We start from the raw sequence: 115343 nt of genomic DNA, 5'->3' as shown, positions 1-115343 counted from the left end.
CTGCTCTTTGCATACCTGCTTCTTTTCTAATTATTTACTTCTTAAAAATATCGATTGGAATAAGAGTCAGTGAAAAAGAAGAAATGGAAGGTTTGGACAGCCATGAACACGGGATGGATGCATATCCAGATTTTAGACTTAATGAACATTAAGCACTTTAAGAAAAGCTTTTCGTTAAAACTATAGAATTAATACAATTAAGTCGATTTGCTTTTATAACTTTAAGTACTTAAAAACAGTTACCATGTCTAAACTACCTAAGCTTGCAAGATTTGAAGAAAATGTAGCGTCAAAATACCAGATTTACAACAGCGTATTTATGACCTTGCCATTTGATAGTATTACAAAGACAGGTGTGTTATTGCCTTTGTTCCATGAGACGTGTTTAAATGGTTTTTCCAAAGGTGATGACCCTACTACTATTGTTAACCGTTTTTTTAAAAAATACCAAGCAGGTAGAACTGAAAAAAGTCAGATAGATTTGCTCTTTCAGTTTATTCAATATATAGAAAGACAGGTTGTGTTGTTTGACGCCATAGAGGATGCAGCATTTCCGATCATTAATAATATGGATGGTATCGGAACTTTAAGAAGCCTTAAAGAATCGGCAGAATCAAATCATAAACTAGAAGAACTTAAAAAATATTTAGAAGCGTTTAAGGTTCGAATTGTGCTAACAGCACATCCAACTCAGTTTTATCCAGGCACTGTTTTAGGAATCATTACCGATTTAACTGAAGCCATCAGAGAGAATAATTTTCACGACATCAAAGATTTGCTTGCTCAATTAGGTAAGACACCCTTTTTTAAGCATACCAAACCAACACCTTATGATGAAGCCGTTAGTTTAATCTGGTACTTAGAGAATGTATTTTACACATCTTTTGGAAGTATCTTTGATTATATTCAACAGAATATTTTTGACAATAAAACCATTAGCAATAACATTATTAATATTGGCTTTTGGCCTGGAGGTGATCGAGATGGAAACCCGTTTGTAACCCCAGAAACCACACTTTTAGTTGCTAAAAGACTAAAGACTACCATCTTAAAAAATTACTATAAAGATCTTAGAACATTAAAGAGAAAATTGACTTTTAAGGGTGTTGAAGAAAAAATAGCAACTTTAGAGTTGTTGGTTTTTGCAGCTATAGAAAACCCTGATTCAAAGGATTTGACACTGAGTTTTTTAAAAGGAGAACTAGTTGCCATTAAAGAAGTTCTAATCAAAGAACATCAATCCTTGTATCTAACTGAAGTAGAAAGCTTGATAAATAAAGTACATTTATTTGGATTTCACTTTGCAAACTTAGACATACGTCAAGACAGTCGTGTACACGACACCTTGTTTAACAACTTAGTTAAACATTTGATAGACAGCAATGATGCAATTTTCTCAAAAGACTATTTAAAACTAACTGAAAAACAACAGGTTGATTATTTATCTAAAATATCTGGCAGTATAGATATCACAGATATAGAAGATAGCACCAAAGCATTAGAAGCAATGAAGATCGTCAAAGAGATTCAAGCAAGTAATGGAGAAATGGCCTGTAATCGATATATCATTAGCAACAATCAAACAGCCTTAAATGTAATGCAGCTCTTTGCGATGTTAAGACTAGTTGCTTTTGAAAAAATATTGACGGTAGATATTGTACCTCTTTTTGAGACCATTCCTGATCTAAAAAATGCACAAAAGGTAATGGAAGAACTCTACAGCAATGAGGAATATAGAAAACACCTTAAGCAACGTGGCGATCATCAAACAATTATGTTAGGCTTTAGTGATGGGACAAAAGATGGTGGTTATTTTATGGCAAACTGGGCCATATTTAAAGCCAAAGAACAATTAACAAGCATCTCAAGAAAGTACGGAATAACTGCCATATTTTTTGATGGAAGAGGCGGACCTCCAGCGAGAGGTGGTGGGAAAACACATCAGTTTTATGCGTCTTTAGGCTCTGGCATAGAAGACAAAGAAGTACAATTAACTATTCAAGGTCAGACTATTAGCTCAAATTTTGGCACACTAGATTCATCACAATACAATCTAGAACAACTGATAAGTTCTGGGGTCACAAATACCTTAAAGGGAAAAAATACAGATATTTCTAAAGAGAATTATGCTGTATTAGATGAGCTTGCACAATTGAGTTATGAGGCATATGTAAGTTTTAAAAACGATCTTATGTTTATCCCTTATTTAGAAAGAATGAGCACCTTAAAATATTATGCCAAGACAAATATTGGAAGTAGACCTTCTAAAAGAGGAAACTCATCAAAACTAGTTTTTTCTGATCTAAGAGCAATCCCATTTGTGGGATCCTGGAGTCAATTAAAACAGAATGTCCCTGGATTCTTTGGTGTAGGTACGGCATTGAAACATTATGAAGACGCAGGAGAGTTTAAAAAGGTAATGCAATTATATCAAGAATCTAATTTCTTTAAGACTTTGATCGAAAACAGCATGATGTCCTTATCAAAATCATTCTTTAGCCTTACTCAATATATGGCTAAAGATCCAGAATTTGGTGATTTTTGGAATCGAATACATAGCGAATACCAAACAACAAAGCGATTACTTCTTAAACTAACAGGCTATACCCAATTAATGGAAAATGAACCAACAGGTAAAGCATCTATAGACTTAAGAGAATCTATTGTACTTCCTTTGTTAACTATTCAGCAATTTGCATTAAAAAAGATTCAAGAATTAGAAAAATCTCCGACAGATGTCTCTAAAGAAATAGAATTATTCGAAAAAATTGTCACCAGATCACTCTTTGGAAACATAAATGCCAGTAGAAACTCAGCATAATCTTTATAAAAGAGCCAAACCCTCTCAATTTCATTAAAAATAAGGCAAAAAAAAATCCTCAATCTAAAAATAGATTGAGGATTAAAGAAAGGCAACGACCTACTCTCCCACCTAGTGGCAGTACCATCGGCGCAAATGGGCTTAACTTCTCTGTTCGGGAAGGGAAGAGGTGAGCCCCATCGCTATAATCACCTTAAGTCTTTATCGGATTGCTCCGAGATTTCACTTCAGTTATTGCTAACTGTAAAAATTAACATATTGGTCTAATAATATCGTTTTAGTCATCTAGTTACTGAACAAGTTCAGCATAAAAAAGAGTGTCGCCCCGACCCGAGAGTCGGGGACTGTACATAAGCCTATGGGTTATTAGTAATACTCGGCTATGACATTACTGCCTTTACACCTGTATCCTATCAACGTTGTAATCTCCAACGACCCTTTAAAGAAATCTCATCTTGTGGTGGGTTTCGCGCTTATATGCTTTCAGCGCTTATCCCTTCCGAACGTAGCTACCCAGCAGTGCTCCTGGCGGAACAACTGGTACACTAGAGGTTCGTCCAACTCGGTCCTCTCGTACTAGAGTCAGATCCACGCAAATTTCTAACGCCCACAGCAGATAGAGACCGAACTGTCTCACGACGTTCTGAACCCAGCTCGCGTGCCACTTTAATGGGCGAACAGCCCAACCCTTGGGACCTTCTCCAGCCCCAGGATGTGACGAGCCGACATCGAGGTGCCAAACCCCCCCGTCGATGTGAGCTCTTGGGGGAGATCAGCCTGTTATCCCCGGAGTACCTTTTATCCTTTGAGCGATGGCCCTTCCATGCGGAACCACCGGATCACTATGCTCTTGTTTCCAACCTGATCGACCTGTATGTCTCTCAGTCAAGCACCCTTATGCCATTGCACTCTACGTACGGTTACCAAGCGTACTGAGGGTACCTTTAGAAGCCTCCGTTACTCTTTTGGAGGCGACCACCCCAGTCAAACTACCCACCAAGCACTGTCCTCATTTCTGAGTTAGGCTCTAGACAAGCAAAGGGTGGTATTTCAAGGACGACTCCACAACGCCTAGCGACGCCACTTCATAGTCTCCCACCTATCCTACACATTACTTATCCAAAGTCAATACTAAGCTATAGTAAAGGTTCACGGGGTCTTTTCGTCCCGCTGCGGGTAATCGGCATCTTCACCGATACTACAATTTCACCGAGCTCATGGCTGAGACAGTGTCCAGATCGTTGCACCATTCGTGCAGGTCGGAACTTACCCGACAAGGAATTTCGCTACCTTAGGACCGTTATAGTTACGGCCGCCGTTTACTGGGGCTTCATTTCAGATCTTCGCCGAAGCTAAACCCTCCACTTAACCTTCCAGCACCGGGCAGGTGTCAGGCCTTATACATCATCTTTCAATTTAGCAAAGCCCTGTGTTTTTGATAAACAGTCGCCTGGACCTTTTCACTGCGGCCCCACCGGAGTGGGGCGACCCTTCTCCCGAAGTTACGGGTCTATTTTGCCTAGTTCCTTAGCCATGAATCTCTCGAGCACCTTAGAATTCTCATCCCAACTACCTGTGTCGGTTTACGGTACGGGTTCTTATAATCTGAAGCTTAGAGGTTTTTCTTGGAAGCTTTTAGGCACACTATCCACTTGTCCGAAGACGCGTGGTACTATCAGACTTCAGCAAAACCTAACTCTTAATCTGGTCCTATACCTAAATCCTTCAACGTACTATTCCGTCAGTACGCGGTGCTTTCAATACTCCGTCACCCCATCGCAATTATAAGAAGTACAGGAATATTAACCTGTTATCCATCGACTACTCCCTTCGGATTCGCCTTAGGACCCGACTAACCCTCAGCTGATTAGCATCGCTGAGGAAACCTTAGTCTTTCGGTGTGCGGGTTTCTCGCCCGCATTATCGTTACTTATGCCTACATTTTCTTTTGTAATCACTCCAGCATACCTTACAGTACACCTTCTGCGCAGATTACAATGCTCCCCTACCACTTGTATATAATACAAATCCATAGCTTCGGTAATATGTTTATGCCCGATTATTATCCATGCAAAACCGCTCGACTAGTGAGCTGTTACGCACTCTTTAAATGAATGGCTGCTTCCAAGCCAACATCCTAGCTGTCTAAGCAGTTTCACCTCGTTAGTTCAACTTAACATATATTTGGGGACCTTAGCTGATGGTCTGGGTTCTTTCCCTCTCGGACATGGACCTTAGCACCCATGCCCTCACTGCTGTGTATATTTTATAGCATTCGGAGTTTGTCAGGAATTGGTAGGCGGTGAAGCCCCCGCATCCAATCAGTAGCTCTACCTCTATAAAACTTTACCACAACGCTGCACCTAAATGCATTTCGGGGAGTACGAGCTATTTCCGAGTTTGATTGGCCTTTCACCCCTACCCACAGGTCATCCAAAGACTTTTCAACGTCAACTGGTTCGGTCCTCCACTATGTGTTACCACAGCTTCAACCTGCCCATGGGTAGATCACTCGGTTTCGCGTCTACTACTACTAACTATGCGCCCTATTCAGACTCGCTTTCGCTCCGGCTCCATGACTTAATCACTTAACCTTGCTAGAAACAGTAACTCGTAGGCTCATTATGCAAAAGGCACGCCGTCACACAGTAAATGTGCTCCGACCGCTTGTAGGCGTACGGTTTCAGGATCTCTTTCACTCCCTTACTTAGGGTTCTTTTCACCTTTCCCTCACGGTACTAGTTCACTATCGGTCTCTCAGGAGTATTTAGCCTTACCGGATGGTCCCGGTGGATTCATACAGGATTACTCGTGTCCCGCACTACTCAGGATACCACTATCAATAACTTCGCTTACTTATACGGGACTATCACCCTCTTTGGTCTGTCTTTCCAAACAGTTCTAATTCACTTAGCATCGAATATCGTGGTCCTACAACCCCAAAATTGCCGTAACAACTTTGGTTTGGGCTAATCCGCGTTCGCTCGCCACTACTAACGGAATCACTATTGTTTTCTCTTCCTCCGGTTACTTAGATGTTTCAGTTCACCGGGTTTACCCCTATTGCTAGGTGACATGCCTTCAGCATGCCGGGTTGCCCCATTCGGATATCTACGGATTATAAGGTATGTGCCCCTCCCCGTAGCTTTTCGCAGCTTATCGCGTCCTTCATCGTCTCTGAGAGCCTAGGCATCCGCCATACGCCCTTATTTAGCTTATTGTACTTTTTGCTGTAGAATTACTTCTACAACGAGCTCTTTTATTATTTTTATAAATTTTTCGCTTAGACTATTTAAAGTCTAAACCTTCTCTATCTATTTGATTCTTACGATATCATTATACCAATATGTCAATGAACTTTTAAGTCTTCCGACTTTTGTGGAGAATATCGGAGTCGAACCGATGACCTCCTGCGTGCAAGGCAGGCGCTCTAGCCAGCTGAGCTAATCCCCCATTTCTAAATCCTAAATAATTAGAATTCTTAATGTGAGTTAGAATTCTCAGTCCTAGAATTTCCTGTATATATCAAACTTTTTGTAGTCTCGGGCAGACTCGAACTGCCGACCTCTACATTATCAGTGTAGCGCTCTAACCAGCTGAGCTACGAGACTATAATAGCTTTAATATATTGTTTTTTAAAATTAACAGCAAAGAGTAAAATACTTCTTTTGTAACTCACCATCTTTTCTCTAGAAAGGAGGTGTTCCAGCCGCACCTTCCGGTACGGCTACCTTGTTACGACTTAGCCCTAGTTACCAGTTTTACCCTAGGCGGCTCCTTACGGTGACCGACTTCAGGTACCCCCAGCTTCCATGGCTTGACGGGCGGTGTGTACAAGGCCCGGGAACGTATTCACCGGATCATGGCTGATATCCGATTACTAGCGATTCCAGCTTCACGGAGTCGAGTTGCAGACTCCGATCCGAACTGTGATATGGTTTATAGATTCGCTCCTATTTGCATAGTGGCTGCTCATTGTCCATACCATTGTAGCACGTGTGTAGCCCAGGACGTAAGGGCCGTGATGATTTGACGTCATCCCCACCTTCCTCACGGTTTGCACCGGCAGTCTCGTTAGAGTCCTCAGCATGACCTGCTAGCAACTAACGATAGGGGTTGCGCTCGTTATAGGACTTAACCTGACACCTCACGGCACGAGCTGACGACAACCATGCAGCACCTTGTGATCTGTCCGAAGAAAACTCTATCTCTAAAGCTGTCAGACCACATTTAAGCCCTGGTAAGGTTCCTCGCGTATCATCGAATTAAACCACATGCTCCACCGCTTGTGCGGGCCCCCGTCAATTCCTTTGAGTTTCAATCTTGCGACCGTACTCCCCAGGTGGGACACTTATCACTTTCGCTTAGTCACTGAGATAAATCCCAACAACTAGTGTCCATCGTTTACGGCGTGGACTACCGGGGTATCTAATCCCGTTCGCTCCCCACGCTTTCGTCCATGAGCGTCAGTATATACGTAGTAGACTGCCTTCGCAATCGGTATTCTGTGTAATATCTATGCATTTCACCGCTACACTACACATTCTATCTACTTCCGTATAACTCAAGTCAACCAGTATCAAAGGCAGTTCCATAGTTAAGCTATGGGATTTCACCTCTGACTTAATTGACCGCCTGCGGACCCTTTAAACCCAATGATTCCGGATAACGCTTGCACCCTCCGTATTACCGCGGCTGCTGGCACGGAGTTAGCCGGTGCTTATTCTTACAGTACCGTCAAGGTCCCTCACGAGGGACGGTTTCTTCCTGTATAAAAGCAGTTTACAACCCATAGGGCCGTCTTCCTGCACGCGGCATGGCTGGGTCAGAGTTGCCTCCATTGCCCAATATTCCTCACTGCTGCCTCCCGTAGGAGTCTGGTCCGTGTCTCAGTACCAGTGTGGGGGATCTCCCTCTCAGGACCCCTACCTATCGCTGTCTTGGTGAGCCGTTACCTCACCAACTAACTAATAGGACGCATAGCCATCTTATACCAATAAATCTTTCATTAATCTATGATGCCATAAACTAATAATATGAGGCATTAATCTTCATTTCTAAAGGCTATTCCTCAGTATAAGGTAGGTTCTATACGCGTTACGCACCCGTGCGCCGGTCGTCAGCGGAAAAGCAAGCTTTTCCCTGTTACCCCTCGACTTGCATGTGTTAAGCCTGCCGCTAGCGTTCATCCTGAGCCAGGATCAAACTCTTCATCGTATATTTTTAATAATTTGGATGATTTCGTTTCAAAAGAATTATGGTTCGAAAACCATGTAATCTTACTCTTTGTTTTACGCTGTCAATTTCAATATTTTCAATGAACTTCTTAATCAAGCCAACACAGCTTTTAAACTCTGCCTTTTTAACTAATCATTTGTAGAATTGTTAGACTCGAACTAACCGATTTTTACTCCTTAAAAACCCTTCCAAAAATTCCTGAACTTCGCTTGTGTCTCAAAGCGGGTGCAAATGTATAAACTCTTTTTGAACTACAAAAACTTTTTTGAAAGTTTTTTAAAAAAAATTTATCCCGATATTTTTCTGTGAACTGCCCCGTAATAACGGACGGCAAAGATACTAACTTTTTTAATTAAATAACAAAAAAAATAAAACTTTTTTTTAATCTTTTTTCCTAATCAAATCAATACCTAATCCTCAATGAACATCACCTAAACTAAACCATTTTTTAGCCCTTAGCGGCTGCAAATATACACCCCATTTTCAATCCCACAACCTTTTTCTTAACCTTTTTTTTACACAACTATTTAAATGCCTAATCCAAAACAACTTACACTCAAAACTTTTTTTTAAACCAAACAAAACAAAAGCTAATTTGAACGCCTTTGCTGCTTTTTTACAGAAAACACCCCTACTAAGACACCTATAATAATGGTATATAAACATGGAAAATATCTTTACATATATATATTGTAGGAAATCGCCTTTTATAATATCTTTGTACTTTATAAAAAACACAAGCATGATTCATATTACATTACCTGACGGAAGCGTTAGAGATTTCAACACAAACAGCACTCCAATGGATGTTGCAAAGAGTATAAGCGAAGGTTTTGCTAGAAATGTTATTTCTGCAAGCTTTAATGATACCACTGTTGAAACCTCTACCCCTTTAACAACTGATGGTAACTTAACCTTATATACATTTAATGATGACGCAGGAAAAAAAGCTTTTTGGCATTCTTCTGCTCACGTTTTAGCTCAGGCTATCTTAGAGTTTCATCCCAATGCTAAATTAACCATTGGTCCAGCAATAGATAATGGCTTTTATTATGATATTGATTTGGGAGAAGAAATGATCTCAGAAAAAGACTTTGCTCAGATAGAGAAAAAGTTCCTGGAGCTAGCTAGAGGAAAACACAAGTTTAATCTTCGTTCTGTTTCTAAGGCAGATGCTTTAGACTATTATAAGAAAGAAAACAATCCTTATAAGGTAGAGCTAATAGAAAATCTAACTGACGGTGACATTACTTTCTGTGACCACAGTGATTTTACAGATCTTTGTCGTGGTGGCCACATTCCTGACACAGGAATCATCAAAGCCATTAAAGTAATGAGTGTTGCGGGTGCGTATTGGCGTGGTGATGAAAAAAACAACCAGCTAACACGTATCTACGGAATATCGTTTCCAAAACAAAAAATGCTTACTGAGTATCTAGAACTCCTAGAAGAAGCAAAAAAGAGAGATCATAGAAAATTAGGAAAAGAGCTAGAGTTGTTTACTTTTTCTCAAAAAGTTGGCGCGGGACTTCCTTTATGGTTACCAAAAGGAGCAGCATTGCGCGGACGTTTAGAAGATTTCTTAAAGAAAGCACAAAAGAAAGCAGGTTATGAGATGGTCATGACTCCACATATTGGTCAAAAAGAACTCTATGTAACTTCTGGGCATTATGAAAAATACGGAGCAGATAGTTTTCAACCTATCAAGACTCCAAAAATGGATGAGGAGTTTTTATTAAAACCTATGAACTGTCCACATCACTGTGAGGTATATAATTTTAAACCTCATTCTTATAAAGACTTGCCAAAACGTTTTGCAGAATTTGGTACTGTATATAGATATGAACAAAGCGGTGAGCTACATGGATTAACAAGAGTTCGTGGCTTTACACAAGATGATGCACATATCTTTTGTACACCAGAACAATTAGATCAAGAATTTAAAGATGTTATAGACTTGGTCTTATACGTCTTTGGTTCTTTAGGTTTTGAAAACTTTACAGCCCAGGTATCTGTTAGAGATATGCAAAACCTAGACAAGTATATAGGTGATGTAGAAACTTGGGAATTAGCAGAACAAGCCATCATTAATGCAGCAACTGACAAAGGCTTAGATTTTGTCATTGAAGAGGGTGAAGCTGCATTTTACGGACCTAAGCTAGACTTTATGGTAAAGGATGCTTTAGGCAGAAGTTGGCAGTTAGGAACCATACAAGTTGACTACAATTTACCAAAACGTTTTGATTTAACCTATAAAGGTGCCGACAATCAAATGCACAGGCCAGTAATGATTCACAGAGCCCCTTTTGGTTCTATGGAGCGATTTATTGCAGTGTTACTAGAACATACAGGAGGAAATTTCCCACTTTGGCTAACCCCAGATCAAGTTATCTTATTGCCAATCAGTGATAAATATCAGAAATATTCAGAAAAAGTTTTAGAATTGCTAGAAAATTCCGAAATTCGCGCCCTCGTAGATGATCGAAGTGAGAAAACCGGAAGAAAAATTCGGGATGCAGAAGTGAGTAAGATTCCATACATGATTATTGTAGGAGAAAAAGAAGAAGCAGAAGGAACAGTTTCTGTAAGAAAACACGGAGAAGGAGACATAGGAACATTTACCATAGAAGAGTTTATCTCTTTTATACAAGAAGAAATACAAAAAACAGTAATAGCATTTAAGTAATCATTTAAAAATTTACAGCCATAGCAATACGTAGAAATAAACCAAGAAGACCTTTAAGAGTAATCAAAGAAGATCAACACAGAATTAATCATAAGATTAAGTTTGTTGATGAAGTACGCCTAGTAGGAGACAATGTAGAAGTTGGAGTATATCCTATTTCACAAGCCAGAACTTTGGCCGAAGAGTTAGAGTTAGACTTGGTAGAGATATCACCAAAAGCGATACCTCCTGTTTGTAAAATTATTGATTACAAGAAATTTCTATACGAACAAAAGAAACGCGAAAAGGCTTTAAAGTCTAAAGCGACTAAGGTAACCGTAAAAGAAATTCGTTTTGGACCTCAAACTGATGAGCATGATTATGAGTTTAAAAAGAAACATGCTATCAAATTTTTACAAGACGGATCAAAATTAAAAGCCTTTGTATTTTTCAAAGGACGATCTATCATCTTTAAAGAGCAAGGGCAAATTTTATTATTAAAGTTAGCTCAGGAACTTGAAGAATACGGTAAAGTAGAACAATTACCAAAACTAGAAGGAAAGCGAATGATCATGTACATCGCTCCCAAGAAAGTAAAATAATTAGATCCTAAAGCGAGTTTAGGATAAACAATCTTATAAGCAAGATAAAAACGAAGGAGAAATGCCTAAAATGAAAACCAAATCTAGTGCCAAAAAGCGTTTTAAGCTTACAGGTTCTGGAAAACTAAAGAGAAAGCATGCGTTTAAAAGTCACATCTTAACAAAGAAGTCTAAAAAACGTAAGCTTAAATTGACACATGCGACATTAGTACACAAGTCTGATGAAGCAAACATCAAGCAACAATTGAACTTAAAATAATTAAGTCAATTACAAGGTAGTATTATTATAAACCATGAGGTGGGCCCAAAAGAGTTTTGAGTGATGAGTTTTAAGTTTTGAGTTGGATCTAAAAAGACCACAACTAAAACCTAAAGATTAACAACAAAAAAACCGCCTTACTCCAAAAAAACAATTTGAATTATGCCAAGATCAGTAAATTCAGTAGCTTCAAGAAAGAGAAGAAAAAAAATCTTGAAAGCAGCAAAAGGGTACTTTGGACGTAGAAAAAACGTTTATACAGTAGCAAAAAATGCGGTTGAAAAAGCAATGACATATGCTTATAGAGACCGTAAAAACAATAAGAGAAACTTCCGTGCATTATGGATCCAACGTATTAACGCTGGTGCTAGACAATACGGAATGTCTTACTCTCAGTTTATGGGAAAAGTTAAAGCTAATAATATCGAATTAAACCGTAAGGTTTTAGCTGATTTAGCGATGAACAACCCAGAAGCTTTTAAGGCAATTGTAGAGAAAGTAAAATAATTTAATAATTCTTGCTTATATAAAAACCCAAACATAGTATTGTTTGGGTTTTTTTTGTTTCTTTACTATCTTGTACTCCCTAATAAATAAGCCTGTATGAAATTTTTTACATTATTTTTAAGTTTGTTGCTTACAACAGCTGCTTTTAGCCAGCAATCCAAAGACACTATCAACACCAACAGTTTAGATGAACAATATAAAAAACTGTACAAATCATCAAACAACTACCAAGAATACAAAGTTGTTCTCAAAGAAAAGCTAACTACTTTCCACAGCAACATTCTTGATTCTGTAAAGAACTTCAACACACTCATTGATCAAAAGAATAGCTTAATTACTCAACAGCAAAAGACCATTAGTAATCTTGAAAAAGAGAAGCTAGAAACCCAAAAGAAACTGAACGAAGCAGTAAAGAAAGAAGACAGCATTTCACTGTTTGGTTGGCTCTTGCAAAAAACACTATACAACACGCTGATGTTTGGGGTCATCATTTTGTTGTTTATCCTACTCTTTTATTTTATTTTCAAATTTAAAAACTCAAACATTGTCACTCAGAAAGCTATTCTAGACTTAGAAGATGTAGAAAATGAGTTTGCAATTCACAGAAAGAAAACCTTAGAAAAGGAACAAAAACTTAGACGTGCTCTACAAGATGAAATCAACAAAAACAGGACTAGCTAATCATAAGCTTCTTAAAATAACAACATAAAAAAAACCGATGTGCTTTACATCGGTTTTTTTTATAAATAAGAATACATTTAATTAAATACCATCATCTCCTAAATTTTTCAATTTTTGAGTGTTCTCGGCTAATTTTAATTCTTCTATAATCTTATGGATATCTCCATTTACTATATTTTGCAAATCATACAAGGTTAAACCAATTCTGTGATCAGTAACACGACCTTGAGAATAATTATAGGTTCTAATCTTAGCACTACGATCCCCACTAGAAACCATAGAACCACGTTTTAAGGCATCGGCTTCTTGTTTCTTAGCCAACTCCATATCATACAAACGTGAGCGCAAAACCTTAAAAGCTTTCTCCTTATTTTTATGCTGTGATTTTTGATCTTGACACTGCGCAACCAAACCTGTTGGAATGTGAGTTAAACGCACTGCAGAATAGGTTGTATTTACTGATTGACCTCCAGGACCAGAAGAACAGAAAAAATCAATTCTTACGTCTTTGGGATTAATCTGTACATCAAACTCCTCTGCTTCCGGAAACACCATTACCGTTGCTGCCGAAGTATGTACTCTACCTTGTGTTTCTGTTTGAGGCACACGTTGTACACGGTGTACACCAGCTTCAAATTTTAAAGTACCATAGACATCATCACCAGTTACTTCAAATTGAATCTCTTTAAAACCACCATTAGTTCCTTCGCTAAAATCTACTGTAGAAACTGACCATCCTCTACTCTCGCAATATTTAGAATACATTCTAAACAAATCACCAGCAAAAATACTGGCTTCATCACCACCTGTACCAGCACGTAATTCTACTACAGCATTCTTTGAGTCTTCAGGATCTTTAGGAATCAAAAGAAGTTTAATTTCTTCTTCTAATTCAGGAATTCTGGTATTGGCTTCACTCATTTCCATTTTTGCCATTTCTACCATTTCCGCATCAGAACCATCAGCAATGATTTCTTTTGCCTCTTCAATACTGTTTAATAAAGATTGATATTCATCACCTTTTTTAACAACATCTCCTAAGTCTTTATATTCTTTACTTAATTGCACATAGCGCTTTTGATCTGTAATCACATCTGGTTGGATGATTAAATCAGAAACCTCATCAAAACGCTGTTTAACAATTCTTAATTTATCTAACATCTTCTAGTCTTTACTTGGAGTGCGAATTTACAATTTTCTCTGAACTTCTCTAAATTAGATTTCATGTATCTTTGATTAAATTATTTTGCTTACATGAAAAAAATAAATCTCTATTTTCAATTTTACAAAAATAAATTTGCTTTTCCTTTAGCTTTAAGTTTATTTACTTTGTTTAGTTTAAAGATTATGACTTTAGCTGTATTGACTTTAGCTGCAATTACTTTTTTAATTTGGTTTTATCAAAAGTTTATTAATGATAAAAAAAACCAAACCCTCTATTTTTATTACAATTTAGGATTGACAGAACTAAAATTATATACTTTTTTGTTCATTATAAATATGATTGTTTTAATCAGCATTAATATCGGTATCAAATGGATGTTTTAGAAATTGATAATGTTGAGTTAAATTTTGGAATAAATGAAGTCTTAAAAGCAATTTATTTTAAAGCTGAAAGAGGAAAAATTACAGGAATTTTAGGGAGAAATGGTTGCGGAAAAACATCTTTATTAAGAATCATTTTTGGAGAATTAAAACCAAATAACAAACTAATTAGAATAGATGATAAACCTATTTTAACTCCTTTATATAAAAAAGGATTCATAAAATACTTGCCGCAGTTTCATATAATTCCAAATTCGGTTTCTTTACAAAGTGGATTTCATTATTTTAATGCCTCATTTACTGATTTTTTAATCGATTTTCCGAATTATAAAACAAAAGAAAAGCTTCGTTTTTCTGATTTTTCTGGCGGAGAAAAGAGGTTGATAGAAACGTATATCATTCTAAAATCTGACGCAAAAATTGTTTTATTAGATGAACCTTTTTCTCATTTAGCTCCGTTATATATTCAAAAATTAAAGGAATTATTAGAAATTGAAAAACAAAATAAGATCATTATTATTACCGATCATTTATACAAAGAAATTTTAGAGGCTTCTGATGCCTTATATTTACTAAAAGATGCCTGGAGTAGATTCATAAAATCACCCGAAGAACTAATTCATTACAAATACATAAAATCATTATGAAAAAACTCATAGTACTAATAACCATCATTCTTATCGCTTCTTGCAACACAGAAACCAAACCTCAAAAACCTCAGTTTTTATTAGGAAAATGGATTAGAACAAACGACAAACCAGGAAGTACAACCTATGAAATCTGGAACAATAATTTTACTGGATTGGGCTTTACATTAAAAGAACAAGACACTGTTTTTAAAGAGATTTTAAGCATTGTTTCTATAAATAACACCTTATCCTTAAAAGTTGAGGGCGTTAATGAGACTGCCACAATGTTTAAAATCACGAGCCAAACTGATTCTTCTTTTGTTGCCGAAAATCCAACACATGATTTTCCTACAAAAATCAGATATTGGTTAGAAAACAAACAGTTAAAGGCGCATGTATCTAATGATGATTTTGGGATAGACTTTGTTTTTGAGAAGATCAAGTAACAGCGAGTGTCATTTCGAAATGAGTCTTTAGACGATAGAGAAACCTCATGAAACTCAACATTATTTATTTAAAAACCTGAATAAAACAAAAATCCCAAATTCAAATTGAATTTGGGATTTTTTTTCGCTATACGAATATGGCTTATCCACACTTAGAAGAACCACAATCTTGACAGGTTAAACAACCTTCTTGGTAAATTAAATTATCCGATTTACAGTTTTCACAGGTATGCCCTTTTGCTTTTGTCCCATCTTCTACATATCGTTTTAGCGCGCGAACAACCCCATTTTTCCAGGTATTTATAGACTCACTATCCAATTGCAAGCTCTGAATCAATTCTACAATTTTATCAATTGGCATGCCGTGGCGCAAGGTCCCAGAAAACAATTTGGCATAATTCCAAAACTCAGGATTAAATTTATGTGATAATCCTTCAATTGTCGTCTTATAACCTCGCTTGTTTTTGTACTGAAAATCATAACGAGAAGTTCCGTCTTCATTTCTGCTTTTTATAATCACTCCGTTTTCTACCCAACGTGGGATCAAAATCCCATCTTCATCATCAGCCAAACCAGTAAATATCTCATACGGCATCCCATCAAGTAAGCCTATAAAAGCAATCCATTTTTCTTTTTTATTTTGAAAACGAACCACATCAGCCTCTAAAACTTCTGGACGAATAACAGGAAAAGAAGTCAATACATTTTCTTTTTTCTCTTCTTTCTTTTCATCATTAGAGATTAATACTCCAGAACGAGAACCATCTCTATAAACAGTGACACCTTTACAACCAACTTCCCAGGCTTTTAAATACAACTCACCAACCAAATCTTCATTCGCATCATTTGGCAAATTAATGGTCACACTAATAGAGTGATCTACCCATTTCTGAACAGCACCTTGCATAGTTACTTTACTCATCCAATCTACATCATTAGACGTCGCTTTGTAATAGGGTGATTTTTTTATCAGCACATCCAATTCTTCTTGCGAAAAGTTTTTAGAAGAATCGATTCCGTTTACCTCCATCCATTGTTTAAATCGATGGTGAAAAACTACATATTCTTCCCAAGAATCTCCAAGCTCATCAATAAAATCTACTCGAGAACCTTTATCATTTGGATTTACTTTTTTTCTACGCTTATAAACAGGCATAAAAACAGGTTCTATTCCTGATGAAGTTTGCGTCATTAAACTTGTTGTTCCGGTTGGAGCAATCGTTAACAAAGCAATATTTCTTCGTCCGTACTCTAACATTTCATAGTACAATTTGCTATCTGCTTCTTTTAAACGCAAAATAAATGGATTGTTTTTTTCTCTTTCTGAATCAAAAATTGAAAAGGCACCACGTTCTTTTGCCAAATTCACAGAAGCTCTGTAAGTTTCTACTCCTAAAGTTTTGTGCACTTTTACAGAAAAATCATTTCCTTCTTTGCTTCCGTATCTAATTCCTAAAGCAGCTAACATATCTCCTTCTGCAGTAATCCCGATACCAGTTCTTCTTCCTTCGTAAGCTTTTTGTCTAATATTTAACCACAGGTTTTTCTCTGTTGCTTTTACATTGTCTTCTTCTGGATCTGCATCAATTTTTTCTAATATTTTATCAATTTTTTCTAATTCTAAATCAATGATGTCATCCATCATTCTTTGTGCAATGACTATGTGCTTTTTAAACAAGTCAAAGTTAAATGCTGCTTTTTTGGTGAATGGGTTTTCTACATAAGAGAACAAATTGATTGCCAATAAACGACAAGAATCATAAGGACATAAAGGAATTTCACCACAAGGATTTGTAGAAACCGTTTTGTATCCTAGATCAGCGTAACAATCTGGCACTGATTCATTAATAATGGTATCCCAAAAAAGGATACCAGGCTCAGCAGATTTCCAAGCATTGTGCACTATCTTTTTCCATAATTTATTGGCTTCTATAGTCTTTGTAACCTTAGGATCAGCGCTAAAAATTGGATATTTCTGTGTGTATTTTTCATCGTTTTTTACTGCTTTCATAAAAGCATCATCAATCCGAACCGAAACATTTGCTCCAGTCACCTTTCCTTGCTCCAATTTTGCATCGATAAAATCTTCTGAATCTGGGTGATTGATAGAAACCGATAACATCAAAGCACCACGACGACCATCTTGAGCGACCTCTCTGGTAGAATTTGAATAACGCTCCATAAAAGGAACAATCCCTGTAGATGTTAATGCAGAGTTTTTTACAGGAGAACTTTTGGGCCTGATATGTGATAAATCGTGACCAACACCTCCACGACGTTTCATTAATTGAACTTGTTCTTGATCAATTTTCATGATTCCTCCATAAGAATCAGAATTGCCATTATTACCAATGACAAAACAATTTGAAAGAGATGCGATCTGAAAAGGGTTCCCAATTCCTGCCATCGGGCTTCCTTGTGGAACAATATATTTAAAGTCTTTTATAGCTTCAAAAATTTCTGATTCTGTTAATGGATTTTCATAACGCTGCTCTACTCTTGCAATTTCTCTTGCAATTCTGGTATGCATTTCGTTAGGAGTACTTTCATAAATATTTCCGTCAGAATCTTTTAATGCGTATTTGTTTAACCAAACACTTGCAGCCAAATCATCGTTATTAAAATAGTCTAAAGCAGCAGCGAGTGCTTCTTCCCTCGTGTAGGTCTTCTTAGGTGTGGTTTGTGTTGTAGATTTCATTGATTTTACTAGAGAATTATATTCATATTTAAGAACTCTAAAGTACGTAAAATAAAACAATTAAAAACATGATTAAAATCATGAAGTTTACAAGAAAAAATCGCAAAAAACTAAAAATCAGTATTTTAATATTTTTCAACTACAAAAAAGTTTGCAAAAATTTTTATTTTATATTTAGATTTAAATACACAAAACCCTCTAACAGAGCAGCTAACAAGGGCACTTTGTACTCAAAAAAAATAACAAGAAAAAGAAAGAAAAAATCCATTTGCATTTTAACCCAAATAAACCGAAAAACTTATTTGATTGCTATTCAAGCCACTAATTGATATTACAAAAAAGACATAAAAAAGCCCCAGATTATTCTGAGGCTTTTTTCTATATGTATACAGCTTTCTAGTACTCAAAAGTACCGTACTCACTTTTTATGGTTAATCTTTTTGACGCTGAGGCCTCTACCCTACCAATAATCTGAGCATTCACATTGTATGATTTAGAAATAGCGATTATCTCTTTTGCTACTTCAGGCGATACATACAACTCCATTCTATGCCCACAGTTAAATACCTGGTACATTTCTTTCCAGTCAGTTTTAGACTGCTCTTGAATTAATTGAAACAAAGGCGGTACCGGAAACATATTGTCTTTTACTATATGTAATTCATCTACAAAATGTAAAATCTTTGTTTGCGCTCCACCAGAACAATGAATCATTCCATGCACAGTATCTGAAGTAAATTTCGATAAGATTTCTTTGACAATCGGCGCATAAGTCCTCGTCGGAGACAAAACCAATTTACCCGCATCAATTGGCGAGTTTTTAACAGCATCAGTTAATTTTGTTTTTCCAGAATAAACCAAATCAGCAGGAACCGCTGCATCATAACTTTCTGGGTATTTTGTTGCTAAATAATTGTCAAAAACATCATGACGTGCAGAGGTCAATCCATTAGAACCCATCCCTCCGTTATACGAAGTTTCATAGGTAGCCTGTCCAAAAGACTCTAGGCCAACAATCACATCACCCGCTTTAATATTTGCATTATCTATAACATCACTTCGTTTTAAACGAGCAGTCACAGTAGAATCAACAATAATAGTTCTTACTAGATCGCCAACATCAGCAGTTTCTCCTCCTGTAGAATGAATGGTTACTCCGAATTTTTTTAAATCCTCAATTAATTCTTCTGTTCCATTAATGATAGCCGATAAAACTTCTCCTGGAATTTTACTTTTATTACGACCAATAGTAGAAGACAACATAATATTGTCGGTTGCTCCCACACATAATAAATCATCAATATTCATGATTAATGCGTCCTGAGCAATCCCTTTCCAAACAGAAAGATCACCAGTTTCCTTCCAATACATATAAGCCAATGAACTTTTTGTTCCTGCTCCATCAGCATGCATAATTAAACAGTAATCCTCATCATTGGTTAAATAGTCAGGTACAATTTTACAAAAGGCTTTTGGAAACAATCCTTTGTCTATATTTTTGATGGCATTGTGCACATCTTCTTTAGATGCAGACACCCCTCTTTGTGCGTATCTCTTGGAAACTTCTTGACTCATGTTTGTGTGTTTTGTCGTTACAAAGTTACTTTTTTGTATGCAAAAAATCCCGCTTTCGCGGGATTTAATTTTTTGTTATCTCGTAAATAATAACTCTCTGTATTTTGCCAATGGCCAAAGTTCATCATCCACTAGTAACTCTAATTTATCACAGTGGTATCTAATTTCATCAAAGCAAGGCTTTACAATATTACAATAGGCATCTGCCGCCTCTTGTCCATGTAATTTATTAGCCTTTTTGCGCTCTTCAGTCATAGACTCAACTTTAGAATTAATTCCTGCAATATGCATTGATATTTTCTTAATTAAATCCATTTGCTCTTTAGCATGTGCTTCAAATTCAGCTCCAAAGATATTTTTTAATCCACTCACGTTTTCTATCAACGTATTTTGGTATTTAATAGCCGTTGGTATTACGTGATTTCTTGCGATATCACCCAATACTCTTCCTTCGATTTGAATTCTTAAGATATACTCTTCTAATTCTATTTCGTGTCGAGCTTCTGTTTCTATCTTACTCATTACACCCATTTCTTCAAAAAGAGCAATGGTTTTTGCAGATTTTTTAGCTTTTAAAGCTTCTGGAGTCGTCTTATTATTACTCAATCCTCTTTTTACAGCTTCTACTTCCCACTCATCACCATATCCGTTTCCTTCAAAACGTATTTTTTTAGATGCTTTAATATACTCTCTTAGCACATTAAAAATAGCTTCGTCTTTCTTAAGTTTTTTCTTTTCTATTAAGGCATCTACCTCAACTTTAAAGTCTTTAAGCTGCTTAGCAACGATGGTATTTAAAACCGTCATTGAACCTGCACAGTTTGACCAAGAACCCACTGCTCTCAATTCAAATTTATTACCGGTAAAAGCAAAAGGCGATGTTCTGTTTCTATCAGTATTATCTAGTAAAATCTCAGGAATCTTACCTACAATATTTAATTTTAAATCTGTTTTTTCTTCTGGAGATAATTTTCCGTTTGTTACATTTTCTAACTCATCCAATACCGCTGATAATTGAGATCCGATAAATACAGAAATAATTGCCGGAGGTGCTTCATTTGCTCCTAAACGATGATCGTTACTTGCAGATGCAATAGACGCTCTAATCAATTCTTCGTAATCATGAACCGCTTTGATTGTATTTACAAAAAATGTCAAAAATTGTAAATTCTTCATTGGAGTTTTTCCTGGACTCAATAAGTTAATTCCAGTACTAGTTGCTAATGACCAGTTATTGTGTTTTCCAGAACCGTTAATCCCAGCAAATGGCTTTTCATGAAATAAAACTCTAAAATTGTGTTTTTGAGCAACTCTTTCCATCACATCCATTAATAATGAATTGTGATCTACTGCCAAGTTAGCCTCTTCAAAAATTGGTGCCAATTCATATTGATTTGGCGCCACTTCATTATGACGAGTTTTAACTGGAATCCCCAACAACATACACTCTTGCTCCATATCACGCATATAGCTTAAAACTCTACGCGGAATTGAACCAAAATAATGATCATCTAATTGCTGTCCTTTTGCAGGCGAATGCCCCAATAAGGTTCTACCTGTTAGGTTGATATCAGGTCTAGAGATTGCCAAAGCAGCATCTACTAAAAAGTATTCTTGCTCCCAACCTAGAGAAGCATTTACTTTGGTTACGTTTTTATCAAAATATTTACAAACTGCTGTTGCAGAAGAATCAATTGCCTGAAGCGCTCTTAACAAAGGTGTTTTATTATCCAATGCTTCTCCTGTGTAAGCAACAAAAATTGTTGGAATACAAAGTGTTGTTCCGTAAATAAATGCTGGTGAAGTTGGATCCCAAGCAGTATACCCTCTTGCTTCAAAAGTATTACGAATCCCTCCGTTTGGAAAACTCGATGCATCTGGCTCTTGCTGTACCAATTCACCTCCACCAAATTTTTCCATGGCTCTACCGTTACCCATCGTTTCAAAAAACGCATCGTGCTTCTCTGCAGTCGCACCAGTTAATGGCTGAAACCAGTGTGTATAATGAGTAGCATTTTTAGACAAGGCCCAATCTTTCATTGCTGCGGCTACTTGATCTGCTACTTTTCTGTCTATCTTTTTTCCAAATTCAATTGCATCCATTACACTCTGATACGCTTCTTTGGTCATAAACTGACGCATAGAGTGCTCATTGAATACATTTTTACCAAAAGCCTCTGACTTTCTTTCTTCTTCTTTGATTTCAACAGGAACTCTTTTAAGAGCCTCCTTCAATGCATTAAATCTGATTGTAGACATTTTTATTAATTTATTTAAATTATACAGGGCAAAGTTAATAAAAAAATCATTTTAAAAAACAAAACCCCTAAAATTTAGGGGGTATGTTAACAAATAAATAACTTTAACACAAATTTCACCTCAAAAACAAAGGGTTTTATAAAATTAACCTAAAGTTGTAAACAGGTAAATACCATAAAGGATCAATAAAATAAATCCGTCTTTCCAATCAAGACGCATTTTTCTAGGAAAGAAAACCAGAGGAAAAATCAAGAAAGAAAACCCTAACATCCAAAAGATATCATAGTTTAAAAGTTCGACATCTTTTAATTGAATTGGAGTAATCATAGAAGTGATTCCAAGTACTGCCAAAATATTAAAGATATTAGACCCTATTAAGTTTCCTAAAGAAATGGCTTTTTCTTTTTTAAGTACGGCGATGATAGATGCTGCTAACTCAGGGACACTTGTACCAATAGAAACAACTGTAACTGCAATGATTCGCTCACTAACTCCAAAATCTTGTGCTAAATTGACCGCTCCTTTAATTAAAAATTCTGATCCTGCCCATAAACCAACACCTCCAACAAACAAGAACAACACAATTTTATACAACTGCATAGTAGGCTCTACCTCCGAAATCTCATCGACTACCACTGCCTTTTTTTGAAACTTTAATAGGTAGACCAAAAAAAGCACTAAGAAGCCCAACATTATTACCCCCTCATTAAAATCAATCACTTGATCTACGGATAAAAAATAATACAACAATCCAGAGGCTACCATCATTATGGGCCAATCTGTTTTGTAAAAACTTTTCTCTACATCAATTTTAGACAAAATAACAGTAATAGCCAACACCAATGCTAGATTGGCAATATTAGAACCTACCACATTTCCTAAAGACAAATCAGGGTGCCCATCTAAGGCTGCTTTTACACTCACAATAAGCTCAGGTGCAGAAGTTGCAAATGACACCACGGTCATACCTATTATAATTTTAGGAATGTTTAATCGCAATGACATCCCTACAGCCGCTTTTAAAAGCCAATTCCCCCCTAAAATTAAGAAAACCAATCCTAAAATAATATAGCCTAAGTTCATGTAAAATCTTTTTTTGCGAAGATAATACAAATTGATTTTTTAGGCAGATTTCTATGTAGTTCATTTTAAAAATTTTACTTTTATACTACACTAGCCGCCTTTGTTAAAACAAAACGATATGCTCCAGAAAAACAACAGATTCCTTTTTACGATTTTCGCAGTTTTGGTTTTATTCCAAAGCGCAGTTTTTGCTCAAGAAAAAAAAGGGTTTCTCCAAAATAGGTTTGATGGATACTCAGAGACCATTACTAAAAACCACACAAAAGAAAAATTAGATGAACTAAAGAATACCTTAGCAACTACAGGAGTTCAGTTTACATATAGCAACCTAGACTTTAACAAACAACATGAGATTACACATATTACCCTGCTTGTAAAAAACAAAAAGAGCAGCTCTACCATTACTCTTGACAGCAAAGAACCCATCCCCAATGTTAGCATAGGCGAAGCCTATGGATTTGTATCTATCACAGTAGACGACAGCAAAACAACCCAACCAGCTTCAACTGAAGAACTACTTAACAAAAACAACAGCAGACTAGAGAATCCTATTTATATACTTGACGGAAAAATAGTCAGTAAAAAAGCAGTAATAGCACTTAATGTAAACAGCATACAATCTCTTGAGGTTCTACAGAAAGAGTCTGCAAGAAAAACTTATGGAAACAAAGGAAAAAACGGCGCCATTATCATCACAACAAAAAGAAATTAATCCTTGAAGATTAAGAGATTTTTGCTTAAATTACATCTATGAAAAAACAATTGTTTGTACTACTTGCCAAGATAAATAAAGCCCTATTGCCTTCTTATACAAAAAGAGAACTAGATATTTCTAAAGCAAGTAAAATGCAGTTGGCCATTATTGGATGGCGCGCTTACGTAACAATAAACTCACTCTAAAAACACACATTATGACCTTAGAACACATTAAAGTATTTTCTGATATTCGCATTTTAGCAACTCGCTTACAAAGCCTTTTAGATGACAAAGGAATCCCTTCGATGCTCAAAGACAATGTTGAATCTGGTAGACTTGGAGGCTTTGGAACCTTACAAAGTTCTGTTGATGTACTCATCTATAAAAAGGACCTAGAACAAGCACAAAGCATCATTGAAAATTTTCAAAAAGAAATTTCAGAATAGGTTTTATATTTAAAAAAATGCTAGTATATTTGCACCCGCTTACGGCCTCGTGGCGCAACTGAATAGCGCACTTGATTACGGCTCAAGAGGTTACTGGTTTGAATCCAGTCGAGGTCACTAAAGAATGAAAAAGCTCACAGAAACTGTGAGCTTTTTTTAATTTTCAGAAGGGTTTGAACTCGTTCAAAAACCCGGATGAAAATTAAAAAAATAGCAAATTTTTAATTTGCGCTTTTTCATTTAGACTTCGGAGCTCACTCTGGATCATGCTAATAATCCTGTCAAACTTCCCAAAACAATAAAGCTAATAAATAGATTTACTACACAACTCTTAATCCTCGCTTCTCGACTCCGCTCGAAGACCCTGTTTTAAAAGTAGATTACATATAATATTAACGGTGTTCGAGCAGAGTCGAGAACTGCGTGAACTTCTTGTAACCTCCAAAAGGGTTTGAACTCGTTCAAAAACCCGGATGAAAATTAAAAAAATAGCAAATTTTTAATTTGCGCTTTTTCATTTAGACTTCGGAGCTCACTCTGGATCATGCTAATAATCCTGTCAAACTTCCCAAAACAATAAAGCTAATAAATAGATTTACTACACAACTCTTAATCCTCGCTTCTCGACTCCGCTCAAAGACCCTGTTTTAAAAGTAGATTGCATATAATATTAACGGTGTTCGAGCGGAGTCGAGAACTGCGTGAACTTCTTGTAACCTCCAAAAGGGTTTGAACTCGTTCAAAAACCCGGATGAAAATTAAAAAAATAGCAAATTTTTAATTTGCGCTTTTTCATTTAGACTTCGGAGCTCACTCTGGATCATGCTAATAATCCTGTCAAACTTCCCAAAACAATAAAGCTAATAAATAGATTTACTACACAACTCTTAATCCTCGCTTCTCGACTCCGCTCAAAGACCCTGTTTTAAAAGTAGATTGCATATAATATTAACGGTGTTCGAGCGGAGTCGAGAACTGCGTGAACTTCTTGTAACCTCCAAAAGGGTTTGAACTCGTTCAAAAACCCGGATGAAAATTAAAAAAATAGCAAATTTTTAATTTGCGCTTTTTCATTTAGACTTCGGAGCTCACTCTGGATCATGCTAATAATCCTGTCAAACTTCCCAAAACAATAAAGCTAATAAATAGATTTACTACACAACTCTTAATCCTCGCTTCTCGACTCCGCTCAAAGACCCTGTTTTAAAAGTAGATTGCATATAATATTAACGGTGTTCGAGCGGAGTCGAGAACTGCGTGAACTTCTTGTAACCTCCAAAAGGGTTTGAACTCGTTCAAAAACCCGGATGAAAATTAAAAAAATAGCAAATTTTTAATTTGCGCTTTTTCATTTAGACTTCGGAGCTCACTCTGGATCATGCTAATAATCCTGTCAAACTTCCCAAAACAATAAAGCTAATAAATAGATTTACTACACAACTCTTAATCCTCGCTTCTCGACTCCGCTCAAAGACCCTGTTTTAAAAGTAGATTGCATATAATATTAACGGTGTTCGAGCGGAGTCGAGAACTGCGTGAACTTCTTGTAACCTCCAAAAGGGTTTGAACTCGTTCAAAAACCCGGATGAAAATTAAAAAAAAAAAAAAAAACGTTTAGAATAAAAAAGCCCACTTAACTGTGAGCTTTTTTAATATAAGTTATCGCAATATTAGCCAACTACTAATCACCCTGTATCGCAAGCAGTTATCTCCCTTAAACTAAAGCGCCATTTGCACCAATTACTTGCCCTGAAATCCACTTAGAATCATCGCTTGCTAAGAACAAAACCACTCTAGCAATATCAATAGGCTCTGCCAATCTATTAAAAGCATTCATAGCACTTAACTTATCAATCATTTCTTGTGATTTTCCATTTAAGAATAATTCTGTTGCTGTTGCACCCGGAGCAATAGCATTAACAGAAATGCCTCTTCCTATTTCTTTAGAAAAAACTTTAGTAATTTGCTCAACGGCTGCTTTTGAGGCCGAATACAAAGCGTATTTAGGAAACATTAACTTAGCGGTACTAGAAGAAAAGTTAATGATAATTCCATTGTCCGCCAGTTTACTATCAGCTTCTTGAAGTGTATTAAAAACACCACGTACGTTTACATCAAAAATCTTCGTGAAATCTTCTTGGCTTTGATTCTTTAAAAATTCATTATACATAATCCCCGCATTGTTTATCAAAACATCAATTTTCCCAAAAGCCTCAATGGTTTTATCAAATAGATGGGTTACTTGATCTTTTTGACTTACATCTGCTTTAATCACCAAAGCTTCTCCTCCTTTTATTAGTATATCTTCAACAGTTTTAGCAGCTGCATCTTCACTATTAGAATGATTAACAACTACTTTTGCGCCATTTTCAGCCAGAAGTATAGCCACTTCTCTTCCTATTCCTTTAGAAGACCCCGTAACAATAATTACTTTATTTTTAACTTTCATACTGTTTTGTTTTATTAGAACAGAACAATGAAGGAAGTGACAACTTAGCTCATGACGTCCTTTAAGGTTCTATTCTTATTTGACTTATTTTTTTATAGAAATTAATTTTGCCGCCACGAGTTGTAGATTACTTTCATTAATTTCTGGATTTGGAGCAAGAGGATATAATTGAGCGCCTGGTCTACTTACAAAAGCTCCTCTCCAACCAGACCAAAGTGCGCCTGCAATATCCCAGCCATGAGCTGCAACCAAAAGACATTCAGAAGGCTTAACATTCATTTTTCTTGCTGCCCAATCGTAAGCATCTGCATGAGGCTTAAATTTACCCATGTCTTCAATGCTCAATCTGTCTTCAAAATAATCTAACAAACCTGCGTTTTCAAATTGAGTCTTCACTCCTTTATTTGATGAGTTGGTAAAAGAAACTAATTTATATCCAGCATCTTTTAATTTTTGCAAAGATGCTTTTACTTCTGGGTGAGCCGGTAAAGAACGGATTGGCCCTAAGATAGCTTCCTTTGCTTCTTTTTCTGTTATAGAAATACCATTGTTTGCCGCGACCATTTGTAAAGCTGCTGCCCCAATGATTCCAAAATCCTTGTATTGTCTACCAACTGTAGAGACTAAGGAATATTGTAACATGGTAGTAAACCAAAGTGGCAATAAATCGTTTCTACCTCCAAGCAAGTTTCCTACGCTTGTTTTCATGGCTGTTAAATCTAATAAAGTTTCATTAACATCAAAAAATAATACTTTAGGCCTTAAGCTTAAAGCGCTGACATCTGCCTTACCTTTAGTTACTCCAGCAAATCCAAATTGAGGAATGGTTGCTCCTGCAATACCTAGCATAGCGGTATTTTTAATAAAATTTCTTCTGTTGTTTTTCATTGTTTATGTAATTGTATTAAAAAACATTCCGATTGGTATGTTTTTGGATAAAAAAATTTAAGCTTTTAATTCATGAAGGTATAAAGACAATCCAGAAATATATTGATCAAGAATACTATCATTATCATATAATTTCCGAATCCCTCTAATTCCTTCAAAAGCACTGATTAAATAAATAGCTACAGCTTCACTTGGTACTCCTTTTTTAATTTCGTTTTGATTTTTCCCCTGATTAATAAGAGCAATAAGTGCCTTTTTCCATTGTTCAATAATCTTTTTTAAAGCCAACTGGTAACTCATTTCATAATTGCCAATTTCATTGATAAGATTATTCATAGGACAGCCATGCTTCTTATCATAAAAGGGAAAGGACTTGATTCTATTTAAAAAAGTATTTTCTAAAATGTCCATTGCATTACCTTGTTCTTTTAAAGGTAAAATCATGGCATCATAAACTCGTTTCAAAATTTTCAGTTCAATCACCTCTAATCCAAGTTGCTCTTTATTTTTGTAGTGATGATAAAAAGCACCTTTAGACATTTTGGTTGCTTTCATTACATCATTAATACTTGTGGTTTTAAACCCTTTTTCGTAAAACAGGGTAAATGCCTCTTGCACAATATGTTGCTTAGTAAGTTCAGATTTTAGTTCTTGCTGCATAGTGCAAAGATATACAAAAAAGTACAAGTGGTATGTTTTATCTATTTCTCAATATATTTTATCGAGGTTAGAAGTAAAAGAGAACTAAAATTGGTATTGAGAAACATTTTTTAGAAAGTTGGATCTAATAATTAATAAAATGCTAATTAATTTTTTTCCAAAATCTTCTTTTCTCATTTAAATTGAAATTTTTAATAAATGTATTTCCAAGCAGGTTACTCACCAAAAATAGCAATTGTTATTTGCTCGACATTTACACGACACTTGTGTTTTTGTTAACTGAAAAAGTAGACAAATACTGCTGATGCATTTGCACATGACATCCTTGCGGGCTCTAGGTGATAAAGCAAGTAACTTCTCGCAATATCAAACCACATTTATTCAACTATTCTATTTTCTCCATTTTCCGTTTTTACAAATTTGGCTTTGCTTTTTTTAATAAGCTTTCCATAATTTTTAAAATCACCAATTCTCCTCGAAACTTCAGATATTTTAACAGATTTACCGTTTTCTAGAAAAACGAAAAGATTAAAAGAATCACTCCACTTGATTGCATTTTCTCTAATATTTTCTAAATCTAAAACTCCCTCAACATTATCAATAAAAGTATATGGCTCTAGAATAACTAATGCATCCCACTCAAAACTATTAAGACTTGCTAAATCAATTATAGGCGATTTTGAATTAAATTTTAACTCAATCTCTTCGGTTAAGATTTTGTCTGAACTTAATTGATTAAAGTAATGACAAGAGGATAATATGAAAAACACAAATCCAAGACCAATAAGCTTCTTCATATTTAAATTGCCAAAAGGCAACGTATTTGTTAATGGTTCGTAAAATGGTTAAGCAAATAAAAAAGGAACCTAATTCTATCTCAATGTATTACAAAAATCTCATTAAATAAAATCTAGCAGCAATCCACCTGTTTTATCTAACACACTGTTAAAAAAAACACTTAATCACCCCTAAACCATCGTTAGGTGATTTTTTTATTTACATTTATCAAATAATTGACTATCAAAGAGAAAGGGCAAACAACCACAAACAAACTAAACACTCATTAAAAACAACCAAAACATGTTACGCAAACTATTTATTTTAACAGCGGTACTTTATGCTTCTATAAGCATGGGTCAAGAAACATTTGATGCTACTGCAATTCAAAAAATTAAAAACGAAGGCCTAAACAACTCTCATGTAGAGAAAATTGCTTTTGAGCTTATTGACAAAGCAGGATCTCGTTTAACCAATTCAGAAGGATACAAAAGAGCTGCAACCTATGCTGTAAATCAATTAACTTCTTGGGGTTTAAAAAATGCAAAAACAGAAAACTGGGGAGAATTTGGTAAAGGCTGGGAAATGGAAAAAAGTTATGTAGCCATGACCAAACCCTACTATATGCCTTTTGTTGCCATTCCTAAAGCTTGGACAGAAAGCACCAATGGAGCTATCAAAGGTAACATTGTAGTCCTTCAAATAAATTCTGAAGAAGATTTTGCAAAGTACCAAGGCAAATTAAAAGGTGCTATTGTAGTGATGAAGTCTACAGGAAACCAAGGACCTACTTTTAATCCAGATGCTACTCGTTTTACCACAGAAGCTTTGGACAAAATGACTCAACCACAAGCACCAAGAGTTCGTCCAACCGGAAACAACAGCAACAATAACGCAAGAGCTGAACGCGCAAAAAGAAGAGCCTTATCTCAAAAAGTTGGACCATTTTTATTAAAAGAAGGTGCTGCTTTAATTATCCACGGTACTAGAGGAAGCCATGGAACGCTATTTACAAGTAGCCCAAGAGCCTATGCTAAAGACAGTCCTAAAGGAATCAGTGAGTTAGAAATGGCTCCAGAGTATGTAAACTTAATGGTTCGTTTAAGCGAAAATAATGTTCCTGTAGAGGTAGAAGCAGAAGTTAAAACTCGTTTTAACAACAGAGACTTACAAGGATACAATGTCTTAGCAGAAATTCCTGGTACAGACAGAAAGTTAAAATCAGAAGTTGTGATGTTAGGTGCTCACTTAGACTCTTGGCACGGTGCAACTGGAGCAACAGATAATGCTGCCGGATCTATTGTAATGATGGAAGCTGTAAGAATTTTAAAGACCTTAGGTTTGCAACCAAAAAGAACCATCAGAATTGCCTTATGGGGTGGTGAAGAACAAGGTTTACACGGATCTCGTAACTATGTAAAAAACCATATTACAGATAATAAATCACCTGAGACCATTTCTGCTTATTACAATATAGACAACGGCACGGGTAGAATTAGAGGAATCTACACACAACAAAATGAAAAAGTAGTTCCTATTTTTAAAAGTTGGTTAACTCCTTTTACAGATCTTATCAATCACACAACTGTAACCACCAACAATACAGGTGGAACCGATCACCAAGCATTTGATGGAGTTGGTATCCCTGGATTTCAGTTTATTCAAGATCCAATTGAGTACAACACAAGAACACACCACACCAATGCTGATTTTTATGAAAGATTGGTTATTGATGATTTAAAACAAATGGCAGTAATTGTGGCAACTTTTGTTTACAACACAGCTCAAAGAGATGAAATACTTCCTAGAAAAGAAGTAAAAAAATAAGCAGCTTTTACCCTAAAGAAGAAGCCTCTAAACTAGTTGTTTAGAGGCTTCTTTTATATGACGGTATGCTTATTCAAAATACCTGCGAATAGCGATGCGATGTTCTGGTTTGCTTTTGTCGTAATCTTCTACTAACAATTCTAAAATCTCTGGTGATTTTACACCCACTTCTTTTTTAGAACCATACTTAGAGATGTACAAATTGTATTGGCTCTCTGTCTTTTCAAAAATTAAAAAGTGTGTTGAATTTAATTCACTCATACAGATTTCATGTCCAGAAAAACTTTCTGAAGCATCTTTAAAAAAATCTGAAAACTCATAGTAGTTAAAAACGTTCTCCATATTAAATAAGTTCTGCAGACAATCCTAAGGTTAGTAATTTTGAGCAACGCGGCTTTAGATCTTTATACTCTCCTGTCTTTACCGTACATTTTCCTTTATAATGCACCAACATGGCGCACTGTTCTGCCTGCTCTGCTGTATGCTCGCATACTTGCATTAAAGAATCAATAACAAAATCAAAGGTATTGACATCATCATTAAACAAAACAATTTCATGCTGATTGACCTCCTTTTCTAGGACATCTACATCTTCTTGGATTTTTTCTTTAGTACTCATGTGCAAAAAAATTTGTTTAGTCTTTTACATAGCGTAAAGCTACCCAATTATTTCTATTTATAGTTTTCTCTAACTGCATTCCATATTTCTGAACCTCTTCATCAATCATAGGAATGTCTTCTTGATAAAAACCACTTAAAAGCAAATGGCCTTTTGGCGCTAAACACGCAGCATAGGTTTTTATATCATTTAACAGAATATTTCTGTTGATGTTTGCGATAATAAGCTCATAGTTTTTACCTTCTAACAAGGCTGCATCTCCTTCATACAATGAAATGTGTTTACAGTTATTTCTGTCCACATTCTCAATAGAGTTTTCATAACACCAAGAATCAATATCAATGGCATCAATTGGCTTAGCGCCTTTCATCTCTGCAAAAATGGCTAAAATACCAGTACCGCTCCCCATATCTAAAGTCTTCTTATCTGTAACATCTAATTCTATCAGATGTTGAATCATCATATGTGTAGTTTCATGATGCCCAGTTCCAAAACTCATTTTTGGCTCTATAACGATGTCATACTCAAGGTTTGGGTTTTCATGAAAAGGAGCTCGAATGCTAACCAAATTAGCAACCTCAATAGGATCAAAATTCTTTTCCCATTCTGCATTCCAATTGGTTTGCGCCACCTCTTCTACTTTATAATGAACCTCAAAATCATCAGAGTCTAACAAAGAAACATTAGCTAAAATCTCCTCGTTCCAGTCTCCTTTTTGGATATATGCAGTAAAGCCTTTTTCATTTTCTACAAAACTTTCAAATCCTGCAAAACCTAATTCTGCTATTAAAATTTCTGCTCCAGGTTCTTTAGGGCTTACTGTAAAATCGTATGATATATATATATTGTCCATGCTTATAAAATAGCTTTGATAATTGCTGTAAAATCTTGTGCTTGTAATGCTGCTCCACCAATAAGCCCTCCATCAACATCTTCTTTTGAAAAAATTTCTTTGGCGTTTGATGGCTTTACACTTCCTCCATAAAGTATTGATGTGTTTTGTGCCAAGGCTGTTGTATAGGTTTCTTCTAGTAAGTTTCTAACAAAAGCATGCATTTCTTGCGCTTGCTCTGGACTTGCAGTTTCTCCTGTACCAATAGCCCAAACAGGCTCATAAGCCAATACTATTTGGTTCCAACTAGCACTTTCTAAATGAAAAAGTCCTTCTTGCAATTGCTGCTTAACCACATCAAAATGCTTGCCTGATTTTCTATCTTCTAATTGCTCTCCAAAACAAAAAATTAACTCCATCTTGTTGGCGATGGCAGCATCAACCTTACTAGCCAAAACAGCATTGGTTTCTCCAAACAAAGTTCTTCTTTCTGAATGCCCAATTAAAACAGTTTCTACACCAATACTCTTAAGCATCTTAGCAGAAACTTCGCCTGTAAAAGCGCCATTGGTTTCTTGATGCATATTTTGTGCAACAACTTCTATTTTTGATTTTTTACTCTTTTTAACAACGGTTTTTAAATTTACAAATGTAGGCGCAACAAGGACTCTAGTCCCTCTTAAAGGAAGTCTCTTAATTGATTTCTTTATTTGTTTAACCAGTAATTTGCTTTCTGCATCATCGTTGTTCATTTTCCAATTACCTGCTACTATTTGTTTTCTCATTGCTTTGGTTTTAATTCTAAAAAAAGTTGGTTGTTTAGACTGCAAAAATAGGTTATTTTTTTAAGGCTTTTGTAATTTCTGCATCCTTAAGTTTGGTGGCTTTAAACACACTAATTGACCCTTGCTCATCTACTAATAAATACCTTGGAATCCAATTTGAGTTTAAAAAATCGCCAAAAGGACTGTCTAATCCTGCTTCCATAAAATAATGATCGCCACTTAGTTGGTATCTTTCTATGGCCTGCTTCCAGCTTGCATAATTTCTATCGGTTGATAAAAAAACATAGCCAAGCTCTGGATTGTCTTTTTGAAATGTTTTTAACTCTGGAAAACTCACCACACAATCTGGGCACCATGAGGCCCAAACATCTATCAAGATCTTTTGACCTTTGTAGTCATTTAAAATAGTTTCAAAACGAACCTTAGCTTGTTTTAATGTGTAAAATTTACTTTGCAAGGCGGCTTCAGAAAACTCAGTTGGCTTTTTACAAGAAAAGGCCAAGCACAAAAACAAGAGTGTACATATTTTTTTAAACATTTCATTTAGATGTGTTGCTACAAAGATAGCTAAAGTCTCAAAAATAAGTATCTTTGCTTTCGTTAATCAATTTGCAATGACCACAGAACAGCTCGTAGCTCAAATCCATAAAAAAAAATCGTTTTTATGCATTGGATTGGATGTAGATCTTACTAAAATCCCAAAGCACTTACTAGAAACTGAAGACCCTATTTTTGAATTTAACAAAGCCATTATTGATGCGACCCATCACTTATGTGTTGCGTACAAACCAAATATTGCTTTTTATGAAGCCTACGGGATTGATGGATGGAAATCTTTAAAAAAGACCATTGATTATCTCAATAAAAATCATCCAGAAATTTTCACCATCGCCGATGCTAAGCGTGGCGATATTGGCAATACATCTAGCATGTATGCAAAAGCATTTTTTGAAGACCTTGCTTTTGATTCTGTGACCATTGCTCCTTATATGGGCAAAGATTCTGTTGAGCCTTTCTTAGCCTTCCCAAACAAGCACACCATTTTATTAGCACTTACGTCTAATCAAGGTGCTTTTGATTTTCAGACCAAAAAATTAGAAAATCAAGAACTGTATAAGCAGGTAATAGAAACATCTAAAACCTATGAGAATTCTGAGAACTTAATGTATGTAGTAGGAGCTACAAAAGCTAGCTATTTTAAAGAGATCAGAAAAATCATACCCAATTCATTTTTACTAGTACCTGGCGTGGGAGCTCAAGGTGGAAGCTTACAAGAAGTATGTAAATATGGATTATCATCAAATATTGGTTTGTTAATCAACTCTTCTAGAGGAATCATTTACGCATCTAATGCTAAAGATTTTGCAGAAGTTGCGGCTCAAAAAGCCACGGACTTAAAAAATGAGATGCAAGAGTTTTTATAGCCTTCTCTTTCAAATTAAAACCACAAAAAATTGAATACTGCTTTTTTTAAACAGCTCAATGACAAAAAAACACCAAAGAGAATCATTTCTTTGGTGCCTAGTCAAACAGAGTTACTCGTTGATTTGGGCCTTGAAGATTCTATTGTAGGCATCACTAAATTTTGCGTTCACCCTAGACATCTCCTAAAAACAAAAACTGTAGTAGGTGGCACAAAAAACATCAACAAAGAAAAAATAGCGGCCTTAAAACCAGATATTATCCTCTGTAACAAAGAAGAAAACAGTCAAGAGATTGTTGATTTTTGCAAAACAATCACAGCCACACACGTTTCGGATATTTTTACCATAGAAGACTCACTTAATTTGATTAAAACCTATGGCGAAATCTTTTCATGCAGAGTAGAAGCCACTCAAATGATTAGCAAGATCAATTTTAAACTTGCCGATTTTAAAAACTTTATAAAGGATCAACCTCTGGTTAAAGTTGCCTATTTTATTTGGAGAAAACCTTGGATGGTGGCAGGAAACACTACCTATATAGATCATTTACTCTCTTTAAATAAATTTGACAATATTTACAAAGACAAAAGCAGGTACCCAGAAATTGAGCTTAAAAAAATTAGGTTAGAAGGCGATCCTGATTATGTTCTTTTATCCTCAGAACCCTACCCTTTTAAAGACGAGCATGCCTTTGAAATCGGACGTTTTACGCATCATGCGACAACCGTCTATGTAGATGGTGAGTTCTTTAGCTGGCACGGAAGCCGACTGCTAAAAGCTTTTGATTATTTTAAACAGCTACGAAATAGAATTTGACAAATCTTTGTCTAAATACTTTACTCGATTAAGTTTTTCGAGAATTTTCATCGCCTTAAAGGCTGCTTGATCACTCGTACTTTCGTCTTCGTACTTATAATCATTTGACCTTTCGACGAGTCTATTGTACCTTTCTTCAAGGTGTTTTCTGTATCGGTGTAGTTGGAGGATTTGTGACATCTTTCTTATGAATTAGCCTTATAAATATACACAAATATTTGATAGACAATTACATAAAATAAAAAATTATTTAAAAGAATCTGTTTTTTTGTCATATCCGTATGGGCAATGTCTGCACCCACTTTTACAACAATGCCCTCTTTTTAGATGGTATTTTTCCGTAAAAACCTTATAGCCTTGCTCATTTAAGTAGTAGTCTCCTTCTTCTAGCTCTATTCGTTGTTTATACATTTTGCAATAGTACGAATTTCAATTTATTTCTTTGATCCTGGAGGATAATTTGAGAGTATTTCTTTGACAAATTCTTTTATTTTTTCCTCTTTTTTCTGAACGTTATTCGTTTTTAAAGCCCCAGTACCAATCCCCTGCCACACCAATTGTTTTTCTTGGGCGTCAATCAAATCAATAAAAAGTGTACCCTCAGTGTATTTGGTAACCAAAACCCTGTTATTAGCTCTGTAATACATAGGATACCAATACAAATTATTAAAACCACTATGGGTTCTGGTTACATCAACCCTATTTCGTGATTTTGCATAAATACTAACCAATACATCTGGACTATTAGACTTCTTAAAGCCTTTAGCTAGTAATTCTGATTCAATCGCTCTTAAAATTCTGCGCTTATCCAGATCAGAAATGGCTGTTTTGTCGATTCCTGTTTTATAAAAAGCAAAGGTTTTATAAGTTGTAAAATCTTTTTTTGTATCATAATCTGTAGACACTCTAACAACACTACAAGACGATAAAATAAAAACAAATAACAATGCTGTTTGATTAAATAGTTTCATCTGATTTCTTTTTTAAGTTCTATAAATAGTAGTTCAATAAGCATACCAAAAAGCCATCGTTTAACTGATTTTTTATAAATACCTCATAAACCTTCAAGGAAGTCTTTATTTTTTTGAAAAATCCGTAAATTGCACTCGCAAAAAACTAGAAAATTTACGAATGGAACAAATAACACCTTATACACCGATACACAAAGTACGAATTGTCACTGCTGCATCTTTATTTGATGGCCACGATGCTGCCATCAACATTATGAGAAGAATTATCCAATCCACCGGAGTAGAAGTGATTCACTTAGGTCATGATAGAAGTGTAGAAGAAGTTGTCAATTGCGCAATTCAAGAGGATGCCAATGCCATTGCAATGACTTCGTATCAAGGTGGTCATACAGAGTATTTTAAATACATGTATGATTTGCTAAAAGAAAAAGGTGCTAGCCATATTAAAATCTTTGGCGGCGGAGGCGGTGTAATTCTTCCAGAAGAAATAAAAGAATTAATGGATTACGGGATTACTCGTATCTATTCTCCTGATGACGGTCGTTCATTAGGTTTGCAAGGAATGATTAATGATCTGGTAAAAACTTCTGATTATGCAATTGGAGATGTTTTGTCTGTTGATCTGGATAGTTTGGCAAAAAAAGAGATTGGTAGTATTGCTCGAGTAATTTCTTCTGCAGAAAACTTTCCAGAAGTAGCAAAGAAAACACTAGATGCCATCCATATAAAAAATAAAAATTCTAAAACTCCAGTCTTGGGAATTACCGGAACTGGTGGAGCAGGAAAATCATCATTGGTTGATGAGTTGGTTCGTCGTTTTTTAATCGATTTTCCAGAAAAGACAGTGGGTTTAATTTCTGTTGATCCATCAAAAAGAAAAACTGGTGGCGCTTTGCTTGGTGATAGAATTAGAATGAATGCCATAAACGACTCTAGAGTCTATATGCGTTCTTTGGCAACCCGTCAATCAAACTTAGCCTTATCAAAATACGTTAATGAGGCTGTACAAGTTTTAAAAGCTGCAGAGTTTGATCTGATAATTTTAGAAACCTCAGGAATTGGTCAATCTGACACAGAGATTATTGAGCACTCAGATACTTCATTGTATGTAATGACTCCAGAGTTTGGAGCAGCAACTCAATTAGAAAAAATTGACATGCTTGATTTTGCTGATTTAGTTGCCATCAATAAATTTGACAAAAGAGGTGCTTTAGATGCCATTCGCGATGTAAAAAAACAATACATGCGCAACAACCATTTATGGGATGTTCATATGGATGACATGCCTGTATTTGGAACCATCGCGTCACAGTTTAACGATCCAGGTATGAATACCTTATACAAGCGTATCATGGACAAACTGGTAGAAAAAACAAATGCTGATTTAAAATCGAGCATGGAGATTACCAAAGAAATGTCTGAAAAGATCTTTGTAATCCCTCCTAGTAGAGTTCGTTATCTATCAGAGATATCAGAGAACAATAGAGCCTATGACAAAAAAGTAAATGATCAAGTAATCGTTGCTCAAAAACTGTATGGAATCCATCAAACTATTGAATCTATTACAAATACTCCTGTAGAGATTATCAAAACCGGCTTAAATGAAGAAGAGATTCTAAAGCAGGCAAAAGATGATAACGATAAAGAATTTTTAAATTTACTTTTAGCTCAATTTGACAAAGTAAAACTAAATTTTGACCCATTAAATTGGGAGGTTATTTTAAATTGGAACGATAAAGTTCAAAAATATAAAAACCCTGTTTACACGTTTAAAGTTCGTGATAAGGAGATTCATATTGAAACCCATTCAGAGTCTCTTTCTCATTCTCAAATTCCAAAGGTGGCTTTGCCAAAGTATCAAGCTTGGGGTGATTTATTACGTTGGAATTTACAAGAGAATGTTCCGGGTGAATTTCCGTTTGCATCAGGTTTGTATCCTTTTAAAAGAACTGGAGAAGATCCTACAAGGATGTTTGCTGGTGAAGGAGGACCAGAAAGAACTAACCGTCGTTTCCACTATGTAAGTTTAGGAATGGATGCCAAACGTTTGTCTACAGCATTTGACTCGGTAACTTTATACGGTAATGACCCAGGAATTAGACCTGATATTTATGGTAAAATTGGAAATGCCGGAGTTTCAATCTGTTGTTTAGACGATGCCAAAAAATTGTATTCTGGTTTTGATCTAAGTCATGCAATGACCTCTGTTTCTATGACCATTAACGGACCAGCACCTATGTTGTTAGGATTCTTTATGAATGCTGCCATTGATCAGAACTGTGAAAAATACATCAAAGAGCACAAGCTAGAAAAACTAGTAGAAGCTAAATTTAAAGAAGTATACGATTCTAAAGGCTTAGATAGACCTGTTTATCAAGGAGGTTTGCCAGAAGGAAACAACGGCTTAGGCTTAATGTTGCTCGGTTTAACTGGAGACATGGTATTGCCAGCTGATGTATATCAACAAATAAAAACGGACACCCTAACACAAGTTCGTGGTACGGTTCAGGCAGATATCTTAAAAGAAGACCAGGCGCAAAACACCTGTATTTTCTCTACAGAATTTGCTCTGCGTTTAATGGGTGATGTACAAGAGTATTTTATTGAAAAACAAGTTCGTAATTTTTATTCAGTTTCTATTTCTGGATATCATATTGCAGAAGCGGGAGCCAATCCTATTACGCAATTGGCATTAACCTTATCTAACGGATTTACCTACGTAGAATATTATCTTTCTAGAGGGATGGATATTAATAAATTCGGACCGAATTTATCTTTCTTCTTCTCAAACGGAATTGACCCTGAGTATTCAGTAATCGGTAGAGTTGCTCGTAAGATTTGGGCAAAAGCCATGAAGTACAAATACGGAGCAAATCCGAGAGCACAAATGTTAAAGTATCACATTCAAACTTCTGGTAGATCCTTACACGCTCAAGAAATTGACTTTAATGACATCAGAACTACTTTACAAGCTTTGTATGCCATCAATGACAACTGTAACTCACTACATACCAACGCCTATGATGAAGCCATCACAACTCCTACAGAAGAATCGGTAAGAAGAGCCATGGCTATTCAATTAATCATCAACAAAGAATTGGGCTTAACCAAAAATGAAAACCCAATACAAGGATCATTTATCATAGAAGAACTTACAGACTTGGTTGAAGAAGCAGTCTTAGCAGAATTTGATAGAATTACAGAACGTGGAGGCGTGTTAGGCGCTATGGAAACCATGTATCAACGCTCAAAAATACAGGAAGAAAGCTTGTATTATGAAACCTTAAAACACAATGGCGAGTTTCCAATTATCGGAGTAAATACGTTCTTGAGTTCTAAAGGATCTCCAACGGTGCAACCTGCAGAAGTAATAAGAGCAACGGAAGAAGAGAAACAATACCAGATTCAAACCAAAGAATTGTTAAACAAAGCCAATGACGGAAAAGTTCAAGAACAGTTAGCTATCCTACAAGAAGCAGCTGTGAAGAATGAAAACTTGTTTGACAAACTAATGGAGGCTACTAAATTCTGTTCTTTAGGACAGATTACAGAAGCCTTATTTAAAGTAGGTGGACAATACAGAAGAAACATGTAAGTAAAGAACAAAAATTCTTAATAGAGTTTGAGTGAATTGCTTATCCTAAGCAAAGACGAAGGATCTTAAGAATAAAAACCGCACAAATTGTGCGGTTTTTTTGCATCCATTCAATTTTTTTGCTGTCTACTTTTAAAAAAATGACAACGCAACTTTTAAAGACAGAGTTCTACAAACAATTACAATTAGGTAGGCAAGCACTACAAGAAAAAAAGTACAGTATTGCCTTTTATCATTTAGAAAATGCGCACATTTTAGGGCAAAAACACCTTTGGCGTCATACAATAAGTCATTATTGGATGTTTGTCTTTGGATTAAAAACCAACAATGCCAAAGAAGTGATTGGACAACTCTTTAGACTACTTGCCTCTCTTCTATTTACGATCTTTTGGGTGCCACAAGGAAATACAGGGGGAAGCAATATTTCTCCAATCAAATCCTTACCGATTAGAGAAGAATTAAAAAAATATTTTTAAAAAATGTTGCATCTTTTTTGTACCTTATTTGTCTATTATATGAACCTTAAAATTTATCATTATGAAAAATAATAATTGTACATGTAATTGCGACGGTTGTAAAACAGGTAGCTGTACTAACTGTACGTGTGATAACTGCACTTGTAGCAACTGTAATTGTTAAAAGCTGTCATTTGGAGTAAAATTATTAGCAACTGAGCTAATTAAAAATGAAAGCAATTTTGTATCGAGAGGTCTTTATTAAAAACTTCTCGATACAATTTTCTAAAAAAATTACTCAAACTGACATTTTAAAACACAACATCTAATTAGGAGAAACTGAACTTGATTCAAGTTCTCTAATTATAAATAATTCTTATGACCACACAAAACGTTTGGAAAACCTATTCGGAAGATTTAAAAAGATTTATCATTAGCAAAGTTCATGACACAGCCATAGCAGATGATATTTTACAGGATACCTTTATTAAAATTCACACAAAACTACATACCCTAAAAGATCACAATAAACTAAAACCTTGGTGCTTTACCATTGCTAGAAATTCTATTTTGGATTATTGGAAGTTAACCAATCAAGACTTTGAAATTGCAAATTTTGAAGCCGAAGTAGTTCCAGAAGATGAAGGTCATACAGAAAAAGATTGCTTACGTGGTATTTTACAAAGCCTTCCGAAAAAATATAGAGATCCTTTATTTTTAGCCGACATCAAGGGCTTAAAACAACAAGAAGTTGCTGAGCAATTAAAACAAAGTTTACCCACCACAAAATCTCAAATCCAACGAGCTCGTAAATTAATTGCTCAAGGGTTTATGGACTGCTGTGGCTATGTTTTAAACGATGACGGGAAACTCGTTGGCGAACTTCAAGACAAAGAAGACTGCAAAGTTTGCGGCTAACTATTTTAGTGATCTATAGATTCTTTTTCAAGCTCCTTCTTCACCATGGATGCTTTTAAGGAACACTAATACTTTTTCAAAAATATCCTGTAAAACTTCTACCTTTGTTTTAAAAAGGAGCATGGCTTATCAAAACACAACGCTAAGAAACAAAACCAAAGTTTTAACGCTTGATGAACTTCATTTAAGCAAGGAAATTAGAGAAAAAATTAACCAGCTGATTGAAGAATTCACCTATTTAGATACTCTTAAAAATCTAAATCTTCCGGTTGATAATAAAATTTTACTCCACGGAAAAACAGGTTGTGGAAAAACAGCTACTGTACATGCAATTGGAAAAGCACTAAACAAAGAAGTCATTACGCTTAATTTGGGAGGTTTTGTATCTTCTAGACTTGGTGAGACAGGCAAAAACATTTCTGAACTTTTTAGAAAGGCTTCCTATAGCAATGCCATTTTATTTATTGATGAGTTTGATTTTATCGGAAAGATAAGAGACTATGACAATAAAGATTCTGGAGAAATGAAGCGATTGGTGAATACACTGATCCAACAAATAGATAATTTAGCAGATACCTCATTACTTATTTGTGCTACAAATCACATAGAGATTATTGATACTGCTTTGTTGAGAAGGTTTCAATTAAAGCTAGAATATAAATTGCCTTCCAACCAACAACTAGATCTTTACTACGATGATATTCTAACTCATTTCCCCAAAGAAATCAATGCTGTAAATAGAGTTTATAGCATTTCTTATGCAGAAGCCAAAGACCTTGCTTATCAGCAACTAAAGGCTAACGTCATTCAATTAGAAAAAGCAAAAACCGATTAACTTTTAATAAAAAAAGACTGCCAAATTTGTGCTTAACAAAAATTGCAGTCCTCTTAAATATTAATTGATTGTTTTTTTAAAACTTATTCCCAAAGAAAAGCGCATTTAAAAACAGCTTGTTGGTTCCGTACCAGGCGCCTCTAAAATTTGGATTGTCAGCAAATAAAACTGCACGACCTCTGCCGATAGGACTCACCAATAATGAAGCTGAAGGCTTAATAAAAACATCTAAATTCTTTTGGGTTATATACCCATCTATATGTGGGTTTTTAGAATATTTTGCGACCGTTGCGTATGGACTTTTACTAGGAGCTAAAAACACCATATTGTTTTTATACACGGGCATTTTAGCGGTTCGATATCCAAAACCTAATGGATGCGTAAGATCTAAATCTACTTCTAAAATGATCCCTCCAACACGGTCTCTCCCTGCATATTCACCAGCATCAACATAAGGCAATCTTTTGGTTCCTGTTTCTTCTTTAGATTTGGGCTTTTTAGTCAAACTCTCTTTGACCATTTTTTTATCGATCAACCATTTAGCGCCTCCGGCAATACTAACAATGGTATTTCCTTTGGCTGCCCAATCTTTAAGTTTCTGTCTTTGAACAGAATCCAATTCGGTATAACTACCAGAAACCATAACCAAGGTATTGTACTTGTCTAAATTGGCTCTTCTAAAACTAGCCATTCTAATTTTTGTTATTGGCATATCTACCCGAGTATCCAACAAGTGCCAAACCTCTCCAGCTTCTAAAGAGTTAATCCCTTCTCCAATAAGCATTGCTACTTTAGGCTTGCTCAATGCTCTAAAATTATTAGATCCTAAATCTATCCCCTTAATACTATAACCGCTGTTTGTCCCAAAAATCGGAACATTGTATTTGGTTTGTGCCTCTAAGACAATTTGATAAACTTCTGCCTCTGATTTTTTTTGTTTGCTAATCGGGATCAACAAACTTCCATAATTAAAACTCTTCTTTCCACTTGTGGTCAGTATGCTAAAAGGCTTAAAGGCAGAAGCCACTGTCAATCCTTTAGCTTGCATATAATACAAGACCGCTGGTGAATTGTAATCATCCCAATCAATAATATATGCATACCTAGCTCTTTGTATTTTAGGGTTGTTTACCAGGTCTTTGGTAGTGGTAATTTCTGTACCTAGTTTTACAGATTTTAGGCCTTTGTATTTCATATTATAAAAGTTGGCCACACTCCATGCCGAAGCATCATAATACACACTATCACTATACTGTCTATAGGTTTCAAACATGGTTTGCACCATTCTGTGTTGAGGTTGTTTTAAAGGAACCACATACTTCTCTCCCTTCTTATAAACTTTAATTTTATGGGTGAGTAGTTGGCTGACAAAAGCTTTGTTTCTATTCATATCATAATCGTCTCCAAACTCATAACCTGCAAATCCAGTCTTGGCTTTTTGAGTCATGGCTGTTTTAAAAAAGGTCTGCTGATATTTTCTTAAAAAAGCTTTGTTCTCTACTGCCGCTTTAATAGTTGCAAAACCAGAAGTATATTGATTTCTAATGGTAAAGGCAAACGTTATTTTACCATAATCCGTGTCTTGAACATGTCCACGAGAACTTGCTTGCTCAAACAACAAAGCCAAGCCTCCTTGTAAATCTGGATAGGATGATCCATAACCAGGATAAGTACCATCAAAAGATTCTTTGGTGTAGTAAAAAGAACCTATCTTGTCTAAAGCACTAGAAAAATAGGTTGCGAATAAATTGTTTAGATCCTCATAATTTTCTTTGGGCATAATCGGATCTAAAGAACCAATTGGCTTCATTGGTTCAAAAAAGTGATTGCTATTGGTGCCCATCTCATGAAAGTCTGTAACCACATTTGGATACCAATCATGTAACCATTTTAATTTCCCTTGACTTTCTGGGTGCACTGCTAATAACCAATCTCTGTTTAAATCAAACCAATAATGATTGCTTCTTCCTCTAGGCCATGCCTCATTGTGCTCTGCATCTATATTATCAGAAACGAGCGATTTTGCTTTAAATTGATTTGCCCATTGGGTGTGTCTGTCTCTACCATCTGGATTGATGGCTGGATCAATAAAAATAACAGATTTATTTAAATAATTTAACACCTCTGCATTGGTTGATGCCACCAAAGTATAAGCTGTTAACAAAGCTGCTTCTGAACTTGATGGTTCGTTTCCATGCACATTGTAGCCAAGTTGAATAAAGATCGGAACCTTATCGTAATTTTTCGGGTTCAAATCTGGGTTTACAAACTGCAAATGCTCATTTTTAAGAGTTCCTAGGTTTGATAAATTCTCCTTTGATGATACTGTGAGCATCACCAGCTTTCTGTTTTCATGGGTTTTACCATACACTTCTATCTGTGCTCTGTCTGAAATTTCCGCAAGTTTGTAGAAATAGGCAACGATTTGATCGTGTCTCGTATGTTGCTCCCCAATAGGATAACCTAAAAACTCTTCTGGAGTTGGGATGGCTTTATTAAAAGGTGCTTGATCTTTAAAAAAATAATCTTGCGCTTGTACTGCGCTGCTGATTATAAATAAAAAAAACAGTAAAAAAACAGGTTTGGTAAGTTTCATTAGGTTGATTTTTAAACAATTCAACCTAAAAGTAAGAATAATTAATCAATTAGGATCACCTTCTTTTCTTCTTATTTAAAGGCGCTCGTGCAGCTTTCTTTTTTCTGCGATTAAAAGGCACAGCATCATCAAAGGTATTCTTAGTCTCAGTAGCTTTCTTATTCTGTTTCCAAGAGTTGTTGTCTGGCAATAATACCTTTAACAAATCTTGCCTTCCTACCTTATTCAGCGTATTTCTAATCCAATCTTTGTTCTCCTTTTTATACCAAAAGAAAAAACGATGTTGATCTTCACGTTCTTTTTTTGTTTTAGGAGTTTTGGTAGGTTTTAAAGTATATGGATGATATCCACTATAATAAATAACCGTAGCAACAGTCATTGGTGTAGGCGTAAACCCTTGTACTTGCTCTAACTGGAAGCCCATGTTTTTGGTCTCTGCAGCCAAGTTTGCCATGTCTTCTACTTCACTTGCAGGATGGCTCGAAATAAAATATGGAATCAGTTGTAGGTTTAATTTCTTCTTAAGATTGATTCGATCAAAACGCTCTTTAAACTTGTGAAAATAGGTAAATGAAGGTTTGCGCATCAACTTTAATACAGGATCAGAAGTGTGTTCTGGAGCCACTTTTAATCGCCCAGAAACATGATTGGTCATTACCTCTTCTGTAAAGGCATCCAACTCTTTTGGATCCGCATTTTTATTGAATTCTGGAACCAACATATCGTGTCGGATTCCACTACTTACAAACGATTTTTTTACTTTTGGATGCTTGTCAACTGCTTGATACAATTCTGTTAAAGGCTTGTGAGAAGTATCTAAATTACTACAGATTACTGGCGAAATACAAGAAGGCGCTACACACTTGTCACATATAGACTGAACCTTACCTTTCATTTGATACATGTTAGCAGAAGGCCCACCAATATCAGATAAATAACCTTTAAAATCAGGCATACTAGCCACCTTATCAACCTCTTTTAAGATTGATTCTTGACTTCTACTCGCTATAAACTTTCCTTGATGAGCAGAAATAGTACAAAAGCTACATCCTCCAAAACAACCTCGGTGAATATTGATAGAAAACTTAATCATTTCAAACGCAGGAATTGGTCCACGCTTGTTATATTTTGGATGTGGTAATCGCGTAAAAGGCAAATCAAAAGAAGCATCAATCTCAGCCTCAGTCATTGTTGGATAAGGTGGATTGATCACCAAAGTTTGTTCTCCAACTTTCTGAAAAATTCTTCGGGCTCTTAATTTATTTGATTCTTGCTCAATTACTTTAAAATTTGAGGCAAAGGTTTTTTTATCTTTTAGACAGGCTTCATGTGAGTTGATTGTTACATCTTCCCATTCATTTACCACAGGAACTTTCTCTTGTTTTTGATCAATTAAAACAGCAGTTTGCTTGATGTTTTTTAGACTAGAGAAAGGAACACCTTTTTGCAACAACTCTACGATCTCTCTTAGAGGCTGCTCTCCCATTCCGTAAACAAGCATATCTGCTTTTGAAGTTTCTAAAATAGTAGGCAATAACTTATCTGACCAATAATCATAATGGGTAACACGTCTTAAAGAAGCTTCGATCCCTCCTATTAAGACTGGTGTGTCTGGAAATTTTTCTTTTAATATTTTTGAATATACAGAGGTTGCATAATCTGGTCTAAAGCCTTTATCTCCATTGGGCGTATAAGCATCATTATCTCTTCTTCTTTTACTCGCAGTATAATTACTCACCATCGGATCCATACATCCACCTGTAACCGCAAAAAAGAGTTTTGGAGTACCCATTTTTGTAAAATCCTGAAGATTATCATGCACACTTGGTTGTGCTACGATAGCAACACGCAAGCCGTAACTCTCTAAAATTCGACCAATTACTGCAGGCCCAAAAGATGGATGATCTACATACGCATCCCCACTAAAAAGAATAACGTCTAGTTCTTCCCATCCTCGAATCTTAACTTCTTTATTCGTAGTTGGTAACCAATCTGAAAGTTTGTGCATCTCCATAATTATTGCAAAAATACGAGATTAAAATCTGATAGCATTCTTTTTTTAAGGAAATGAGAATCAGAAAATAACCACTTTTTATCAAATTATCTATTGGATACTGTAACAATCACGTTAAATATGCGTCTTATTTTAGTACAAAATAAGATAATCATGAGAAAAATATTTTTGGCAATCGCAACGATTGCCCTAATTACTAGTTGTTCTACCTCTAGAGTAGCACAAAATCAGAAAAAGGATATTGCTGTATCCATAGACCTTAACAATGTTGTCGATGACAAAGTAAATGTTGTTGTCGATCCACAAAAGATTAAAGAAAACTCAGTTGTTTACCAAATCCCTGCAATCGTACCAGGAACTTATGCCATGAGTGATTACGGTAAATTTATTTCTGATTTCAAAGCCTATGATTACAAAGGCAATGAAATGACTGTTGTAAAAGTTGATACCAATTCTTGGAAAATAGACAACGCAACCAAAATGGATAAAATTAGCTATTGGGTAGAAGATACTTTTGATACTAAGCTAGAACACAATATTTATGTAATGGCGGGTACCAACATAGAAAAAGATCAAAACTTTTTTCTAAACCTACCTGGTTTTGTTGGTTATTTCCAAAACAAAAAAGAAACACCTTATACCATTAGCATTTCTCATCCAGAGAAATTATATGAAACTACTTCTTTGATCAACAAAAACACGACAAAGACAGACAATACATTAGATGTATTTACCGCTAGTAGATATGATGAAATCTCTGACAACCCAATTATGTATGCTCCTCTTAACAGTGTAAGCTTTACAGTAGATGGTATCGAGGTTACGCTTGCGGTGTATTCTCCAAACAATATACACGCTGCTAAGGACATGGAAGCTGACTTAAAGAGAATGGTACAAGCTCAGTCTAATTTCTTAAAAGGATTTAAAACAACAAATGAATACAATATTCTTTTGTATCTTTTTGATTCTAACATATACAAATGGAATAGTTTTGGTGCCTTAGAACACCTTTCTTCTACAACGGTTGTATACCCAGAGAGCTATTCAAAAGAATTATTAGCAGACGGAATGATTAACGGTACCGTTTCTCATGAGTTCTTCCACATAGTATCGCCACTTTCTGTTCATTCAGAAGAGATTCATTCATTTGATTTTAACAGCCCAAAAATGTCAAAACATTTATGGATGTATGAAGGAACCACTGAGTATTTTGCCAACTTGTTTCAAGTAAATCAAGGGTTGATTAGCGAACAAGATTTTGTAAATGAAATGAAAAACAAAATAAGTGCCTCTATGCGTTTTGATGATACCATGCCTTTTACAGACATGAGTAAAAACATCTTAGAACCTGCTTATGCTAAAAACTATGGTAACGTGTATCAAAAAGGAGCCTTAATTGGAATGTCTTTGGATATTATTTTAAGAGAACAAAGCAATGGATCTTATGGAATCTTAAATTTAATGAAAGATTTATCAGTAAAATATGGCGCAACAAAACCGTTTAAAGACGATGAAATTATTGATGAAATTATCGCAATGACTTATCCAGCGGTTGGAGACTTCTTTAAGAATCACGTAGAGGGAAAAACTCCTATCGATTACAATGCTTTATTCGACAAAGTTGGAATTGTAAACAAATTACAAACTGTTGATTCAAGATACTTTATAGATAATAGCAATCAACCATTTATTGCTGTTAATAAAGATCGTGAAATCTACTTTACAAAAAGAACAAATTCTGGATTGGTAGCCTTAGGTGTACAAGAAAATGACATCTTAAAATCTATCAATGGAGAAGCATTTACTTTACAAAATGCCAATGCAATGATTGTAAAATCATTTGAGTGGAAAGTTGGAGATTCTGTTACTTTAGAAGTAGTAAGAGGAGGTAAAACTATAGAACTTAAAGGAACTATCATCACTCCAAAAACAGAACAAATTGGTTTGGTAATCGAAGATTTACCAGCTGACAATCCTAAAGTTATATTGAGAAAAGCTTGGTTAAAAGGCTAATCAAATTTCTATAAAAACAAAAAAGGCTACGAAATCGTAGCCTTTTTTATTTGCTATGGTTTTACAACTAAATGAGGTACTTTGGCTAAATCCCAGTCGATGACTAAACCATCTGCTAATTGTTGCGCAATTTCTTTACCATATAAATACTCACACAAATACAAGGCTGCTTCAAATGATTTTGCACCACCTGCGGATGTTATATACTTAGCATCGTGCACAAACAAAACATTTTTTCTAATATCCAAGTTTGGAAAAGTCTCTCTCATTAGATCAATATCACTAGGAAAGGTTGTTGACACTCGGTCTTGTAAAACGCCGGCCTTAGCCAACACAAAAGCTCCATCACAATGTGAGGTTATAAATTGCGCTTCACGATTGACCTTTTTTACAAAATCTATAAGTTTTTTATCTTCCAAATCTGTGTCTAAATGATGTTCTGCACTAGGGATGATAAGGATATCAATTTTAGGCAAACTATCTTTTAAATAATTAAAATCAGGTAGAATTCTCAAACCTTCAAAAGTGCGAATCGCCTGATCAGTATTTGCAACAGTAAAGACATTCATCTGCTTAATTCCCTCTCTAAAAATAGTATGCTGAAAAATATCATAAGGTGCTGTAAGCTCAGTATTATAGGTTCCATCCATAATTAAGAAAGCCACATTATAACGTCCTTCCTTTAATTGAGGTACCCTTTTTTGGGCTGTGATTTGTTTACCCACTTGAACTTCGGTTTCAGCACTTTTCTTACAGCCAATTGTAATTGACAATAAAACAAGGAATAAAAAGTATCTCATATCTGTTTTGTTTTTTTCTTTTTATAAAAGTATTAAAATAGAATTTACCCCTTTAAACCTATAGAAAATGTTTTTTCTTTTGTAGATTTACCTTATAAACAACCAACCTTTTATCATGAAAAAACAAATTTTCTACGCAATCTTGTCTTTTGTTTTCACTGGGTTTCTAATAAGTTGTGAATCCACAGCAAAAGAAACAGCAAGAGTTCCAGACACCTATGTTCAAGACAACTATACAAAAAAAGAAGTAACTATTACCATGCGTGATGGTATTAAGCTTCATACGGTTATCTATGCTCCAAAAGATCAAAGCAAGACTTACCCTATTTTACTACAAAGAACCCCGTATAGCTGTGCTCCTTATGGAGAAGGAAAAATGAAGACTAAAATTGGCCCGAATACGCAGTTAATGAAAGAAGGAAATATCGTGGTTTATCAAGATGTACGTGGTAGATGGATGAGTGAAGGAGTTTATGACAATATGCGTGCGTATATTCCTAATAAAAAACCAAATCAGGCTGATGAAACTTCAGACACTTATGATACCATTGATTGGTTGGTTAAAAATGTAGACAATAACAACGGCCGTGTTGGAACTTGGGGAATATCATACCCTGGACACTATGCTACCGTTTCTACCATTGATGCACACCCTGCACTTAAAGCTGCCTCTCCTCAAGCTAGTATTGCTGATTTCTTTTTTGATGATTTTCATCACAATGGTGCTTTTCTACTAAGTTATTTTAGAGCCGTCTCTTTGTTTGGTGCTTATAAAGATTCTCCTACAGATACAGCGTGGTATTCTTTACCAAGTATGGATACTCAAGATCAATATCAATTCTTTTTAGATGCTGGTCCTTTAAAAAACTTAAACAAGTATTTCCGAAATGAAAATGTGGATGCAAAAGCTCCTCAAAACAATGATCAAATTGATGATTTCTTTTGGAAAGAAATTACAGAGCATCCAAATTATGATGAGGTTTGGAAAAGCAAAGGAATTATTCAACATTTAGACAAAGTACCTTCTACAGTTGCTACAATGGTCGTAGGTGGTGAGTTTGATGCCGAAGATTTATACGGTCCACTAGAAACCTATAAAGGAATAGAAAAACACAACCCAAACAATTACAACACTTTGGTTTTTGGTCCTTGGGATCACGGAGGTTGGTCAAGAAGCACCGTTAAAAATAGTGTTGGAAACTATTATTTTGGAGACTCAATTTCATTGAAATTTCAAAAAGAAATTGAATCAAAATTCTTTAATCACTTTTTAAAAGGTTCTGGAGATAAAAACTCAGGATTGCCAGAAGCCTATGTTTATGATTCTGGAAGAAAAGGCTGGAAATCTTACGAGACGTGGCCACCAAAAAATGCAAAGAAAAAATCTTGGTACTTGTCAGATGATAAAGAATTAACAACGACAAAAAAAGAATATAAAGGAATAAAATTTATTAGCGATATCAAGCGACCTGTTCCGTATTCTGAGGATATTAAAACTGTATTTACGCCACGTAAATACATGACAGATGATCAACGATTTGCCGCTAGAAGACCAGATGTATTGGTTTTTGAAACCGATGTATTAACAGAAGATTTAACCTTAGCCGGAGATATACTAGCCAAATTAAAAGTTGCTACTACAGGAAGTGCAGCAGACTGGATCGTTAAAGTAATTGATGTACATCCTAAAGATGCCAAAGAAAACAACAAAGACATGCAAAATCATCTTAAAATGAGTAATTATCATTTGATGGTCAGAAGCGAAGTAATGCGTGGTCGTTTTAGAAATAGTTTTGAAAAACCAGAGCCTTTTGTTCCCAATCAAAAAACAGCCGTAAATGTTAGGCTTCAAGATATCTTTCACACTTTTAAAAAAGGACATAAATTACAGATTCAAGTTCAAAGTACCTGGTTTCCTCTAATTGATCTAAATCCACAAACCTATGTAGACAATATTTATAAGGCTGACGAAAAAGATTTTAAAACACAAACTCACACTGTATTTACAGATTCTAGTATCGAATTTTTTGTAATCGAATAATTAAATTTAAACAATAATGAAAAAAATACTTTTTACAATTTGCATCGCATTTCTTGCGACAAGCTATGCACAACAAAAAGCAATTCCTGTTTTTAAGGACGGAGAAGCTCAAGTTGTTGAAGCTTTTAATGACCCTAGTAAATGGATCAGACATGATCTATGGGTTGAAACTGAATTTGACACTGATGGTGACGGTAAATTAGACCGAATGCATGTCGCGGTAACTAGACCTTCCCAAACCGAAAAAGAAGGTTTAAAGTTGCCGGTAGTTTATGAATCAAGCCCTTATTTCGCCGGAACTGCATCCTTGCAAAATGGCGTGATGTGGAGTGTAAAGCACGAACTTGGAGAAACACCTCCCAACAGAATTCATCCAAAAGTAAGCAGAAGAGGAAAAAGACCTATTATCTCAAACTCTCAAATTAGAACCTGGGTACCTAGAGGGTATATTGTTGTTCATTCATCATCACCTGGTACCGGATTGTCTGATGGTTCACCTACAGTTGGAGGTAAAAATGAATCACTTGCACCAAAAGCAGTTATCGACTGGTTGTGTGGTAGAGCAAAAGGTTATACAGAAAGAACAGGATCAGAAGAAGTAAAAGCTTTTTGGTCAACAGGAAAAGTAGGAATGACAGGTACTTCATACAATGGAACAATCCCTTTAGCTGCTGCAACCACAGGAGTAAAAGGTTTAGAAGCAATTATTCCTATAGCTCCTAACACATCGTATTATCACTATTACCGATCAAATGGGTTGGTTCGTTCTCCTGGTGGTTATCTTGGTGAAGATATTGATGTTCTTTATGATTTTATCCATTCTGGTGATGAATCAAAAAGAGCCTATGGGAATAAAGTTGTTAGAGACACAGAAATGGCTAACAACTTAGATCGTGTTACAGGTGATTATAATGATTTTTGGGCAGGTCGTGATTACCTAAATCAAATGAAACCAATGAAAGCGGCTTTATTAATGTCTCACGGATTTAATGACTGGAACGTAATGCCAGAACACAGTTACCGTATCTATAAAAAAGCCAAAGAAATGGGTTTAGATACTCAAATTTTTTATCATCAAAATGGCCATGGAGGTCCACCTCCGATGAAAATGATGAATCGTTGGTTTACTCGTTATTTATTTGGAGTTAGAAATGGGGTAGAAAATGATGCACGTGCTTGGATTGTTAGAGAAGATGATAAAAGAACTGAGCCAACACCATATAAAGAATACCCAAATCCTGAAGCCAAAAATGTTCGTTTGTATTTGGGTGAAGGAGGAACCACTGCAGGATCACTAAGTTTATCTAAAAGCTCAAAAGCTAAAGAAAACCTAATTGACGACGCTAGTATTTCTGGAAATAATTTAGCGCAAGCTAAAAACTCTAAAAACAGATTGCTTTATGTAACACCTGTACTAAAAGAAGATTTACACCTATCTGGTCTGGCAAAGATTACTGTAAAAATTGCCAGTAGTAAACCAGCTGCCAATCTTTCTGTTTGGTTAGTATCATTGCCTTGGAATGGTGAAAAAGGAACCAAAATAACAGACAATATTATTACCCGTGGTTGGGCAGATTTACAGAACCACAAATCATTGAGTAAAAGTAGTCCTCTAAAGCCAGGTAAATTTTATGAAATGACTTTTGATTTACAACCAGATGATCAAATTATTAAAAAAGGTCAGCAAGTTGGATTGATGATTTTCTCTAGTGATAACCTGTTTACCCTATTGCCAAAAGCAGGCACCGTGCTTACTGTAGATTTAAGTAAAACAAGCATAACACTTCCAGTAGTTGGAGGAAAAAACAGCATAGAAAAAGCAATAAAATAAGTTCTTAAGTTATACCCTATAAAAAAACCTGCTAAACAGCAGGTTTTTTTATATAAGCTAATTGCTCTTTCTTGAGTATTCTAGTTAGAACCCACAGTAAAAATACAGATAGCATAGCGATCCCTGTTACAATAACCCAGGTAGCATCAAAGCCTATTTGGCTTACTAAATGCAGGCCAGAGTTATGACTAAAGATATGCGCAAAGGAAAAAGCAATCGTATACAAAGCCATATACTCTCCTTGATTTCCTTTCTTTGCTCGCTCCATTGCAAAGGCATTTGAAAACGGAAAAGCAATCATCTCTCCAAGAGTCATTAAAAACATTCCAATAATTAATACACCCGCCCATGATGAAAGCAATAGCACTACAAAACTTAGGGCTATTAGGATACCTCCAAACAGCATCAAGCCAATTTTAGAGAATTTTGAATTTTCTAACCACTTTATCAGTGGCATTTCAAGTAAAAAAATTATAAAGCCATTCATCCCTAAAAGCAATCCTATCTGTTGCTCTTTTAAAAGAAAAATGTCTTTATAATACAAAGGCATGGTAGAAAAATATTGCAAAAATACAGCTCCAAACAACATCAATGCAACTAGAAAAAACCAGAATGCCTTATCAGAATAAGCAGATTCTGGGTTTGTTACTTTTATCTCGTCTAAGACTTTTGATTTCTTTGGATTTAAAACCTGTAGCAGTAATAATCCTGCCAAAAAACAAGTAACTCCATCAACCCAAAACAAACCTGAATACCCTAAACTTGCTATGATTAAACCTCCAATAGCAGGTCCTGCAGAAAAACCTAAATTAATTGCCAAACGAATTAGTGTTACAGAACGCGTCTTGTTCTCTGGTTTACTATAAGAACTTAAAGCGACAAACATGGCGGGTCTAAAAGAATCCGCAACTAACATCAAACCAAAAATACCCGCACAAAATCCTATAAAACTTGTCACAAACTGCATCGCTACAAAAGCTAAACCGGTACCTATTAAACTAAAAACCATTACTTTATAATAGCCTATTTTATCAGTTAGCTTACCTCCTATCCAGGAACCTATCACAGAACCCAATCCAAAGAAAGACATAATCCAACCGACGTCACCTAAAGTAAATGCTAAACTCTTAGTCAAATACAAAGATAAAAATGGGATTACCATAGTCCCAGCTCTATTAATTAAGGTAATCAAAGCTAACCACCATACTTCAGGTGATAAACCTCTAAATGTGTTTATATAGTTAACATATAGTTTTTTCATTGCTTTTTAAAATAAAAAAAGTCCAACTCTAGAGTCGGACTTTTATGATAAAAATATGTAATTTTAAGAATTACAATTCATCAACTGATCGACTTTTACGTTCTAAAAACGTTGTAATACAGTTATATGAAAAGACAATCCTCATTTTGTTTTTTTTGTTGATGGTAAAACTACATAAAAAAATGTAAAGTTGTATTTTTGGTTTTAAATATTTTTTATCATGAAAAACATCCTACTAATTTGTTTATTTTTTTTATTTCTTTCTTGTAATAGCGGAAAGAAAAAATCTTCTTTAGGTCTTACTGAATTTCAAATTGAATTGAACAACGAATATAAGGATGCGTCCAAATCACCTTTAAAAAAAGCTGATTTAAAAAACTTTACAGGTTTAGAATTTTTCCCGATCAATGAAAATGTAAAAGTGACTGCACATTTAGAAAGAGTCCCGGATTCAGATTTCTTTTTCATGAAAACAACAACCGATAGACTTGCAGAAGAAAGAGTTTATGGAATTTTGACCTTTAAAATCGAAGGAAAAGAATACAAATTAAACATCTATCAAGGTAAACAATTGATGAGAACTAAAGGGTTTCAAAATTATCTTTTTTTACCCTTTACAGACAAAACTAATGGGGTAAGTAGTTATTATGGAGGTAGATATATGGACCTAAGAATTCCTGAAGGAGACAGTATAGAACTTGATTTTAACAAAGCTTACAATCCTTATTGTGCTTATAATGAAAAGTTTTCATGCCCAATAGTACCAAAAGAAAATCATTTAGACTACGAGATGAAAGCTGGAGTAATGGCTTTTAAAAAGGGTTAAGGATTAATTACGATATTGCTTTTCAAATCTTTTGCAATTGCTTTTTTAATCTTTAACAAATGCTTTTTACGAACTTTCAGTTTGGTTTCTGCATGTGCTTTTAAGTGTAATTTTGCAAAAGATTCAGCGATAGACTTAGCGGTAGCTAACAACTCTTTTTCTGAAACAATTAGATCTAAGAACCCTGCTTGAACAGCTGCTTTGGGTTCAAATATTTCTGAATTTGAAACGCTCCTATTTAGATAAACTTCTGACAAACGACTCTTTGCGATGGCTACACCAGCATGATGCATAGTCATTCCAATCTGAACTTCATTTAAACCAACTTTATAATCACCCTCTACACCAATTCTATAATCAGCAGACAACAACAAAAAAGCTCCTTTTGCAATTGCGTGTCCGTTACATGCTACTATGATAGGTCTTGGAAAACGAAGCATACGTAATGATAGTTCAGATCCTTTAGTAACCAACTCTTTTGCTGATTCTGGGCTTTCTTTCATTACTTTTAGATCAAATCCTGCCGAAAATATCCCAGGCTGCCCAGTAAGTATAACCACTTTTTGCTCTTTCTCTGCAATATCTAATGATTTATTTAACCCCTCAATAACTTGATGAGATATAGCATTTGCTTTACCGTTAACAATGCTAACAATAGCATACTGATCATGGCTGGTATACTGAACTACTGAATTCATAAAAATATGTTTAATTTGATAGGGATAAATGCATTACTTAATTATATATATTCCTGCAAAAACGGCTAAAAAGCCCAAAACAAAACTAGCAATAGAATAAAATGCAAAGCTTGTAAAATCACCTGATTTTAAGAATACATGGTTTTCATAGGCAAAGGTAGAGAAGGTGGTAAAACCTCCACAAAAACCTGTTGCCAACAAAAGGGTGTGATTCTCTGAAATCGCATCGTTCTTTGCGGCAAACCCTAAGACGATACCTATAAGCAAACTTCCAATTACATTGGCAACTAGGGTTCCATAAGGTATACCATCCTGTGTGCTGTTAAGCCACCTTCCGACTAAATATCGCAATGCGCTACCAAAACCACCACCAACAAAAACCAGAAGTACTTGTTTCATCTTATTAAAGCTCTATACTGTCAATATCATTCCAATTCCACTTTCCGACAATGGTTCCTTTGTTTAACATCATCAATCCTGGATTAGATCTAACCATAGTTTTCAAAGTCGTTCCGTCGCAAAAAAGGAAATCAAATGGCAGTTGATATTTTTCTTTCGCTAAAATCAATTCATCTGTAAAAGAAGCAGAAGCTCCATATACTTTATATCCTTTTTTAAGAGCCTCTTCGGCAAGTGTTTTGACATCTTTAAAACCATTTTTATCTGCTTTGTCTAAATCATAGACTAACACTAGCAAGACCTTCTCTTCTTTTAAAATTACAGGAGCTAGATCACTCTGAGCGTCTTCTAGATAAAAATCGTGAATCTTAGGAATCTCACCATCTCCTTTGTACTCCATTCCTTCTGGAATATTATTACCTATAGCATAAGGTCTAAAATCAATAATAGGTAAATATACCAGTACATGATAGGTAATATAAATAAAGGTAATTAAGGATAGTATCGTGATTGTCTGAGAAACTCTTACAGAAAAAAGGGATTTGATGTCTTTCATTCTAAACAATAAGAAGACAATTAAAATCATCAAAATAACATTCTTATAAAATGTTTCCCATGGTGTCAATGTAATAGCATCACCAAAACATCCACAATCCGTAACCTTATTATAATAGGCTGAATACCAAGTTAAAAAGAGAAAGATGGTCGTCAAACCTAAGAGACTCCATAGCGTAATTTTAGTTCTACAACCCAAAAGCAACACAACTCCTAATAAAATTTCAGCAATGATTAAAAGGATAGAGAAAGCCAATGCATAAGGAATTAAAAACTCCATATCAAGTACAGACTCACCAAAATATTCTTCAAATTTATATTTAGAACCTAAAGGGTCTACCAATTTCACAAAACCAGAGAACACAAACAATGCCCCGACTATAATTCTTGAAAGATGTACTAGTATTTTCATATATATTTTATGAATGTTAAAAACTATATTAACTGTATTTTTTATTTTTCAAACAGTACTAAGAAACCTTTTTAGCACTCATATGGATCATTGCAAAAATTGCATAATTGATCATGTCTTGATAATTGGCATCAATCCCTTCAGAAACTAACGTTTTCCCTTTATTATCTTCTATTTGCTTAACGCGTAATAGTTTTTGTAAAATTAAATCTGTGAGTGATGAAATACGCATATCCCGCCAAGCTTCTCCATAATCATGGTTTTTGTTCTCCATCAGTTCTTTGGTGATCGCAATATGCTTATCATACAATTCTGTTGCATTTTCCGTAGACAAATCAGGATTCTCTACAACGCCTAACTCTAACTGAATCAAAGCCATAATAGAATAATTAATAATCCCTATAAACTCTGCTCGCTCTCCTTCTTCAACTTTTCGAACTTCATTTTCTTGCAATTGACGAATGCGTTGTGCCTTGATAAAGATCTGATCTGTTAATGAGGGCAAACGCAAGATACGCCACGCGCTTCCATAATCGCTCATTTTTTTAATGAACAAGCTTCTACATTCTTCAACGACAGCATTGTATTGTTTTGAGGTGTTTTGCATTTTATAAAAAAAGTATTTTTGTAAAAATAGTAAATCTTACCTCCTTTTCATTTATTTTTACAAGGAATTTTACCTCACTTTGCATGAAAAAAATAGTAGTTTTTTGCGGATCAAGCCTTGGCTTTAACCCAGTTTATAAAAATGCTGCAATAGCACTTGGTAATTATTTTGTTGAGCATGACATATCATTAGTATATGGAGGTGGCAAAATAGGCATGATGGGAACACTTGCTAACACAATCATAGCACAAAAAGGAACCGTTATTGGCGTTATTCCTAAGTTACTTAAGAAAGAAGAAGTAATCCATACTGGTGTTTCAGAAATGATTATCACCAAAACCATGAGTGAGAGAAAGGTGATCATGAGTAAAATGATAGATGCTTATATTACACTTCCTGGCGGGTTTGGAACCTTAGATGAACTTTTTGAAGCCCTAACCCTTGGACAATTACAAATAGAGCAAAAACCTATTGGACTTTTAAATATAAATGGTTTTTTTGATCCCCTTTTACAACAATTAGACATTATGGTAGAAGAAGGTTATTTAAATCCAAAAAACAGAGCTCTTTTATTAGTAGATAGCACGATAAATGGCTTAATGGATCAGCTAAACTTGTATACAGCACCAAAAATCACGCATGTTATTAATAAAGTTGTTAGCTAATGAAAACATTAAATTGCAAAGGAACACTCATTGATCTTGAGCAGCCAAAAGTTATGGGGATCTTAAATGTTACTCCAGACTCTTTTTTTGATGGTGGAAAATACAAAAGCGATAAAGAATTCTTAGAGCAAGCAGCTAGAATGCTAAAAGAGGGTGCTACGTTTATTGATGTTGGAGCTTATTCTTCTAGACCAGGCGCAGTGCATATTTCTGAAGATCAAGAACTAGCCAGATTACTACCAGTTATTGATCTATTGATTAAAAACTTCCCTCAAATTCTCATCTCTGTAGATACCTTTAGAAGTACTATTGCTCAAAAGAGTATTGAGCATGGAGCTGCATTTATTAATGATATTTCGGCAGGAAAAATGGATACTGAGATGTTTGATACAATTGCGAAGCTTCAAGTACCCTATTGCATTATGCACATGCAAGGAACTCCTCAAAACATGCAAAAGAATCCAGAGTACAACAATATAACCCTTGAATTGGTTCACTATTTTTCAGACTTGTTGTTTGAATTGAATACAAAAAAAATAAACGATATTATTATTGATGTCGGTTTTGGTTTTGGTAAAACAACGGCTCATAACTTTGAATTATTAAAATACTTGGAAATTTTTCAAGAACTTAATGTTCCTGTTTTAGCAGGACTATCAAGAAAGTCTATGCTGTATAAAACCTTAGACATTTCGGCAAAAGAAGCTTTAAACGCAACAACATCAGCCAATACGATTGCTTTGCTAAATGGCGCTAATATTTTAAGGGTTCACGATGTTAAAGAAGCACTTGAAGCCATTAATATTGTTGCACAAATTGAAACGAGTAATTCTTAAATAATATTTAGTATTTTTACATCAAAGCAGTAATTTTTATGTTAGATTTTATCGATTTTTCTTTCTTGGATATTCTTGACATTATTCTTGTTGCTGCCCTTTTATACTCTATATACAAATTACTAAAGGGAACCGTTGCTATTAATATTTTTTTGGGAATTGCTGTTATCTTTTTAATTTGGAAAATAACCCAAGCTCTAAAAATGGAAATGCTCAGTGGAATCTTAGGATACCTACTTAGCGGTGGTGTTATTGCTTTAATTATCGTATTTCAGCAAGAGATAAGAAAGTTTTTACTAATGATTGGGACTACTAATTTCTCATCTAAAAGAAGCTTTTTAAAACAGTTAAAATTTTTAAAATCTGAGATTGAAATTGAGTTTAATGCAGAGCCTTTGGTTAATGGATGTATTAGTCTATCCAAAACAAAGACAGGTGCACTTATTGTACTTGAACGTACAAATAATCTTGATTTCTTGATTAATTCAGGGGATCAAATGAATGCCATCATTAACGAGGCAATTTTAGAGAGTATTTTTTACAAGAACAGTCCTCTACATGACGGCGCTACTGTTATTAGAGATAATGTAATCGTAGCCACTAGAGTTGTACTACCCGTATCTGATAAAAAAATTCCAGCACGCTTTGGCTTAAGACATAAAGCGGCAATTGGAGTCACAGAAAAAACAGATGCACTTTGCCTCTTAGTTTCTGAAGAAACAGGTGAGATTTCCTATATTAAAGATGGTGCTTTTGAGCTTTATAAGGATTATGAAGAATTAACTGAAAAGCTTAAATCAGATATGAGTTAAAACGCTTAAAAAAGCTTTTCTTTTTATTTGATAAAACAACAGTAAATTAAACCACCTCTGAACTAAACTGCTTATCGTATAAGTTTTTATAGTATCCTTCTGATTTTTCTAGCAATTCTTGATGAGTTCCTTCCTCTACAATATGCCCTTTGTCCATCACGATAATTTTATCAGCGCTTTTAATTGTGGTTAAACGGTGAGCAATAATAATAGAAGTTCGCCCTTTGGTAATAGTGTCTGTTGCATATTGTATCATCTGCTCTGCAGTGTTATCTACAGAAGAAGTTGCTTCGTCTAAAATAAGCACACTTGGCTTACTCACATATGCACGTAAAAAAGCAATCAATTGTCTTTGTCCAGAAGACAACATCCCCCCTCTTTCTTTTACATTATAATGGTAATCATTTGGCAAACTCATGATAAAATCATGTATTCCAATTTGCTTTGCTGCAAGCTGAACATCCTCTAGGCTTATCGATTGATTCTTAAGAGTTATGTTATTTAAAATTGAATCTGAAAACAAAAAGACATCTTGTAAAACAATCGCTACTTGGTTTCGCAAAGATGTGAGTTCATAATCTTGAACAGGAGTTCCATCTATAAGAATACTTCCTGAATCGATCTCATAAAAACGATTTATCAAATTGATAATTGTAGATTTACCTGCCCCTGTAGCACCAACTATGGCTACAGTTTGTCCCTGTTCTACCTTAAAAGAAACTCCTTTTAAAACTTCCTCATTTGGGATATAACTAAAACGCACATCTTTAAACTCAATAACTCCTTTAAGAGTATTTGCTATTTGTGTACCATTTTTATCAATACTGCTTTGAGTATCTAAAACCTGAAAAACACGTTCACCAGAAACCATTCCCATCTGCAAGGTATTAAACTTATCTGCAATTTGTCTAAGAGGTCTAAACAACATTTGTGTCATCATAATAAACCCCATAATTTCACCTGGCTGAACATTGATATCATCTACAGCTTGCAATCCTCCAAACCACACTAAAAGCCCTACAGCGATAGATGATAAAATTTCTGCAATAGGGAAGAAAATTGAATAATACCACACCGCCTTAACATGGGCTTTCTTGTGCTTATTATTAATCTCCATGAATTTATCGTATTCAATTTTTTCTCTACTAAATAACTGTACAATCTTCATTCCCGTAACCCTCTCTTGCACAAAACCATTTAAATTTGCCACCTGTGTTCTCACTTCTTGAAAAGTAGCTTTAATAGCAATTTGAAATAATTTGGTTGCATAAACTAAGATAGGAAGTACAGCCAAGGCTATTAATGCCAATTTCCAGTTTAACACTAACATGACTACGGTTACAACAATCATACTTAGCAAATCACTGATAATCATAAAAAGGCCCTGACTAAAAGAACTAGCAATGGTTTCTATATCAGAAACCACTCTCGTTACCAGCTTACCAACAGAAGTGGTATCAAAATAACTCATTCTAAATTGGAGTATGTGTCGAAATATATTTGCTCTGATATCTCGAATGATGTGTTGTCCAATCCAATTAGACATATAAATAAAAGTAGCCTGTAGCAAAACTTCAAAAATTAAAACACCAGCCATTAAGAGGATATAATTAAGTAAGTTTTCTTCATTCTTGGTTGCTACAAAATCATTAACTGTCTCAATTAATAAATATGGCCTTAGGGCTGACAATAAAGAAACAACAATGACAGTAAGTGTAGTTGCAAAAAAATAAAATCTATATTTTTTTGCATAGCTCAGCAATCTTAAAAAAACTTGAGCGTCAAACGCTTTCCCTGTTACTTTTTTACTCATATAAAATCGTATATAACTTCTGTTAAAAACAAGCCCTTTGCCGGAACTGACAAACCTGCTTTTCCTCTGTCTTTACTTAATATTATTCTTCTAAAATCATCAATTGATATTTTCCCAACACCAACATCGAGTAAAGTTCCTACAATAGCCCTAACCATATTTCTTAAAAAACGATTAGCTGTAATATAAAAAACCAACTCATCTCCTTCTTTCTTCCAAACAGCATTTGTCACTTCACAATTAAAGGTTCTAACATCTGTTTTAACCTTAGAAAATGCTTGAAAATTCTCATGATCCAACAAGATCTTCGCAGCTTTATTCATTCGCTCAACATCTAATTCTTTAAAGCTAAACTGCCAAGTTGTATCTAATAAAAACGGATTTCTCCCTAGCCAAATTCGATACTCATAACTCCTACTAATAGCATCAAAACGAGCATGGTATTCACGCTCAAATGCAAATAAATTTACAACGACAATATCTTTAGGCAAGACAGAATTAAACTTAAAAACAAAACTATCATTTAACTCTTGAAGGCTATCAAAATGAGCAAAAAATTGTGATGCATGTACACCTGCATCAGTTCTTCCAGCCCCTACAAGAGAAATTTCCTCTTGTAAAACCGTGCTAATAGCTTTGGTTAATACCTCTTGTACACTAGGCATGTCTGGCTGAATTTGCCAACCATGGTAATTTGTTCCTTTGTATAAAAGCTCAATAAAATATCTCAAAAAAATCTGTTTTTAAAGCCTTCAAAATTAAGGATTTTTATTGGGATATTCCTATTTTAGCTCAGTGAAGAAAATATTACTCCTTTCAGATACGCATAGCTATATCGATGAGCAAATTCTTAAATTTGTAAAACAGGCAGATGAGGTTTGGCACGCTGGCGATATTGGAAATTTACGAGTTACTGACAGCATCCAAAAACTAAAACCTTTAAAAGCCGTTTATGGCAATATTGATGATTCTTTGGCCCGTATGGAGTTTCCTTTAGACCAAAAGTTTACCCTAGAAGGGATGACTATTTGGATGACACATATCGGAGGCTATCCCAACAATTACAATCAAAGAATACGAGAAGAATTGAAAGAAAACCCTCCTAACATTTTTATTAGTGGCCATTCACACATTCTAAAAGTTCAATACGATCAAAAGCTAAATTGCTTACACTTAAATCCCGGAGCGGCAGGAAACCATGGGTTTCATAAAATAAGAACCATGCTACGATTTAATATTGTTGATGGAAAAATAAGTGATCTCGAAATTATTGAGCTAGCTACAAGAGGATAGCCTCTTCTTTTTCTATGATAGGAAGACAAATTCTAATTTTTGTTCCTTGATTTTTTATTGAATCAATTTGAAAAGTACCTTTCATCATCTGAATGCGAGCTTCAATTTGATTGATTCCTAATCCATCTTTTTTGACAACTCCATCTTTATCAAACCCACAACCATTATCCTCTATATGAATAAAGAGTTGTTTGTTTTTTTCTTCTACTTGCACCAAAGCATAAGTAGCCTTACTGTGCTTTAAAATATTATTGACAAATTCCTGGATGATATTATTAACTTTAATTTCAAAGTTTTGATGATACCTATTGATGTTTTTTGTACTCGTTTCTATTTCTATCTGTGAATTAGAATATTTCTGCCCCATTTCATTGATGGAATATTTCAAACCAAATTTCAGCAAAACCGACGAAACAAGCGTATGTGATAAATCTCTAATTTTCTGGGATGCTTCGGTAATAATCGTCTGAGACTTTTCAATTTCAAGAGGGGTAGACCCGTTAAATTTATTTTTACTTGCCTGCAAGTGCAAACTGGCAGAAGACAATAATGTACTCACACTATCATGTAAGGTTTCTGCGATTTCTTTTCGTTCAGACTCTTTACCATCCAAAGTTGCATTCAAAATCCGAATCTGTGTTTCTGATTTCAATCTCTCTATTTGACTTTGCTGAGCCAGCTCATTTTGCTCGAAATTTAACTTTAAATTCTTCTGTCTAAGCTTGTAGTTATAAATAATAACTCCAAAAACTACAAGAATTAAAAGCATCAAAGCACCCAGATAATAATTTGTCTTTCGTTCTTCAGCTTTTTTAAGGGCTACTTGGTTTTTCACAAGTTCTACTTGATAGTTAGCGTACACATCTTCTACAATACGACGCATTTCTTGATCACGTAGATTATCCTTAATCAAATAAGATTTTTCTTGAAAATCATAGGCCATATAGTCTTTAAGAAGAAAAAGTGTCCACGCTAAATTATAATACAAGCTCTCTTTGTATTTTACTGCAAGGCTAGTTGTATCATTTTCAATCAAATTTAGTGCTTTTGAATAAATTTCTTTAGCTTCTTCAAATTTATTCTGTTTCAAAGAAATACTGGCCAAGTTACTTAATGAAGCAGCTTCTGAAATCTTATTTTTATTTAGTTTTCTAATTTCAACAGCCTTTAAGGCGTAAATTTTTGCCCTTTCATAAAGTGAATCTCTCAAATAAATACCAGACAGATTACTATAGGTTAGTGCTTTTATTGACTCTATTCTATTATTAAGAGATTGTATATTCTCAATTTTATTATAATAGTAAATTGCGGAGTCATTATTCTTCAACACTTGGTATGAACTACCTAAACGCAGTAATAAATTAACATACTCAATATATAAATCATTTATACTATTTAATCCAGATTCAACATTAATTAAATTATTCTCATAAAGGTTATAGGACTTTAAATAAAACTTCAATGATTTATCATGATTGTTTGTTTCTTTAAAGATATTACCTATAACAGAAGCAATTAAAAATTTAACTCTTTTATTTTCGTTTGTGTTTTCAATTTCCTCAAACAATTTAAGAGCATTTTCTAATGATTTCGTATAATTTTTACTTTTATAAAGTTCATTTATCTCTTCATATTTTTTAACCAATGTACTATCCTTTTCCTGGAACAAAAATAAGAGAGAGACTGATTTAATTTCAATCTCTCCCTTGGGTATTCTTATATTGGAATATAACGTGTTTTGAATTAAACAAAACAAAAAACACAAAATAATATTAAAGATTTCCTTCATTCAGTACATTTTATTCCACATAATTTTAAAGCCCAATAACATCTTCACCTTCCTGGATTATAACTTTTGGTTTCTCTACTATTATTTCAGCAAGACCTTTTCCAAAATATTTATGATTGACAAAATCAATTTTTAAAACTCCAGTTTCTGGCATTTCTATGCTTTTAGAAAATTTATTTTCAGTGGCCATTCCAGGAGATAAATGAACTTGATAAATATCCAGCTCATCTAAATATACAAATTCTGTTTGCACGTTCTCTTTTACTTTGAAATCTAACTGTATCGTTCCATCCTCATTTGTTGCAACACTATATTCATTCAAGAATTCACCTGTAGTTCCCTTTGCAAAGGTAATATTTTCATCTTCAACTTGAATTTTTGTATTTCTTCCAGTTTCTGCATCTACAAAACCAATTTTTAACTGGTTGTCATTCAAAGAGACATCTTCTCTATAAGCACCTTTAGCATCATAGTTTACTTTTGACAAATGAAACTCATTTGTTAAAGAGTTTAAGTTTTTTTGCGATTGCACTCCCGTTTTTTCTTCAACGTCAAAATCTATAGAATAAGCACCATTAGAATCACGTTTTAATTCATAAGATTTTAATAATGGTTTTTGCATGGTTTCAAAATCTTCATCATTGGTAGAACAAGAACTTAAGCCCATAGCCATAATTAGTGCAAATACTGCAAGATATTTATTTTTCATCAGAATAAAGTTTAAAATTTGTTTTGTTATTGAAGGATTCAGTTTTTAAAAAAATGTGTGGGTTTGCATACTGTTTATATAAAATTGGGGGATTTTTCTTTTTGGGGGATTAATTAATAATAATTAAAAGAAAACACTATTTAGGGGGTAGTACTTTATATAATTTTGTTTTTTACTGCAAACAGGGCCAAACCCACGACATTTTTAATATTTAGTTTTTTTAATAAATTCTTTCTATAAGATCCAACAGTGTAAATGCTAATGTGCAATGCTTCTGCTATTTCCGTTGTACTGTACTCTTTGGCTATCATTTTCAAGACATCCATTTCTCTTTCTGTCAAAGTTCTAATTTTCTCAGCCGCCTCATCAGGTCTTTGCCCTTTTGGAACATCTTGACCTACAAAAAGATTAAACAAACCTTCTTTGACTTCATCATTAAAATATGACTGACCTTCATAGACTGACTTTATTGCTTTAATAATGTGCTCTCCTGCACTCGTCTTAGCTACAAAGCCATCAGCTCCAAAAGTTGTTAATTCTTTAACGAATCGGATGTCATCAAAACTTGACAACATAATGATTTTAGGTTTTTTTGCTGAGACACTTAAACTTTTCAATACTTCTATACCATCTTTTCCTGGCATATTAACATCTAAAATTAAAACATCTGCTTTGTTTTTAGCAAACCAATCCAAAACCTCAGTTCCAGTTTGGGAATAACCTATAACTTCTATAGCTTCATCAGTATTTACCATCGCGATAATCCCTTCAATCAAAACCATATGATCATCGGCGACATGAACTTTAATCTTTTCTTTCATCTTAATTACATTACAAATTTAAACAGTCTTTATTGTTTCTACAATACCTAGTACTAGCGAAATTTCAATTCACAAAACCTAGAGGATATATCACTAAATTAGTGAGTGAGTCAACTCACTAATTTAGTGAGTCTTAAAGTTAATTAACTATATATCAATAATTTAAAAACAACATAAATATACAAAAGCTAAACCAAACTTATCCTAAAAAAAAGACAAACCCTAATTTTAGGTAATATCAAGTTTCGTAAAACTATAAAAATAGATTTGTTATACGCAAAAAGGAGTTTTAAATAAACCCAAATAAAAAGCCAAGGAATTAAATTTCCTTGGCTTTTTTCGCACTAAATATACTAAGATGCTAGGCTTACCTTAATCTATCAACAGATTTTACAAGATCTTCATCCTTCTTAATTGCTCTGTTTGCCATAACTAATAGCAAGACTGCAATGGTAGGTATAAACATCCCAATACCCTTCTCCGAAATACTCATTTCTCCAGATATAGTTTGTGACACATATATAAGCACACCTAATAAATATAAGTTAATTAACATATTCAATCTACCTAACACAAATTGTAGTTGTCTATTTTTAAAAATAAAAATAGCGATAAAAGACAGTAAGGCCGATAGTAAATATGAAAATGGAATTGTTTTTAATAAAATACTCTCATTTGACAATAAATCAAATGCCATAACTTGAACTCCTGTTTTAAGAGTCCATAAATTAAACACATAAATCAAGCCCCCAGAAACAAGGGCTGCCAAAAATAAATATACACTTTGTATTCGTTGAATCATTTTCTATAATTACAAAACAAAAGTAAAACTTTCTTTTTTTAAAAAGAAACTTTGTGGTTAAAAATAATTCTATATATTTGCTTCAATATATCAACTACGCATAAGGAACCTTGATACCTAAGGCACCTATTTCAGATACAATCTAATAACCATTCTGACTATACATTTTCAAAAGAATTTAAAAATAAATTTAACATACTACACATGTTCGAAATCACAGAACTAAAAGCAAAAACTCTTGTTGAACTTCAAGAAGTTGCTAAAAATATTGGTCTTTCTAAAGTTAGCCAATTAAAAAAGTTAGACCTTGTCTATCAAATTTTAGACACTCAAGCTGCAAATCTCGCAAACGAGAACAAGCCTCCAGTACAGAAGCCTAAAAGAAAAAGAGTAGGCAAACCAATTGCTGAAAGAATAAAAAAAGAGAGTACCTCAGACACAGCACCTGCTGTAAAAGAAACTACTGCTCCTATTGAAAAAAAGGTGGTTATAGAGAAACCAAAAGAGAAAAATACTCAAGAAGTTTCAGAGAAAAAACCTGAACATAAAAAACCTGTTCATCAAGGTCAAAAACAAAAAACCAACAATAACAATAACCAACAGACCAATAATAAACAATCAAATCAACCTAAAGAGCGTGTGTCTAAGCACAACAAGAGCAATACTCGCTACAAAGATCCTGATTTTGAATTTGACGGAATTATTGAAAGTGAAGGTGTATTAGAAATGATGCCAGATGGTTATGGCTTTTTACGATCATCAGATTATAATTACTTATCATCTCCTGATGACATTTATGTATCTCAGTCACAAATTAAGTTGTTTGGTATAAAAACTGGAGATACTGTAAAAGGAAATGTACGCCCACCAAAAGAGGGAGAAAAGTATTTTCCTTTAATTAGAGTATCAAAAATTAATGGACTTAACCCTAATGTAGTAAGAGACCGTGTGTCCTTTGAGCATTTAACACCTTTATTTCCTCAAGAAAAATTCAACTTGGCAGAAAAAGGAAGTTCATTATCAACAAGAATTATAGATCTATTCTCTCCGATTGGTAAAGGGCAACGTGGTATGATTGTAGCGCAACCGAAAACGGGAAAAACCATGCTTTTAAAGGATGTTGCTAATGCGATTGCAGCCAACCATCCTGAAGTATACCAAATAGTATTACTAATTGACGAAAGACCAGAAGAGGTCACTGATATGCAACGTAGCGTTCGAGGAGAAGTTGTTGCTTCTACCTTTGATGAACCTGCTGAAAAACATGTTAGAGTCGCTAATATCGTTTTAGAAAAAGCAAAACGACTTGTAGAATGCGGACACGATGTAGTTATTCTATTAGATTCAATTACCAGATTGGCCAGAGCTTATAATACAGTAGCTCCAGCATCAGGAAAAATTCTTTCAGGAGGTATTGATGCTAATGCTTTACACAAACCTAAAAGATTCTTTGGTGCAGCAAGAAACATTGAAGGTGGAGGATCTTTAACTATTATTGCTACAGCATTGACAGAAACAGGCTCTAAAATGGATGAGGTAATCTTTGAAGAGTTTAAAGGTACTGGAAATATGGAATTGCAATTAGAACGAAATATTGCAAATAGAAGAATCTACCCTGCAATTGACTTGATCAAATCAAGCACACGTCGTGATGATTTATTACTAGATGAAAAAACAGTTCAAAGAATGTGGGTATTACGCAAATACTTAGCGGACATGAACCCAGTAGAAGCAATGGAATTTATCAATAGTCGAATTAAGCAATCTATCAATAACGATGAGTTCTTAATCTCAATGAATGGATAATCTAAACATCAATAAAAATAAAAAAAGCCTGATCTATTCAGGCTTTTTTTATGTCGTATAATTACTATTATTAGATTCAACTTTAAAAAGAACAGCATATAAAAAGCCCGAAGCAATATTGCTTCGGGCTTTTTATATGGTAATAAACACTAAATAGTTCTCTAATTAATTCCGTAAAAAGCAGCTCTATTGTCTTCAATATTTGCCGACTTTTTAATTGCTTCATACATAAAGTTAGTCTGAGTTTTTCTTTGAGCTTCTATTCTTTTTCTATAGGTATCATAATTAGGAAGTGCAACAGGCAACTCTTTTTTAGTAACCTCAAAAGCAAAAACTCCTTTTTCTCCTGCAACATTAGTAAACAAAGTGTTTTCTTTTGCCGCAGCAAAGGCACCTATAAGTTTAGGTTCAAAACCAACCCCTGTTAAAATTGGTGACTGCATACTTACAGAAGCTTCTGATTGAACTATCGTTGCATTATTTTTTGCAATTGCATCTAAAGTAGCTCCTTGCATTTTTTCGCCAATCATCTTAGCTTTCTTTTGATTTATTAAAATTGGCTTAACAATTGGTGCCGCCTTAACAGCAGACATTAACCCTTTTTCAGTTTGTCCACTTAACACAGCAACAACATAACCTCCATTTACATCAAAACGCTTATAGTCTCCTATTTCATTGTCACTATCAAATGCCCACTGAACAATATCTCTCTGTCTTCCAACACCTGGGATATTCTCGTCCAAAACTCTTAGACCAATAACAGGTTGAACATTTAATTGTTTTTCTTTAGCGGCTACATCAAAAGCTTGTCCATTAGATAATGCCAATGCAAATGTTTCTGCATTTTGAAAAACAGTATTCTCTGTTGTTGTTGAAGCCTCAATTTGTCTTGAAAAAGTTGCTAACTTAACAGCTTTCTGTTTATTTTTTGATTCATCAATTCTAATGATTTGATAACCAAATCTCGATTTTATAACCCCTACTGATCCAGCTTTATTAAAGAATAAATAGTCTGCAAAATCAGCGTCAAAATTTGGAGAAAAAGCAACATCTGTAGTAATCCAATCAATATCACCACCTTTTCCTTTGGTCATATCGATGTTGATTTCATCAGCGATACTAGCAAATCTAGTTTTGTTTCTTCTAACCAAAGAATAGATGCTATCAGCAGTCTTCTTTGCTTGTTCTTCAGTTTTTTTCGTGTCTTGATCAGCATATAATGAACCGATAAATGGTATCAATATATGAGATGCTCTAACTGAATCTGGCATTTGTCTAATCTCAGTTATTTTTGAAATTTTAAAAGAACCATTGTCTTTATAAGGCCCAAAAACATCTCCTTCTTTTCCGTTAAAAACATTTTCTGCGATAGCCGCAGAAACAGTATTCTTAAAGCTATACGTATTTGTCAATGGTAAATCTGAATCATTTTCTGCAAAAAACTCTTGCAAGTCCTCAGTATTTTTAAAACCTTTCAAATCACCTTTATCTTCAAGCAAACTACTTAATTCCTCTTTAATTTCCGTTTCATCATTGGCTGTAGGAAGTATATTAAACTTTACAAGTTTTAAATTTCGAGTTTCCTCTACTTTAAACTGATCTTCATTTTTCTTGATATAGTCTTCAATTTCTGACTTGGTCACATTGATTAAGCTATCTGAAACAGAAGTGTATGGTACAAAAACGTAATCAGCTGAAATCTTAGTATTGTTATTGAAATACTGAAACTCTCCTTCTTTTAAAGAAGCTCCAAGACCAGCAGTGATAAGACTATTATAAGTTGTATACTCTAAATTATCTTTAATTTGAGCCATATAGTTTGTCCAGGCAGTCCATGTATCTATTTGATTAGGATCTTCTTTTACAGTAGCTAAAAACTCTTTAAGTCTTTCTTGGTCGAACATTCCAGCTGCATTTTGAAACTGAGGATCTTCTTGAATAGAAGATGTTTCAATCAAAGCGTTCCAAACATCAGCCTCACCAACAGTAATTCCAGATTTAGCAAGTTGTGTTTGATACACTTTTTGTCTTATCAAAGTATTCCAAACATCATTTGAAGCTTGCATCTCTGTTATTTGACTTCCATATTGTGCTCTATATGCTTCTAGAGCTTCACTAAACTCTTTTCTTGAAATGGTTTCTCCACCAACTTCACCAACAGTGTTGATGTTGCTAGAGTTAAAGAAATCCTGAATACTTGAAGGATCTAATACAAAAGCGAACAATGCCAATCCAATAACAAGGATTAAAGCCATAGAACGCTCTCTAATTTTAGATAAAATTGCCATAGGTCATTTATTTAATTTACAGGGAGCGAAAATACAATATCGGTTTTAATAATGCAACCGTAACTCACAATTATTTAACCGATTGAAGAAATAATTTTGTAGTAAAATTTTAAGCTTCAGAATCAATTAGCTTTAGTTGAATTTCTTCAATTTTAGAAGAGCTTACTTTTAGAATTTTAATAAGGAAATTTTCAATCTCAATTTGCTCTCCCATATCTGGTATATTCTCAGTAAAATTGATAATAAAACCACCTATGGTCTCATATGCATCTTCTTTTGGGATGTTTAAATTGTATGCCTCATTTAAATAATCCACTTCTAATCTAGCAGAAAAATGGAACTCTGTATCAGAAATTTGCTTGTCAACTAATTGCTGTGAATCATGTTCGTCTTCTATCTCCCCAAAGAGCTCTTCAACAACATCTTCTACAGTAATCATCCCAGAGGTGCCTCCATATTCATCCAGCACAATGGCAACACTCTTTCTTTTTTTTATAAGATTACTTAAAACATCGCTAATCATCATGGACTCTGGTACAAACTCTATGGGCAAAATGATTGATTTTATCGACTTCGGTTTTTTAAACAATTCAAAAGCATTTACATACCCCAAGATATTATCCATAGAGGTTTTGTAAATTAAAATTTTTGAAAGACCTGTATCGATAAAAGCTTGTTTCAATTTAGAAACTGGCTCGTGGATTTCAAGCGCTATCATTTCTGTTCGGGGAACCATCACCTCTCTTGATTTTACCTTATGAAACTCAAGAGCATTTTGAAAAATCTGAATTTCGGAATCAACCTCTTCATCAGTCATGGCAGTTTCCATCTGTTCATTAATATAATTCCCTAACTCTTCACGACTAAACTCCGTTTGCAACTCGTCTGTGTTCATTTTAAAAACCACACGCAATACAAAATCAGAAATAAAGGAAATGAAAGAAGAAAAATAATGAAATAAAATATAAAAAAAGTAAGTTGGTATAGCAAAGAATTTCAAAGCCTCATTTGAATAAATTCTAAAAATGGCTTTGGGTAAAAATTCTGCAGTTATTAAAATTACAACCGTAGAAATTAAGGTTTGAGTAAGTAGAATTGAAAAATCATTCCATGAATTTATTGGCAAAAAACCAATGATAAATTCACCCATATAGTAACTATAGACGACCAAGGCAATATTATTACCAACCAACATGGTAGTGATAAACTTAGACGATTTATTGGTGATTTTCCTTAAGATAGCCGCTATAAATCCTTCTTTTTTCTTCTCAAGTTCTATATGCAATTTGTTCGCAGAAACAAAAGCAATCTCCATCCCTGAAAAAAAGGCTGACAGTAAAATTGAAATAACAATGATTGCTATTTGAGTTTCCATCGGATTGTCTTAGTGCTTATTTCTGTTTTCAATTTTTTTTCTAAAATGTCTTTTAAAGAAAAAGATTAAGGTCGTAAAAACAGCAAAACCTAACATCATATATGCTTTTTCACGATCAGTATTCCAAGTAAGAATAGACTCTACTGTAAATAAAATTGCGACTATTAAATAGCCATATTGAAAAAATTTCCAAAGTTTGTTCATGTTTTATTCTTCTATAGTTTCGACTTCTCCAGTCATTTTTTTAGCTAAAAATTCAGTCAAATCTTGTTTGGATTCAAAACCTACTCCTAAAATAGTATTGGTTTCTGAGGTTAATATAAACTTTTTTTCTGAAAAGAAATAATTAGTTGTTTCATCCCAAAACAATTGATCTGTTTCTAATTGAGTCCCATCTGTATGATTTACAATAACCACATGCCCTTTTATTTCAGAAATTTGTGTTTTTAAATAACTCAAAGCATAATCACCTGTGATGGTAACAGAATCCTTCCCTTTGTTTTTATAAGTTATTATTTTAATTCCTTCAGGAAACTCATTATATGGATGCTCTCTATTGCTAAAGTCTTTCATAAGTGACGACTCTAGCTTTGAAGAAACCTGCTCAGTATCCTTATACATATGACGAAAGTTTTTAACAACACCTATAGGAAGGTTTTTACTAGCAAACAACTCCTTCACCTCATTAGCATTATTTGCACAAGAAAAAAACATTGCTACCAAATAAATGGCAGCAATGCTTTTTGTGTCATATAATCTACTGAATTTCATCCTTATTTCTTAGGAATCTTCACTGTTTCATTAATCCAACATTTAACAGTATAAGAATCTCCTGATTTTAATCCCATATTAAAAATCAATTTTTTATCTGGTTCATGAGATCTATAATTTCTAATATATTTAGAAGCTTTTGAAGAGATACTTGGATCTACAGCTGCTGCTCTTTTAGCTTTATCTAAAGCTGCAGTATACACCATTCTCTTTTCAAACTCATTAGAACCACATTCATTAATACTTGTCCCATACAAACCAGCGATTAACAAATATGCATTCCCCATGTTTGGGTTAAACTTTAAAGCTTGTCTTGCATAATCTCTAGATCTAGACTTTTGTCCTTTTTTAGAGAATAACTGTGCAATCTTATACAAACTCTTTGCTTTTTTAAATGGATCTGTTTCTTGATCTACTGCTTTTTTGTAATAGTCCATAGCTTCAGATTCTTTACCTTTAAGGTACAAGATTCCTGCAAAGAAAACAGACGCTTCTGGTGATGGATCAGCAGCAACATAAGCCTCTACTAATTTTTCATACAAAGGATCATCAGTACACTCTTTTGCATACATTCTAGATACTGCTCTTTTTAACCATTTTGCATTGTCCTTATTCGCTTCAAAATCTCTAGTGTACAATGGAATCAATCGGTCACAAGTAGATAATTCTACAATAATCGCATCCAAGCTTCCTTCAATAGTCCCTAAGGCTTTAGAGTTTATTGTATAAGCTCTTACATTTCTTTCTTCTCTTTTATCTAAAGCTTGTCCTGCATCAACTTTAGCATTTAATGCTGCTAATTTTTTTGAATAATCATCTAGTTTTTCTTGAACAGATTCTAAAACATCATCATAAGTATCAAATACCTTTTGAGGGTTTGTATCTTTATTTCTATTAGTTACACCTTGAAAAAACTTATAAATGTTTTTAGGACTCACTCTACTAGGGTCAATAGCATATGCTTTTTCTAATAAAGCAAAAATTTCATCACTTGAAGCTAATTTATTTTCTGCTAAAAAACTTGCATAATCATTATGCACTTTTGCAGGGTCTTCTTTTGGAAAATTAATAAGTCTTTGCTTGTAAATTTGAGTAACTAAAGCAGCTGCTTCTTGCTTATTTGAAGCTGCATCAAATCTAGCCATAGCCAATCTTTCTCCATAGATATATACATTCTTAGATAAAGTAGGACAGCTTTTCATCAATTCTAAAAGCTGTGGATACGCTTTATCATACTCTTTAGTTTGTACATGTCCTTTAAAAAGGTTGTAAAGTACACCACAGTCCTGTGCGCTTTGCGCATTTACATTAGCGTTTGTTAGCAGAGTTAATGCTAAGATTATAAACGTAATTTTTTTCATCATCTATCAGTTTTTATTAATCAATTTTACTTTTTTGGAACCATTTATCGTTTAAAGATAAACTCAATCTAAAATTAAAATAGTTCTCTTTTAATAAACCATTTACAGTAGTTCCTTTTTGTCCGTACTCAAATCCTACATTAACATTTGAAAGACCTTTTAGAGGTAAACCTAGACCAAAAGATATGCCAAAGTCCTTTATTGCTGTAAAATCTGTTGTAGTGGTCCCTCCGTTTACGAGTAAACCCGTATCTTCTACACGCAATCCAGCGCGGTAAGTAACTCTATCCCAGTAGTTTGTAATAGAATTTTCTTTTGGAGTGTAAAAACCACCGATAGAAAATCTATTTGAGTTTCCATACTTATAATTAGAACTAGACCCTAATAAAGCACCTTGTACATCAAAAGCTGCTTGTGTTTCATAGTCTACACCAACATACCATTTATTGTTTTTTCCCAAACCAAAACCAATTCCGGTTTTCACTGGTGATTTGATTGTTCCATTAATAACTGTAGAAGAAATAGTATCTCTTGGTGATTCTGAACCATCAGGTTCTAAATACAAAGAATACAAATGACCTTCTCCTTTAGTGCTTAAATTTTGATCCAATTTAACAGTAGCTCCAAAATTTAATATCAAATTATTGTCTAAAGCTTTTCTATACATCAATCCAAGCTTTACACCAGCTCCTGTAATGTTAGTCACTTCTCGATTATTGGTCGCTAAGAAAACATCAGCACGTTGATTTAAAACACTGTTTTCAATTTTACCAAAAGTATAACCAGCCTCAAGACCTAAGCTCAATCCTTTAAGAACATACATTCCAAAAGAACCATAAATTCTACTAGTTCCTCCAAGTCCATAAAAACGTGTAGCTGAAGTTGCTTCACCTGTTCCATCTAACTCAAAATTAATCAATGAATACCCCATATTAGTATTTGGCTGAATTCCAAAATTAAAACCAGCATTATTTCCTACAGGGAACCCAAGGTTAAAATATGATAAACTAAATGATTGTGAATTTTGAGAACTTGTAGCGTCTGAAATGCTCAATTGATTAAAAGCAGCTCCAAAACTAAAAGTTGAATAAAGTAAATCTGCATTTGCTGCAGGGTTCATTAAGTTTAATTGATATGTATTTCCAAAAGCCAAACCAACTCCCCCCATACTTGCTTGTTCTACAGTTTGAGAGCGATATTCTTGGCCTATACCAAAAAATGAATATGGAGAAGATGTGGTTCTTTGCCCCACAGCTTTAATTGAAATAAAAAGTAAAAATATATAGAGTATTTTCTTAGACATTCCTTATTTGTTATGTATCAAAATTGCATTTAGTCCTTCCAAAACAAAATTTGGATTGGCAAATATGCTACTTTTTAATTGTTTAGCCAAGAAATTTGTGTCTCCTCCTGTTAAAACTATTGTTAAATCTTTATTTTTATTTTCATATGAAGAAATAAAGCCCTTTACTTCTTCTAAAACTGCGTTTATGACTCCTGAATGCATACTGCTTACAGTAGAATCACCTGTTATTTTTGGAGAAGAGATTTTGGTAAGCAAGGGCAATTTTGCTGTAAAAGAATGCAAGGCTTTGTATCGCATCTCTATACCTGGTGAAATAATACCCCCTAAATAACTCCCTGAATCATTTATAAAATCATAAGTAATACAAGTTCCGGCATCGATTACAAGCACATTTTTACCTGAATATTTTACCGCAGCATTAGCCATAGACGCAATTCTGTCTACACCAAGTGTATTTGGTGTGGCATATTTATTAACAAAAGGAACTTTTGTTTCTGAATTTAAAAGCACAAAAGGACACTTTTCATGTAAGAGAGCTAGTGTTTTTTGAGAAATTTCAGATACAGATGAAAGAATACCGGCAGTAATTGCATATTTTTTTACTATTTCTTCAACTTTCTCCAGCAGTTGCTCTTGTTCAAAAATCAGGTGCTCAGTAAGCCTATCATTCTCAAAAACAGCTGCTTTAATTCTAGTATTTCCAACATCAATAATTAAATTCATAAGGTTCATCTATAGTCTCAACAAAAATACAATAGATTTTTTACAAATTTATTTGGTAGATATAAAAAAGGAGTACTATATTTGCATCCGCTAAGGCAATGGTACCTTAGCTCAGTTGGTAGAGCAAAGGACTGAAAATCCTTGTGTCCCTGGTTCGATTCCTGGAGGTACCACTTAAAACCACTCTTTTTTAGAGTGGTTTTTTTATTTTAAAAACTCTTTAGCGCTCTAAATCATATTATTTTGTAGTTTTATCACCACTTTTAACTACAACCATGTATTCAAAAAAAATTATAAATTACCCTCTTCTACTTGCAATTAGTTTCATATTTCTTTTTACAAGCTGTGGAACAAAGACTACAACTAATTTAAACAGTGATATTTCACTTGTTCCTTTCCCTAAAGAACTCCATCTAACTCCTGAGAAAATTTCTGTAAAAAATGGGATTCAAGTAAAAACGACCAATACCGATTTAAAACTGCTTCAAAAAATCATAGACCCTTTTTTTAGCACTAAAAATATTTCAACAAGTACTAGCTCTTTTTCTTTAATTCCATCTATAAACAGCGCTTTAGAAAAAGACACCTACCTCTTAACCATAACAAACTCTCAAATCAATTTAGAAGCAGGAAGCTACACCTCACTAGCCTATGGAACTACGACGCTATTGCAGTTAATCGACGAGAACAACAACCTAAGCACTGGTAGTATAAAAGATTTTCCGAGTTTAGCATATAGAGGGTTGATGCTTGACCTTTCAAGAGCTTGGTATGATGTTAGCACTGTAAAACAAATAATTTCTTTGTGTAGCTGGTACAAAATCAACTACCTACAAATGCATTTAACAGATGATGCCCTATTTACTTTTCAAAGTGATAGCTACCCAAAGTTAGCTTCAAAGAATAGCTACAGCAAAAAAGACTTGCAAGAGCTAAACCAATTTGCTATTGAAAGAGGTGTTGTTTTAGTTCCAGAAATAGATGTCCCTGGACATTCTAGTGGTTTTGTAAGAACCATGCCTGATTTATTTGGATTAAAAAACGTTGCAAGTAATCCGTACACTCTTAATATGGGTAATGAAAAGGTATACCAAGCATTAGATGTTCTTTTTGGAGAAGTGGCAGAAGCTTTCCCTTATTCTCCTTATATGCACATTGGAGGTGATGAAGTCTTTACAGAAGGTTTTGAAAGTGATCCTTTGGTTCAAAATTATTTAAAAGAGCACCAGCTAGACAATGTTGAAGAACTCTATCGTCATTTTTTAGTAAGAGCAACAGACATAGTAAAGAGCAAAGGAAAACAGCCCATTTTATGGTCGGGTTTTGAAAGAGAAGGAAAGGTAAAAATCCCAAATGATGTAATTATAATGAATTGGAAGCCGGCAGACTATTCTCCTCAAGAAATGATTGACGATGGTTACAGTATTATAAATGCATCTTGGCAACCTCTTTATGTTGTAAACAATAGAAAATGGAGTCCTGAAACCATCTACAATTGGAACCCTTTTGAATGGAAAGGCTTTCAGACACCAGCAGAAACTAAAGGATTAATTGCTAAAAAAAGCGATAAAGTTGTTGGAGCCTCTATGGAAGTCTGGGAACAGAGCCAGTACAAAGCATTTAGCTCTCTAATAGATAGGCTACCTGCGATGTCAGAAAAAATATGGAATAGCAGTTCTACCACTTTTGATGTTTATAGCAATCGTGTCAAAAAAACAAAAGCAACTATAGAAAACATGGTTTTCCCTTTTACTCTTGATGAAAAAGGATTAACCTTTGAGAAAAACAAAGAGCCAAACTTTAGTGAAGATATGTGGTTTTCAAATAGATTAACCCTTTCTATTACACCACTCACTAAAGATATCAGTTTGCGTTACACCTTGGATGGCAGCAAACCTAACAATAGCAGTTTGGCATATACCAAACCAATCGAGATTACAAAAAATACACAATTCTCTTTACAGGCATTTAAAAATAACAAACCTTTAGGGCAAACACTTTTAAAGAGCTACACACTTGTTCCTGTTGAATTTAAAATAGATGGATTAGTTAATCAATTAAGCCCTAATAGCTGGGAAAAGCACAAATTTATTGATGCGATGACGGTAACATTAAAGTCTAGCTTAAAGGGAGAGATTAGATATACTACAGACAATACTACTCCAAAAGCAAACAGTAAACTTTATACAAAACCCTTCACCATTAAAAACTCTATCTTTTTAAAAGCACGTTTATTTGATAAAAAAGGAAACCCAATTGGTGGGATGCGAAGTGATGAGTATGAGCGTCTACAGTTAGAAAAGAGCCTTACCACAAACAAACCCGTAACCACCTCAAATAAGTTTGAAGGAGGAGTCCCTGCCTTGATCAACGACGGAAAAATTACTCGTTGGGATCATTGGGGAGCCCATACAAATGGAAACAACTGGGTGGTAATCGACCTAGAAAAAGAGCAAACTGTAAAAGCATTTAAAGTCTACACCTTTTGGGATGGCTACCGCTATTATGAATACACTATAGAAACTTCTGTTGACAATAAAAATTGGAACTTAGTCGTAGACAGAAGTAAAAACAGAGAGAAATCCGTGCCAGAAGGGCAATTAGACTCAATAACACCCGTAAAAGCTAGATATATAAAACTTAGACTGATCAGAAACAGCTCAAACCCTGGGCTTCACTTGGTTGAATTTCAAGCATTTTAGTTTTTTAGCAAGCTAACTATATGTTTTAATATTGGGTTTCTATTATCGGTATTCCAGACTACAGACAAGGTTGTTTTTTGCTTGGCTTTTTTTAATTCTATAAATTTTATTTTAGGATTGTCTTTAGTTGCCAATGATTTTGGAACAATAGAGATTCCAAAATTATTCTCTACCAGTTTATAAATGGATCCCGCATGGATGGTATTGTGTGAAACGATTGGAGAAAAACCACTATCATCAAACAATTGCATTACCTTTTCATAATACGATGAGCTATATTTGGGGTCAAAAAGAATAAATGATTCTTCTTTAAACTGCATTAAACTTTTAAAATTGTCCGCATTAATCTGATGATTTTCTGGCAATACTAAACAAAACGATTCTTTTAAAATAGGCTTTAAAGTTAAGCCTCTAGGTACTCTCTCTAACCTAACAAAACCCAAATCCAAATCATAGGACAACAGGCCTTCAATTTGCTTTTCATTATCCATTTCTCTTAAACTAAAAACAATACTTGGGAAACTTGTTTTAAATTTCATCAATAAATCTGGGATCACTTCCTGCATTGCCGATCCGACATAGCCAAGTTTTAGATCACCATTTTTACCATCGTTTAACAATTTTGCATGGGTTAAAGTATGTTCAATATTTTTTAAATTGATGGTTAACTCCTTTTTTAAATAAGCGCCTGCATTGGTTAAAATAACCTTGCGGTTGTGTCTTTCAAATAGCAAAATCCCAAGATCTTCCTCCATTTGTTTAATCTGCTTACTCAAACCTGGCTGTGAAATAAACAATCGATCGGCAGCCCTTCTAAAATGAAGCTCTTCTGCAACCACTAAAAAATAGCGGATATGCCTAAACTCTATTTGATTACTCATAGTTATCAATTATAAACGATATTAGTCTTAATTAGAATCAAAAATAAGAATAAATTTGTATAGAATCACAAAAAGAAATCAAATGGTATTTAAGTACGGGATAGATCAACTAACAGTTAGCAAGGTAATCGCTATTGCTAAGGGCAACTTAAATGCCGTTTTAACAGAAGCGGCAATCGAAAAAGTTAATAGTTGCAGAGATAAAGTAGAAATCATGGCCAAATCAGACAAAGCTGTCTATGGCATTAACACAGGATTTGGACCTTTATGCGATGTTCAAATTACTCCACAAGAAACGAGCAAATTACAAGAAAACTTATTAATTACCCATGCTGTTGGAGTTGGGAACCCTATCGATAAAGAACTGTCAAAAATTATGATGATATGCAAGGTTCACGCTTTGTGTCAAGGATATTCAGGAATTCGATTAGAAGTAATAGAACGCATTCTTTATTTTATAGAGCACGACTTACTACCGGTAGTTCCTGAGCAGGGTTCTGTTGGTGCATCAGGAGACCTAGCTCCTTTATCACATTTGTTTTTGCCTTTATTAGGTGAGGGTGAATTTTGGATTAATACCAATATTATTTCTGCAAAAGAAATTTTAAAAACACATTCATTAACTCCAATCCAACTCCAAGCAAAAGAAGGACTCGCCTTAATTAACGGAACTCAATTTATTTTGGCTCATACCATTAAAGGGCTTCAAAAAATGGATTATTTATTAGATTTAGCAGATCTAGCTGGAGCAATGAGTTTAGAAGGCTTCCAAGGAAGCGCCTCTCCTTTTAAGGCAGCTTTACATCAGATTCGTCCATTTAAAGGCAACATTATTGTAGCAGAACGTATGCGAATGTTTTTAAAGGATTCTCAAAATGTAGAAAATCACTTAAAATGCGCTCGAGTTCAAGACCCATACTCAATGCGTTGTATCCCACAAGTCCACGGTGCTTCTAGAAATGCTTTCTTCCATTTAAATGAATTGGCAGAAATAGAAATGAACGCCGTAACAGACAATCCAATAATCCTTAGTGAAACAGAAGCTATTTCTGGAGGAAATTTCCACGGACAACCCTTAGCAATGGCCCTGGATTACTGTTCTATCGCCGCATCAGAATTGGGAAATATAGCAGACAGAAGATGTTATTTATTGCTAGAAGGCAAATATGGATTACCGCGTTTGTTAACAGAAGCAGGTGGATTAAATTCTGGCTTTATGATTCCTCAATACACTACTGCTGCTCTAGTAACCGAAAACAAATCTCTATGCTTCCCTCCTTCTGCGGATAGCATTCCTACCTCATTAGGTCAAGAAGACCATGTATCTATGGGAAGTATCTCTGGAAGAAAATTCAATCAGATTCTTGGAAATATCGAAAAAATATTCGCCATTGAATTGATGTATGCAGCACAAGCAATGGAGTTTAGAAGACCTAATACTTTCTCTGCTCTACTAGAAGAAAATTTCACCATCATTAGAGATAGGGTTGCTAAACTAGAAGAAGATCGCGTCTTAAAAGATGACATCAACACACTTATTAAAATGGTAAAAAATCAATCGTTTATTGTAAAATAATTTGACATGACATTTAAAGAGCAAATCATACAAGGTATTCCACAAGACCTACCACCAAAAAGAGCCTATCCAAGCAATGCTAATAGAGCCCCTAAAAGAAAAGATATTTTATCCCTAGAAGAAAAACAACTAGCCATTAGAAATGCCTTGAGGTATTTTCCAAAAGATTGGCATCAAGAATTGGCTACAGAATTCGCTCAAGAACTACAAGACTATGGTAGAATCTACATGTATCGCTTTAAGCCCTCATACACTATTTACGCAAGAGCCATAGAGGAATACCCTGCCAAATCAAGTCAGGCGGCAGCTATTATGTTAATGATTCAAAACAACTTAGACCCTGCTGTTGCACAACACCCAGAAGAGTTGATTACTTACGGAGGTAATGGTGCAGTATTTCAGAACTGGGCACAATACCTTTTGGTCATGCAATACTTATCTAAAATGACAGAAGAGCAAACCTTGCATTTGTACTCAGGGCACCCGATGGGCTTGTTTCCGTCATCTAAAAATGCCCCACGAGTGGTCGTAACCAACGGACTAATGATTCCCAACTATTCAAAACCGGACGATTGGGAAAAATACAATGCCCTTGGCGTTACACAGTATGGGCAAATGACTGCTGGCTCGTTTATGTATATAGGCCCTCAAGGAATTGTTCATGGAACTACCATTACTGTGATGAATGCCTTTAGAAAGATCTTAGCAAAAGGGGAAACCCCAACGGGTAAAATATTTTTAACCGCTGGATTGGGTGGAATGAGTGGAGCTCAACCCAAAGCTGGAAACATTGCTGGATGCATTACCATTGCAGCAGAAGTAAACGCAAAAGCGGCTACTAAAAGACATGAACAAGGCTGGGTAGATGTCCTCATAGACAATATGGATGCTTTAATAATTAGAGTAAAACAAGCACAAGAAAACAAGGAAGTCGTTTCTATAGCTTATATAGGTAATGTTGTAGAAATTTGGGAACGTTTTGATGAAGAAAACATTTTTATCCATGTAGGATCAGATCAAACCTCTTTGCACATCCCTTGGACTGGAGGCTACTACCCTATTGGAATTTCTTATGATGAAGCAAATCGACTAATCAGAGAAGAGCCTAAACTATTTAAAGAAAAAGTACAGGAAACTTTAAGAAGACATGCTACTGCAATTAACAAACACACTCAAAAAGGCACTTACTTTTTTGATTATGGAAACGCCTTTTTATTAGAAGCCTCAAGAGCAGGAGCTAATGTAATGGCTAAAAATGGCATTGATTTTAAATATTCATCATATGTTCAAGATATATTAGGACCTATGTGCTTTGACTATGGTTTTGGACCCTTTAGATGGGTTTGCGCTTCTGGGAATCCAAAGGATCTTGACGCAACAGATCAAATTGCAATGGAGGTTTTACAAAAAATTATGGAAAACTCTCCAGAAGAAATACAATTGCAAATGCAAGACAATATTACTTGGATTAAGGATGCAAAGAAAAACAAAATGGTGGTTGGATCACAAGCACGTATCTTATATGCTGATGCAGAAGGTCGATCAAAAATTGCCACTGCTTTTAATCAGGCCATTGCAGCAGGAAAAATTGGTCCTGTTGTATTGGGTAGAGACCACCACGATGTAAGCGGAACAGACTCACCCTATAGAGAGACCTCTAATATTTACGATGGAAGCAAGTTTACTGCAGACATGGCCGTGCACAATGTTATAGGCGATAGTTTTAGAGGTGCTACTTGGGTATCTATACACAATGGTGGCGGCGTTGGCTGGGGAGAAGTAATGAACGGTGGATTTGGAATGCTGTTAGACGGAACCAATGCTGCAGAAGAACGCCTAAAAAGCATGATTCTTTATGATGTAAACAACGGAATTGCTAGAAGAAGTTGGGCCAGAAACAAAGAAGCTATCTTTGCTATAAAACGAGAAATGGAAAGAACACCTAGTTTAAATGTTACCATACCCAACTTAGTGGATGACTCAATTTTAAAAGACTTATTTTAATGGATACACTTTTTATCAATATCAAAGAACTACTTCAAGTAAGAACTGCACCAATAGAATTTGTTTCAGGGAAAGAAATGAGCGAGCTTCCCAGCATTAAAAATGCCTATTTAACAGTTAGAGATGGCATAATTACGGGATTCGGAAGCATGAGTAACTGTCCAAAAACAGATGGTTTTAAGCTGATAGATGCAACAGGCAAACTAGTCTTACCTGCCTGGTGTGACTCACACACACATCTTGTGTATGCAGGAAATCGCGAAGGAGAATTTGTGGATAGAATCAAAGGTTTGAGCTATGAAGAAATCGCCAATAATGGTGGCGGAATCTTAAATTCAGCCAAAAAACTGCAAGTTACCTCTGAAGAAGAATTGTACCAACAAAGTAAGGTTCGCCTAGAAGAAGTTATGCAATTAGGGACTGGGGCTATTGAAATTAAATCTGGGTACGGCTTGACAGAAGATGCAGAGATTAAGATGCTCAATGTAATCAAGCGATTAAAAGAAAATTACCCTATAGAAATTAAGGCTACTTTTTTAGGAGCTCATGCGGTTCCATCAGCATATAAAAATGACAAAGCGGGATATTTGCAATTGGTCATCAACAGTATTTTGCCAAAAATTGCAGCGCAGAGCTTAGCTAGCTATATCGATGTTTTCTGCGAAACTGGTTATTTTTCTGTCGCAGATACAGAATTGATTTTAGCCGCAGGAAAAAAGCATGGTCTAATTCCTAAGATTCATGTAAATCAATTTACTGCAATTGGTGGAGTTCAGACAGGTGTTAAATACAATGCCTTATCTGTAGATCATCTAGAACTCATGAGAGAAGAAGATATTGAGGTTTTAAAAAACACACGTACAATGCCCGTTGCATTGCCTAGTTGTTCTTATTTTTTGAGCATTCCATATACCCCCGCAAGAAAAATGATCGAAGCTGGATTGCCCTTGGCTTTAGCTACAGATTACAACCCTGGATCAACACCTTCTGGGAATATGAATTTTGTGGTAGCCACAGCTTGTATTAAAATGAAAATGACTCCAGAAGAAGCCATTAATGCTGCTACGATTAATGGAGCCTATGCAATGGGACTAAGTGACAAAACAGGCTCAATTACCATCGGAAAACAAGCCAATCTTATTCTTACAAAACAAATAAACTCGTTTGGTTGTATTCCTTATTCTTTTGGCAATCATCAGATAGACACAGTATATATTAAAGGCATGCCTGTTGACAAATAAACACCTATAATGAAAAAAACTTTTTTTGACGAAACTCCAATAAGGTACTTACCTGCTCAATCAGACTACTGGACAGGTAGAGCTTCGAATCCAGATTTAGAAAATCAATATTGGCATCAAGAAATTACCCTCTGTGATATCGATCAAATAAATTCTAATCAAGCGATTGACATTGGACTGCTGGGCTATGCCTGTGATGAAGGTGTTCGAAGAAATTTAGGTAGAGTTGGTGCTTCTGATGGCCCAAAACTATTGAGAGATCGACTGGCTAAATTACCCATACATTTTGAAGAAAAGACTGTGGCAGATTTTGGAGACTTATGTTGTGTAAAAAATGATATGGAAAGTTGTCAATTAGCTTTAAAGAACAGTGTGCGTCATTTGATTTCTAAAAATGTTTTTCCAATAATTATTGGGGGCGGTCATGATATGGCTTTCGGTCATTTTATGGGCCTGCGAGAAGCAGTAAAAAACACAGACAAAAGCAACATTGGAATTCTAAATTTTGATGCGCATTTTGATTTGAGAAATGTTGATGAAAAACCCAACTCAGGAACACCCTTTAACCAAATAATCAATAAATTAGCTAAAACAGGCGAAACTTTAGATTATTTTGCCATAGGAATCCAAAGACAATCAAATACCAAAGAGCTTTTTGACATTGCAAAAAATGCAGAAGTGGGTTATGCTATTAATTACGAATGTGAATCTTCATCCGAAGAGTTAAAATCACTTCAACAAAAGCTAAAACCTTTTATAGATAGAAATGACCATATCTATATTACTATTGATATGGATGGATTTTCATCTGCCTACGCTCCTGGGGTAAGTGCTCCCTCTCCCTTGGGATTTACTCCGTATTTTGTTTTTAAAATGCTACACTTTCTCTTTGACACAAAAAAAGTAATTTCTTGCGACATAGCAGAATTAAATCCAAAATTAGACAGAGATAATCTCACCGCTAATTTGGCTGCAAAACTGGTAGATTTTATCGTAATGAAACTCAACAAAAAAGACACTTTTTAATTAAAAAGTGTCTTTTATAGAAATATAAAATTATCGCATCAACCTAAATCATATGAAGCGTATTGATTTCTTGTTCTGTAAGTGGTCTATAACGACCTCTTGGTAAATTTTTCTTAGTGAGTCCAGCAAAAATCACTCGATCTAACTTTACCACTTTGTATCCAAAGTGTTCAAATATTTTACGTACAATTCTATTACGTCCAGAGTGAATTTTAATTCCAACTTCTGTTTTAGACTCTCCTACTACATAATCAACCTCATCAATAAAAACTTTTCTACCTTCAATGATTACCTCATCTCTTAGTCTTTGCAGGTGTTTTAGCTCTAGCTTTTTATCCAAAGAAGCATGATATAACTTCTGTACATTGTGCTTTGGATGAGTTAATTTTTTAGCCAAATCTCCATCATTAGTAAACAAAAGCAACCCTGTTGTATTTCTATCCAATCTTCCAACTGGGTAAATACGTTCTTTTGTTGCATTTTCAATCAAGTCCATTACGGTCTTACGATTGCGATCATCATCCATCGTTGTGATATAGTTCTTTGGTTTGTTTAATAAAATGTATCTCTTAACCTCTGGAGAAATAGAAGTACCATCAAAGCGAACCTCATCTCCGGGTTTAACTTTGAAACCCATTTCTGTAATTACCTTACCATTAACGGTTACATTTCCAGAAGCAATATAAGTATCTGCTTCTCTACGTGAAGAAACTCCTGAATTTGAAATGTATTTATTTAATCGAATCCCGTCAGCTGGATCAGCTACAGGTGTTTCTTTAGCTTTTTTAAAATCTCTTTTTTTTCCTTGGAAGCCTTTATTGCCTCCTGTTTGTCGTCCTCTCGACGAGTTGTTTGTTGCACTCATGACACTATTAAATTATTTTTTTTTGCAAAGATATAGCTAAAAAGTTGATTTAATTCAATTTGTCTATGACTCTTTCTACGATCAAAGATGGATCAACAAGCAATAAACTCAAAATGCCTACTAAAAGCATGATTTTTAAAATATTATGCAGCAATACATAATACTTTCTAAGATTGTGTTTCCACAGCATAAAAGCAATAAAAAACAATACAAAAATAGAGAATACAAAATAGTATTTCATATACCCAATCGATGGATAAAAAAATAGAATGACTGCGGGTATACAAGTAAAGAAGACTATAAAAATACCCAATTTTCTTGAGTTTCTTTCTCCATACTTTACTGGGAAAGTAATATAATTGGTAGCTACAGCTCCACGGATATTGCCAAGATCTTTAATGAGCTGTCTTAATAAGACCACAAAAAACAAAAAGCTAGCGTGTACGAAGATGATTTTTGAAAAATTTCTAAAATGAACAAAAATGGCAAAAAACGGAAGGACAGTTAAAACTGCAGCAGTAACCAAACCTATAAATGCCTGCTTTTTTAGTCGGTGTGAATAAAACCAGATTGAAAAGATATACACTGCAAAAAATAAGGCTGCTCTCCAAGAAACAATAAAACCAAAAACAAAACCTAAAAAATTTAAGAAAAAATAAATCCGCAACTTGGTTTGCTGTTTTACAACATTGTCTAGATTAGCCTTTATGGGTCTGTTAATCCGATCTGCTTTAACATCGTAAAAATTATTTATTATATACCCAGAAGCAACTACGCAAACAGAAGCAAGTACAATAAAGAATAGTTGGTAATCAAAGAATACATAACTCAAAGATTTTTTCGGAGAAAAAATAAAGATTGCCGCCAGATATTGTGCTAACACTAAGACCATAATATTATAGCCTCTGATAACAGAAAATAAACTAAGAATTTTATAAGAAAGTGAAAATGATTTAGGCGTTTGCATGTCTTAGCATTGAATTTGCTAGAATCTATACACCAATTCTAATTTATAATCCTTTAATGTTGCTTTTGCCTTATCAAAATCTTCTGTAAAGCCTAAGATATATCCACCTCCACCAGAACCACACAATTTTAAATAATAATCATTACTTAAAAGTCCTTGCTCCCAAACTTTATGAAAAGCAACCGGAATCATTGGTTTAAAGTTGGTTAAAACTACTTTGGATAATTTTTTGATATTCCCAAATAAAGAAGTTACGTTTCCATGAAGAAAATCATCAATACAAGCATCTGTATGCAATACAAATTCTTCATTAAGCATTTTTCTAAACCCTTCGTTTTTCATCTTGTTCATAAAGATGTTTACCATCGGTTCAGTTTCTCCAACAATTTGAGAATCTAATAAGAACACAGCCCCTTTTCCTTCTTTTTGTGATGGAATTCCTGCAGGTTCAATATGAGTTTTAGAATTGATAAGTATTGGAAGACTTAAATAACTATTTAAAGGATCCAAACCAGAACTTTTGCCGTGAAAAAAGGACTCCATTAAAGAAAAAACCTCTTTAAGTTGTAAAAGCTTATCTCTTGTTAGATTTTCTAAAACTGTGATTTTATTTTTGGCATATTGATCATAGATTGATGCCACTAGAGCACCAGAACTACCAACTCCATACCCTTGCGGTATTGAAGAGTCAAAATACATTCCTTGTTCAATATCTAATTTTAAGCGATCTAAATCAAACTGAACCAAATCTGTTTCTAAGGCAGAAAGGTACATGTAAAACTTTAGTAAATTTTGATTGGATTGTTGCGCTTTTTCTGAAAGTGTTTTAGAAGACTTAAGCGCTCCTCTATATGCATTAAAAGGAATTGCTAAGCCTTTGGAATCTTTGATGATTCCATACTCTCCGAACAATAAAATTTTAGCGTAAAATAAAGGTCCTTTCATAGTTTATTCTTAATACATTACAAATGTACTATTTATTATTTAAATAACTCATTATGAAAACATCAAGTTATTTGTACACATTCTTATAATAGGTTTTCCAGATGCCAATTTTCTCACCCTTTTCATACTTCCCTTTTTCTTTAATCTTACCGTTTCTGTAATAGGTTTTCCAGTTGCCTTCTTTAAGGTTTTTTAAATACTCTCCTCGCTCATGCAACTCACCTGTTTCAAAGTATGATGAATACCTACCTTCTCTAAAACCTTCAGAATAGTAAGTTTCTGATTTTAGAGTACCTGACAGAAAATAAGTTTTTAAAACTCCATCAATTTTCCCATTTTTAAAAGTAATCTGTTGAGATGGCTTTCCATTTTCAAAATAGTATTTTACCAATCCATCAAAACTAGGATCAGCAGCAGTTGCCGTTAGGCTAAAGCCTTCTTTTTGAATCTTTCCGTTTAGGTAGTAATCTACAATCCAGTATCCGCTTTTTTTTACCTGCGGTGTAGGTCTGTAATAGCTTGCTTTGTCTTGACTAACAACTTTCCAGTTGGCATCAAACCAAGTTTTTTTGTTTTGTGAATTAGCAGTGTTAGCTACAAAAAACATTCCTATAAAAAATAGCAACGCAGATGATTTCATTAAGGTGTGTTTACAATTATATTTTTTTTGCTCCATGACCTGTATAATCACAAATATACTGATTTTTTTGGCAGTAAACAGACAGCTCTTCTTTGATGAATTTCACAACCGTTTCTGCTTCTTCTTTTGGGTACAAAAGATGAACATTGGCTCCAGCATCTAAGGTAAAACACAATGAACTAGCTGTAGCCGCTCTATAAGCCCATACCCGATTAATGATCTCTAGGGTATTGGGTTTCATCAAAATAAAATAAGGCGAACTGGTTAGCATCATTGCATGCAAGGTTAAAGCCTCGCTCTCTACCAAATGAATAAAAGCAGTAAGATCTCCGCTTTTTAAAATTTGACTCATCTTTTCTAGATTCTCATTAGCCTGAACAAATCGCTGAGTTGCAAAGGGATGTTGATGCATCAAATCATGCCCAACTGTACTAGATACTTGTTTTTCTCCTTTATCAACTAACAGAATGGTGTCTTGATATTCTTCAAAAACAGGGTGTACAGCATACGGAAAACGAACTCCATACAAATTAGAACTTCCTTCAATTGCAGGATGCTCTCCCCAAACAACTATAGGCCCTTCTATACTTCTACTTGCGCTTCCAGAACCTAAACGTGCTAAAAATGACGCCTTTTTATGAATCTGCTCTTCTGTTAAATTAGGATTTAATTCTTTTTCTAAGCTCATTAAGCACATTGCAATCGCTGCCATACCACTTGCTGATGAGGCGATCCCGCTACTATGCGGAAAAGAATTATCAGAATGAATGGTCAATTGATATGCTTGTAAATACGGGCAATAGATTAAAATTCTCTCAAAGAATTTGGCAATTTTAGGTTTAAAATCCTCTTTTTTCTTGCCTTCAAAAAAAAGTTCAAACTGAACCTCATCGGTCGTTGATTTCTTTACAAAATCAATCTTTGTATTGGTATGGCAAGCGTTTAAAGTAAAACTAATTGAAGCATTTTTAGGGATTTGCGGATCCGTTTTCCCCCAATATTTAACCAAGGCTATGTTGCTAGGGGTTTGCCAACTATGACTGGTTTTCTCAATAGAAAACGCTAGGGTATCTGGAATAAATTGTGCTGTGCTCAAACTAATTACGAATTTGAGGTAAAGGTACTATTTTCGATTAATTTTTCTCTAGTTTTTCTAAAATTGCTGCTTTATAGCTTCTACTTATCGGTAGTGCCTTGTTTTGAATTTCTACAAACTCGTTTGTATAGGAGTCAATTTTTTTTAGCGAAACAATATACGATCTATGAATTCTTAAAAAAAGCGGCTCTGGCAACTTTTCATTAATATTTGTGATGGTTTCACGTGTAATAATCGTTGATTGCTCAGTGATAATTTTCAAATAATCACTGAGGCTCTCTATATATAAAATTTCTGACAAATTAATTTTTACCATTTTCCGATCAGATCGAACAAAAAAGAACTCCAACTTCTCAGGAACTGTTGGTTGTTGAATCTGTGCCTGCTTGGCTTGTGAAAAGGTATTTACAGCCTCTAAAAAACGATCAAATGCAATGGGCTTAAGAAGGTAATCCACAGCTTTTAAATTAAATCCTTCTACTGCGTATTCTCTATATGCCGTTGTAAAAATTATTTTAGACCTATGACCAACCAGCTTAGCTAGTGACAAGCCTGTAATCTCTGGCATATTGATATCTAAAAAGAACAAATCGATGTCTTCTTGTTGCGAAACCTCGATAGCTTCAAGAGCATTCTTACAGCTTTTTACCAAATGCAAATTTGGAACTCTCTCTATGTATGACTTTAAAATATCTCTTGCCATGGGTTCATCATCAACCACCGCACAAGTAATCTTAGGAGACCTCATTCTTTTTCTTTGTTAAGTTTATACGCAAAGTTACTGTATAAAAATTTTCATCATTCTCAATAAGCAATTCAAAGGCTTGAGGATACAGCAACTCTAAGCGTTTTTTAATATTTTGCAAGCCAATTCCGAACGTTGTATTTTCTTTAGGGCTAGAACTGTTGACCAATTTAAAATACAATTGATCACCACTAGTTTCTAATAACAAATCTACTAACATCACCCCGTCTTTAATTGCCCCATGTTTAAAACTATTTTCTAGAAAAGGAATCAATAACATAGGTGCTATTTGAATAGAATCATTGTCATTTGAAAAATTAGCGACAACCCTTAAGGTATCATGAAAGCGCATTTTTTCGAGTGCAATATAATTTTTTAAATGGGCTATTTCATCAGTTAAGGCAACACTTGGCTTGTCTGTTTGATATAAAATATAATCCAAAAGGTTGGATAATTTTAAAATCATTTCGGGCGCCTCATCGCGTTTCATCAAAGCAAATCCATAAATGGTATTTAGTGAATTAAACAAGAAATGAGGATGAATCTGCATTTTTAAAAATCGCAGTTCCTGATCTCTTAATTGCAATTGATTTTGCAAGATCTTGTTTGTTAAATCTTCATTTTTAAGGGTAGATTTATAATTGTACATCGCCAAACTCAACACCGCTACAACAGACACCACAAAATAGACCCCCAACACAACTAAAGGCAAAGTTTTTGTAATTGGTGAACTTGTCTCTACATCTAGACTTGACGTAAAAACAAGTCCAAAAAAAATGGATACCAAAATGGCGTAAAAAGAAAATACAAATGCATAAATAGCATATAGCACAAACAATTTGTACTTCTTTTTTAATAAATAATCTGGAAGCAATTGATAAGCCACAAAATAACTCAAAATCATAGTTACCGGCATTAGGTATAAAGAAAATACCTGTACATACCTAATATTATCACTTCCAAAACCTAAAAAGTAATTGTAAAAGAAATATATAAAAACCCAAAACAGCACATGGATTATTACAGTCAAAATTGTTTTTAAAAAAAATCTTCCCTCCAACATAGCTACAATATTACTATTTTTAATGTTTTCAGTTCAATTTTTAAGACCAAATACAGTATTCATAACCTTTTCGACTGATTTAGCCTTTGTATTGATGTACTGCTTACAATTGTCAAAAGCAGCGTTAAATTGGTAGACTGTCGAAAACACAACTTAAAACAATGTTTAAGTTTATACTTTGGCTGTCTATTCATTTAAAAATAAAAACTATGTTAACTACTATTACTATTCTAAACATTAAATCAGTATTGTTTTTCGGAATCGGGCAGCGCCTAGAAGAAGGCGGCTCTTTTTTTATGTATCCAATATTAATATTTCTACTGATCCTTATTGGATTGACTATAAAAGGTTTGTTAGATAAAGATGAGCAGCAACAAAACAAGACCAGCAAACTTTTAAAATCAATTAGCTTGTTTGCTTTATTTTGGGGGTTTCTTGGTTTTATGATCGGTATGATTGGCGCATTTGACTCTATTGAATCTTTTAATGGGGATATTGCTCCAGCTGTTTTAGCTGCTGGTTTAAAAATAGGACTGCTTTCTCCTCTTTTTGGAATTATCACTTTTTTAGTAGGTCGATTGGGAATTATCGTATTGATTCTAAAAAACAAATAAATTTTTTCACAAAAAAACATCTAAAAATGAAAAAGCCTTCATTGTATTAGGATTATTATGCTCATTTTTAAGCGCTGCTCAAACCAAGAACCTTGTAGGTTTAGACGCATTTTTTAATAAGCTAGAAACAGAAAACAAAGCCATGGGTACCGTCTCAATTTTTGAAAACGGAAAAGAAACCTATCAAAAATCCATTGGTTTTATGAATGTTCAATCAAAAAAAAGAGCCAATGCTGCTACAAAATTCAGGATTGGATCAATTTCAAAAACCTTTACGGCAGCCGTCATTTTACAACTGATGGATGAAGGAAAGCTACAGCTTAGCACTTTGTTAGAGGAATACTTGCCAGAAATTCCAAATGCACATAAAATTACAGTTGAAGATTTATTAAGACATCAAAGTGGCTTGGTTAATATTACCAATAATGAAGATATACGTACCTGGATTACAAAGCCGCAAACTCGTAAGCAAATGCTAGATCGTTTTGTAAAAAATGGTACTGAATTTGAACCCAAAGAAAAATCATCCTATTCTAACACAAACTTTATTCTACTTTCCTATATCGCAGAAGACATTGATCAAAAACCATTTGCAAACATTATTGATTCCAGAATTGTTAAACCACTACAGTTAAAAAGAACGGAGTTTGGCAAGCCTATAAAGCCGACTAAAAATGAGGCCTTGGCGTATTATTTTGAAAACAACCAATGGAATTTTATAGACATGCAAACAAACATGTCTGCACCTATGGGAGCTGGCGCAATTGTTTCGACAGCTACTGAAGTAAACATTTTTTACACCAATTTATTTTTAGGACAACTAAGCTCAGCCGCTTCATTAAAAAAGCTAATGACCATAGAGAAAGGAAAAGGCCTTGGTATTATGCAGTTTGAGTTTAAAGGCATTAATGTATATGGTCATGATGGAGGAATTGATGGCTTTCAATCTTTTGCCTTGTACATTCCAGAAAAAAAAGTAACACTAGCTTTTACTTTTAATGGATTGAACGCCCAACTAATGCCAACTGTAATTTCTTTACTAGAAACCTATTTTAAAGGAGACCCTTCAATGACAATAGCCTCTATTTCTTTAAAACCAGAAGAATTGGATGTTTATTTGGGTACCTATGGAGGAGAAACTTTCCCTGCTAAAGTTACGTTTACAAAAGAAGACGGTTTTCTTTTTGCACAAGCCACAGGTCAGCCACTCTTTAAATTAGTTGCTTCAAAAAAGGACAGTTTTATTTATGATTCTATGGGTGTTAAATTTGATTTTAATCAAAAAAACAAAACTGTTGATGTTACTTTTGGAGGAAAGAAACACCTGCTTAATAAAATAGAATAATACACAAATTCTTCAACTTTTAAATAAGTAAGTTCTAACTTACTGGACCAGTGCTGAGCATCACCAAAAAAAATAAAATGCGCTTAAAGAAAAACTATTTTAGTTTTTCTTTAAGCGTATAAAATATCTACTTTATTCATTTGAAAAAAGTATTTTTGTTTTATGGATAGAAAACTAAAACTCATTTGGGATTTTAAAGGTGAAGAAGGTCTTGAAACTGCCAAACACCACTGTGTACACCTCAAAGAATTTGCCATTGCAGAGAATTTGCCCTACCATGAAATTAACAGTGTATCAATACACGAGTTTCACAGTATTGCGTTTGTAACGGTGGATGAATCGGTGATGAAAGCCTATAGAGATGCGTTAAAACCACACCGTGGTGAACTAGCTTAACAAAACCAGTTGTATGAAAAAATATCTATTGCTCATTTTCTTAGCCATTAGTTGCTTGGGACAAAGTATTTCCCAAACAAAAAAATCTCTTGACCCAATTTTTATCGTTAATAAAAAAATTGTATCGAAAGATAAAATAAGCGAGTACATTAAAAAGGGCCAAATAAAAGGTATGAAAAACAGTGTTTCTGATGAAGAATATGCTGAATTAAAAAAAGCTTTAGGATCAAAATTAGGCGAAAAAGAATTTATTGCCATCATTGAAATTTACACGCCAGCTGAACTTAAGAAGCAGAAAAAAAATCCAAAGATACAGGAAGTAAAGAAAGAGTTAGCGGAGACTGATGAGTTTTATTTACATATTAATGACAAGGCTGCAGACTTTAAGGCGACCATGATTGATGGCCAAAGCATTCAATTAGCTGATTTAAAAGGAAAAGTTGTAATGCTTAATTTTTGGGCAACTTGGTGTGGCCCTTGCTTAAGAGAATTTTACGAAATTCCAGAAAAAATTCTTTCAAAATTCAAAGGACAAGAGTTTGTCTTTATTCCTGTAGCGGTAAACGAAGGAAGAAAAATTGTTCAAAAGAAAATGACCTACCTAAAGGAAAAGGGAATCGATTTTAACGCCGGATATGACCCTAAAGGTCACATCTGGAACATGTATGCGACTGGAGCAATTCCAAAAAACTTTATTATAGATCAGGATGGAATCATTCAATATATCTCTAGAGGAAATAATGAAAATAATGTTCGTAACTTAGCCATCGAAATAGAGAAACTACTTCAGAAAAAACCCTAAAAATCTAGTCTATGTTTTTAATCAACGCTTTAGCAAAACCAACAAAATCATCCGATCAATACGACGAAGTAATTGGAGCTTACGTAAGTTTATATATCGATTATAAAGATATCGATGGAGCCTACAAATTGGCAAAACATTATATCAAACAAGAAGGTTGGAAAGTCACAGAATTAGAAGAAGAGTACTATACTCTAGACAGTGCAAACGATGTTGATGAAGATCAAGTTGAACTCTATGAAGAGGCTTTAGAATATGGATATTCTATTATTTTTAACTGTTTCGAAGAAGAATAAACACAGTTAGCATTTAGCTACTATTTGTTTTAAAACTAAAGATATAAAGTCATGAAAAACGGAAGCTTTTTACTTTTTTTACTTTTGTTAATCCCTTTAAGTTCTTCAGCTCAAGAGAACAGTTCTTTTTCTCAAGAAGAAGTTATCTATGGCAGAAAACACGGAATGGCATTAACCATGATTGTTTTAAAACCAGAAAAAACTAATGGAAAAGGGATTATTAGTGTGTTGAGTGGTAATTGGTTCTCTAGCAACACTTTTGTCCCCGATGGGATTAATAGCGCTAAGCCTTTTTTAGAGAGTGGCTACACTGTTTTTCTAACCATGCACAGCTCTAACCCTAGGTTTGACATTGCAGAAGGTGCTCTTGACATTAAAAAAGCAGTTCAATACATACGTTTTAATGCTAAAAAGTTTACAATAGATCCTGATAATATTGGTATTACAGGAAGTTCTTCTGGTGGTAATTTATCCTTGATCGTTGGTACTGCTGATGATCTTAAAAATGAAAAATCCAAAGACCCACTTAGTAGAGTTTCTTCTAAAGTACAAGCCGTTGCAGTTTTTTACCCACCTACCGACTTTTTAAATTGGGGTCAGCCGAACGCCTATATGAACTATCTACAATATGCACCTTCATTGGCTAAAAGCTATGTTTTAGGGGCCTTAAAATTTAACACCTACAACAGAACAAGCACCATCTTTGAACCGATAAAAGACTCTATCGCACTTAGAAAAATATCAATGACTGTTTCTCCTGCACAGTTAGTTACTTTGGATGATGCACCGGTTTATATTATCCATGGAGACAAAGACAAAACGGTTCCATTACAACAATCTCAACACATCCAGAAAAAATATGATGAGATTGGGATTCCTTTAGTTCTTAACATAAAAGCTGGAGCAGATCACGGTTGGAAAAACATGAATGCAGACAGAAATGAATTTGTAAAGTGGTTTGATAAATATTTAAAGGCTAAATAACTATTTTTGAGCAATCGCATTGGCAACAATATACCCACCGGTCCAAGCATTCTGAAAATTAAACCCTCCTGTTACTGCATCAATATTGAGCATTTCACCAATAAAAAACAAGTTTGGATGTACTCTACTTTCAAAGCGCTTAAAGTTAATCTCCTTTAAATCAACACCACCAGCGGTCACAAATTCTTCTTTAAAAGTGCTCTTCCCGTTGGCGTTAAAAATTCCTTTTGTTAGTTGATTGGCTAATTTATCGATATGACTATTGCTTAAATCTGCCCATTTAAGTTCTTCTGAGATATCTGCAGCAGCAACAAATCGCTCCCACAATCTTCTCGGAATTTCTGTAAATGGAGATTTGAGAAATACTTGTTTTTTAGGTTGCTTCTTTTTTAAATTAAGCAATACGTTTACGATCTTATCGGTAGGCCTAGAAAGCCAATTAACAGACACATTGTATTGATAGTTTTTTGCTGCTAAAATACGTGCTCCAAAAGCAGATAATTTTAACACCGCTGGACCACTCATTCCCCAATGGGTAATTAATAAAGGTCCTGATGACTCTAGATTTGTTCCAACTATATTCATTGTAGCATTGGGAACAGAGATCCCCAGTAAATCAATGATGCGCTTGTCTTTGATATTAAATGTAAACAAGGATGGGACTGGATCAATAATACTATGACCTAAATCACTTGCCAAGCCCCAAGCCTTAGGACTGCTCCCAGCGGCAATCACTAATTGATCTGCAGTAAATTTTTGGTTTTTAGTTTGTACACTCCATTGATCATTCTCCTTTGCTATAGCAGTAACTCCGTGATTTTTTAAGACTTTGATCCCTAAAGTAGCTACAGCATTTTCAAAACAATCTATAATTGCTTGTGAGGTATTTGCCTCAGGAAACACGCGATTGTCTTCTTCTATTTTTAAAGGAACCCCATGATTATCAAACCACTCAAAAGTATCTCCTGTCATAAAGGTATGAAAAGGGCCTAGCAATTCTTTTTCTCCACGAGGATAAAACTTTACCAATTCTTTTGGCTCAAAACAGGCATGAGTAACATTGCAGCGACCTCCTCCAGAAATTTTTACTTTCTGCAAAACTTCATTTCCTTTTTCAAGAATAGTAATGTCTAAATCTGGATTTTGCTCTTTGGCATTAATAGCCGTAAAAAAGCCTGCTGCTCCTCCACCAATGATGATTATTTTATTCATATACTTTATTTAGTAATCAGTTCGAACGATTTTTTATTAAACCGATCGGAGTCGAAATAAATTTATTATTTATGACAACTATTTATAGAATCATTTCTGAATACGGAAGGATGGTATTATAGCCTCTCTGATTAAAATACTTTGGTGTATCTTCATTCCCAGTAACCAAAACAAAATCACCTCCCCAAGCACCAAGACTCTTAACAGCACCAAAATAATCTGAAAAAAGTTCGTTTTTTACAGGGTTCAATTTAATGATAGAAGAAATAATAGCTTCATGCTCATTAAGTATCCCTTCGAGATCTTTTGCCGATTCTGCCTTGATAAACTCTTGTGAAAGTGTTGAGATATCTAAAATTTCTTGCTTTATATTTTGATTGTTTTTTCTGTAATGTGCAATCCCATCTCTGCTGTTTTGCTTTTTATTTAGATAGACAAAAAACAACTCTTCTTTGTAAGTTGGGTTAAATTCAACGGGGTTAACAAGAGCTTTTTTATTTTCTAATTGATATAAAATGGGCACATCATTTTGAGCACAAGCGATATCATAACCACTTCCAGAAAAAGCGTTCCACAATAATGAATAAGCGTCAACTTTTGCCCAACTTGCAATATTGTTTATTAAGGTTGATGAGCTTCCTAAGCCCCAATTTTGAGGGAATGATAAATTGGTTTTCACTACAAAACCTGAGGTGGTTTGCAAAAAATCAGTGTTTAACTTTCTAGCCTCATTTAAAATAGTCTGAAGGGTTTCTGCAATAAACTCTGCACTGCCCTCAGTAGCAGAACTAAAGCTTGCATTTTTTAGGCGAAGCTTTGGCAGATCAAATGTAGCCTCAAACCAACACTCGCCTGTACTTGTAAAGCTTTGCCAAACCAACTGTGGTTCTTTAATTGACTCCAGAATTAAATCCTGTCCAAATTGAGCAGGCACAGCCAACGATGTAGCGCCATCTAGCACAACATACTCTCCTGTAAGTAGTAATTTTCCGTTGCTGTAATATCTATTCATTCTTTTATTATTCAAAAAGCAATAAATCCTGTTTTGATTTACACTCCTATTTTAAACCCTGATTTATGTTTAGGAACTATCGTCGCTGTTAATTTCTTAAATCATTAAAACGATCTACAACTGCACTATGCGTTACCGTTTTATCTTTAAAGTAGGCTAACATTTCTTCTTTTTCATCGGCAGTAGCCCCCAATTGATTTAGAATATTCATCAAATGCATTTTCATATGCCCTTGCTGTATTCCACTGGTAGTCAAGGCATTTAAAGCTGCATAATTCTGAGCCAAACCAGCAGTTGCAATTATTTGCATTAACTCTTTGGCAGATGGTTTTTGCAGCATGTCTAAAGACAACTTAGCCATAGGATGTAATGAGGTAAGACCTCCAACGGTTCCTAATGCTAAAGGAATTTCTATCCAAAACTTAAACTGATCATCGCTTATTTGGCAATGTGTAAGACTGCTATAACTTCCACTTTTAGTAGCATAGGCATGAGCTCCTGCCTCAATGGCTCTAAAGTCATTCCCTGTCGCTAATACAACAGCATCAATCCCGTTCATGATTCCTTTATTATGAGTTACTGCTCTGTAAGGTTCTATTTCTGCAATCTGTACTGCCTGTTTAAATTTCTCTGCAAACTCTCTTGGGTTCTCTCCGCCCAAGTCCTTGATAGGACAGCTTACTTCTGCACGCACTAAACAATTAGGTACATAGTTAGAAAGTATACTCATTACAATTTCAATATCTGGAGTTCTAAATGCCTTGGCAATGGTCTCCAAACAAGAGTTGATAAAATTAGCACCCATAGAATCGACAGTCTCAAACGTAACGTGCAATTGATAGTAATGCTCTAATTTGTCAGTCTTATCGACTAAAACCAAATCCAAAATACCACCACCTCGCTTTTCCATATTCTTGGTAATAGAAGCTGTGGCAGCTAATAAATGCTCTTTTTGCTGATTAAAATAGGCATGCAAATCTTCCTTTTTGCCTTTGTAGATAAAATGCACCTGCCCAATTTTTGTAGTAGAAAGCACCGTAGCTTTAAAGCCTCCTCGAGTACTCCAAAATTTAGCAACCTTAGATGCTGCTGCTACAACTGAACTTTCCTCTACCACCATGGGTATTGCATAATCTCTTCCGTTAATCACAAAGTTAGGAGCAACCCCATAAGGCAAATAAAAATTTGAAATGGTGTTTTCAATAAAATCGTCATGCAAAGCCTGAAGCTCTTTATCTGCATTCCAGTACTGTTGAAGTGTGTTGGTTATTTCTGGTTGATTTGCAAAATAATTTTTTGACAACCAATCTATTTTTTCTTGCTTGCTTAGTTTAGAAAATCCTGAAATAATTTTAGACATTGATTCTTTTTTATAGGTATGGCAAAGATAAATGAATCCCTTTTAAATTCTCTTACAATTCTATATTTCTACTATTTTTACCTTGATTTTTGCCTTTTTTTACGTAAACTTGGCAATCTTTTATGGAAAAGATAATAGACTTCATTGCGAAGTTGACATCTTTAAACAACTTAAAAACTAAAATACTAGTATTATGGCAGACTCAACAGTCAATCAATCAAATGACCCACAAATGTTTGGGCATCCAAAAGGATTATTTTATCTGTTCTTTGCAGAATTATGGGAACGATTTAGTTTCTATGGAATGAGAGCGTTATTAACGCTTTACATGGTTGAAGAAATTTTTAAAGCATTGGCTGAACGTGATACTGCAACAGCAGTTGTTTATGCTTCATATGGATCTATGGTTTATGCATCCACAGTAATTGGAGGGCAAATATCTGATAAAATATTAGGGCTTAGAAGCTCTATTTTCTTAGGGGGAATCTTAATGGCTGTTGGACATTTTGTGCTAGCCGTTGAAAATGACATCGCATTTTTCTTAGCATTGGCGTTTATTATTGTTGGAAACGGGTTTTTTAAGCCCAATATTTCAACATTTGTAGGTGCTTTATACAAGGATGGAGATGTAAGAAAAGACTCTGGGTTTACCATCTTTTATATGGGAATCAACATAGGTGGTTGGGTTGCTCCCCTGCTATGTGGTTGGTTAGCTGTTAAATATGGTTACCACTATGGTTTCGGATTGGCTGGAATTGGAATGTTAACAGGATTGATTTTCTTTTGGAGTGGAATTAAGAAAAATATCTTTGGAGACAAAGGTTTACCACCAAATCAAGAGGTATATGAAAAGAAAGTGATTGGAATCCCTCAAAAACAACTGATTCCGATGATTTCAATTTTATGTGTCCCTGTAATCGCATACATTTTAGCTTCTTACAAAGCAATTGCTGGTGGAGACTCTTTCTTGGGTGACGAAACAATTGTAGGACTTATTTTTAAATTAATTGGTGTTGGAGTACTCTTCTACTTAGGTAGTATTATGATGAAAGCTACTCTTGAAGAACGTAAAAAATTGTTCATGGCCGTATTAATTACATTCTTTATGACTATGTTTTGGGGATTCCATGAACTTTCTGGAAGTGTAATTACCCTATTCGCATCAAGAAATGTTTCTTTAGAAGGTATTATGACCGCTGCTCAAACAAACTCTTTGAACTCGATGTTTATCATTATCCTAGCGATTCCAATTTCTTTATTGTGGGCATACTTAACCAAAAAGAATTTAAACCCAAGGACTCCTTATAAATTTGGTTTGGGATTGGTATTAGCAGGTCTAAGTTTTTATATTTTATCTTTGAGTAAAGGAAGTGCGGATGAAAACGGAATGGTTCCTTTTGCTTATTTATTAATCATGTATTTTATTATCTCTATTGGAGAATTGTTTATGTCTCCTGTTGGGTTATCAAAAATTACAGATTTATCACCTAAAAAGATAGTAGCTTTTATGATGGGAATTTGGTTCTTATCATCGGCTTATGCTTTCCAGATCGTTGGATTTATTGGTAAACAACTTGCCATCGAAAGTACTGATGCAAATGTAGGAGGATTAGACACCTTAGAAGTTTACACAGATGGATTTGCATTAATTGCAACTTACGCTATCGGAGCTGGACTTGTGGTATTGATATTTTCTCCATTGATGAAAAAATTAATGGGTAACGTACATTAACAACTACAAGCTAAACACATCAAACCTCATAAGTTACTTATGAGGTTTTTTTGTTTGTAAAAATCACCGTTAATCTTGTCATTTATCTTCATAAAAAACAAAAGCACCTTGGGTTCTGGTATTGTAAAAAGGTAGCTTAAAGTTTTTACATATTTTCTCCCACGCTTCAATACTAGAAGTATAATTTGATCCATCTGCAATTACCAATGATGGAGTAACTGAAAGTATTAAACGCTCTAAATTGATTTTTGGAGATTGCCGTAATAAAACAATTGGATACTCTAACCCATTTAACTGATAAACACCTAGACTGTCTACGATGAGTAACTTTTTGTTTGCAAAGCTTATAAGAGAAGGGATTGAATCTATAGCTGTTTGCCTTGTAATTCGCTCACCAATTCTATAGGATTTTAAAAAGCTTGAATGCTTAAGACTAAGGCTATCTAGATTGTGAAAAAGAGTTGCAGTAGTACCTTGCTGATGGATTAAAACAGTTTGCGCAGTTTGATGAAAAACAACAAACTTTCTCTGTTGGCTACTTTGCCATTTTTCTAAAAAGTATAGCGATTGAAAACACAAGATCGCCAACAACAATGACACTAATTTTATAAACTTAGGCTTGCTGATATAGAGAAAAGCAGAAATCAAGCAAGCATACGAAACCAAAAGCAAGGGAGCAGAAAAGGGAATTTCTTCAATAACAAATGCATCTTGACTTGCTATCCATTGAATGATAGCGTTCATAGTTGCAATAATAAAACCATAGGCATCAACTAAAAAAATGGGCACAGCATTAAAAAGAGACAATGCAATAACTAGCAATCCAACAAACAAGATAAATCCTAAACAAGGAACAATTAATAGGTTTGACACTATAAACAAGGCCGGAAATTGATGAAAATAATACAAGCTTATGGGCAACACTGCCAGTTGAGCTGCAATAGAAACAGTGGTTAGCTGCCAAGCTTTTCGAAACAACCATACTTTAGGCTTCCAGATTTTGTAAATTAGGGGCTGCATCCAAACAATACCAAAAACAGCAGCATAACTTAACTGAAACCCCACATCAAACAAAAAAAGAGGATTGTATAGCAACAGCACAAACAAAGAGCTTATCAATGAATGTAAAACTGCAGTCTGACTTTTAAAAATCATTGCGATTGCCACAAATGAAAACATAGTGGTTGCTCTAATCACTGATGAGGACAGGCCTGCTATCAAGGCAAATGCCCACAAAAGCAGTACTAAAAGTATCGTTTTAATATAGGCTCCCTGCTTAAAAAACAACAGCGGCTTAAACAAGGTATTAAAAAGCAAGAGCAAGATTCCGATATGCAATCCAGAAATTGCCAAAATATGTATGGCTCCGGCTTTGGTGTAATCTTCTTGCAACTCTTCTGAGAGTTCGGTTCTTTGCCCTAATAATAAAGCGTTAATGATTCCAAACTCATCCGAAGTGAAATCTAATTTTTTAAGTGCTGTTTGTATCTGTAACCTAGTTTGATCAGCCCATCGTAAAATGGAAAATGCATTAGATTCCTGCATAACCCAATGCCCATTTTTTACAGTCATTCGCTGATAAACGTCCAACTTCTCTAAATAAGCTTTATAATCAAACTGATGTGGATTTAAAGGCCCTTGAACCTTTTCTAAATCTCCATAAACCCATAAAAAATCAGAAAGTATCAAGGTGGGTTTAACAGTATCAATTTGAACCTGAAACAATAGCTTCCCCTTAGCTGTACTTAATCCGATTTGCTTGATTTCTGCTATATAATTAGCTGAATTGGAAGTGGTTTTAAGACGTTTTACTAGCTTAATTAAAACAGGTGTCAACTGCTCAGAACTTTTAGTTTCAAAAGGAATTTGATGCCTAGCTTTCTGAAAATGAACAGAAAAAACTCCGATAAAAACGAAAAACAATCCTGTAAGAATGGTGAACAAAATTTTTTTTCGAATTCTGTGAAACACAAATAAGCAAATCAAAAAGCTCAAAAGCAAGAGCTGTGATTGCATCTTTGTTAAACACCAAAACTCAAACTGGCACTCTAAGTAAATACCAACGAGTAAAGCACCCAAAAAATGGGTGGGAACATAATACTGTAACCTTTTCATAGCAGATGAAAGTTACAAAAAATTATGGAATTACTGGAGTTCGGAAATAATGCTTTTAGCAGCTGTTGCAGACGCCCCCTTACCTCCTAGCTTTTGTTCTAACTCATAATACTCAAGAAACAACTGTTCTCTATAGACAGGATCTAAAATTTTATGAAGTTCTTTGGTAAGTCTTTTTTGATTAAAATCATCCTGAATTAGCTCAGTGACTACTTCTTTGTCCATGATTAAATTTACCAAAGAAATAAACTTAAGTGTAATGATTCTTTTTGCGATTTGATAGGAAATTGCAGAGCCTTTATAACAGACTACCTGTGGCACTTTAAACAAAGCGGTTTCTAAGGTTGCTGTTCCTGAAGTTACGAGCGCTGCGTATGATATGCTTAGCAAATCATAGGTTTTATTGTTGATAAACTTAACATTTGCATCTTTAATAAACTGCTTATAAAATGCATAATCTTGGCTAGGAGCTCCAGCAATGACAAACTCGTAGTCCGAAAAATCTTGAACCAAAGAAAGCATCACAGAGAGCATCTTGGTAATTTCTTGTTTTCTGCTTCCTGGCAACAAGGCGATAATTTTTTTATCTCCAAGTTTGTGTTCTTTTCTAAAGGCAAGCTCTGAGACTTGTTTACGTCCAGAAATTGCATCGATTAAAGGATGACCAACAAAGTGAACATCGAATTGATGCGTGGCATAAAATTCTTTTTCAAAAGGAAGAATTACATGCATTTTATCAATATCTCTTTTAATAGCTTTTACTCTTCCTGCTCTAGAAGCCCAAACCTGTGGAGAGATATAGTAATGTGTTTTATACCCCTGTTGTTTAGCCCATTTTGCAATTCTCAAATTAAAACCAGAATAGTCAATAAAAACAAGTACATCAGGCTGAAACTCTTGAATGTCTTTTTTACAAAAAGCGATGTTTTTAAAAATCGTAGGAATATTTCTAATTACCTCAACAAAACCCATAAAAGCTAACTCCTTATAGTGCTTAACCAAAGTTGCTCCTGCCTCTTGCATCAAGTCTCCACCCCAGCAGTGAATGTTTGCGGTAGGATCTTGTTTTTTCAATTCTTTTATTAGATTTGAACCGTGTAGATCTCCTGAGGCTTCTCCTGCAATTATATAATATTTCATGTGCTGTTTTTGTATCAGAAACTTACAAATCCCATGTGTTTAATTTTTGAATCATATGGTGAGCTGTCATATCAAACTGAACAGGAACCATAGACACATAGCCATTCTCTAAAGCCCAAAGATCAGTATCCTCACCACGGTCTTTATTAACAAACTCTCCAGATAACCAGTAGTATTCTTTTCCAAAAGGACTGGTTCTTTTATCAAAGGTTTCTTTCCAGTTTCCATTTGCTTGCCTACAAACTTTTATCCCTCTAATTTGATCTTCTGGCAAGTTTGGAATATTTACATTAAGCACGGTATCTTCTGGCATTTTATTTTGAAGTGCACTTAATACAATTTGCTTAACAATTTTTTTAGCAGCAGTAAAATCAGCATGCCATTTAAAATCTAATAATGAAAAACCGATGGCTGGAACTCCTTCTATTCCTGCCTCTACGGCTGCACTCATGGTTCCAGAATAAATAACATTAATGGATGAATTAGAACCGTGATTGATTCCAGAAACACACAAATCTGGTTTTCTGTTTAAAATTTCATTGACCGCCATTTTAACACAATCAGCTGGTGTTCCAGAACAACTGTACTCTATTTGCGGGCCATCATCTACAGTGATAGAATTACAATGCAATACATTATCAACGGTAATTGCGTGCCCCATTCCACTTTGAGGACTGTCTGGTGCAACCACAAATACATCACCAATTTCATTCATTACTTCTATCAGAGCTCTAATGCCCGGCGCAGTAATTCCATCATCATTTGTAACAAGGATTAAGGGTCTTTCTTTCATGTAATTTAGTATAGAATTTTAACAAATGTACTACATTTTTGGGGTCTTTTTTTGTTTCACTTTTAACATTTTGTAAAGAATTCCTCGTTCAAATTTTCACTACTATTGTACTGTGAATTGACTGACGATGAAGAGGCTTTTGATTAATCCATAAAATATACCTTCCATCGACTTGTTGAATTCTAAAAGAAAAACAAATTGAACACCCCTACAGAAACCTTAATTTAAGGCCTAATTTCAATTTTAAAAGGTGTCATTACAAAATAAATTAATCCATATAGCATTAGTAAAATTGTCAATAATTTAGTAGTTTGCAAGGACTAATAATAATTGACGACTACCCTACTAAAATAATAAATTAACAGATGAAAAACAGTTATAAAATCTTAATCCCAGTCTTAGCTCTTTTTGTAATGCTTTCAAGTTTTACGCCACAAAAAAATCAGAGTGACCCTGAAAAGGACAGAGTTTTGATTACCGTAATTAAGTATATGCTAAGCAACGGGCATTATTTACCGAAAGATTTAGATGATGATTTTTCAGAAAAAGTTTTTAATAGTTTTATAGAGGGATTAGATCCATCAAAACGCTATTTTACTCAAGAAGATATCGAAGAATTTGGTGTTTATAAATATCAGATTGACAATCAAATAAAAAAATCAGATTTAAGTTTTTACAATTTGGTCTACGCACATTTTACCAATAAAATAAAAAGCGCAAAAAAATACTACGGCCAAATACTAGCAAAGCCTTTTGATTTTTCTAAAAGAGAAATTGTAGAAGTAGATTATTCAAAAACAGCATTTGCTAAAAATGAAAATGAATTAATTGACTACTGGCGTAAACAATTAAAACTAAACACACTTAGCAGAATTCAAGAGCAACAACAATTAGAAGAAGAAAAAGCAAAGGATCAAAAAGGATTTAAAAAGACAGCGTTTAAAACCTTAGAAGAAAATGCCCGAAAAGAAGTCATGAAAAGCATGGATGAGCTTTATATTAGAATAGAAGAGCTTAATAATGAAGATTGGTTTTCTACTTTTTTAAATAGTGTTGTTAGTGGTTTTGATCCACACTCTACCTATATGGCTCCAAACATCAAAGAAAAATTTGATGTAGACATGTCTGGAAAAATTGAAGGAATTGGTGCTCGCCTACAGAAAAAAGGCATCTACACTCATGTTGCAGACATTATCTCTGGAGGCCCAGCTTGGAAACAAGGAGAACTAGAGGCTGGAGACATCATTTTAAAAGTTGCTCAAGCAGAAGGAGAGCCTCTAGATATCGTTGGGATGCGTTTAGACGATGCCATTAAATTTATCAAAGGTAAGAAAGGAACTCAGGTAAAATTAACGGTAAAGAAAAAACTCGATGGTTCTATTAGAATTATTTCTTTAATCAGAGATATTGTAAACATCGATGAAACTTTTGTAAAATCAAGTGTTGTTTATATCGAAGGAAAAAAATTCGGACTAATTGATTTACCTCAATTTTATATTGACTTTAGCGGAAAAACCACCAGTGATTCTGCCAAAGACATGGAAAAAGAAATTGAGAATCTTAAAAAAGAAAACGTACAAGGCCTACTAATCGATTTGAGAAATAACGGTGGAGGTTCATTAAAAACCGCCATTGAAATATCTGGATTGTTTATTGATAAAGGCCCTGTGGTACAAGTTAAATATAGAGGAGAAAGCCCAATTGTAAAGGATGATGAAGACCCTAAAATCCAATGGGATGGTCCGTTGGTTATCTTAGTAAATGAGTTCTCTGCATCTGCTTCAGAAATTTTTGCTGCTGCCATGCAAGACTACAATCGTGCAGTCATCATTGGTGGTAATCAAACCTATGGCAAGGGAACTGTACAAAATATTTTACCTATCAACCAATTCTATCCAAAGTATGAAAAAGACTTAGGTTTCTTAAAAATGACCATTCAAAAATTTTACCGCGTCAATGGAGGATCAACCCAAAAAGAAGGGGTTTATTCTGATATAGCCATGCCGTCTAAGTACAGCTACATGAAAGTAGGAGAAAGAGATCTTGAAGGAGCACTTGAATGGGACAAAGTAGCTAAGGCAAATTATACCACTGCCAACTCATATAGTAATTTTAATGAAGTTGTGAATCAAAGTAAAGAGCGAATCATGAAAAATTCGCAGTTTAAATTGATCAATGAATATGCTAAATGGTTAAAAGAAGGTCAAGACAAAACTTCGTATTCTTTAAATTATAAAGACTTTGTTAAAGACAATAAGCAGTTTGAAAATGCTGCAAAAAAGTTTACAACTGCATTTAAATTTGATTCTCATCTTAGTTTTAACTCACCAAAAAGTGAACTTCCTTTGCTTCAAAAAGATTCTGTGATTGCAAGTAAAAGAGAAGCATGGCATAAAAATTTAGCCAAAGACATCTATGTAACTGAAGCCTTAACAGTATTGAGCCAGTTAAAAATGAGAAACAAAGGCCAAATGGTTAAAAACTAATCCCCTTAGCGTAGAGAATATGAAATTTAATGTTGTTTTTGCCACAAAATGGGCTGATTTTGACCCAAATAGACATATGCGCCATACGGCCTATAATGATTATGCTGCAGAAGTACGAGTTCGATTTTTTAAAGCACAGGGTTTTTCTGTAGAAAGTTTTGCCCAAGAAAATTTAGGTCCTATTTTATTTAAAGAAGAAACTTCTTTTTATAAAGAAATTCACCTGGGCGAGAACATTACAGTAGACCTTAGCTTAAAAGCAGTATCTAAAAATTTAGAACGCTGGAAATTAGAGCATCACATTTTTAATGAACAAGGAAAATTATCGGCTACCGTAAATGTTTATGGTGCTTGGATCGACCTAAGTAAAAGAAAATTAGCAGTTCCTTCAGAAAAATTTAAAGATCTCTTTTCTTCTTTAGAGAAAACAGCAGATTTTGATGAAATAATTGTGAAGTCTTAAATGTTAAAAAAAACTTAATTTTTTGGTTTAGACACAAATAACAGATAGGTTTGTTTAGAATTGCCACTTTTAAAATTGGCTTTTTTACAACTAACTAAATTATTTGTTATTATGCGCAAACAAACTACATTCCTATCTTATTTTTTAGGGATTTCTTTCTGCTTAGCTACCGTACAACTTTCGGCACAAACCGATTACAGTAACTATAGCAAACTCAGTCAAAAAATTAAGAACCTACAGCGAAGCTATTCGTCTAGTAGTAGTTTAAAAACCCTAACTAGGACAGTTGGAGGTCATGAAATCTTAGCACTTACCCTATCTAAAGGTGATGCAAAAAACAAACCAGCTATTGCCATCGTAAGTGGTGTAGACGGCAGGTATCTTTTAGGCCCAGAAATGGCAGTAAATATTGCTGAAAACATCCTAAAAAACCACGCAGATGTCTTAGAAACAACAACTTTTTACATCTTTCCTAATATGAGTCCTAATGCTACAGAAAATTACTTTTCAAAGCTAAAGCACTATGGAAACGGAAATGCCAAGAGTACAGATGATGATAGAGACGGTGATTTTAATGAAGATGGTTTTGATGATTTAAACAAGGATGGTGTTATAACCATGATGCGTATTGAAGACCCTACTGGTACCTATATCAAATTAAAAGAAGATGAGCGTATCTTAGTTGAGGCAGACATTAACAAAGGAGAAAAAGGAGCTTACAGAATCTTATCAGAAGGAATAGATAATGATAAAGACGGATCTTTTAATGAAGATGGAAAAGGTGGAATTCAGTTTAACAAAAACTTTAGCTATGACTTTCCGTATTTTACTGCAGGTGCTGGAGAACACCCAGTTTCTGAAAAGGAAAACAGAGCTTTGTTAGACTTTTTATATGAGCAGTGGAATATTTATTCTGTAATTACTTTAGGTCCAGAAAATAATTTATCTACTCCATTAAAATACAATGCTGGAGGAGCAAAAAAACGTGTTGTTAGTAGTGTTTTAAAAGATGATGCAGCTTTAAACAAGTTTTTATCTGATAAATACAATAAAACTACAGGAACAAAAGACGCTCCAAGCTCTACAGGTAATGGAGGTAGTTTCTTTGAGTGGTCTTACTTTCACTTTGGAAAACTAGCCTTGAGTACTCCAGGTTGGTGGGTTCCTAAATTTAAAGGTGACTCTATTAAGAAAGCTTCAAAAAACACAGATGTTAACTTTTTGCGTTGGGCAGCTAAAGAAGGTATTAAAAATAGCTTTGTTGATTGGAAGCAAGTAAATCATCCTGATTTCCCAAATCAAAAAGTTGAAGTTGGAGGAATTGCTCCTTACAAGATGCTAAACCCTCCTTACAAATACGTTAAAGAGATTAGTGATAAGCATACAGACTTTATCTTAGAATTAGTAAAAATGCAAGCTTCAATTAGCTTAGAAAATTTACTGGTAGAAAAAGTAAATAACGGATTTACTAGAATCACTGTTGATGTTCACAATGCTGGAATTTTACCTACACACACAGAAATGGGTAAACGTTCTCGTTGGTTGCGAAAAATTAAAGTAGCCCTTAATCTTCAAAAAGGTCAAGAAATTATTACAGGTAGAAAAATTACTCTTGTTGGAAGTATTGATGGAGGAAGTTCTGTGAAATTTACTTGGTTGATTAAAGGAAAAGGTAGTGTTGGTTTAGAAGCTGGTGCTGCACATACTGGTACAAAAAAGGCAACAATTCAATTAAAATAAAAGTTTAAAGAACATGAAATTACAAACATATATTCGCAAATCGTTGTTGCTTTTGATGCTTTTCCCACTAGCTATCAACGCACAAAAAAGTGATGAAATTTTTAGAGCTGCAGGATCACCACACAATCCAAAGGTTCAAATATCATTTAATAGATACTACACTTCTGAGGGCTTAGCTGCTTTAGGAAAAAAGATTGCTGATGCACATCCCAATCTTGTAAAAAGACAATCAATCGGGAAGTCTGCATTTGGAAAAGACATTTGGATGCTAGCCATAACCAATTACAAAGTTGGAGATGCTGACAGAAAACCTGGATTTTATGTTGATGGTAACATCCACTCTAATGAAATTCAAGGTGGTGAGATTTCTATCTATACCGCTTGGTATTTAACAGAAAATTTTGGAGACAACGATTATATAACAAAGATGTTAAACGATCGTGTTTTCTATATCGTTCCTACCATCAATCCAGATGCTAGAAATAATTATATGAAAGAGCCTAACACAGGGAGCAGCCCTAGATCTGGAATGATTCCTTTGGATGATGACAGAGATGGTTTGTTTGACGAGGATGGTTATGATGATTTAGACGGAGATGGCTCTATAACTCAAATGAGAAGAAAGAGTCCAAACGGAACTATGATTATTGACCCAACAGACCCAAGAAAAATGATTGGTGTTGGACCAGATGATGTAGTAACTGCTCAACGTTATGAATTTTTAGGTAGCGAAGGAATTGATAATGATGGCGATGGAAGAATTAATGAAGACACCCATGGGTATTATGACCCAAATAGAGATTGGGGTTGGAAATGGCAACCAGATTACATCCAAAGAGGAGCGTATAAATATCCTTTTTCTTTACCAGAAAATAGAGCAGTAGCTGATTTTGTATTAAAACACCCAAATATTGCAGGTGCACAAAGTTTTCACAATTCAGGAGGTATGATTCTTCGTGGTCCTGGAGCACAAGAAGATTTATCTACCTATAACAGACAAGACATTCGTATTTACGATGCTATTGGTAAAAAAGGAGAAAAAATGATTCCTGGATACCGTTACTTAACAGTATATAAAGATTTGTATTCTGTTTTTGGTGGTGAGCTAGACTGGTTTTATGGAAGTAGAGGGGTTTACACCTTTACCAATGAAATTTTTACTCCTTTTGCGTATTACAAAGACAAAAATGGAGGAAGAAACCAAACCTACGACTTTGACAAAGATCTTTTAATGAATGATGCGTTTACCTCTTGGAAAACTTTTAATCACCCTACCTACGGAGAAGTAGAAATTGGAGGATTTAAAAAGAACTTTGGAAGAGCAACTCCTGGTTTTTTACTAGAAGAAGAAGCTCATAGAAATATGGCCTTTACTTTTTACCATGCATACCACATGCCTAATCTTTCTATCCCAACCATAGAAGAGAAAAAATTAAGTGGTGGTTTAAAAGAGATTACTGTATCGATCCAAAACGATCGTTTGATGCCAACACATGCAAGTCAAGATTTAAAATACAAAATTACAAGACCTGATTACGTAAGTATTTCTGGTGTTAATGTAATTGCTGGAATGCATGTTTTAGATGATGATTTTAATGTAACAGAAGAGCAAAAAACGAATCCTGCTAAAATGAGAGTGGCAAACATACCTGGAAACAGTATTATTAAAATACGTTGGATAGTTAAAGGAAACTCTAAATACACGATTACAGTTGATAGTGCTAAAGGTGGTGTAGTTACCAAGAAAAGCAACTAAATTTATTACCCCAAATACCTTAACTAAGTAAAAAAGCCTCACAATTAATTGTGAGGCTTTTTTTAATACCAGCGTTTCTTTTTCTTTTTTGAAGCTTCAGACTTGCGTCCTTTTCTGTACTTACTCCCATTAGAAGTATGTACTTCGGGTTTGGCTTTTGGATCTAAAGGATAAGGATGATCATCCTCAACATCAAGTTCTTTATTGATTAGCTTTTGAATAGATGCTATATAATCCTTTTCATCAGCAGAGCAAAATGAATAGGCAATCCCAGTTTCTCCTGCTCTACCTGTTCTACCAATTCTGTGAACGTAAGTTTCAGAAATATTTGGCAAATCAAAATTGATAACCGCATCGACATTTTTTACATCGATTCCTCTCGCGGCAACATCCGTAGCTATTAAAATATTAATCTCTTTATTTTTAAATTTTTGCAAAGCTTCTTGACGCAAAGTCTGCGCTTTATCACCATGGATGCTATCTGCCTTATATCCGTTTCTTAAGAGTGTCTTTTCTAATTTATCAACACCGTATTTAGTACGTCTAAATATAATTACGGTGCCTTTTATGGTGTTTCTAAGCAAATGCAAACACAGTTCTATCTTCTGAGGTTTTGGAACATAATACAACCATTGTTGCACTGCTTTTACTGTTGATGAAGTTGGCGATACTTCAACCTTTTCTGGATCTTTTAATATGGTTTTAGCCAAGGCTTCTACCTTAAATGGAAAGGTTGCAGAAAACAAAAGAGTTTGTTTCGTTTCTGGACACAAACGCTCAATTTTTTTAACATCATCAATAAAGCCCATGTCTAACATCAAATCAGCTTCATCCAATACCAAAGTTTCTATATAGTCTAAATTGATATAATCCTGTTTGTGAAGATCTAACAGCCTTCCGGGTGTAGCAATTAAAATATCAACACCTTTTCTAAGTTGTTCTTTTTGAGGTTCAAAAGAAGTTCCTCCAAAAATTACAGTAGTTCTTAGATTGGTATAACGGCTATAGCTTTTAAAATTTTCTTCTATTTGCAAGGCCAGTTCTCTAGTAGGACTCACCACCAAGGCACGTATTTTTTTCCCTTTTTTAGAGGCATCTTGTTTGCTGTACAATTGCTGCAATATTGGCAGCGCAAAAGCAGCTGTTTTACCAGTACCTGTTTGGGCAGAGGCAATCAAGTCTTTTCTTTCTAAGATTAGAGGAATGGCTTGTTGCTGCACCAAAGTAGGAGTTTCATATCCTTTTTCAATGATGGCTTTTAAAATGGGTTTGTTTAAGGCTAACTCTTTAAACTGCATAGAATTGTATTAGAGCACAAAGATACAGTAAAAAGTGATGCTACTTTAAAGCCTAAGACAACAATTACACTATACAATAGCTTAAAAAAAAAGGAGACACTCTCATGACTCCTTTTTCAATACTATTTTTGTATTTATTTTTTTAGATAGCCAGCAACTGTCAAAACAATGGCTGCACCTATAACCCCAGTAAGTAAATCTCCTAAAATTCCATCTAGTGCATGAAAACCAAGCAAATTAAAAAGCCAGCTTCCAACAGCACTCCCAAGGATCCCTAAAACGACATTCATTAAAAAGCCGTAGCCGCCACCTCGCATCATCTTACCTGCTAAAAAACCGGCCAAAGCACCAATCAAAATTGTGTATAACATACTATCAAAAAATTAAAGTTAAATGCTTAAAGATACAAAAAGTAAACACTTCAGTTAAAAAAATGACCAATCATACAATTCTAACTAATTCTGATTCCGAATAACATCTTTTGTTTCTACGACTCCGATACTTACAACACGTTTAATTTTTCCCTTTGTAATAATTGTCAACTCTCCTAAAACTTCATTTTTAAGCTCTTGTGCTTTAATTGAATCCTTTTTAAATCCTACATAGTCATTCAACTTCTTTTTAACTTCTGCTCGTTTGGAAAAATACGTAGATGAATTTGAATATTGTAAATTGTTCCTTTCTAGTAAGCGTAATACCTTTTTATATTTACCACTATTCATGTAGGCTTCTATACCTTGAAACTCTAATTCAACCTTTTCCACATCCTCAATAAAATTAAAGAAAATTTTATATTTTTTATCAATTGCAACTCCATTAGACAG

General features: G+C 34.5%; 98 protein-coding genes, 4 tRNA genes, 3 rRNA genes and 1 pseudogene (2 of these 106 cut by a window edge). 47 read left to right on the top strand and 59 right to left on the bottom strand.

The genetic code is table 11. The annotated features are described in order from the left end of the window. Together WHC90_RS11280 and WHC90_RS11275 are read left to right on the top strand one after the other, a co-directional pair. On the top strand, positions 1-152 hold the 3' end of the coding sequence (locus tag WHC90_RS11280; protein WP_188599260.1) for an ammonium transporter. The gene continues 1090 nt to the left of window position 1, outside the view; the window shows 152 of its 1242 coding nt (coding positions 1091-1242); its start codon lies off the left edge, out of view; the stop codon is at positions 150-152. A 92-nt stretch (positions 153-244) separates the two neighbouring features. After that, positions 245-2821, top strand: coding sequence for a phosphoenolpyruvate carboxylase (locus tag WHC90_RS11275; protein ID WP_188599261.1), 2577 nt, complete (start codon positions 245-247; stop codon positions 2819-2821). Between the two features lie 86 nt (positions 2822-2907). Here the strand turns inward: WHC90_RS11275 and rrf are convergent. From rrf to WHC90_RS11250, 5 genes are all read right to left on the bottom strand, one after another. After that, a 5S ribosomal RNA gene (gene rrf, locus WHC90_RS11270) occupies positions 2908-3017 on the bottom strand. Positions 3018-3167: 150 nt separating this feature from the next. Continuing rightward, a 23S ribosomal RNA gene (locus WHC90_RS11265) occupies positions 3168-6042 on the bottom strand. A 158-nt stretch (positions 6043-6200) separates the two neighbouring features. Then, positions 6201-6274 (bottom strand) — tRNA-Ala (locus tag WHC90_RS11260). Between the two features lie 84 nt (positions 6275-6358). After that, positions 6359-6432: transfer RNA gene (locus WHC90_RS11255), tRNA-Ile, on the bottom strand. An 82-nt stretch (positions 6433-6514) separates the two neighbouring features. After that, positions 6515-8038, bottom strand: a 16S ribosomal RNA gene (locus tag WHC90_RS11250). The 16S, 23S and 5S rRNA genes sit together here with 2 tRNA genes alongside, the layout of an rRNA operon. A gap of 763 nt (positions 8039-8801) precedes the next feature. On the opposite strand from WHC90_RS11250, the gene thrS reads away from it, so the two are divergent. From thrS to WHC90_RS11225, 5 genes are all read left to right on the top strand, one after another. Then, positions 8802-10745: a threonine--tRNA ligase gene (thrS, locus tag WHC90_RS11245; RefSeq protein ID WP_188598556.1), complete on the top strand. Its 1944-nt coding sequence runs from the start codon at positions 8802-8804 to the stop codon at positions 10743-10745. 62 nt (positions 10746-10807) lie between these two features. Continuing rightward, a complete protein-coding gene (gene infC / locus WHC90_RS11240) occupies positions 10808-11326 on the top strand; it encodes a translation initiation factor IF-3 (protein WP_262890152.1) in 519 nt (172 codons plus the stop codon). 61 nt (positions 11327-11387) lie between these two features. Then, the gene (rpmI, locus tag WHC90_RS11235) at positions 11388-11585 is read left to right on the top strand and encodes a 50S ribosomal protein L35 (protein ID WP_188598555.1); all 198 of its coding nucleotides are present in this window, start codon (positions 11388-11390) and stop codon (positions 11583-11585) included. A gap of 162 nt (positions 11586-11747) precedes the next feature. Beyond that, positions 11748-12092, top strand: a complete 345-nt coding sequence (gene rplT, locus WHC90_RS11230) for a 50S ribosomal protein L20 (RefSeq protein ID WP_188598554.1) — start codon at positions 11748-11750, stop codon at positions 12090-12092. 96 nt (positions 12093-12188) lie between these two features. Next, positions 12189-12773 carry a hypothetical protein gene (locus WHC90_RS11225; RefSeq protein WP_188598553.1) on the top strand — a complete coding sequence of 195 codons (585 nt, stop codon included), beginning with the start codon at positions 12189-12191 and terminating at the stop codon, positions 12771-12773. 81 nt (positions 12774-12854) lie between these two features. On the opposite strand, the gene prfA is transcribed toward WHC90_RS11225, so the two are convergent. Then, a complete protein-coding gene (gene prfA / locus WHC90_RS11220; RefSeq protein ID WP_188598552.1) occupies positions 12855-13934 on the bottom strand; it encodes a peptide chain release factor 1 in 1080 nt (359 codons plus the stop codon). A gap of 93 nt (positions 13935-14027) precedes the next feature. On the opposite strand from prfA, the gene WHC90_RS11215 reads away from it, so the two are divergent. Genes WHC90_RS11215 through WHC90_RS11205 form a run of 3 tightly spaced genes read left to right on the top strand, consistent with a single transcriptional unit; the run spans position 14028 to position 15393 of the window. Beyond that, entirely contained in the window at positions 14028-14321 is a 294-nt protein-coding gene (locus WHC90_RS11215; RefSeq protein WP_188598551.1) for a hypothetical protein, read from the top strand. Then, the gene (locus WHC90_RS11210) at positions 14309-14965 is read left to right on the top strand and encodes an ATP-binding cassette domain-containing protein (protein ID WP_188598550.1); all 657 of its coding nucleotides are present in this window, start codon (positions 14309-14311) and stop codon (positions 14963-14965) included. The genes WHC90_RS11215 and WHC90_RS11210 overlap by 13 nt, the downstream gene beginning before the upstream one ends. After that, complete coding sequence (locus WHC90_RS11205; protein WP_188598549.1) at positions 14962-15393, top strand: DUF6265 family protein; 432 nt, start codon at positions 14962-14964, stop codon at positions 15391-15393. The genes WHC90_RS11210 and WHC90_RS11205 overlap by 4 nt, the downstream gene beginning before the upstream one ends. 142 nt (positions 15394-15535) lie before the next feature. Here WHC90_RS11205 and WHC90_RS11200 read toward each other — a convergent pair whose 3' ends face one another. From WHC90_RS11200 to WHC90_RS11185, 4 genes are all read right to left on the bottom strand, one after another. Continuing rightward, positions 15536-18091: an adenosylcobalamin-dependent ribonucleoside-diphosphate reductase gene (locus tag WHC90_RS11200; protein WP_188598548.1), complete on the bottom strand. Its 2556-nt coding sequence runs from the start codon at positions 18089-18091 to the stop codon at positions 15536-15538. Between the two features lie 396 nt (positions 18092-18487). Beyond that, entirely contained in the window at positions 18488-19666 is a 1179-nt protein-coding gene (locus WHC90_RS11195; protein WP_188598547.1) for an AIR synthase related protein, read from the bottom strand. Positions 19667-19741: 75 nt separating this feature from the next. Next, positions 19742-21925, bottom strand: a complete 2184-nt coding sequence (locus tag WHC90_RS11190) for a glutamine synthetase III (protein ID WP_188598546.1) — start codon at positions 21923-21925, stop codon at positions 19742-19744. Between the two features lie 144 nt (positions 21926-22069). Next, a complete protein-coding gene (locus WHC90_RS11185; RefSeq protein WP_188598545.1) occupies positions 22070-23008 on the bottom strand; it encodes a calcium/sodium antiporter in 939 nt (312 codons plus the stop codon). Positions 23009-23126: 118 nt separating this feature from the next. Between WHC90_RS11185 and WHC90_RS11180 the strand changes: the two genes are divergently transcribed. The 4 genes from WHC90_RS11180 (at position 23127) to WHC90_RS11165 (ending at position 24267) form a co-directional block, all read left to right on the top strand. Then, complete coding sequence (locus tag WHC90_RS11180) at positions 23127-23720, top strand: hypothetical protein (RefSeq protein ID WP_188598544.1); 594 nt, start codon at positions 23127-23129, stop codon at positions 23718-23720. A gap of 38 nt (positions 23721-23758) precedes the next feature. Further along, positions 23759-23908 (top strand): SsrA-binding protein, encoded by a 150-nt coding sequence (locus WHC90_RS11175; protein ID WP_188598543.1) that lies wholly within the window; start codon positions 23759-23761, stop codon positions 23906-23908. An 11-nt stretch (positions 23909-23919) separates the two neighbouring features. Next, a complete protein-coding gene (locus WHC90_RS11170; RefSeq protein ID WP_188598542.1) occupies positions 23920-24150 on the top strand; it encodes a DUF2007 domain-containing protein in 231 nt (76 codons plus the stop codon). Between the two features lie 43 nt (positions 24151-24193). Continuing rightward, positions 24194-24267: transfer RNA gene (locus WHC90_RS11165), tRNA-Arg, on the top strand. Positions 24268-25864: 1597 nt separating this feature from the next. On the opposite strand, the pseudogene WHC90_RS11160 reads toward WHC90_RS11165, so the two are convergent. The 4 genes and pseudogenes from WHC90_RS11160 to WHC90_RS11145 all read right to left on the bottom strand — a co-directional run. Then, positions 25865-26632, bottom strand: a pseudogene (locus WHC90_RS11160) (SDR family oxidoreductase); the annotation flags it as partial. A 51-nt stretch (positions 26633-26683) separates the two neighbouring features. Further along, positions 26684-27487: a haloacid dehalogenase type II gene (locus WHC90_RS11155; protein WP_188598540.1), complete on the bottom strand. Its 804-nt coding sequence runs from the start codon at positions 27485-27487 to the stop codon at positions 26684-26686. Positions 27488-27544: 57 nt separating this feature from the next. Next, positions 27545-28147 carry a TetR/AcrR family transcriptional regulator gene (locus WHC90_RS11150; RefSeq protein ID WP_188598539.1) on the bottom strand — a complete coding sequence of 201 codons (603 nt, stop codon included), beginning with the start codon at positions 28145-28147 and terminating at the stop codon, positions 27545-27547. A gap of 377 nt (positions 28148-28524) precedes the next feature. Then, the gene (locus tag WHC90_RS11145; RefSeq protein ID WP_188598538.1) at positions 28525-28944 is read right to left on the bottom strand and encodes a hypothetical protein; all 420 of its coding nucleotides are present in this window, start codon (positions 28942-28944) and stop codon (positions 28525-28527) included. A gap of 283 nt (positions 28945-29227) precedes the next feature. Between WHC90_RS11145 and WHC90_RS11140 the strand changes: the two genes are divergently transcribed. Next, positions 29228-30751 carry a M20/M25/M40 family metallo-hydrolase gene (locus WHC90_RS11140; protein ID WP_188598537.1) on the top strand — a complete coding sequence of 508 codons (1524 nt, stop codon included), beginning with the start codon at positions 29228-29230 and terminating at the stop codon, positions 30749-30751. A 69-nt stretch (positions 30752-30820) separates the two neighbouring features. Here the strand turns inward: WHC90_RS11140 and WHC90_RS11135 are convergent, their stop codons facing one another. Genes WHC90_RS11135 through WHC90_RS11115 form a run of 5 tightly spaced genes read right to left on the bottom strand, consistent with a single transcriptional unit; the run spans position 30821 to position 33525 of the window. Further along, complete coding sequence (locus tag WHC90_RS11135; RefSeq protein WP_188598536.1) at positions 30821-31093, bottom strand: hypothetical protein; 273 nt, start codon at positions 31091-31093, stop codon at positions 30821-30823. Position 31094: 1 nt separating this feature from the next. After that, positions 31095-31370: an ATP-dependent Clp protease adaptor ClpS gene (locus tag WHC90_RS11130; RefSeq protein WP_188598535.1), complete on the bottom strand. Its 276-nt coding sequence runs from the start codon at positions 31368-31370 to the stop codon at positions 31095-31097. Positions 31371-31386: 16 nt separating this feature from the next. Next, positions 31387-32223 carry a 50S ribosomal protein L11 methyltransferase gene (prmA, locus tag WHC90_RS11125; RefSeq protein ID WP_188598534.1) on the bottom strand — a complete coding sequence of 279 codons (837 nt, stop codon included), beginning with the start codon at positions 32221-32223 and terminating at the stop codon, positions 31387-31389. A gap of 2 nt (positions 32224-32225) precedes the next feature. Next, positions 32226-32987, bottom strand: a complete 762-nt coding sequence (tpiA, locus tag WHC90_RS11120; protein WP_188598533.1) for a triose-phosphate isomerase — start codon at positions 32985-32987, stop codon at positions 32226-32228. 52 nt (positions 32988-33039) lie between these two features. Next, positions 33040-33525 (bottom strand): TlpA family protein disulfide reductase, encoded by a 486-nt coding sequence (locus WHC90_RS11115; RefSeq protein ID WP_188598532.1) that lies wholly within the window; start codon positions 33523-33525, stop codon positions 33040-33042. A gap of 76 nt (positions 33526-33601) precedes the next feature. On the opposite strand from WHC90_RS11115, the gene pyrF reads away from it, so the two are divergent. Both pyrF and WHC90_RS11105 read left to right on the top strand, forming a co-directional pair. After that, positions 33602-34411: an orotidine-5'-phosphate decarboxylase gene (pyrF, locus tag WHC90_RS11110; protein ID WP_188598531.1), complete on the top strand. Its 810-nt coding sequence runs from the start codon at positions 33602-33604 to the stop codon at positions 34409-34411. Positions 34412-34441: 30 nt separating this feature from the next. Further along, positions 34442-35227 (top strand): ABC transporter substrate-binding protein, encoded by a 786-nt coding sequence (locus WHC90_RS11105; RefSeq protein WP_188598530.1) that lies wholly within the window; start codon positions 34442-34444, stop codon positions 35225-35227. A 246-nt stretch (positions 35228-35473) separates the two neighbouring features. Here WHC90_RS11105 and WHC90_RS11100 read toward each other — a convergent pair whose 3' ends face one another. Beyond that, positions 35474-35638, bottom strand: a complete 165-nt coding sequence (locus WHC90_RS11100) for a DUF5522 domain-containing protein (protein ID WP_188598529.1) — start codon at positions 35636-35638, stop codon at positions 35474-35476. A 23-nt stretch (positions 35639-35661) separates the two neighbouring features. Further along, positions 35662-36198: a DUF4136 domain-containing protein gene (locus tag WHC90_RS11095; protein WP_188598528.1), complete on the bottom strand. Its 537-nt coding sequence runs from the start codon at positions 36196-36198 to the stop codon at positions 35662-35664. A 160-nt stretch (positions 36199-36358) separates the two neighbouring features. Between WHC90_RS11095 and WHC90_RS11090 the strand changes: the two genes are divergently transcribed. The 4 genes from WHC90_RS11090 (at position 36359) to WHC90_RS11075 (ending at position 42001) form a co-directional block, all read left to right on the top strand. Then, positions 36359-39793 (top strand): methylmalonyl-CoA mutase family protein, encoded by a 3435-nt coding sequence (locus WHC90_RS11090; protein ID WP_188598527.1) that lies wholly within the window; start codon positions 36359-36361, stop codon positions 39791-39793. A gap of 140 nt (positions 39794-39933) precedes the next feature. Beyond that, positions 39934-40269, top strand: a complete 336-nt coding sequence (locus WHC90_RS11085; RefSeq protein ID WP_188598526.1) for a DUF3703 domain-containing protein — start codon at positions 39934-39936, stop codon at positions 40267-40269. A 357-nt stretch (positions 40270-40626) separates the two neighbouring features. Further along, positions 40627-41166: a sigma-70 family RNA polymerase sigma factor gene (locus tag WHC90_RS11080; RefSeq protein WP_188598525.1), complete on the top strand. Its 540-nt coding sequence runs from the start codon at positions 40627-40629 to the stop codon at positions 41164-41166. A gap of 121 nt (positions 41167-41287) precedes the next feature. Next, a complete protein-coding gene (locus WHC90_RS11075; protein ID WP_188598524.1) occupies positions 41288-42001 on the top strand; it encodes an AAA family ATPase in 714 nt (237 codons plus the stop codon). Positions 42002-42077: 76 nt separating this feature from the next. Here WHC90_RS11075 and WHC90_RS11070 read toward each other — a convergent pair whose 3' ends face one another. Together WHC90_RS11070 and WHC90_RS11065 are read right to left on the bottom strand one after the other, a co-directional pair. Continuing rightward, a complete protein-coding gene (locus WHC90_RS11070; protein ID WP_188598523.1) occupies positions 42078-44597 on the bottom strand; it encodes a M14 family zinc carboxypeptidase in 2520 nt (839 codons plus the stop codon). A 55-nt stretch (positions 44598-44652) separates the two neighbouring features. Continuing rightward, positions 44653-46611: a YgiQ family radical SAM protein gene (locus WHC90_RS11065; protein ID WP_188598522.1), complete on the bottom strand. Its 1959-nt coding sequence runs from the start codon at positions 46609-46611 to the stop codon at positions 44653-44655. A 153-nt stretch (positions 46612-46764) separates the two neighbouring features. Between WHC90_RS11065 and WHC90_RS11060 the strand changes: the two genes are divergently transcribed. Further along, entirely contained in the window at positions 46765-48624 is a 1860-nt protein-coding gene (locus WHC90_RS11060) for a peptidase M61 (RefSeq protein ID WP_188598521.1), read from the top strand. A 53-nt stretch (positions 48625-48677) separates the two neighbouring features. Here the strand turns inward: WHC90_RS11060 and WHC90_RS11055 are convergent, their stop codons facing one another. After that, positions 48678-49424 carry a DJ-1/PfpI family protein gene (locus WHC90_RS11055; RefSeq protein WP_188598520.1) on the bottom strand — a complete coding sequence of 249 codons (747 nt, stop codon included), beginning with the start codon at positions 49422-49424 and terminating at the stop codon, positions 48678-48680. A 115-nt stretch (positions 49425-49539) separates the two neighbouring features. Between WHC90_RS11055 and WHC90_RS11050 the strand changes: the two genes are divergently transcribed. After that, the gene (locus tag WHC90_RS11050) at positions 49540-51465 is read left to right on the top strand and encodes a CocE/NonD family hydrolase (RefSeq protein WP_188598519.1); all 1926 of its coding nucleotides are present in this window, start codon (positions 49540-49542) and stop codon (positions 51463-51465) included. A gap of 16 nt (positions 51466-51481) precedes the next feature. Further along, positions 51482-53296, top strand: a complete 1815-nt coding sequence (locus WHC90_RS11045; RefSeq protein WP_188598518.1) for a Xaa-Pro dipeptidyl-peptidase — start codon at positions 51482-51484, stop codon at positions 53294-53296. Between the two features lie 31 nt (positions 53297-53327). Here the strand turns inward: WHC90_RS11045 and WHC90_RS11040 are convergent, their stop codons facing one another. Next, complete coding sequence (locus WHC90_RS11040) at positions 53328-54557, bottom strand: MFS transporter (RefSeq protein ID WP_188598517.1); 1230 nt, start codon at positions 54555-54557, stop codon at positions 53328-53330. 220 nt (positions 54558-54777) lie between these two features. Between WHC90_RS11040 and WHC90_RS11035 the strand changes: the two genes are divergently transcribed. Next, positions 54778-55383 (top strand): DUF1684 domain-containing protein, encoded by a 606-nt coding sequence (locus WHC90_RS11035; RefSeq protein WP_188598516.1) that lies wholly within the window; start codon positions 54778-54780, stop codon positions 55381-55383. Here WHC90_RS11035 and WHC90_RS11030 read toward each other — a convergent pair. From WHC90_RS11030 to WHC90_RS11015, 4 genes are read right to left on the bottom strand one after another with little or no spacing between them, the layout of a single operon-like run. Beyond that, positions 55380-56081: a crotonase/enoyl-CoA hydratase family protein gene (locus tag WHC90_RS11030; protein WP_188598515.1), complete on the bottom strand. Its 702-nt coding sequence runs from the start codon at positions 56079-56081 to the stop codon at positions 55380-55382. The genes WHC90_RS11035 and WHC90_RS11030 overlap by 4 nt on opposite strands. A 33-nt stretch (positions 56082-56114) precedes the next feature. Further along, positions 56115-56480, bottom strand: coding sequence for a fluoride efflux transporter CrcB (gene crcB / locus WHC90_RS11025; protein WP_188598514.1), 366 nt, complete (start codon positions 56478-56480; stop codon positions 56115-56117). Positions 56481-56484: 4 nt separating this feature from the next. Continuing rightward, complete coding sequence (locus tag WHC90_RS11020; RefSeq protein ID WP_188598513.1) at positions 56485-57447, bottom strand: BT_3928 family protein; 963 nt, start codon at positions 57445-57447, stop codon at positions 56485-56487. 58 nt (positions 57448-57505) lie between these two features. Continuing rightward, entirely contained in the window at positions 57506-58054 is a 549-nt protein-coding gene (locus WHC90_RS11015; RefSeq protein WP_188598512.1) for a DUF1599 domain-containing protein, read from the bottom strand. 83 nt (positions 58055-58137) lie between these two features. Here WHC90_RS11015 and WHC90_RS11010 point away from each other — a divergent pair, with 83 nt between their 5' ends. The 3 genes from WHC90_RS11010 to cdaA are packed head-to-tail and all read left to right on the top strand — an operon-like array spanning position 58138 to position 60367. Then, a complete protein-coding gene (locus WHC90_RS11010) occupies positions 58138-58719 on the top strand; it encodes a TIGR00730 family Rossman fold protein (RefSeq protein ID WP_188598511.1) in 582 nt (193 codons plus the stop codon). Further along, a complete protein-coding gene (gene folP, locus WHC90_RS11005) occupies positions 58719-59555 on the top strand; it encodes a dihydropteroate synthase (protein ID WP_229664913.1) in 837 nt (278 codons plus the stop codon). Before WHC90_RS11010 ends, folP begins: the two co-directional genes overlap by 1 nt. Before the next feature lie 38 nt (positions 59556-59593). Continuing rightward, positions 59594-60367 (top strand): diadenylate cyclase CdaA, encoded by a 774-nt coding sequence (gene cdaA / locus WHC90_RS11000; protein ID WP_188598510.1) that lies wholly within the window; start codon positions 59594-59596, stop codon positions 60365-60367. A 46-nt stretch (positions 60368-60413) separates the two neighbouring features. On the opposite strand, the gene WHC90_RS10995 is transcribed toward cdaA, so the two are convergent. Both WHC90_RS10995 and truA read right to left on the bottom strand, forming a co-directional pair. Beyond that, on the bottom strand, positions 60414-62180 hold the full coding sequence (locus tag WHC90_RS10995; RefSeq protein ID WP_188598509.1) for an ABC transporter ATP-binding protein: 1767 nt from the start codon (positions 62178-62180) through the stop codon (positions 60414-60416). Beyond that, the gene (gene truA, locus WHC90_RS10990; protein WP_188598508.1) at positions 62177-62911 is read right to left on the bottom strand and encodes a tRNA pseudouridine(38-40) synthase TruA; all 735 of its coding nucleotides are present in this window, start codon (positions 62909-62911) and stop codon (positions 62177-62179) included. Before truA ends, WHC90_RS10995 begins: the two co-directional genes overlap by 4 nt. Before the next feature lie 64 nt (positions 62912-62975). Between truA and WHC90_RS10985 the strand changes: the two genes are divergently transcribed. After that, entirely contained in the window at positions 62976-63473 is a 498-nt protein-coding gene (locus WHC90_RS10985) for a metallophosphoesterase family protein (RefSeq protein ID WP_188598507.1), read from the top strand. Here WHC90_RS10985 and WHC90_RS10980 read toward each other — a convergent pair. The 4 genes from WHC90_RS10980 to WHC90_RS10965 form a co-directional block, all read right to left on the bottom strand. Further along, on the bottom strand, positions 63460-65262 hold the full coding sequence (locus WHC90_RS10980) for a tetratricopeptide repeat-containing sensor histidine kinase (RefSeq protein WP_188598506.1): 1803 nt from the start codon (positions 65260-65262) through the stop codon (positions 63460-63462). The genes WHC90_RS10985 and WHC90_RS10980 overlap by 14 nt on opposite strands. A gap of 25 nt (positions 65263-65287) precedes the next feature. After that, complete coding sequence (locus WHC90_RS10975; protein ID WP_188598505.1) at positions 65288-65971, bottom strand: hypothetical protein; 684 nt, start codon at positions 65969-65971, stop codon at positions 65288-65290. Between the two features lie 155 nt (positions 65972-66126). Next, a complete protein-coding gene (locus WHC90_RS10970; RefSeq protein ID WP_188598504.1) occupies positions 66127-66792 on the bottom strand; it encodes a response regulator transcription factor in 666 nt (221 codons plus the stop codon). A 367-nt stretch (positions 66793-67159) separates the two neighbouring features. Continuing rightward, entirely contained in the window at positions 67160-67594 is a 435-nt protein-coding gene (locus WHC90_RS10965; protein ID WP_188598503.1) for a DUF4293 domain-containing protein, read from the bottom strand. Between the two features lie 204 nt (positions 67595-67798). On the opposite strand from WHC90_RS10965, the gene rho reads away from it, so the two are divergent. Beyond that, complete coding sequence (gene rho, locus WHC90_RS10960) at positions 67799-69400, top strand: transcription termination factor Rho (protein WP_188598502.1); 1602 nt, start codon at positions 67799-67801, stop codon at positions 69398-69400. 161 nt (positions 69401-69561) lie between these two features. On the opposite strand, the gene WHC90_RS10955 is transcribed toward rho, so the two are convergent. From WHC90_RS10955 to WHC90_RS10925, 7 genes are all read right to left on the bottom strand, one after another. Further along, entirely contained in the window at positions 69562-71688 is a 2127-nt protein-coding gene (locus WHC90_RS10955; RefSeq protein WP_188598501.1) for a peptidylprolyl isomerase, read from the bottom strand. A 109-nt stretch (positions 71689-71797) separates the two neighbouring features. After that, complete coding sequence (locus tag WHC90_RS10950; protein ID WP_188598500.1) at positions 71798-73063, bottom strand: hemolysin family protein; 1266 nt, start codon at positions 73061-73063, stop codon at positions 71798-71800. Between the two features lie 9 nt (positions 73064-73072). Next, complete coding sequence (locus WHC90_RS10945; RefSeq protein ID WP_188598499.1) at positions 73073-73267, bottom strand: hypothetical protein; 195 nt, start codon at positions 73265-73267, stop codon at positions 73073-73075. A gap of 3 nt (positions 73268-73270) precedes the next feature. Beyond that, on the bottom strand, positions 73271-73834 hold the full coding sequence (gene lptC / locus WHC90_RS10940; protein ID WP_229664912.1) for an LPS export ABC transporter periplasmic protein LptC: 564 nt from the start codon (positions 73832-73834) through the stop codon (positions 73271-73273). Between the two features lie 2 nt (positions 73835-73836). Continuing rightward, positions 73837-75198, bottom strand: coding sequence for a hypothetical protein (locus WHC90_RS10935; RefSeq protein WP_340819393.1), 1362 nt, complete (start codon positions 75196-75198; stop codon positions 73837-73839). Positions 75199-75211: 13 nt separating this feature from the next. Then, entirely contained in the window at positions 75212-76498 is a 1287-nt protein-coding gene (locus tag WHC90_RS10930) for a hypothetical protein (RefSeq protein ID WP_188598498.1), read from the bottom strand. Positions 76499-76501: 3 nt separating this feature from the next. Continuing rightward, on the bottom strand, positions 76502-77224 hold the full coding sequence (locus WHC90_RS10925) for a type III pantothenate kinase (protein WP_188598497.1): 723 nt from the start codon (positions 77222-77224) through the stop codon (positions 76502-76504). A gap of 100 nt (positions 77225-77324) precedes the next feature. Here WHC90_RS10925 and WHC90_RS10920 point away from each other — a divergent pair. Together WHC90_RS10920 and WHC90_RS10915 are read left to right on the top strand one after the other, a co-directional pair. Beyond that, positions 77325-77397: transfer RNA gene (locus tag WHC90_RS10920), tRNA-Phe, on the top strand. Between the two features lie 102 nt (positions 77398-77499). Further along, positions 77500-79926: a family 20 glycosylhydrolase gene (locus WHC90_RS10915; RefSeq protein WP_188598496.1), complete on the top strand. Its 2427-nt coding sequence runs from the start codon at positions 77500-77502 to the stop codon at positions 79924-79926. On the opposite strand, the gene WHC90_RS10910 is transcribed toward WHC90_RS10915, so the two are convergent. Further along, positions 79923-80807, bottom strand: coding sequence for a LysR family transcriptional regulator (locus tag WHC90_RS10910; RefSeq protein ID WP_188598495.1), 885 nt, complete (start codon positions 80805-80807; stop codon positions 79923-79925). The genes WHC90_RS10915 and WHC90_RS10910 overlap by 4 nt on opposite strands. A gap of 82 nt (positions 80808-80889) precedes the next feature. Between WHC90_RS10910 and hutH the strand changes: the two genes are divergently transcribed. The 4 genes from hutH to hutG are packed head-to-tail and all read left to right on the top strand — an operon-like array spanning position 80890 to position 86654. Then, a complete protein-coding gene (gene hutH, locus WHC90_RS10905; RefSeq protein ID WP_188598494.1) occupies positions 80890-82383 on the top strand; it encodes a histidine ammonia-lyase in 1494 nt (497 codons plus the stop codon). 6 nt (positions 82384-82389) lie between these two features. Next, complete coding sequence (locus WHC90_RS10900; protein ID WP_188598493.1) at positions 82390-84387, top strand: urocanate hydratase; 1998 nt, start codon at positions 82390-82392, stop codon at positions 84385-84387. Continuing rightward, positions 84387-85628: an imidazolonepropionase gene (gene hutI, locus WHC90_RS10895; RefSeq protein WP_188598492.1), complete on the top strand. Its 1242-nt coding sequence runs from the start codon at positions 84387-84389 to the stop codon at positions 85626-85628. Before WHC90_RS10900 ends, hutI begins: the two co-directional genes overlap by 1 nt. A gap of 9 nt (positions 85629-85637) precedes the next feature. Further along, positions 85638-86654 carry a formimidoylglutamase gene (gene hutG, locus WHC90_RS10890; RefSeq protein WP_188598491.1) on the top strand — a complete coding sequence of 339 codons (1017 nt, stop codon included), beginning with the start codon at positions 85638-85640 and terminating at the stop codon, positions 86652-86654. 43 nt (positions 86655-86697) lie between these two features. On the opposite strand, the gene WHC90_RS10885 is transcribed toward hutG, so the two are convergent. From WHC90_RS10885 to WHC90_RS10855, 7 genes are all read right to left on the bottom strand, one after another. Beyond that, positions 86698-87519 carry a pseudouridine synthase gene (locus WHC90_RS10885; RefSeq protein ID WP_188598490.1) on the bottom strand — a complete coding sequence of 274 codons (822 nt, stop codon included), beginning with the start codon at positions 87517-87519 and terminating at the stop codon, positions 86698-86700. Positions 87520-87568: 49 nt separating this feature from the next. Beyond that, positions 87569-88486, bottom strand: a complete 918-nt coding sequence (locus tag WHC90_RS10880) for a geranylgeranylglycerol-phosphate geranylgeranyltransferase (protein ID WP_188598489.1) — start codon at positions 88484-88486, stop codon at positions 87569-87571. 18 nt (positions 88487-88504) lie between these two features. After that, complete coding sequence (locus WHC90_RS10875) at positions 88505-89431, bottom strand: mevalonate kinase family protein (protein ID WP_188598488.1); 927 nt, start codon at positions 89429-89431, stop codon at positions 88505-88507. 67 nt (positions 89432-89498) lie between these two features. Beyond that, positions 89499-90071 carry a toxin-antitoxin system YwqK family antitoxin gene (locus WHC90_RS10870; RefSeq protein ID WP_188598487.1) on the bottom strand — a complete coding sequence of 191 codons (573 nt, stop codon included), beginning with the start codon at positions 90069-90071 and terminating at the stop codon, positions 89499-89501. 16 nt (positions 90072-90087) lie between these two features. Then, positions 90088-91167, bottom strand: coding sequence for a diphosphomevalonate/mevalonate 3,5-bisphosphate decarboxylase family protein (locus WHC90_RS10865; protein WP_188598486.1), 1080 nt, complete (start codon positions 91165-91167; stop codon positions 90088-90090). 37 nt (positions 91168-91204) lie between these two features. Beyond that, complete coding sequence (locus WHC90_RS10860) at positions 91205-91915, bottom strand: LytR/AlgR family response regulator transcription factor (protein WP_188598485.1); 711 nt, start codon at positions 91913-91915, stop codon at positions 91205-91207. Beyond that, positions 91902-92942: a sensor histidine kinase gene (locus WHC90_RS10855; RefSeq protein WP_229664911.1), complete on the bottom strand. Its 1041-nt coding sequence runs from the start codon at positions 92940-92942 to the stop codon at positions 91902-91904. Before WHC90_RS10855 ends, WHC90_RS10860 begins: the two co-directional genes overlap by 14 nt. Positions 92943-93184: 242 nt before the next feature. Here WHC90_RS10855 and WHC90_RS10850 point away from each other — a divergent pair, with 242 nt between their 5' ends. The 6 genes from WHC90_RS10850 to WHC90_RS10825 all read left to right on the top strand — a co-directional run bounded on the left by WHC90_RS10850 (position 93185) and on the right by WHC90_RS10825 (position 97412). Beyond that, on the top strand, positions 93185-93589 hold the full coding sequence (locus WHC90_RS10850; protein ID WP_188598483.1) for a MotA/TolQ/ExbB proton channel family protein: 405 nt from the start codon (positions 93185-93187) through the stop codon (positions 93587-93589). Positions 93590-93731: 142 nt separating this feature from the next. Beyond that, the gene (locus WHC90_RS10845) at positions 93732-94934 is read left to right on the top strand and encodes a serine hydrolase domain-containing protein (RefSeq protein WP_188598482.1); all 1203 of its coding nucleotides are present in this window, start codon (positions 93732-93734) and stop codon (positions 94932-94934) included. Positions 94935-95096: 162 nt separating this feature from the next. Then, complete coding sequence (locus tag WHC90_RS10840; protein ID WP_188598481.1) at positions 95097-95330, top strand: hypothetical protein; 234 nt, start codon at positions 95097-95099, stop codon at positions 95328-95330. A gap of 13 nt (positions 95331-95343) precedes the next feature. Continuing rightward, positions 95344-96132 carry a TlpA disulfide reductase family protein gene (locus WHC90_RS10835; RefSeq protein WP_188598480.1) on the top strand — a complete coding sequence of 263 codons (789 nt, stop codon included), beginning with the start codon at positions 95344-95346 and terminating at the stop codon, positions 96130-96132. A gap of 11 nt (positions 96133-96143) precedes the next feature. After that, positions 96144-96428, top strand: a complete 285-nt coding sequence (locus WHC90_RS10830) for a hypothetical protein (RefSeq protein ID WP_188598479.1) — start codon at positions 96144-96146, stop codon at positions 96426-96428. Positions 96429-96479: 51 nt separating this feature from the next. After that, entirely contained in the window at positions 96480-97412 is a 933-nt protein-coding gene (locus tag WHC90_RS10825; protein WP_188598478.1) for an alpha/beta hydrolase, read from the top strand. Here the strand turns inward: WHC90_RS10825 and WHC90_RS10820 are convergent, their stop codons facing one another. The 3 genes from WHC90_RS10820 to WHC90_RS10810 all read right to left on the bottom strand — a co-directional run bounded on the left by WHC90_RS10820 (position 97413) and on the right by WHC90_RS10810 (position 100996). Further along, a complete protein-coding gene (locus tag WHC90_RS10820; RefSeq protein WP_188598477.1) occupies positions 97413-98624 on the bottom strand; it encodes an NAD(P)/FAD-dependent oxidoreductase in 1212 nt (403 codons plus the stop codon). A gap of 82 nt (positions 98625-98706) precedes the next feature. Further along, positions 98707-99636 carry a GYDIA family GHMP kinase gene (locus WHC90_RS10815; RefSeq protein WP_188598476.1) on the bottom strand — a complete coding sequence of 310 codons (930 nt, stop codon included), beginning with the start codon at positions 99634-99636 and terminating at the stop codon, positions 98707-98709. 88 nt (positions 99637-99724) lie between these two features. Beyond that, the gene (locus tag WHC90_RS10810; RefSeq protein ID WP_188598475.1) at positions 99725-100996 is read right to left on the bottom strand and encodes a hydroxymethylglutaryl-CoA reductase, degradative; all 1272 of its coding nucleotides are present in this window, start codon (positions 100994-100996) and stop codon (positions 99725-99727) included. A 193-nt stretch (positions 100997-101189) separates the two neighbouring features. Between WHC90_RS10810 and WHC90_RS10805 the strand changes: the two genes are divergently transcribed. After that, the gene (locus WHC90_RS10805; RefSeq protein WP_188598474.1) at positions 101190-102728 is read left to right on the top strand and encodes a peptide MFS transporter; all 1539 of its coding nucleotides are present in this window, start codon (positions 101190-101192) and stop codon (positions 102726-102728) included. 78 nt (positions 102729-102806) lie between these two features. Here WHC90_RS10805 and WHC90_RS10800 read toward each other — a convergent pair whose 3' ends face one another. From WHC90_RS10800 to surE, 3 genes are all read right to left on the bottom strand, one after another. Further along, complete coding sequence (locus WHC90_RS10800; protein WP_262890149.1) at positions 102807-104744, bottom strand: ComEC/Rec2 family competence protein; 1938 nt, start codon at positions 104742-104744, stop codon at positions 102807-102809. 129 nt (positions 104745-104873) lie between these two features. Next, positions 104874-105983, bottom strand: a complete 1110-nt coding sequence (gene lpxB / locus WHC90_RS10795) for a lipid-A-disaccharide synthase (RefSeq protein WP_188598472.1) — start codon at positions 105981-105983, stop codon at positions 104874-104876. 22 nt (positions 105984-106005) lie between these two features. Continuing rightward, positions 106006-106776: a 5'/3'-nucleotidase SurE gene (gene surE, locus WHC90_RS10790; protein WP_188598471.1), complete on the bottom strand. Its 771-nt coding sequence runs from the start codon at positions 106774-106776 to the stop codon at positions 106006-106008. Between the two features lie 365 nt (positions 106777-107141). Here surE and WHC90_RS10785 point away from each other — a divergent pair, with 365 nt between their 5' ends. The 4 genes from WHC90_RS10785 to WHC90_RS10770 all read left to right on the top strand — a co-directional run bounded on the left by WHC90_RS10785 (position 107142) and on the right by WHC90_RS10770 (position 113221). After that, positions 107142-109262: a carboxy terminal-processing peptidase gene (locus tag WHC90_RS10785; RefSeq protein WP_188598470.1), complete on the top strand. Its 2121-nt coding sequence runs from the start codon at positions 107142-107144 to the stop codon at positions 109260-109262. A 19-nt stretch (positions 109263-109281) separates the two neighbouring features. Beyond that, positions 109282-109725, top strand: coding sequence for an acyl-CoA thioesterase (locus WHC90_RS10780; RefSeq protein WP_188598469.1), 444 nt, complete (start codon positions 109282-109284; stop codon positions 109723-109725). A gap of 111 nt (positions 109726-109836) precedes the next feature. Further along, positions 109837-111465, top strand: a complete 1629-nt coding sequence (locus tag WHC90_RS10775) for a M14 family metallopeptidase (protein WP_188598468.1) — start codon at positions 109837-109839, stop codon at positions 111463-111465. Positions 111466-111478: 13 nt separating this feature from the next. Next, positions 111479-113221: a M14 family metallopeptidase gene (locus WHC90_RS10770; RefSeq protein ID WP_188598467.1), complete on the top strand. Its 1743-nt coding sequence runs from the start codon at positions 111479-111481 to the stop codon at positions 113219-113221. Between the two features lie 62 nt (positions 113222-113283). Here the strand turns inward: WHC90_RS10770 and WHC90_RS10765 are convergent, their stop codons facing one another. The 3 genes from WHC90_RS10765 to WHC90_RS10755 all read right to left on the bottom strand — a co-directional run. Next, on the bottom strand, positions 113284-114519 hold the full coding sequence (locus WHC90_RS10765; protein WP_188598466.1) for a DEAD/DEAH box helicase: 1236 nt from the start codon (positions 114517-114519) through the stop codon (positions 113284-113286). A gap of 134 nt (positions 114520-114653) precedes the next feature. Next, the gene (locus WHC90_RS10760; RefSeq protein ID WP_188598465.1) at positions 114654-114890 is read right to left on the bottom strand and encodes a GlsB/YeaQ/YmgE family stress response membrane protein; all 237 of its coding nucleotides are present in this window, start codon (positions 114888-114890) and stop codon (positions 114654-114656) included. A gap of 84 nt (positions 114891-114974) precedes the next feature. After that, positions 114975-115343 carry the 3' portion of a hypothetical protein gene (locus WHC90_RS10755; RefSeq protein ID WP_188598464.1) on the bottom strand. The gene runs 297 nt beyond the window's last position, so 369 of the gene's 666 nt are visible here — the last part of the coding sequence; its start codon lies off the right edge, out of view; it ends in the stop codon at positions 114975-114977.

The organism is Polaribacter pacificus, assembly GCF_038024035.1.
In the GTDB taxonomy this organism is placed as follows: domain Bacteria; phylum Bacteroidota; class Bacteroidia; order Flavobacteriales; family Flavobacteriaceae; genus Polaribacter; species Polaribacter pacificus.
Note: the sequence above shows the minus strand (reverse complement) of the source record. Positions and strands in the feature narration are given on the sequence as shown.

Coding starts and splice junctions, on each gene's coding strand:
- WHC90_RS11275 (WP_188599261.1), top strand. CDS start 245: ATGTCTAAACTACCTAAGCTTGCAAGATTTGAAGAAAATGTAGCGTCA.
- thrS (WP_188598556.1), top strand. CDS start 8,802: ATGATTCATATTACATTACCTGACGGAAGCGTTAGAGATTTCAACACA.
- rpmI (WP_188598555.1), top strand. CDS start 11,388: ATGCCTAAAATGAAAACCAAATCTAGTGCCAAAAAGCGTTTTAAGCTT.
- rplT (WP_188598554.1), top strand. CDS start 11,748: ATGCCAAGATCAGTAAATTCAGTAGCTTCAAGAAAGAGAAGAAAAAAA.
- WHC90_RS11225 (WP_188598553.1), top strand. CDS start 12,189: ATGAAATTTTTTACATTATTTTTAAGTTTGTTGCTTACAACAGCTGCT.
- prfA (WP_188598552.1), bottom strand. CDS start 13,934: ATGTTAGATAAATTAAGAATTGTTAAACAGCGTTTTGATGAGGTTTCT.
- WHC90_RS11215 (WP_188598551.1), top strand. CDS start 14,028: ATGAAAAAAATAAATCTCTATTTTCAATTTTACAAAAATAAATTTGCT.
- WHC90_RS11210 (WP_188598550.1), top strand. CDS start 14,309: ATGGATGTTTTAGAAATTGATAATGTTGAGTTAAATTTTGGAATAAAT.
- WHC90_RS11205 (WP_188598549.1), top strand. CDS start 14,962: ATGAAAAAACTCATAGTACTAATAACCATCATTCTTATCGCTTCTTGC.
- WHC90_RS11200 (WP_188598548.1), bottom strand. CDS start 18,091: ATGAAATCTACAACACAAACCACACCTAAGAAGACCTACACGAGGGAA.
- WHC90_RS11195 (WP_188598547.1), bottom strand. CDS start 19,666: ATGAGTCAAGAAGTTTCCAAGAGATACGCACAAAGAGGGGTGTCTGCA.
- WHC90_RS11190 (WP_188598546.1), bottom strand. CDS start 21,925: ATGTCTACAATCAGATTTAATGCATTGAAGGAGGCTCTTAAAAGAGTT.
- WHC90_RS11185 (WP_188598545.1), bottom strand. CDS start 23,008: ATGAACTTAGGCTATATTATTTTAGGATTGGTTTTCTTAATTTTAGGG.
- WHC90_RS11180 (WP_188598544.1), top strand. CDS start 23,127: ATGCTCCAGAAAAACAACAGATTCCTTTTTACGATTTTCGCAGTTTTG.
- WHC90_RS11175 (WP_188598543.1), top strand. CDS start 23,759: ATGAAAAAACAATTGTTTGTACTACTTGCCAAGATAAATAAAGCCCTA.
- WHC90_RS11170 (WP_188598542.1), top strand. CDS start 23,920: ATGACCTTAGAACACATTAAAGTATTTTCTGATATTCGCATTTTAGCA.
- WHC90_RS11155 (WP_188598540.1), bottom strand. CDS start 27,487: ATGAAAAACAACAGAAGAAATTTTATTAAAAATACCGCTATGCTAGGT.
- WHC90_RS11150 (WP_188598539.1), bottom strand. CDS start 28,147: ATGCAGCAAGAACTAAAATCTGAACTTACTAAGCAACATATTGTGCAA.
- WHC90_RS11145 (WP_188598538.1), bottom strand. CDS start 28,944: ATGAAGAAGCTTATTGGTCTTGGATTTGTGTTTTTCATATTATCCTCT.
- WHC90_RS11140 (WP_188598537.1), top strand. CDS start 29,228: ATGTTACGCAAACTATTTATTTTAACAGCGGTACTTTATGCTTCTATA.
- WHC90_RS11135 (WP_188598536.1), bottom strand. CDS start 31,093: ATGGAGAACGTTTTTAACTACTATGAGTTTTCAGATTTTTTTAAAGAT.
- WHC90_RS11130 (WP_188598535.1), bottom strand. CDS start 31,370: ATGAGTACTAAAGAAAAAATCCAAGAAGATGTAGATGTCCTAGAAAAG.
- prmA (WP_188598534.1), bottom strand. CDS start 32,223: ATGGACAATATATATATATCATACGATTTTACAGTAAGCCCTAAAGAA.
- tpiA (WP_188598533.1), bottom strand. CDS start 32,987: ATGAGAAAACAAATAGTAGCAGGTAATTGGAAAATGAACAACGATGAT.
- WHC90_RS11115 (WP_188598532.1), bottom strand. CDS start 33,525: ATGTTTAAAAAAATATGTACACTCTTGTTTTTGTGCTTGGCCTTTTCT.
- pyrF (WP_188598531.1), top strand. CDS start 33,602: ATGACCACAGAACAGCTCGTAGCTCAAATCCATAAAAAAAAATCGTTT.
- WHC90_RS11100 (WP_188598529.1), bottom strand. CDS start 35,638: ATGTATAAACAACGAATAGAGCTAGAAGAAGGAGACTACTACTTAAAT.
- WHC90_RS11095 (WP_188598528.1), bottom strand. CDS start 36,198: ATGAAACTATTTAATCAAACAGCATTGTTATTTGTTTTTATTTTATCG.
- WHC90_RS11090 (WP_188598527.1), top strand. CDS start 36,359: ATGGAACAAATAACACCTTATACACCGATACACAAAGTACGAATTGTC.
- WHC90_RS11085 (WP_188598526.1), top strand. CDS start 39,934: ATGACAACGCAACTTTTAAAGACAGAGTTCTACAAACAATTACAATTA.
- WHC90_RS11080 (WP_188598525.1), top strand. CDS start 40,627: ATGACCACACAAAACGTTTGGAAAACCTATTCGGAAGATTTAAAAAGA.
- WHC90_RS11075 (WP_188598524.1), top strand. CDS start 41,288: ATGGCTTATCAAAACACAACGCTAAGAAACAAAACCAAAGTTTTAACG.
- WHC90_RS11070 (WP_188598523.1), bottom strand. CDS start 44,597: ATGAAACTTACCAAACCTGTTTTTTTACTGTTTTTTTTATTTATAATC.
- WHC90_RS11065 (WP_188598522.1), bottom strand. CDS start 46,611: ATGGAGATGCACAAACTTTCAGATTGGTTACCAACTACGAATAAAGAA.
- WHC90_RS11060 (WP_188598521.1), top strand. CDS start 46,765: ATGAGAAAAATATTTTTGGCAATCGCAACGATTGCCCTAATTACTAGT.
- WHC90_RS11055 (WP_188598520.1), bottom strand. CDS start 49,424: ATGAGATACTTTTTATTCCTTGTTTTATTGTCAATTACAATTGGCTGT.
- WHC90_RS11050 (WP_188598519.1), top strand. CDS start 49,540: ATGAAAAAACAAATTTTCTACGCAATCTTGTCTTTTGTTTTCACTGGG.
- WHC90_RS11045 (WP_188598518.1), top strand. CDS start 51,482: ATGAAAAAAATACTTTTTACAATTTGCATCGCATTTCTTGCGACAAGC.
- WHC90_RS11040 (WP_188598517.1), bottom strand. CDS start 54,557: ATGAAAAAACTATATGTTAACTATATAAACACATTTAGAGGTTTATCA.
- WHC90_RS11035 (WP_188598516.1), top strand. CDS start 54,778: ATGAAAAACATCCTACTAATTTGTTTATTTTTTTTATTTCTTTCTTGT.
- WHC90_RS11030 (WP_188598515.1), bottom strand. CDS start 56,081: ATGAATTCAGTAGTTCAGTATACCAGCCATGATCAGTATGCTATTGTT.
- crcB (WP_188598514.1), bottom strand. CDS start 56,480: ATGAAACAAGTACTTCTGGTTTTTGTTGGTGGTGGTTTTGGTAGCGCA.
- WHC90_RS11020 (WP_188598513.1), bottom strand. CDS start 57,447: ATGAAAATACTAGTACATCTTTCAAGAATTATAGTCGGGGCATTGTTT.
- WHC90_RS11015 (WP_188598512.1), bottom strand. CDS start 58,054: ATGCAAAACACCTCAAAACAATACAATGCTGTCGTTGAAGAATGTAGA.
- WHC90_RS11010 (WP_188598511.1), top strand. CDS start 58,138: ATGAAAAAAATAGTAGTTTTTTGCGGATCAAGCCTTGGCTTTAACCCA.
- folP (WP_229664913.1), top strand. CDS start 58,719: ATGAAAACATTAAATTGCAAAGGAACACTCATTGATCTTGAGCAGCCA.
- cdaA (WP_188598510.1), top strand. CDS start 59,594: ATGTTAGATTTTATCGATTTTTCTTTCTTGGATATTCTTGACATTATT.
- WHC90_RS10995 (WP_188598509.1), bottom strand. CDS start 62,180: ATGAGTAAAAAAGTAACAGGGAAAGCGTTTGACGCTCAAGTTTTTTTA.
- WHC90_RS10980 (WP_188598506.1), bottom strand. CDS start 65,262: ATGAAGGAAATCTTTAATATTATTTTGTGTTTTTTGTTTTGTTTAATT.
- WHC90_RS10975 (WP_188598505.1), bottom strand. CDS start 65,971: ATGAAAAATAAATATCTTGCAGTATTTGCACTAATTATGGCTATGGGC.
- WHC90_RS10970 (WP_188598504.1), bottom strand. CDS start 66,792: ATGAAAGAAAAGATTAAAGTTCATGTCGCCGATGATCATATGGTTTTG.
- WHC90_RS10965 (WP_188598503.1), bottom strand. CDS start 67,594: ATGATTCAACGAATACAAAGTGTATATTTATTTTTGGCAGCCCTTGTT.
- rho (WP_188598502.1), top strand. CDS start 67,799: ATGTTCGAAATCACAGAACTAAAAGCAAAAACTCTTGTTGAACTTCAA.
- WHC90_RS10955 (WP_188598501.1), bottom strand. CDS start 71,688: ATGGCAATTTTATCTAAAATTAGAGAGCGTTCTATGGCTTTAATCCTT.
- WHC90_RS10950 (WP_188598500.1), bottom strand. CDS start 73,063: ATGGAAACTCAAATAGCAATCATTGTTATTTCAATTTTACTGTCAGCC.
- WHC90_RS10945 (WP_188598499.1), bottom strand. CDS start 73,267: ATGAACAAACTTTGGAAATTTTTTCAATATGGCTATTTAATAGTCGCA.
- lptC (WP_229664912.1), bottom strand. CDS start 73,834: ATGAAATTCAGTAGATTATATGACACAAAAAGCATTGCTGCCATTTAT.
- WHC90_RS10935 (WP_340819393.1), bottom strand. CDS start 75,198: ATGATGAAAAAAATTACGTTTATAATCTTAGCATTAACTCTGCTAACA.
- WHC90_RS10930 (WP_188598498.1), bottom strand. CDS start 76,498: ATGTCTAAGAAAATACTCTATATATTTTTACTTTTTATTTCAATTAAA.
- WHC90_RS10925 (WP_188598497.1), bottom strand. CDS start 77,224: ATGAATTTAATTATTGATGTTGGAAATACTAGAATTAAAGCAGCTGTT.
- WHC90_RS10915 (WP_188598496.1), top strand. CDS start 77,500: ATGTATTCAAAAAAAATTATAAATTACCCTCTTCTACTTGCAATTAGT.
- WHC90_RS10910 (WP_188598495.1), bottom strand. CDS start 80,807: ATGAGTAATCAAATAGAGTTTAGGCATATCCGCTATTTTTTAGTGGTT.
- hutH (WP_188598494.1), top strand. CDS start 80,890: ATGGTATTTAAGTACGGGATAGATCAACTAACAGTTAGCAAGGTAATC.
- WHC90_RS10900 (WP_188598493.1), top strand. CDS start 82,390: ATGACATTTAAAGAGCAAATCATACAAGGTATTCCACAAGACCTACCA.
- hutI (WP_188598492.1), top strand. CDS start 84,387: ATGGATACACTTTTTATCAATATCAAAGAACTACTTCAAGTAAGAACT.
- hutG (WP_188598491.1), top strand. CDS start 85,638: ATGAAAAAAACTTTTTTTGACGAAACTCCAATAAGGTACTTACCTGCT.
- WHC90_RS10885 (WP_188598490.1), bottom strand. CDS start 87,519: ATGAGTGCAACAAACAACTCGTCGAGAGGACGACAAACAGGAGGCAAT.
- WHC90_RS10880 (WP_188598489.1), bottom strand. CDS start 88,486: ATGCAAACGCCTAAATCATTTTCACTTTCTTATAAAATTCTTAGTTTA.
- WHC90_RS10875 (WP_188598488.1), bottom strand. CDS start 89,431: ATGAAAGGACCTTTATTTTACGCTAAAATTTTATTGTTCGGAGAGTAT.
- WHC90_RS10870 (WP_188598487.1), bottom strand. CDS start 90,071: ATGAAATCATCTGCGTTGCTATTTTTTATAGGAATGTTTTTTGTAGCT.
- WHC90_RS10860 (WP_188598485.1), bottom strand. CDS start 91,915: ATGAGGTCTCCTAAGATTACTTGTGCGGTGGTTGATGATGAACCCATG.
- WHC90_RS10850 (WP_188598483.1), top strand. CDS start 93,185: ATGTTAACTACTATTACTATTCTAAACATTAAATCAGTATTGTTTTTC.
- WHC90_RS10845 (WP_188598482.1), top strand. CDS start 93,732: ATGGGTACCGTCTCAATTTTTGAAAACGGAAAAGAAACCTATCAAAAA.
- WHC90_RS10840 (WP_188598481.1), top strand. CDS start 95,097: ATGGATAGAAAACTAAAACTCATTTGGGATTTTAAAGGTGAAGAAGGT.
- WHC90_RS10835 (WP_188598480.1), top strand. CDS start 95,344: ATGAAAAAATATCTATTGCTCATTTTCTTAGCCATTAGTTGCTTGGGA.
- WHC90_RS10830 (WP_188598479.1), top strand. CDS start 96,144: ATGTTTTTAATCAACGCTTTAGCAAAACCAACAAAATCATCCGATCAA.
- WHC90_RS10825 (WP_188598478.1), top strand. CDS start 96,480: ATGAAAAACGGAAGCTTTTTACTTTTTTTACTTTTGTTAATCCCTTTA.
- WHC90_RS10820 (WP_188598477.1), bottom strand. CDS start 98,624: ATGAATAAAATAATCATCATTGGTGGAGGAGCAGCAGGCTTTTTTACG.
- WHC90_RS10815 (WP_188598476.1), bottom strand. CDS start 99,636: ATGAATAGATATTACAGCAACGGAAAATTACTACTTACAGGAGAGTAT.
- WHC90_RS10810 (WP_188598475.1), bottom strand. CDS start 100,996: ATGTCTAAAATTATTTCAGGATTTTCTAAACTAAGCAAGCAAGAAAAA.
- WHC90_RS10805 (WP_188598474.1), top strand. CDS start 101,190: ATGGCAGACTCAACAGTCAATCAATCAAATGACCCACAAATGTTTGGG.
- WHC90_RS10800 (WP_262890149.1), bottom strand. CDS start 104,744: ATGCAATCACAGCTCTTGCTTTTGAGCTTTTTGATTTGCTTATTTGTG.
- lpxB (WP_188598472.1), bottom strand. CDS start 105,983: ATGAAATATTATATAATTGCAGGAGAAGCCTCAGGAGATCTACACGGT.
- surE (WP_188598471.1), bottom strand. CDS start 106,776: ATGAAAGAAAGACCCTTAATCCTTGTTACAAATGATGATGGAATTACT.
- WHC90_RS10785 (WP_188598470.1), top strand. CDS start 107,142: ATGAAAAACAGTTATAAAATCTTAATCCCAGTCTTAGCTCTTTTTGTA.
- WHC90_RS10780 (WP_188598469.1), top strand. CDS start 109,282: ATGAAATTTAATGTTGTTTTTGCCACAAAATGGGCTGATTTTGACCCA.
- WHC90_RS10775 (WP_188598468.1), top strand. CDS start 109,837: ATGCGCAAACAAACTACATTCCTATCTTATTTTTTAGGGATTTCTTTC.
- WHC90_RS10770 (WP_188598467.1), top strand. CDS start 111,479: ATGAAATTACAAACATATATTCGCAAATCGTTGTTGCTTTTGATGCTT.
- WHC90_RS10765 (WP_188598466.1), bottom strand. CDS start 114,519: ATGCAGTTTAAAGAGTTAGCCTTAAACAAACCCATTTTAAAAGCCATC.
- WHC90_RS10760 (WP_188598465.1), bottom strand. CDS start 114,890: ATGTTATACACAATTTTGATTGGTGCTTTGGCCGGTTTTTTAGCAGGT.